Source organism: Pseudomonas nitroreducens NBRC 12694 (genome assembly GCF_002091755.1).
In the GTDB taxonomy this organism is placed as follows: domain Bacteria; phylum Pseudomonadota; class Gammaproteobacteria; order Pseudomonadales; family Pseudomonadaceae; genus Pseudomonas; species Pseudomonas nitroreducens.
The window spans coordinates 111,456-226,322 of the sequence record NZ_BDAI01000001.1; the positions used below are offsets into that span (position 1 = coordinate 111,456).

Annotated in this window: 101 protein-coding genes (2 of these 101 running past the window's edge); 53 read left to right on the forward strand and 48 right to left on the reverse strand. The window is 63.9% G+C overall.

Going from position 1 to position 114,867, the window contains the following annotated elements; translation table 11 throughout:
* From PNI01S_RS00515 to PNI01S_RS00530, 5 genes are all read left to right on the forward strand, one after another.
* On the forward strand, positions 1–358 hold the end of the coding sequence (locus PNI01S_RS00515) for a TonB-dependent siderophore receptor (protein ID WP_084357190.1). It extends 1,814 nt beyond the left edge of the window; the window shows 358 of its 2,172 coding nt (coding positions 1,815–2,172); its start codon lies off the left edge, out of view; the stop codon is at positions 356–358.
* A gap of 11 nt (positions 359–369) precedes the next feature.
* A complete protein-coding gene (pnuC, locus tag PNI01S_RS00520; protein WP_084357191.1) occupies positions 370–963 on the forward strand; it encodes a nicotinamide riboside transporter PnuC in 594 nt (197 codons plus the stop codon).
* A gap of 8 nt (positions 964–971) precedes the next feature.
* Positions 972–1,718 (forward strand): UTRA domain-containing protein, encoded by a 747-nt coding sequence (locus PNI01S_RS00525; RefSeq protein ID WP_024763740.1) that lies wholly within the window; start codon positions 972–974, stop codon positions 1,716–1,718.
* 105 nt (positions 1,719–1,823) lie between these two features.
* Positions 1,824–1,985 carry a hypothetical protein gene (locus tag PNI01S_RS28480; RefSeq protein ID WP_089285704.1) on the forward strand — a complete coding sequence of 54 codons (162 nt, stop codon included), beginning with the start codon at positions 1,824–1,826 and terminating at the stop codon, positions 1,983–1,985.
* A gap of 35 nt (positions 1,986–2,020) precedes the next feature.
* A complete protein-coding gene (locus PNI01S_RS00530) occupies positions 2,021–2,617 on the forward strand; it encodes a helix-turn-helix domain-containing protein (RefSeq protein WP_089285735.1) in 597 nt (198 codons plus the stop codon).
* Positions 2,618–2,684: 67 nt separating this feature from the next.
* On the opposite strand, the gene PNI01S_RS00535 is transcribed toward PNI01S_RS00530, so the two are convergent.
* Complete coding sequence (locus PNI01S_RS00535; protein WP_084357192.1) at positions 2,685–3,200, reverse strand: hypothetical protein; 516 nt, start codon at positions 3,198–3,200, stop codon at positions 2,685–2,687.
* Between the two features lie 438 nt (positions 3,201–3,638).
* On the opposite strand from PNI01S_RS00535, the gene PNI01S_RS00540 reads away from it, so the two are divergent.
* Both PNI01S_RS00540 and speE read left to right on the forward strand, forming a co-directional pair.
* Complete coding sequence (locus PNI01S_RS00540; RefSeq protein WP_054908546.1) at positions 3,639–4,097, forward strand: DUF3574 domain-containing protein; 459 nt, start codon at positions 3,639–3,641, stop codon at positions 4,095–4,097.
* Positions 4,097–4,963: a polyamine aminopropyltransferase gene (gene speE, locus PNI01S_RS00545; RefSeq protein WP_084357193.1), complete on the forward strand. Its 867-nt coding sequence runs from the start codon at positions 4,097–4,099 to the stop codon at positions 4,961–4,963. The genes PNI01S_RS00540 and speE overlap by 1 nt, the downstream gene beginning before the upstream one ends.
* Here speE and PNI01S_RS00550 read toward each other — a convergent pair.
* The 7 genes from PNI01S_RS00550 to PNI01S_RS00580 form a co-directional block, all read right to left on the reverse strand.
* Complete coding sequence (locus PNI01S_RS00550) at positions 4,948–5,406, reverse strand: DUF3574 domain-containing protein (protein WP_084357194.1); 459 nt, start codon at positions 5,404–5,406, stop codon at positions 4,948–4,950. The two genes, speE and PNI01S_RS00550, sit on opposite strands and share 16 nt — an antisense overlap.
* A complete protein-coding gene (locus PNI01S_RS00555) occupies positions 5,406–6,782 on the reverse strand; it encodes an APC family permease (protein WP_038803643.1) in 1,377 nt (458 codons plus the stop codon). The genes PNI01S_RS00550 and PNI01S_RS00555 overlap by 1 nt, the downstream gene beginning before the upstream one ends.
* A 60-nt stretch (positions 6,783–6,842) precedes the next feature.
* Positions 6,843–9,224: a TonB-dependent receptor plug domain-containing protein gene (locus PNI01S_RS00560; protein WP_084357195.1), complete on the reverse strand. Its 2,382-nt coding sequence runs from the start codon at positions 9,222–9,224 to the stop codon at positions 6,843–6,845.
* A gap of 370 nt (positions 9,225–9,594) precedes the next feature.
* On the reverse strand, positions 9,595–10,278 hold the full coding sequence (locus PNI01S_RS00565; RefSeq protein ID WP_084357196.1) for a molybdopterin-dependent oxidoreductase: 684 nt from the start codon (positions 10,276–10,278) through the stop codon (positions 9,595–9,597).
* A gap of 11 nt (positions 10,279–10,289) precedes the next feature.
* The gene (locus PNI01S_RS00570) at positions 10,290–11,345 is read right to left on the reverse strand and encodes a substrate-binding domain-containing protein (RefSeq protein WP_084357197.1); all 1,056 of its coding nucleotides are present in this window, start codon (positions 11,343–11,345) and stop codon (positions 10,290–10,292) included.
* Positions 11,346–11,373: 28 nt separating this feature from the next.
* Positions 11,374–12,396 (reverse strand): ABC transporter permease, encoded by a 1,023-nt coding sequence (locus tag PNI01S_RS00575; RefSeq protein WP_024765862.1) that lies wholly within the window; start codon positions 12,394–12,396, stop codon positions 11,374–11,376.
* Positions 12,389–13,927 carry a sugar ABC transporter ATP-binding protein gene (locus PNI01S_RS00580; RefSeq protein ID WP_084357198.1) on the reverse strand — a complete coding sequence of 513 codons (1,539 nt, stop codon included), beginning with the start codon at positions 13,925–13,927 and terminating at the stop codon, positions 12,389–12,391. The genes PNI01S_RS00575 and PNI01S_RS00580 overlap by 8 nt, the downstream gene beginning before the upstream one ends.
* Before the next feature lie 254 nt (positions 13,928–14,181).
* Here PNI01S_RS00580 and yghU point away from each other — a divergent pair, with 254 nt between their 5' ends.
* Entirely contained in the window at positions 14,182–15,018 is an 837-nt protein-coding gene (yghU, locus tag PNI01S_RS00585) for a glutathione-dependent disulfide-bond oxidoreductase (protein ID WP_024765863.1), read from the forward strand.
* Positions 15,019–15,241: 223 nt separating this feature from the next.
* Here the strand turns inward: yghU and ycaC are convergent, their stop codons facing one another.
* Both ycaC and PNI01S_RS00595 read right to left on the reverse strand, forming a co-directional pair.
* Positions 15,242–15,871, reverse strand: coding sequence for an isochorismate family cysteine hydrolase YcaC (gene ycaC, locus PNI01S_RS00590; protein WP_024765864.1), 630 nt, complete (start codon positions 15,869–15,871; stop codon positions 15,242–15,244).
* Positions 15,872–16,059: 188 nt separating this feature from the next.
* Positions 16,060–16,470 (reverse strand): helix-turn-helix domain-containing protein, encoded by a 411-nt coding sequence (locus PNI01S_RS00595; protein ID WP_084357199.1) that lies wholly within the window; start codon positions 16,468–16,470, stop codon positions 16,060–16,062.
* A gap of 465 nt (positions 16,471–16,935) precedes the next feature.
* On the opposite strand from PNI01S_RS00595, the gene PNI01S_RS00600 reads away from it, so the two are divergent.
* The 5 genes from PNI01S_RS00600 (at position 16,936) to PNI01S_RS00620 (ending at position 26,788) form a co-directional block, all read left to right on the forward strand.
* Positions 16,936–19,722 (forward strand): ATP-binding protein, encoded by a 2,787-nt coding sequence (locus tag PNI01S_RS00600; protein WP_084357200.1) that lies wholly within the window; start codon positions 16,936–16,938, stop codon positions 19,720–19,722.
* Between the two features lie 284 nt (positions 19,723–20,006).
* A complete protein-coding gene (locus PNI01S_RS00605; RefSeq protein WP_084357201.1) occupies positions 20,007–21,680 on the forward strand; it encodes an arylsulfatase in 1,674 nt (557 codons plus the stop codon).
* Positions 21,681–21,933: 253 nt separating this feature from the next.
* Positions 21,934–22,986 carry an AraC family transcriptional regulator gene (locus PNI01S_RS00610; RefSeq protein ID WP_084357202.1) on the forward strand — a complete coding sequence of 351 codons (1,053 nt, stop codon included), beginning with the start codon at positions 21,934–21,936 and terminating at the stop codon, positions 22,984–22,986.
* Between the two features lie 153 nt (positions 22,987–23,139).
* Complete coding sequence (locus tag PNI01S_RS00615) at positions 23,140–25,467, forward strand: TonB-dependent receptor (protein ID WP_038803641.1); 2,328 nt, start codon at positions 23,140–23,142, stop codon at positions 25,465–25,467.
* Positions 25,468–25,474: 7 nt separating this feature from the next.
* Entirely contained in the window at positions 25,475–26,788 is a 1,314-nt protein-coding gene (locus tag PNI01S_RS00620) for an LLM class flavin-dependent oxidoreductase (RefSeq protein ID WP_084357203.1), read from the forward strand.
* Positions 26,789–26,812: 24 nt separating this feature from the next.
* Here PNI01S_RS00620 and PNI01S_RS00625 read toward each other — a convergent pair whose 3' ends face one another.
* From PNI01S_RS00625 to PNI01S_RS00645, 5 genes are all read right to left on the reverse strand, one after another.
* Positions 26,813–27,265, reverse strand: a complete 453-nt coding sequence (locus tag PNI01S_RS00625; RefSeq protein WP_065327891.1) for a universal stress protein — start codon at positions 27,263–27,265, stop codon at positions 26,813–26,815.
* 91 nt (positions 27,266–27,356) lie between these two features.
* On the reverse strand, positions 27,357–28,397 hold the full coding sequence (locus PNI01S_RS00630) for an AraC family transcriptional regulator (protein WP_024765869.1): 1,041 nt from the start codon (positions 28,395–28,397) through the stop codon (positions 27,357–27,359).
* Positions 28,398–28,586: 189 nt separating this feature from the next.
* On the reverse strand, positions 28,587–29,795 hold the full coding sequence (locus tag PNI01S_RS00635; protein WP_167632550.1) for a DSD1 family PLP-dependent enzyme: 1,209 nt from the start codon (positions 29,793–29,795) through the stop codon (positions 28,587–28,589).
* A gap of 85 nt (positions 29,796–29,880) precedes the next feature.
* Positions 29,881–31,275 carry a D-arabinono-1,4-lactone oxidase gene (locus PNI01S_RS00640; RefSeq protein WP_084357205.1) on the reverse strand — a complete coding sequence of 465 codons (1,395 nt, stop codon included), beginning with the start codon at positions 31,273–31,275 and terminating at the stop codon, positions 29,881–29,883.
* Positions 31,276–31,291: 16 nt separating this feature from the next.
* A complete protein-coding gene (locus PNI01S_RS00645) occupies positions 31,292–31,657 on the reverse strand; it encodes a c-type cytochrome (protein WP_024765872.1) in 366 nt (121 codons plus the stop codon).
* A 384-nt stretch (positions 31,658–32,041) separates the two neighbouring features.
* On the opposite strand from PNI01S_RS00645, the gene PNI01S_RS00650 reads away from it, so the two are divergent.
* Genes PNI01S_RS00650 through PNI01S_RS00665 form a run of 4 tightly spaced genes read left to right on the forward strand, consistent with a single transcriptional unit; the run spans position 32,042 to position 37,174 of the window.
* A complete protein-coding gene (locus PNI01S_RS00650; RefSeq protein WP_024765873.1) occupies positions 32,042–32,524 on the forward strand; it encodes a formate dehydrogenase subunit gamma in 483 nt (160 codons plus the stop codon).
* On the forward strand, positions 32,518–34,077 hold the full coding sequence (locus PNI01S_RS00655; RefSeq protein WP_084357206.1) for a formate dehydrogenase beta subunit: 1,560 nt from the start codon (positions 32,518–32,520) through the stop codon (positions 34,075–34,077). The genes PNI01S_RS00650 and PNI01S_RS00655 overlap by 7 nt, the downstream gene beginning before the upstream one ends.
* Positions 34,074–36,962 carry a formate dehydrogenase subunit alpha gene (gene fdhF, locus PNI01S_RS00660; RefSeq protein WP_084357207.1) on the forward strand — a complete coding sequence of 963 codons (2,889 nt, stop codon included), beginning with the start codon at positions 34,074–34,076 and terminating at the stop codon, positions 36,960–36,962. The genes PNI01S_RS00655 and fdhF overlap by 4 nt, the downstream gene beginning before the upstream one ends.
* On the forward strand, positions 36,959–37,174 hold the full coding sequence (locus PNI01S_RS00665; RefSeq protein WP_084357208.1) for a formate dehydrogenase subunit delta: 216 nt from the start codon (positions 36,959–36,961) through the stop codon (positions 37,172–37,174). Before fdhF ends, PNI01S_RS00665 begins: the two co-directional genes overlap by 4 nt.
* A 45-nt stretch (positions 37,175–37,219) precedes the next feature.
* On the opposite strand, the gene mrdA is transcribed toward PNI01S_RS00665, so the two are convergent.
* From mrdA to PNI01S_RS00690, 5 genes are all read right to left on the reverse strand, one after another.
* Positions 37,220–39,112: a penicillin-binding protein 2 gene (gene mrdA / locus PNI01S_RS00670; RefSeq protein ID WP_084357209.1), complete on the reverse strand. Its 1,893-nt coding sequence runs from the start codon at positions 39,110–39,112 to the stop codon at positions 37,220–37,222.
* 410 nt (positions 39,113–39,522) lie between these two features.
* Complete coding sequence (locus tag PNI01S_RS00675; RefSeq protein ID WP_037012607.1) at positions 39,523–40,422, reverse strand: DMT family transporter; 900 nt, start codon at positions 40,420–40,422, stop codon at positions 39,523–39,525.
* Positions 40,423–40,472: 50 nt separating this feature from the next.
* Positions 40,473–41,741 carry an NAD(P)/FAD-dependent oxidoreductase gene (locus PNI01S_RS00680; RefSeq protein WP_084357210.1) on the reverse strand — a complete coding sequence of 423 codons (1,269 nt, stop codon included), beginning with the start codon at positions 41,739–41,741 and terminating at the stop codon, positions 40,473–40,475.
* The gene (locus PNI01S_RS00685) at positions 41,738–42,829 is read right to left on the reverse strand and encodes a polyamine ABC transporter substrate-binding protein (protein WP_024765879.1); all 1,092 of its coding nucleotides are present in this window, start codon (positions 42,827–42,829) and stop codon (positions 41,738–41,740) included. Before PNI01S_RS00685 ends, PNI01S_RS00680 begins: the two co-directional genes overlap by 4 nt.
* A gap of 66 nt (positions 42,830–42,895) precedes the next feature.
* Positions 42,896–44,194, reverse strand: a complete 1,299-nt coding sequence (locus PNI01S_RS00690) for an NAD(P)/FAD-dependent oxidoreductase (protein WP_084357211.1) — start codon at positions 44,192–44,194, stop codon at positions 42,896–42,898.
* A gap of 158 nt (positions 44,195–44,352) precedes the next feature.
* Here PNI01S_RS00690 and PNI01S_RS00695 point away from each other — a divergent pair, with 158 nt between their 5' ends.
* On the forward strand, positions 44,353–45,261 hold the full coding sequence (locus PNI01S_RS00695; protein ID WP_024765881.1) for a LysR substrate-binding domain-containing protein: 909 nt from the start codon (positions 44,353–44,355) through the stop codon (positions 45,259–45,261).
* Between the two features lie 7 nt (positions 45,262–45,268).
* On the opposite strand, the gene PNI01S_RS00700 is transcribed toward PNI01S_RS00695, so the two are convergent.
* From PNI01S_RS00700 to PNI01S_RS00710, 3 genes are all read right to left on the reverse strand, one after another.
* Positions 45,269–46,369: a M14 family metallopeptidase gene (locus PNI01S_RS00700; protein ID WP_084357212.1), complete on the reverse strand. Its 1,101-nt coding sequence runs from the start codon at positions 46,367–46,369 to the stop codon at positions 45,269–45,271.
* A 107-nt stretch (positions 46,370–46,476) separates the two neighbouring features.
* Positions 46,477–47,370 (reverse strand): LysR family transcriptional regulator, encoded by an 894-nt coding sequence (locus PNI01S_RS00705; protein ID WP_084357213.1) that lies wholly within the window; start codon positions 47,368–47,370, stop codon positions 46,477–46,479.
* 100 nt (positions 47,371–47,470) lie between these two features.
* Positions 47,471–48,856 (reverse strand): APC family permease, encoded by a 1,386-nt coding sequence (locus PNI01S_RS00710; RefSeq protein WP_024765884.1) that lies wholly within the window; start codon positions 48,854–48,856, stop codon positions 47,471–47,473.
* 628 nt (positions 48,857–49,484) lie between these two features.
* On the opposite strand from PNI01S_RS00710, the gene PNI01S_RS00715 reads away from it, so the two are divergent.
* Entirely contained in the window at positions 49,485–50,228 is a 744-nt protein-coding gene (locus PNI01S_RS00715) for a class I SAM-dependent DNA methyltransferase (RefSeq protein WP_084357214.1), read from the forward strand.
* Positions 50,229–50,320: 92 nt separating this feature from the next.
* Here PNI01S_RS00715 and PNI01S_RS00720 read toward each other — a convergent pair whose 3' ends face one another.
* The 3 genes from PNI01S_RS00720 to PNI01S_RS00730 all read right to left on the reverse strand — a co-directional run bounded on the left by PNI01S_RS00720 (position 50,321) and on the right by PNI01S_RS00730 (position 53,933).
* Entirely contained in the window at positions 50,321–51,373 is a 1,053-nt protein-coding gene (locus PNI01S_RS00720) for a T6SS phospholipase effector Tle1-like catalytic domain-containing protein (RefSeq protein WP_024765886.1), read from the reverse strand.
* A gap of 541 nt (positions 51,374–51,914) precedes the next feature.
* Complete coding sequence (locus PNI01S_RS00725; protein ID WP_024765888.1) at positions 51,915–52,775, reverse strand: SDR family NAD(P)-dependent oxidoreductase; 861 nt, start codon at positions 52,773–52,775, stop codon at positions 51,915–51,917.
* Positions 52,776–53,069: 294 nt separating this feature from the next.
* Positions 53,070–53,933, reverse strand: coding sequence for an AraC family transcriptional regulator (locus tag PNI01S_RS00730; protein ID WP_024765889.1), 864 nt, complete (start codon positions 53,931–53,933; stop codon positions 53,070–53,072).
* Between the two features lie 281 nt (positions 53,934–54,214).
* Between PNI01S_RS00730 and PNI01S_RS00735 the strand changes: the two genes are divergently transcribed.
* The 7 genes from PNI01S_RS00735 to PNI01S_RS00755 all read left to right on the forward strand — a co-directional run bounded on the left by PNI01S_RS00735 (position 54,215) and on the right by PNI01S_RS00755 (position 62,183).
* Positions 54,215–54,724 carry a sigma-70 family RNA polymerase sigma factor gene (locus PNI01S_RS00735; protein WP_084357215.1) on the forward strand — a complete coding sequence of 170 codons (510 nt, stop codon included), beginning with the start codon at positions 54,215–54,217 and terminating at the stop codon, positions 54,722–54,724.
* Entirely contained in the window at positions 54,721–55,677 is a 957-nt protein-coding gene (locus PNI01S_RS00740; protein WP_084357216.1) for a FecR domain-containing protein, read from the forward strand. The genes PNI01S_RS00735 and PNI01S_RS00740 overlap by 4 nt, the downstream gene beginning before the upstream one ends.
* Before the next feature lie 113 nt (positions 55,678–55,790).
* Positions 55,791–58,262, forward strand: coding sequence for a TonB-dependent siderophore receptor (locus PNI01S_RS00745; protein ID WP_084357217.1), 2,472 nt, complete (start codon positions 55,791–55,793; stop codon positions 58,260–58,262).
* Between the two features lie 538 nt (positions 58,263–58,800).
* Positions 58,801–59,676, forward strand: a complete 876-nt coding sequence (locus tag PNI01S_RS00750) for a S8 family peptidase (RefSeq protein ID WP_084357218.1) — start codon at positions 58,801–58,803, stop codon at positions 59,674–59,676.
* Between the two features lie 103 nt (positions 59,677–59,779).
* On the forward strand, positions 59,780–60,736 hold the full coding sequence (locus PNI01S_RS28255) for a hypothetical protein (protein WP_143514240.1): 957 nt from the start codon (positions 59,780–59,782) through the stop codon (positions 60,734–60,736).
* Positions 60,733–61,110 (forward strand): hypothetical protein, encoded by a 378-nt coding sequence (locus PNI01S_RS28260; protein ID WP_143514241.1) that lies wholly within the window; start codon positions 60,733–60,735, stop codon positions 61,108–61,110. The genes PNI01S_RS28255 and PNI01S_RS28260 overlap by 4 nt, the downstream gene beginning before the upstream one ends.
* A gap of 35 nt (positions 61,111–61,145) precedes the next feature.
* A complete protein-coding gene (locus PNI01S_RS00755; protein WP_159457338.1) occupies positions 61,146–62,183 on the forward strand; it encodes a radical SAM protein in 1,038 nt (345 codons plus the stop codon).
* Between the two features lie 586 nt (positions 62,184–62,769).
* Here the strand turns inward: PNI01S_RS00755 and PNI01S_RS00760 are convergent.
* The 13 genes from PNI01S_RS00760 to PNI01S_RS00820 all read right to left on the reverse strand — a co-directional run bounded on the left by PNI01S_RS00760 (position 62,770) and on the right by PNI01S_RS00820 (position 76,431).
* The gene (locus tag PNI01S_RS00760) at positions 62,770–63,996 is read right to left on the reverse strand and encodes an acyl-CoA dehydrogenase family protein (RefSeq protein ID WP_084357220.1); all 1,227 of its coding nucleotides are present in this window, start codon (positions 63,994–63,996) and stop codon (positions 62,770–62,772) included.
* Positions 63,997–64,044: 48 nt separating this feature from the next.
* Complete coding sequence (locus PNI01S_RS00765) at positions 64,045–64,566, reverse strand: hypothetical protein (RefSeq protein ID WP_084357221.1); 522 nt, start codon at positions 64,564–64,566, stop codon at positions 64,045–64,047.
* Positions 64,567–64,593: 27 nt separating this feature from the next.
* Positions 64,594–65,322, reverse strand: coding sequence for an NAD(P)H-dependent oxidoreductase (locus tag PNI01S_RS00770; RefSeq protein WP_084357222.1), 729 nt, complete (start codon positions 65,320–65,322; stop codon positions 64,594–64,596).
* Between the two features lie 75 nt (positions 65,323–65,397).
* Positions 65,398–66,339 (reverse strand): YCF48-related protein, encoded by a 942-nt coding sequence (locus PNI01S_RS00775; RefSeq protein WP_084357223.1) that lies wholly within the window; start codon positions 66,337–66,339, stop codon positions 65,398–65,400.
* A 16-nt stretch (positions 66,340–66,355) separates the two neighbouring features.
* Positions 66,356–68,716 carry an efflux RND transporter permease subunit gene (locus PNI01S_RS00780; protein WP_084357224.1) on the reverse strand — a complete coding sequence of 787 codons (2,361 nt, stop codon included), beginning with the start codon at positions 68,714–68,716 and terminating at the stop codon, positions 66,356–66,358.
* Between the two features lie 77 nt (positions 68,717–68,793).
* Complete coding sequence (locus PNI01S_RS00785; RefSeq protein WP_084357225.1) at positions 68,794–70,641, reverse strand: DUF1302 domain-containing protein; 1,848 nt, start codon at positions 70,639–70,641, stop codon at positions 68,794–68,796.
* A gap of 18 nt (positions 70,642–70,659) precedes the next feature.
* Entirely contained in the window at positions 70,660–72,012 is a 1,353-nt protein-coding gene (locus PNI01S_RS00790; protein WP_084357226.1) for a DUF1329 domain-containing protein, read from the reverse strand.
* Between the two features lie 319 nt (positions 72,013–72,331).
* On the reverse strand, positions 72,332–72,973 hold the full coding sequence (locus PNI01S_RS00795) for a c-type cytochrome (RefSeq protein WP_084357227.1): 642 nt from the start codon (positions 72,971–72,973) through the stop codon (positions 72,332–72,334).
* Between the two features lie 2 nt (positions 72,974–72,975).
* Positions 72,976–73,422, reverse strand: a complete 447-nt coding sequence (locus PNI01S_RS00800; RefSeq protein ID WP_084357228.1) for a hypothetical protein — start codon at positions 73,420–73,422, stop codon at positions 72,976–72,978.
* 3 nt (positions 73,423–73,425) lie between these two features.
* A complete protein-coding gene (locus PNI01S_RS00805; protein ID WP_420852380.1) occupies positions 73,426–73,962 on the reverse strand; it encodes a methylamine dehydrogenase light chain in 537 nt (178 codons plus the stop codon).
* A gap of 8 nt (positions 73,963–73,970) precedes the next feature.
* Positions 73,971–74,606: a methylamine dehydrogenase accessory protein MauD gene (mauD, locus tag PNI01S_RS00810; protein WP_089285707.1), complete on the reverse strand. Its 636-nt coding sequence runs from the start codon at positions 74,604–74,606 to the stop codon at positions 73,971–73,973.
* Positions 74,606–75,142: a MauE/DoxX family redox-associated membrane protein gene (locus PNI01S_RS00815; protein ID WP_084357230.1), complete on the reverse strand. Its 537-nt coding sequence runs from the start codon at positions 75,140–75,142 to the stop codon at positions 74,606–74,608. Before PNI01S_RS00815 ends, mauD begins: the two co-directional genes overlap by 1 nt.
* Positions 75,136–76,431, reverse strand: a complete 1,296-nt coding sequence (locus PNI01S_RS00820) for an amine dehydrogenase large subunit (protein ID WP_084357231.1) — start codon at positions 76,429–76,431, stop codon at positions 75,136–75,138. The genes PNI01S_RS00815 and PNI01S_RS00820 overlap by 7 nt, the downstream gene beginning before the upstream one ends.
* A 401-nt stretch (positions 76,432–76,832) precedes the next feature.
* Between PNI01S_RS00820 and qhpR the strand changes: the two genes are divergently transcribed.
* Entirely contained in the window at positions 76,833–77,828 is a 996-nt protein-coding gene (gene qhpR, locus PNI01S_RS00825) for an AraC-like transcriptional regulator QhpR (RefSeq protein ID WP_084357232.1), read from the forward strand.
* Between the two features lie 184 nt (positions 77,829–78,012).
* Positions 78,013–79,383: an NAD(P)/FAD-dependent oxidoreductase gene (locus PNI01S_RS00830; RefSeq protein ID WP_084357233.1), complete on the forward strand. Its 1,371-nt coding sequence runs from the start codon at positions 78,013–78,015 to the stop codon at positions 79,381–79,383.
* Positions 79,384–79,451: 68 nt separating this feature from the next.
* Here PNI01S_RS00830 and PNI01S_RS00835 read toward each other — a convergent pair whose 3' ends face one another.
* Complete coding sequence (locus PNI01S_RS00835) at positions 79,452–80,072, reverse strand: tyrosine-type recombinase/integrase (RefSeq protein ID WP_084357234.1); 621 nt, start codon at positions 80,070–80,072, stop codon at positions 79,452–79,454.
* 205 nt (positions 80,073–80,277) lie between these two features.
* On the opposite strand from PNI01S_RS00835, the gene PNI01S_RS00840 reads away from it, so the two are divergent.
* From PNI01S_RS00840 to PNI01S_RS00890, 11 genes are all read left to right on the forward strand, one after another.
* Positions 80,278–80,955, forward strand: a complete 678-nt coding sequence (locus PNI01S_RS00840) for a thermostable hemolysin (RefSeq protein WP_084357235.1) — start codon at positions 80,278–80,280, stop codon at positions 80,953–80,955.
* On the forward strand, positions 80,945–82,411 hold the full coding sequence (locus PNI01S_RS00845; RefSeq protein WP_024767070.1) for an AMP-binding protein: 1,467 nt from the start codon (positions 80,945–80,947) through the stop codon (positions 82,409–82,411). The genes PNI01S_RS00840 and PNI01S_RS00845 overlap by 11 nt, the downstream gene beginning before the upstream one ends.
* Positions 82,412–82,419: 8 nt before the next feature.
* Complete coding sequence (locus PNI01S_RS00850; RefSeq protein ID WP_024767069.1) at positions 82,420–83,100, forward strand: iron-containing redox enzyme family protein; 681 nt, start codon at positions 82,420–82,422, stop codon at positions 83,098–83,100.
* Positions 83,087–83,893: an SDR family oxidoreductase gene (locus PNI01S_RS00855; RefSeq protein WP_024767068.1), complete on the forward strand. Its 807-nt coding sequence runs from the start codon at positions 83,087–83,089 to the stop codon at positions 83,891–83,893. Before PNI01S_RS00850 ends, PNI01S_RS00855 begins: the two co-directional genes overlap by 14 nt.
* Positions 83,890–84,531 carry a tetratricopeptide repeat protein gene (locus PNI01S_RS00860; protein WP_024767067.1) on the forward strand — a complete coding sequence of 214 codons (642 nt, stop codon included), beginning with the start codon at positions 83,890–83,892 and terminating at the stop codon, positions 84,529–84,531. The genes PNI01S_RS00855 and PNI01S_RS00860 overlap by 4 nt, the downstream gene beginning before the upstream one ends.
* A 2-nt stretch (positions 84,532–84,533) precedes the next feature.
* The gene (locus tag PNI01S_RS00865) at positions 84,534–85,196 is read left to right on the forward strand and encodes a response regulator (protein ID WP_024767066.1); all 663 of its coding nucleotides are present in this window, start codon (positions 84,534–84,536) and stop codon (positions 85,194–85,196) included.
* Entirely contained in the window at positions 85,193–86,560 is a 1,368-nt protein-coding gene (locus PNI01S_RS00870; protein WP_084357236.1) for a sensor histidine kinase, read from the forward strand. Before PNI01S_RS00865 ends, PNI01S_RS00870 begins: the two co-directional genes overlap by 4 nt.
* Before the next feature lie 181 nt (positions 86,561–86,741).
* Positions 86,742–87,491: a fumarate/nitrate reduction transcriptional regulator Fnr gene (fnr, locus tag PNI01S_RS00875; RefSeq protein ID WP_084357237.1), complete on the forward strand. Its 750-nt coding sequence runs from the start codon at positions 86,742–86,744 to the stop codon at positions 87,489–87,491.
* Between the two features lie 169 nt (positions 87,492–87,660).
* On the forward strand, positions 87,661–88,485 hold the full coding sequence (locus PNI01S_RS00880; protein ID WP_159457339.1) for a CHAD domain-containing protein: 825 nt from the start codon (positions 87,661–87,663) through the stop codon (positions 88,483–88,485).
* A 141-nt stretch (positions 88,486–88,626) separates the two neighbouring features.
* Positions 88,627–89,184, forward strand: coding sequence for a GNAT family N-acetyltransferase (locus PNI01S_RS00885; protein WP_037007794.1), 558 nt, complete (start codon positions 88,627–88,629; stop codon positions 89,182–89,184).
* A 15-nt stretch (positions 89,185–89,199) separates the two neighbouring features.
* Positions 89,200–89,385 carry a hypothetical protein gene (locus PNI01S_RS00890; protein WP_084357239.1) on the forward strand — a complete coding sequence of 62 codons (186 nt, stop codon included), beginning with the start codon at positions 89,200–89,202 and terminating at the stop codon, positions 89,383–89,385.
* A 20-nt stretch (positions 89,386–89,405) separates the two neighbouring features.
* On the opposite strand, the gene PNI01S_RS00895 is transcribed toward PNI01S_RS00890, so the two are convergent.
* The 3 genes from PNI01S_RS00895 to PNI01S_RS00905 all read right to left on the reverse strand — a co-directional run bounded on the left by PNI01S_RS00895 (position 89,406) and on the right by PNI01S_RS00905 (position 91,347).
* Positions 89,406–89,645, reverse strand: coding sequence for a hypothetical protein (locus tag PNI01S_RS00895; protein WP_024767061.1), 240 nt, complete (start codon positions 89,643–89,645; stop codon positions 89,406–89,408).
* Between the two features lie 9 nt (positions 89,646–89,654).
* Positions 89,655–90,551 (reverse strand): universal stress protein, encoded by an 897-nt coding sequence (locus PNI01S_RS00900; RefSeq protein WP_084357240.1) that lies wholly within the window; start codon positions 90,549–90,551, stop codon positions 89,655–89,657.
* Between the two features lie 76 nt (positions 90,552–90,627).
* The gene (locus tag PNI01S_RS00905) at positions 90,628–91,347 is read right to left on the reverse strand and encodes a ferredoxin reductase domain-containing protein (RefSeq protein WP_084357241.1); all 720 of its coding nucleotides are present in this window, start codon (positions 91,345–91,347) and stop codon (positions 90,628–90,630) included.
* A gap of 219 nt (positions 91,348–91,566) precedes the next feature.
* Here PNI01S_RS00905 and PNI01S_RS00910 point away from each other — a divergent pair, with 219 nt between their 5' ends.
* The 5 genes from PNI01S_RS00910 (at position 91,567) to PNI01S_RS00930 (ending at position 96,150) form a co-directional block, all read left to right on the forward strand.
* Positions 91,567–92,127: an Hsp20/alpha crystallin family protein gene (locus PNI01S_RS00910; protein ID WP_065085126.1), complete on the forward strand. Its 561-nt coding sequence runs from the start codon at positions 91,567–91,569 to the stop codon at positions 92,125–92,127.
* A gap of 143 nt (positions 92,128–92,270) precedes the next feature.
* Positions 92,271–93,173, forward strand: a complete 903-nt coding sequence (locus PNI01S_RS00915) for a universal stress protein (protein ID WP_084357242.1) — start codon at positions 92,271–92,273, stop codon at positions 93,171–93,173.
* Between the two features lie 110 nt (positions 93,174–93,283).
* Positions 93,284–94,219: a universal stress protein gene (locus PNI01S_RS00920; protein ID WP_084357243.1), complete on the forward strand. Its 936-nt coding sequence runs from the start codon at positions 93,284–93,286 to the stop codon at positions 94,217–94,219.
* A gap of 95 nt (positions 94,220–94,314) precedes the next feature.
* Positions 94,315–95,550 (forward strand): MgtC/SapB family protein, encoded by a 1,236-nt coding sequence (locus PNI01S_RS00925; protein WP_084357244.1) that lies wholly within the window; start codon positions 94,315–94,317, stop codon positions 95,548–95,550.
* A 75-nt stretch (positions 95,551–95,625) separates the two neighbouring features.
* Positions 95,626–96,150, forward strand: coding sequence for a hypothetical protein (locus PNI01S_RS00930; RefSeq protein ID WP_024767054.1), 525 nt, complete (start codon positions 95,626–95,628; stop codon positions 96,148–96,150).
* Between the two features lie 193 nt (positions 96,151–96,343).
* On the opposite strand, the gene PNI01S_RS00935 is transcribed toward PNI01S_RS00930, so the two are convergent.
* Entirely contained in the window at positions 96,344–96,976 is a 633-nt protein-coding gene (locus tag PNI01S_RS00935; protein WP_037013256.1) for a response regulator transcription factor, read from the reverse strand.
* A gap of 11 nt (positions 96,977–96,987) precedes the next feature.
* Complete coding sequence (locus PNI01S_RS00940; protein ID WP_024766878.1) at positions 96,988–99,234, reverse strand: PAS domain-containing sensor histidine kinase; 2,247 nt, start codon at positions 99,232–99,234, stop codon at positions 96,988–96,990.
* 204 nt (positions 99,235–99,438) lie between these two features.
* Between PNI01S_RS00940 and PNI01S_RS00945 the strand changes: the two genes are divergently transcribed.
* A complete protein-coding gene (locus tag PNI01S_RS00945; protein ID WP_024766877.1) occupies positions 99,439–101,061 on the forward strand; it encodes an acyl-CoA synthetase in 1,623 nt (540 codons plus the stop codon).
* Positions 101,062–101,118: 57 nt separating this feature from the next.
* Positions 101,119–102,894, forward strand: a complete 1,776-nt coding sequence (locus PNI01S_RS00950; protein WP_084357245.1) for an acyl-CoA dehydrogenase C-terminal domain-containing protein — start codon at positions 101,119–101,121, stop codon at positions 102,892–102,894.
* Positions 102,895–103,594: 700 nt separating this feature from the next.
* Here PNI01S_RS00950 and PNI01S_RS00955 read toward each other — a convergent pair.
* Positions 103,595–104,986, reverse strand: coding sequence for a sigma-54 interaction domain-containing protein (locus PNI01S_RS00955; protein WP_084357246.1), 1,392 nt, complete (start codon positions 104,984–104,986; stop codon positions 103,595–103,597).
* A gap of 199 nt (positions 104,987–105,185) precedes the next feature.
* On the opposite strand from PNI01S_RS00955, the gene ddaH reads away from it, so the two are divergent.
* The 6 genes from ddaH to PNI01S_RS00985 all read left to right on the forward strand — a co-directional run bounded on the left by ddaH (position 105,186) and on the right by PNI01S_RS00985 (position 112,374).
* Positions 105,186–105,950: a dimethylargininase gene (ddaH, locus tag PNI01S_RS00960; RefSeq protein ID WP_024766875.1), complete on the forward strand. Its 765-nt coding sequence runs from the start codon at positions 105,186–105,188 to the stop codon at positions 105,948–105,950.
* Positions 105,951–106,071: 121 nt separating this feature from the next.
* On the forward strand, positions 106,072–107,487 hold the full coding sequence (locus tag PNI01S_RS00965; RefSeq protein ID WP_065327821.1) for a basic amino acid/polyamine antiporter: 1,416 nt from the start codon (positions 106,072–106,074) through the stop codon (positions 107,485–107,487).
* Positions 107,488–107,995: 508 nt separating this feature from the next.
* Positions 107,996–108,934, forward strand: coding sequence for a chromate resistance protein ChrB domain-containing protein (locus PNI01S_RS00970; protein WP_084357247.1), 939 nt, complete (start codon positions 107,996–107,998; stop codon positions 108,932–108,934).
* Positions 108,927–110,297, forward strand: a complete 1,371-nt coding sequence (chrA, locus tag PNI01S_RS00975) for a chromate efflux transporter (RefSeq protein WP_037009034.1) — start codon at positions 108,927–108,929, stop codon at positions 110,295–110,297. The genes PNI01S_RS00970 and chrA overlap by 8 nt, the downstream gene beginning before the upstream one ends.
* A gap of 210 nt (positions 110,298–110,507) precedes the next feature.
* Positions 110,508–111,290: an SDR family NAD(P)-dependent oxidoreductase gene (locus PNI01S_RS00980; RefSeq protein ID WP_084357248.1), complete on the forward strand. Its 783-nt coding sequence runs from the start codon at positions 110,508–110,510 to the stop codon at positions 111,288–111,290.
* A 31-nt stretch (positions 111,291–111,321) separates the two neighbouring features.
* Complete coding sequence (locus PNI01S_RS00985; RefSeq protein ID WP_218191850.1) at positions 111,322–112,374, forward strand: AraC family transcriptional regulator; 1,053 nt, start codon at positions 111,322–111,324, stop codon at positions 112,372–112,374.
* A gap of 97 nt (positions 112,375–112,471) precedes the next feature.
* On the opposite strand, the gene PNI01S_RS00990 is transcribed toward PNI01S_RS00985, so the two are convergent.
* Both PNI01S_RS00990 and PNI01S_RS00995 read right to left on the reverse strand, forming a co-directional pair.
* Positions 112,472–113,026 (reverse strand): cytochrome b, encoded by a 555-nt coding sequence (locus PNI01S_RS00990; protein ID WP_084357250.1) that lies wholly within the window; start codon positions 113,024–113,026, stop codon positions 112,472–112,474.
* Positions 113,023–114,087, reverse strand: coding sequence for a catalase family peroxidase (locus tag PNI01S_RS00995; protein ID WP_084357251.1), 1,065 nt, complete (start codon positions 114,085–114,087; stop codon positions 113,023–113,025). Before PNI01S_RS00995 ends, PNI01S_RS00990 begins: the two co-directional genes overlap by 4 nt.
* A gap of 301 nt (positions 114,088–114,388) precedes the next feature.
* Between PNI01S_RS00995 and PNI01S_RS01000 the strand changes: the two genes are divergently transcribed.
* Positions 114,389–114,867, forward strand: partial view of a chalcone isomerase family protein gene (locus PNI01S_RS01000; RefSeq protein ID WP_065327818.1) — the 5' portion only. The gene runs 64 nt beyond the window's last position; the window shows 479 of its 543 coding nt (coding positions 1–479); it begins with the start codon at positions 114,389–114,391; its stop codon lies off the right edge, out of view.

A 114,867-nucleotide genomic window follows, 5' to 3' on the forward strand; every position in this document is an offset into this window, starting at 1 on the left:
CGGCACGGACGATTACGAAGGCCACCAGGCGATCAATGTCCCGCGCCTGCGCGCGAGCCTGCAGGCGGACTACGCGCTGGCCGAAGTGCCGGGGCTTTCGCTGCTGGGCGCGGCGCGCTACAGCGGCGCCAAATATGCTGACCGCGATGGCGCAGTAGAAGTCGGCGGCTACACCGTGTATGACGCCGGCGCACGCTTCAGCACCCGCATCGGCGACTACCCGACCGTGCTGCGGCTGAGCGTCGACAACCTGTTCGACAGGCGCTACTGGCGCGATGTCGGTGAATATTTCGGCGACGGCTACCTGTTCCAGGGTGCGCCGCGCACGGCTCGCCTGACGGCGAGCGTCAACTTCTGAGGTAAGCGCGAATGTCTGCTCTGGAAATCATCGCGGTGATCGTCAACGTGCTCGGGGTCTGGCTCACCGCAAGGCGCATCCGCTGGTGCTGGCCGGTGAACGTGGTGGCGGTGCTGCTCTACGCCTGGATCTTCTTCAGCGTGAAGCTCTACTCCGACATGCTCCTGCAGCTGGTCTTCGTGGTGCTGCAGTTCTACGGCTGGTGGCAATGGAGCAAGGGCGGCAGCGACCACGGCAAGGTGCGTGTCGAACGCCTGCCCCTCTCCACCGCTATCACCAGTTGCCTGGCCGGTGCGGTGGGCGCCTTCGCCCTGGGCTGGGCGATGCACACCCACACCGACGCCGCCCTGCCCTGGATGGACGCCGCGCTGACCGCCTTCAGCCTGGTGGCGAGCTTCTGGACGGCGCGCAAATACGTCGCCAGCTGGTGGCTGTGGATCATCCTCGACGTTCTCTACACCGGGGTATTCCTCTACAAGGCGCTCTACCTCACCGCCGGGCTCTACGCCGGCTTCGTGGTGCTGGCGATCTACGGCCTGCTGGCCTGGCAACGCGAGCTGCATGACGAACCGCCCAGCGCTCCGGCACTGGCCGGCAACTCCTGAGGACCGCCATGCTCTACCAGGCCATCCCGCCGCACTACGCGCGTATCCGCGACCAGTTGGCCGCGGACATCGCCCAGGGGCGCTTCCTCGCCGGGCAGAAGCTGCCGCCCGAGCGCGACCTCGCCGAGCGCTTCGAATGCACCCGCGTGACCCTGCGCCAGGCCTTGCAACAGCTGGAAACCGAGGGTCTGATCTACCGCGAGAACCGCCGTGGCTGGTACCTCAGCCCGCCACGCATCGACTACGACCCGACGCGGCTGGTCAGCTTCATGGACTACGTGCGCCTGCAAGGCCGTGAGCCGATGACCGAATGCCTGAGCGCCGAACGCCGCCGCGCCGGCGCCTGGCTGGCCGCGCGGATGAACCTCCCCTCGCCGGACGAGCCCGTCTTCCGCCTGCACCGCCGCCGGCTGATCGACGGCCGCCCGGTGCTGGTGGAGATCAACACCCTGCTTGCCAGCTGGTGTCCCGACCTGCTCGACGCGCGCCTGGACCGCTCGCTGACCACCTTGCTGCGCGAGCGCTTCGGCAAGGTGCAGACGCGCTGCACGCTGAACCTGCGCCTGGGCACGGTCAACGACGATCACGCCGAACTGCTGCAACTGGCCTCCGGCGCCAGCAACCTGGTGCTGGAACGCCTGAACTACGCCGAGGACGGCCTGCTGGTGGAATTCGACCAGGAATTCTGGCGGCCGGATGCGGTGTCCGTCGCGGTCCAGGCGGATTTTCCGTCACGACCGCTTATAGCCGAATAAGTAATTAACAAATGCTAATTCAGTATTTCTGGTTCTAACAGAATCAACGCTAGGCTAGCTCCAACTCACCACTAACGGCTTGTCCCAAAGCCTTCTGGAGCCGCCATGGACCGCACCGACAACATCATCGACCTCGCCCGCCACCGCACGCGCCGTCAGGCACGCCGCCAGGCCGAGCTGATGTGGATGCTGTATGCCCAACGGGCCGGCTACGACGCCTTGCAGATCGTCCAGCAGAGCCGCGACAGCGGCCGCCGCGAGGCCTGATCGTGGGCCTGTCGCTTTCCACGGAGCTGCCGGCCGTGGAGTTCGACGCCACGCCCGGCACCACCGAAGACCCCATCGGCGAGCGGGTCGCCAGCAACCTGCTGCGCCTGCGCGCCAAGCGCAACCTCTCCCTCGATGGTCTGGCCCGCCTTTGCGGCGTGAGCCGCACCATGCTCGCGCAGATCGAGTCCGGCCGCAGCGTCCCGTCGATCAAGGTACTGTGCAAGATCGCCCAGGGCCTGAAAGTCTCGGTTGCCGCCTTCCTCGACGACCGCGCCTTCGACGGCGTGGCCGTGCTGCCCGCGCGCGACAGCAAACGCCTGGTCAGCGGCGACGGCGCCTTCGTCAGCCGCGCGCTGTTCCCCTTCGACGTCTCGCGCCAGGTGGAATTCTACGAACTGCGCCTCAAGGGCCTGGCCATCGAACACTCCACCGGCCATGCGCCGGGCACCCAGGAAAACCTGGTAGTCGCCCAGGGCGTGCTGGAAATCAGCGTCAACGAAGAACGCTTCCTCCTCGGCACCGGCGACTCCATCCTGTTCTACGCCGACCAGCCGCACAGCTACCGGAATCCGGCGGATAGCGAGGCCGTCGCCTACCTCGTCACCACCTACGCCGAACGGCTGGACTGATTCGCCAGGCAAAAGCAAAAGGCCCGGCGGACAACCCGCCGGGCCTTTCTCATTCAGCGCCCCGCAATCAGCAGGTGCAGCACATCATCGGCATGCCGTTGCAGCTCATCATCATCGGCATGCCGCACTCCATCATCTTGTTCATCAGCATGCAGCAGTTCTTCAGCATGTCCATGCTCATGCCCTGCATCGGCATCATCTTGCACATCATCATGTCGCCCTGCATGGAGCACTCCATCATGCACTTCATGGTCGGCATGCCCACGTTCATGCCCATCATCGGCATGGACATCATCGGGTTCATCATGCCCATCATCGGCATCATGGCCATGGCGGGCTGGGACATGCCCATCATCATCAGGTTGCCGCAGTGCATCATCATCGGCATGCCGCAGTTCATCATCATCGCCATCATCTCGGCGCTGTTGCGGAACATGGCCATTTCCATGCCCATGGCAGGCTTCATCTTGCACATCATGCCGTCATCGAGCATCTCGCACTCCATGGTCGCCATCATCATCGGCATGCCCATCATCGGCATCATGGCGTTGGTGTTCATCGGCATCTGCATGGCGTTCATCATGGTGGAGCTCCCTGAATCGATTGGAATGAAGTGCTGCGAATGGGGCCGATTCTAGAAAGGCGCGGCGACGGGACAAGATGGCGGGGAAACGGAGGTTTCTGGCGTGCTTTCTCGCGGTTCTGGTTCGATGATGGCGGCGGTGTTCGTCATGGTTTCAATTTCGACGTTTTAACGACTTTAAAAGAATCCTCGACGCGCATTTCAGCAACATGGATATCCCCTCCAGTGCTTAGCAAAGAACCGTAGTGAATATTGAATCTAACCAGCTCGCAAAAACTTCGCTTCGGACGGCTATCCGCGTCCTAGAGCGCTTCCATGGCAACTCATGAGTCTCAAATTCCGGCATATGAGAATGCGTTTTTAATATTTAAGGAAATAACAGACGAGCTTCTATAGTGGCGGTTTGATCCAACTGTCATCCCATCGCAAGGAAGTCCCATGCTCCGCCACCTGCTCGCCGCCAGCCTCGCCCTGGCGCTGTTCGGCTGCGCCACCCCACCCGCTCCTTCCGTCCATACCACCAACCCTTCCACCTCCACACTGCAGGGCGACCCCACGCGGCCGGCGCAGGCGCAGTGGCTGCGCACCGAGTTGTATTTCGCGCTGGGCCAGGAGGACGGCAAGGAGAAGATCAGCGAGCAGCGCTGGCGGCAGTTCCTCGACCAGGAGGTGACGCCGCGCTTCCCGGACGGCTTCACCGCCTATGACGCCTACGGCCAGTGGCGTGACCATGGCGCGCCGGCGCCGGAGCGCTTGAGCACCAAGGTGATCGTGATCCTGCATGAAGACAGCGCGGCGCGCGGCCAGGACATCGAGGCGATCCGCCTGGCGTGGAAGCGCATCACCGGCGACCTTTCCGTGCTGCGCCTGTCGCAACCGGCTCAGGTGTCCTTCTGATGAGCGAATTCCGCGAAACGCTGTACGAGGGTTACGCGCAGGCGCTGAGCGTCGATGAGCCGATCTACCAGGGCAACACTGGCCAACAGGCCGTGCAGGTATTCCGCAATCGACTCTTCGGCCGCGTGCTGACGCTGGATGGCGTGGTGCAGACCACAGAGGCCGACGAGTTCGTCTACCACGAGATGCTCGCCCATGTGCCGATCCTCGCCCATGGCGCAGTGCGCCGCGTGCTGGTGATCGGCGTGGGCGATGGCGGGATCCTGCGGGAGATCGTGCGGCATGCCGGCATCGAGGAAATCGTCGCGGTGGAGATCGACCCGCAGGTGGTCGAACTGTGCCGCGAGCTGCTGCCGAATCATTCGGCCGGTGCGCTGGACGACCCGCGCCTGCGATTGATCTACGCCGACGGCCTGGACTACCTCGCGCAGAGCCGGGAGAGTTTCGACCTGATCCTCTGCGATTCGACTGATCCGGGCGGCCCCGCGGCGAGCCTGTTCACCTCGGCGTTCTACCGCAACTGCCAGCAACGCCTCGGCGCCAGCGGCATCCTTGCCACGCAGAATGGCGTGCCCTTCCTCCAGCCCGAAGAGCTGGGCGGCACGGCGCGGAGGCTGGCGGACAACTTCGCCGACTGGGGTTTCTTCCATGCCGCGGTGCCGACCTACATCGGCGGCAGCATGGCCTTCGGCTGGGCGTCGAACAGCGAGAAGGTCCGCCGCACCGACCTGGAAACCCTGCGCCAGCGCTTTGCGAAAAGCGGCCTGGTGACCCGCTACTACACCCCCGAGGTACACCAGGCGGCATTCGCCCTGCCGCGCTACATGCTCGACCTGATCGAGGCCGGGCTTCAGCGCGACAGCTGAGGGTTGTCCAGGCGCTGCGGCGTCCAGTCCGGGTCGCGGGCGCGCACCGGGCTGCTGACCTGCAGCACCGCGGTGCCGAAGCGCTGCCTGAAGTCGGCACCGATCTGCGCCAGGGCCTGGCGGGTGTAGGGGTTGTCGGCGTGGATGAGGATCAGCATCCGCGACGGCAGCTTCTCCGGCCCGCCGCTGGGGCCGCGCCACTGGCCGTGCAGGTCGAGCCAGCTGAGGCCATCGGGGAAACGCGGCGTCACCTCGCGGGCGAGGAAATCCTCCCACTGCGACAGTTCCACCGCCTCCAGGTACAGCTCGGTGCGCAGCATGCGCCGGCCGCTGGCTTCGCCACCGCTGGCGCTATTGGCTGCCGGCTCGTTCAGCCACAGACCGATCAACGCCGCCAGCAGCACGACGATGGCGCCATTGCGCCACAAACGTTTCCTGCGCATCAGGCGCCCTCCTCCTGCCAGTTGGCAGACGACGCCGTGCGCGAACGCAGCAGCAGTTGCAGCACCGCGCCCAGCGCCAGTACCCCCACGCCGAGCAGCGCGCCCCAGCCGACAAAGGCGACGCTGGAATACAGCATGTACAGGCACACCGCGAGGAAGCCCAGCGGCAGCCACGGGTAGAGCGGCACCCGGATCGGCCGGGGCACTTCCGGGTGACGGCGGCGCAGGACGATCAGCGCCACGCTGCTCAGACTGAGGAACAGCCAGTACACCGGTGTCATGTACTCCACCATGGTGTTGAAGCCGTGGCCGCTCCAGCCGCCGACCGCGATCAGCAGCAGCGCCACCAGCCCCTCGGCCAGCAGTGCGGCGCGCGGTACGCCGTGGCGCACGTCCCAGCGGCCGAGCACGCGCAGCGCCGGCACATCGCTGGCGGCGGCGTAGGTGGTGCGGCTGCCGACGATCAACGTGGAGTTGATGCTGGCGACGGCGGACACCACCACCACTGCCATGATCAGGCCGATACCCGGCGCGCCGAAGGCCAGCCCGAGCAGCTCCAGCGCCGGCGCACCGCTGGCGGCGAGGCCATCGAAACCCAGGCCGCGAATGAACGCCCAGTTCAGCGCCAGATAGATCAGCAGCAGGGCCGCCAGCGCGCCGAGCATGGCAGTGAAGATGCCGCGGCGGTTGTCGCGCAGTTCTGCCGACAGCGTGGCCGCATCGCTCCAGCCACCGAAGGCGAGGAAGACGTAGATCAGCGCGGCGGAGAACCCGGCGACACCAACCTGCTCCGGCTCCACAGGCGCCACGGGTGACGGAACGAAGCCGCGCCACTGCAGCCACAGGCCGGCGCCGACGATCCCCAGGAAGCCGGCAGCGACCAGCACCACCAGGCCGGCCTGGGTGCCGAAGCTCACCCGCCAGCCGATGAGATTCAACGCCACCAGCGCGGCGACCAATCCACCGGCCAACAGCACGTTGCCCAGTTGCCCGAGGCCGAGCAAGGCGCTGAAGTGATCGGCGAAGAGGAACGCCATCAGCGCGATCCAGCCGGTATGCAGGATGGCGAAGCGCGACCAGGCGAACAGGAAGCCCACCCGCTGGCCGTAGGCGCGTTCAAGGAAGTGGTAGTCGCCACCGGGATGGGCGAAGGCCGAGGCCATCTCCACGTAGCACAGGGCGCCGACCATCGACAGCAGGCCGCCGAGAATCCACACCAGATAGAAGTGCTCCTGGCCGACGTTGAGCGCCACGGTGGGCGCGGTCTTGAGGATGTCGCTGGTGATCACCATGCCCAGCGTCAGCAGCAGCGCGTGGGCGGCGCCCAGGTGCCGGCGCGGGCCGGCTGGCTTGTCAGCGGCGAAGTTGTCAGCCATGAATCGGCTCCGGAAGTAGTAAGGGCCGCGATGCGGCCCCTGGATTTTCAACAGCGCAGATCAGAACGAATAGCTCGCGCGGGCGTAGTAGTACGCGCCGTTGGAGCCGATCGGCGAGAGCACGTCGTACGGCAGGTTGCCGCCATAGTTGATCTCCGAGCTGGAGCGCTCCGGGTAGTTGTCGGTGAGGTTGTTGCCGCCCACCGCCAGGCTGAACTGCGGGGTGAACTTGTAGGCCACCTCGGCATCCAGCTGCCACACCGCGCCGTAGGTCTGCTCCGGGTGGTAACCATCGCCGAAGTCGAACACGCGAGTGGTCTCGCCCTGCCGCGTCAGGCGGCCGAGCAGGTTCCACTGCGCATCGCTCCAGGTGGTGGTGAGGATGAAGCGATCCCGGGGCGCGGCGTCGGTCAGGGTGTTGCGTTCCTCCACGCCCACCAGTGCGTCCTCGCCGATACCCAGGTTGGAGAGCTGCTGCGGAGTGGCCTTGGTGCTGCGCACCTTGGTGTGGTTGTAGGTGTATGCGGTGGTCACGCCCAGCTGGCCGCCGACGAAGGGCTGGTGGTAGTTGAGTACCAGCTCGGCGCCATCGGTACGGGTGTCGGCGGCGTTGGTGAAGAAGTTCACGTCATGCACGCCGGCCACGCCGAAGTTGTCCTGGATGAACTGCTCCATGGCATCGCTGCCGATGCGCTGGGACAGGGTGATGCGGTCGTCGACATCGATGCGGAACACGTCGAAGGACAGGTCGAAGCGCTCGTTGAGCTGCGCGGTCAGGCCCAGGCTGAAGTTCTTCGAGGTCTCCGGGTCGAGCTTCTCGGCGCCCAGCGCGCGGGCGATCGGGTCGTTCACCGAGAGCACGCGGATGTCGGTCAGCGTGCCGCCGTCGCCGAAGTTGCTGGTGGTGTTCTGGAAGCCGACCTGGGCCAGCGACGGCGCGCGGAAGTTGGTGGACGCCGCGCCGCGCAGGGCCAGCACCGGGGTCAACTGGTAGCGCCCGCTGAGCTTGCCGGTGAGCTTGCTGCCGGCGTCGTCGTAGCGCTCCCAGCGCGCAGCGGCATCGACGAAGAACTGGTCGGTGAGGTCGCCCGACAGGTCGATGTAGGTGCCGAAGACGTTGCGGTCGATGTCCGACTCTTCGCTGGGACGCAGGCCCGCTGCGCCATCCGCCCCGACGCCGTAGTACGAGGCCGCGTCGCCGGCGGTGGTGATGTAGTTTTCGTAGCGGTACTCGCCACCGAGCGCGAGCACGAACGGCCGCCCGGCAAGGCTTAGCTCGCGGCTGAGGTCGAGGTTGGCGACGCTCTGGCGCAGTTCGTAGTCGCCGGTGTCGAAGCGGGTCGGCGTATCCTCGCCGAGCGATGCGTTGAGCGTGCGCCGGGTCGAGGATTCGAAGCGGTTGCGGCCGTGGGTAACGCTGGCGTCGTAGTCCCAGGTATCGGCGAGCAGGCCCTTGTAGCCGACTGTCGCGGACAGGTCGGTGTTGTCGCCCAGGGACTGCGGCAGGTAGCCGTTGGGGTAGATCTCCGGGTGCTCGTCCGGGTAGCGGTAGAACTCCGCGCCGGTGGTGTGGCGCTCGTTGTACAGGCCGAAGGAATAGAGCTTGCCGCTGCCCAGGGCGAGGTCGCCGTTGAACCAGGCGTTGACGTCACGCGCCAGGCCATCACCCATCACGTAGTTGCGCTGGCCGGGGGTGTCGGCGAAGCCGTCGTAGCCGGCGCGGTTGGTCGGCTCGCGGTTGATGAACTCGGCGCCGCCACGGATGAAGCCGTCTTCGCCCAGGCGGGTGCCGGCCTTGGCCGCGGTATAGGAGTTCTGCCCGTCGGTGGTGGTCTTGCCGATGGCGTCCTGGTGGGTGTGGTAGGCGCCGTAGCTGGTGGTTACCTCGCCGCCTTCGGGGGCATCGTCGAGGATGATGTTGATCACCCCGGCGATGGCGTCGGAGCCGTACTGCGCCCCGGCGCCGTCGCGCAGTACTTCGATGCGTTTGATGGCGCTGATGGGGATCGAGTTGAAGTCTACCGGCGCGGTGCCTCGGCCGATCTTCGAGGAGTCGTTGACCAGCGCCGAGGTGTGCTGGCGCTTGCCGTTGATCAGGACCAGCACCTGGTCCGGGCTCATGCCGCGCAACTGGGCGGCGCGCACGTGGTCGGCGCCACCGGAGTTGGACTGGCGCGGGAAGTTGAAGGACGGCAGCAGCGTCGCCAGGGCCTGGCCCAGTTCGCCGCCGACGGCGCCGGTCGATTGCAGGTCCTGCGCCGTGAGCACGTCCACCGGTACGGGGGAATCCAGCAGGGTGCGGTTGTTTCCGCGGGCGCCGGTGACCAGCACGGTCGCAAGCTTGGTGGTGGCCTCGGGGGTCGACGAACTTTCGTCGGCATGCGCGGAGGCCTGGGCGATGACCGAGGCCACCGCAACGGCAATAAGGGAACGGGATAACACGCGAAATACTCCTGTCTCGCTTAAAGAGCGCCACTCGCCGTTGGCGGCGAGTCCGGAACTCCGCTGGTGTGTTTTTCTGATTGGCTCGAGCGGTTGGTGTCGGAAGTCCGGAAACCGCGAGCGACTGTTCCCCTCAGGTGGAAAAACAGTGCTCGGGAAAGCGCTCCAGGTGTCACGGCCGGTCTCTCTTCGTGATGAGCGAAAAGGCGCGGCTCTCGGTATCGCGGGTCATCCCTGACCCGATGGGGAAGGCGTCATCCTAGCTAGTGGCAGAATGCTTTTAAACGAATAAAAAATGCTTTGGTTATAACTAGCTACCATGTTCGCCAAGCAACATCGGCCGGTGTTGCGAGGGCAACAGTGCATGCCTTCAGTCGAAGGCTTTTCGCGTCCATTCGTCCTCGGGAATATCCAGCGCCGCGCCGGAGAATCGCTCCTCGCGGAACGGGTCAGCCTCGTTGTGGAAGCCGTTGCGCTCCCAGAATCCGGGCCGGTCGGTATCGCTGAATTCCAGCTCGCGCAACCACTTCGCGCTCTTCCAGAAATAGCGCCCGGCGATCACCAGCCGCAGCGGCCAGCCATGCACCGGGGTCAAGGGTTCGCCGGCGTAGTGCGTGGCGAGCAGGCTGTCCGGACGCAGCAGTTCTGCCAGCGGCAGGTTGGTCTCGTAGTCGTGGTCGGCATGGGCCATGACGAATTGCCCGGCCGGCCGCACGCCGTAATGATCGAGCAGGTCGGCGAGATGCACGCCTCGCCATGAGGTGTCGAACTTCGACCAGCGCGTGACGCAATGGATATCGCAGACCAGCTCGCGCTGCGGCAGCGCCAGCAGGTCGTCGAGGCTCAGCTCCAGCGATTGCGGCCCAGGATTTTTCCCTGACAACGCACCGGTGAGCCGCAGGCGCCAGGTTTCACGCTCGTACTCCGGCACCTCGCCTTCATGGAGAATCGGGAAGCGCTCGGTCAGCACCTGCCCCGGCGGCAGGCGTTCGCCGTAACGCGGGTCGCCCGCCGGCGAGCGTGCCTTCTGCAGGCGCCTGGCCTTGTCGTGCATCCCCGATGCCCTCAGTTTGCCAATGGAATCCACGGCGCCTGCGCGACCTTCTGCGCCTCGCCGAAGGCCGGTACCTTGCGTGCCAGGTCGCGGACGTTCTTCACGTCCAGGTCGAGCAGTTGCTGGCGGGTGATCAGGGTCGGCGGCACCAGCACCTGCTCGCCCGGATTTTCCCCGGCGATGCGCAGGGCCAGGCTGCGCACACTGATGGCCCCGGCCACTTCCGGGTTGACCGCGGCAGTGGCGCTCCAGGCACTCCCCTCTTCCTTCATGATCTGGATGTCGGCGGTGGAAATATCGGCGCTGTAGATCTTCACCTGCTTGCCCAGGCCGGCTTCGTCCACGGCGATCTTCACACCCTTGGCGAACTCGTCGAAGGGTGCGAAGAACACGCTGATGCCAGGGTTGGCGCGCAGCACTGCGCTGGCCTGGTCGGCCACCGAGTTGGCAATCGGCGCATTCAGCGTACCGAAGCGCGCCTTCTCGACGATGCCGGGGTTCTCAGCCTTCACCTGGCGCCAGATTTCGTCGCGGCGCTCCATGGGGGTGAAGCCGTCGATGTACACGTAGCCGGCCTCGAAGGCCTTGCCGTTGTCCTGCAGCACCTGCTTGAGCGCCAGGCGTGCCAGCTCGCGGTGGTCCTGCTCGACGCGGGTGATGCGCGGGTCGTTCACGTCGACGTCGAAGGTGACCACCTTGATGCCCTTGGCCAGCGCCTTGTCGATGGAATCCTTGAGCGTCTCGGCGAGGCCGAGCTGAACGATGATGCCGTCCACGCCCAGGTCGATGGCCTGCTCCAGCATCTCGCGCTGGGTGGCCGCCTGCTGGCGGGCATCGAACACGCGCAACTTCACGTCCAGCGCGTTGGCCTGCTTCTCCACGCCGCGCAGGTAGGCTTCCGGGAAATCACCGGAGAACAGGTAACCGACCAGCGCGATCTGCACACCGCCCTTGTCGAAAGGTGCCGGCGCGCCGGGCAGGCCAGCCGCTTCAGCGGTCGCCGCGCCGGACAACAACAGCCCGCCGGCGAACAGCGCGCGCAGGGATTTGGCGGGGGTGAACTTCATCCGTTGAATCTCCGAAAAAGGTAAGTGATCAGCGCCCGCGCCGGGCCAGACCGAAGGTGAACATCAAGGCCGAAACGAGGACCGCACCCTTGACGAAGTCCTGGGCGTAGTAAGGCGCGTTGAGCATGGTCAGGCCGTTGAGCAGGGTCGCCACCAGTACCGCGCCCACCAGTGTCCCGAAGGCATTGGGCTTCTGCGCGCCGAGCACGGCAAAACCGATCAACGCGGCGCCCAGGGCATCGAGCACCAGCCCGTTGCCGGAGCTGACATCGCCGCGTCCGAGTCGCGCTGCCAAGAGCAACCCACCCAGGGACGCGAGCAGCGCCGAGAGCACATAGGCGAGCAGCTTGTAGCGCTCCACCGGCGCACCGGCGAGGCGCGCCGCCTGCTCGTTGCCGCCGATCGCGTAGAACAGCCGGCCCGGCCGCGTGCGTTCGAGGAACAGCCAGACCAGCAGCGCACAGCCGAGCATCACCACCACGGGCACCGGCACGCGGTCCCACAACTGCGCGCGGCCGAGTGCAAGGAACCAGCTGGCGAAGGCGCCCGGCGCTTCGTCGCCGTTGGGCAGGGTCATGCCGACGGCGATGGAGCGGCCGCCGGTGGGGATCAGTTGCACACCGACCACCAGGAACATGCTGCCCAGGGTGGCGAGGATGTCCGGCACGCGCATGCGCACGATCAGCCAGCCGTTGAGCAACCCGACCAGGGTGCCGAGGCCGAGGCTGATGAGGATTGCCGCCAGCGGCCCCCAGTCCAGCACCACCATCACGTAGCTGGCAGTCATCAGGCTCAGTGCGGCGACGGCACCGATGGACAGGTCCAACCCGCCCACGGCCATGCTCAGGGTCACGCCCAGGGCGAGCAGCGCGACGATGGACACCGACTGCAACACCAGGAACAGATTGCCGACCCGCAGGAACGCCGGCTCCAGCAGCGCGAATACCAGCACCAGCGCAGCCAGCAACAGGAGCAGCGCGTAGTGGATGAGGAAGTCGAGCAGGCGTGCGACGGAGGACGTCGCCGGGCTGCCCACTGCAGTTCTAGACACGCGCGGCTCCTTGGCGTGAAGGGTGGAATTGGGCTGGCGCCAGGTGGGCGACGATCTCGCTGCGCTGCAGGTCCTGCCGGGGCAGTTCGGCGACCACCGCGCCATCGCGCACGACAAGGATGCGGTCGGCAATTTCCAGGGCTTCGTCCGGGTCGCTGCAGATCACCAGCGTGGCGCGGCCGGCGGCACTGGCGCGGATACGTTGGCCAATGTCGCGGCGAGCGCGCACGTCGACGCCCTGGAAGGGTTCGTCGAGGATCAGCACCCGGCCCTGCCCCAGCAGCCAACGGGCAAGAATGACCTTCTGCTGGTTGCCGCCGGAAAGCAGCTCCAGGGGATGTTCCGGGCCCGGCCCCTTGATGCCGAGCGCTTCAATCTGCCCGGCAACCTCGGCGCGCTCGGCGTTGCGGTCGATGAACGCGCAGCGCGAGAAGCGGCGCAGGAACGGCAATGTCATGCTGGCGCGCACCGAGAAGCCCGGCACCCGCGAGTTGCGCGCGCGGTCCTCGGCGGCGAAGAACACCCCGGCGGCGATGGCTTCCCGTGGCGAACGCGGTTGCCAGTCACGGCCATCGATCCGGATCGATCCAGCGTGCTGCCGACGCAGGCCGAACAGCACTTCGGCGATCTCGCTCTTGCCCGCGCCGAGCAGGCCGGTCAGGGCGACCACCTCGCCTTCGTGCAGGTCCAGGTCGAATACCGCGCTGTGCGCATCAAGCTGCCAGTCGCGCAGGGACAGCACCTTCGCGCCGCGCTGCAAAGGCTGCAATTGGACCTCGCCCAGCGCGGCGCCGAGCATGGATTCGACTGCCGCGGCGAGGTCCAGCGGCGACTCGAATTCGCCTACCAGGCGCCCATCACGCAGCACCAGCGCGCGGTCCGCCACGCGTTGCAAGTCCGACAGCCGATGAGAGATGTAGAGGATCGCCACGCCGCGTTCGCGCAAGTGGTCGATGAGATGGAACAGACGCTCGGCCTCGAAGGTCGACAAGGATGCGGTGGGCTCATCGAGGATCAGCAAGCGTGGATTTAGCGCCAGCGCACGGGACAGGATCACCAGCTGCCGCTCGGCAGTGCCCAGGGTTTCGATGGGCGCCTGCAGCGGCAGGCGCAGCTCCAGCGCGGCAGCAATTTCAGCGGCGCGCTTCAACGCTTCGTCTGGGCGGAAAAGGAACGATCCGGTGGCGCCGCAGAGTTCGTCCAGCAGGAGATTCTCCGCGACGCTCAGGCCGGGCACCACGCCCTGCTCCACCTGCTGGTGCACCGCGACTATGCCGTGGCGGCGGGCGTCCTGGGGCGAGGCGAAACGAACCGGCTCGCCATCGATCAGCAAGTGTCCGGCATCGTGGCTGTGGGAACCGGCAAGAATCTTCACCAGCGTCGACTTGCCCGCGCCGTTGGCACCGAGCAGGGCAAGCACCTCGCCGGGACGGATTTCCAGGTCCAGGTCGACCAGCACGCGGTTCTCGACAAAGGACTTGCCGACGCCTTCGAGGCGGAAGAATGCAGCGCAAGCGGGCTGGGCAGACATGGGACTCTCGATAGGACGCGAAAGAGCGAGAGCGTCATTTCAGAGCTTCGCCGTTGGACTGAGTGGCGATTCTTTTATAATCTCAAATCATGCATCAACTTATTTTTAATATCGTTTATGCATATGCTAACAACCGCCCGAGCGAGGCGCCGCGCATTGTTCGCCCAGCAACAACAGCCCGAGAAAAACGGCTGACGCGACGCAGATCGGGCGGGTAGCATCCACGCATTCAACCCACAAGGTGAGCACTCGAGATGGCGAACGATACCTACACTCCCCCCCGCGTCTGGACCTGGGACAAGAGCAACGGCGGCGCCTTCGCCAGCATCAACCGGCCCGTCGCCGGCCCGACCCACGACAAGCAGTTGCCGCGCGGCAAGCACCCGCTGCAGCTGTATTCGCTGGCCACGCCCAACGGCGTGAAGGTCACCATCCTGCTCGAGGAACTGCTGGAGCTGGGCGTGACCGAAGCCGAGTACGACGCCTGGCCGATCAGGATCAGCGACGGCGACCAGTTCGGCAGCGGCTTCGTCGAGATCAACCCGAACTCGAAGATCCCCGCCCTGCTGGACACCAGCGTCGATCCGGAACTGCGCATCTTCGAATCCGGTTCGATCCTGGTCTACCTCGCGGAGAAGTTCGGCCACTTCCTGCCCAGGGACCTGGCCAAGCGCACCGAGACGCTGAACTGGCTGTTCTGGCAGATGGGCAGCGCGCCCTTCCTCGGCGGCGGCTTCGGCCACTTCTACGCCTACGCGCCGGAGAAGTACGAGTACCCGATCAACCGCTACGCCATGGAGGTCAAGCGCCAGCTGGACGTGCTCGACCGGCAACTGGCCGAAAACCGCTACATCGCCGGCGACGAATACAGCATTGCCGACATGGCGATCTGGCCCTGGTACGGCGCACTGCTGAACAACCAGGTGTACGAAGCCGCCGAATTCCTCGACGTGGAAAGCTACACCCACGTGCGCCGCTGGACCGACGAAATCGCCGCACGCCCGGCGGTGCAACGCGGGCGCCGAGTGAACCGTACCTGGGGCGATGATGCGTTGCCGGAGCGGCACAGTGCGGAGGATTTCAAGCGGTAACGGGCGCAACGAAGCCTGCTTCTGCGGTATTCCGCTGCTCATCTGCAGTCGGATGGAGATCGTTGGCAGAATCTGCTCGTGTGCAGCCCGATGCTCTTGTAGGAGCGAGCTTGCTCGCCCCCCCAGCGCCGGCCTTATCGGCGCATCGCGGAGAAGCTCCGCTCCTAAGAAAAGCAAAAGCGGAGCCTCGCTGGAGGCTCCGCTTTTTTTATTGCGGGGAAGGTTATTTGCCAGCAGTCAGCGTGCTGTAGGCAGTGATCAGGTTCCGATAATCCGGAATGTGGTTGGAGCACAGCGCCGCCAGCCCTTCGATATCGTTGCGCCAGTCGCGGTGCAGCTCACAGGCCACGCCGAACCAGGTCATCAGCTGCGCACCGGCCGCTTCCATCCGGCGCCAGGCGGCGTCGCGGGTCATCTCGTTGAAGGTGCCGGAGGCATCCGCCACCACGAACACGTCGAAGCCTTCCGCCAGGGCCGACAGCGCCGGGAACGCCACGCAGACCTCGGTCACCACGCCGGCGATGATCAGTTGCTTCTTGCCGGTGGCCTTCACTGCTTTCACGAAGTCCTCGTTGTCCCAGGCGTTGATCTGGCCAGGGCGGGCAATGTACGGCGCATCGGGGAACTGCGCTTTCAGCTCGGGAACCAGCGGGCCGTTGGGGCCGGTTTCGAAGCTGGTGGTGAGGATGGTCGGCAGGTTGAAGAACTTCGCCAGGTCGCCCAGCGCCAGCACGTTGTTCTTGAACTTGTCCGGATCGATGTCGCGGACCAGCGAGAGCAGACCGGCCTGGTGGTCGACCAGCAGGACGGCGGCGTTGTCTTTGTCCAGGCGGTTGTAGGTAGCGTTGGTCATGGTGAAATCCTCGATTTGCTTTCAGTGGGTGCCGGCGCTGCCGGAAAGGGTTTGGACTCGTTTTGCAGTGCGTCACTGCATGGAACAAAGATTAATTTCGACACCCTTGATCCACTAGACGGCAAAAATTGCCTCTAGCGTTCCATTTACAGAACGACAAACACATGGAGCACCGCTGGGCGCTCGGGCTAGCCCGCGTGCCGCCAGGTCGAACGGTGTTCCTCATGGAAGAACTGGCGCTGCCAGCTCAAGGGCGTAACGCCTTCGATGCGGTAGAAAATCCGGCAGAAATGCGCCTGGTCGCAGAAGCCACACTGCAGGCCGATCTCCGCCAGCGGGAAGGACGATTCGCGCATCAGTTGCTTGGCCTTCTCCACCCGCAGGATGCGCATCCACGCCTGGGGCGAGTGACCCGTGGCGACCTTGAACTTGCGGGTGAAATCGCTGCGCGACAGGGCGCAGGCGGCGGCCAGGTCGCTCACCGCGATGCCGCTGTCCAGATGCTTGAGCAGCAAGTCTTGGGCGCGCTCGCGCTGCCAGGGCGCAAGATCACGCTTTGGCGCGTCCACTGGCATCTGGCCGATCAGTCTCTGAAGCATGCTGGTCCCTCCCCTGCGGTCTGCTGGCCATTTTTTGTGGGCGAAGGGGTGGCGGCGAGTTAAAGCTGGTTAAACGGCATTAACCCGAGGGAGAGAAAAGGCGGCGCACCGAAGACCGGGAAGCGGATTTTCCATTGCCCGCGTCGTCACTTGCGATCATCGCGACAGCTCCCGACTGACACCCGCCAAGCCTTGCCCGGCCAGGCCTGCGAGGCAGAGCAGCCAGCAGCGCAGGACACCCGGAAGGCAATGTCGAGGTGAACGCGGCGTTAATCGTTATTAGGCAGAATGTCCGGATCAGGCTCGCCGACACAGGATGGCCCAACGCCGAGCCGTCGTTTACCCTGAGTGTCATTCACAAAAAGAATGGCCAATCGACCGCAGAGTCGATGGACCTGCGCCACCAGGGCCAGCACCTGGGCCGGCGCGAAACCTGCCCCAGCGTGCGAAAGCGACGACCAGACGATGACTCCCGAGCCCGTGGCGACGGTCGAAACCGTGCTTCATTTCGGCCCCTACCAGATATTCCCCACCTCACGCATGATCCTCGAGGCCGGCCGTCCGCTGCGCCTGGGCCAGCGTGCACTGGACATCCTTTTGGCGCTGCTGGAGCGCGACGGCCAGGTGGTGAGCAAGGGCGAACTGCTGGCCCGCGCCTGGCCCGGCCAGGACATCGACGAAGGCAACCTGCGGGTGCACATGGCCGCCCTGCGCAAAGCCCTGGGCGATGGCCAGAATGGCCGGCGCTTCATCGTCACGGTGGCATTGCGTGGCTACAGCTTCGTCGAGCCGCTGACCGCTTCGACGCAATCCACGCCGGCCCACGACCCGGGGGCCGCGGCGAACCACAATCTGCCGCCGCGGCGCAATCGCCTGCTGGGGCGCGAAACGGAGCTGGAGCGCCTGGTTGCCGAACTGCCGCAACGCCGCTGCATCAGCCTGGTGGGCAGCGGCGGGATCGGCAAGACCAGCCTCGCCCTGCAGGCCGCCGAGCGTTTCATCGGCCAGTACCGCCACGGCATCCGCATGCTCGACCTGACCCCGTTGCAGGACGCGCGGCCGTTGAACAGCACCCTCGCCAGTGCCCTGGGCATTCCGGGACTGGCAGGCGAATCGTTGGAACAGATCTGCACCCAGGTCGCCGACCGGCAGATGCTGCTGCTCATCGACAACTGCGAGCATCTGATCGAAGCCGCCGCGCATCTGGTGGAGTGCCTGCTGCGCCATGCGCCGCAGATGCATATCCTCGCCACCAGCCGCGAAAGCCTGCGCGCCACCGGCGAGCACATCCAGCCGCTGCGGCCGCTGGCTTGCCCGCCAGCACGGCTCGGCAGCATCGAGGACGCCCTCGCCTACCCGGCAGTGGCGCTGCTCATCGAGCGGGCGAAGGAGACCCACGAAGAGTTCGAATTCCGCCCCGAGGACCTGCCGCGGGTCGGCGAAATCTGCCGGCGCCTGGAGGGCATTCCGCTGGCGCTGGAACTCGCCGCCGGGCACCTGGGCCAGGCCGACGGCAGCATCGATGCGTTGTTGCAGGGTGGCTACCTCGACCTGCCGCTGCAATCCGATCGCCACCAACACCTGCGCGCGATGCTCGACTGGAGTTACGCGCTGCTGCGTCCCGCGGAGCAATCCTGCCTGCGGCGCCTCAGCGTCTTTCGCGGCAGCTTCACGCTGGACTCCGTCGCCGCGGCCCTCGGCCAACCGGCGGACCTGGGCACGGCCTTCCTGCTGGTGAATCACCTGACGGCCAAGTCGCTGCTGAGCACCGAGGTTCGCGGCGACGAAGTCACCTACCGACTGCTCGAACCAACCCGTCTTTATGCGCTGGAAAAACTCCAGGCCACCGGCGAACTCCACGAAGCCCGGGAGCGTCATCTGGAACTCTGCGAGCGCGCGATGCAGGCCGCGCAGGATGAGTGGGAACGGTCGGCGTCCCAGGGCTGGCTGCAACGCCACGCGCCATGGCTCGCCGATGTTCGCGCCGCGCTCGACTGGGGCCTGCACGCCGAGGTCCGGCACACCCTGGCGATCCATCTCGCGGCCTGTTCGTCACCGCTGTGGCAGGAGCTGTCGCTGCTGCACGAGTACGGCCCCTACGTGAGCGCCGCACTGGGCCTGCTCGGCGCACAATCCGCTGCATCGCTGGAGCTGGCCATGCGCCTGGAGCTGGCGTTGGGCAACACCACCTATCACGACGTGCGCAACAGCCAGGCGAACGAGGCCTTCCAGAACGCGCGGTTCCTCGCCCAGCAGATCGGTGACCGCCCTGGCGAGCTCACCGCGCTGTCGGGTGGCCTGGCGGTGCTGCTGTGGGCCGGCCAGTACCAGTTGGCGGCCGAGCATAGCCAGCACTTCGACCGCCTGAGCAGTGGCCAGGGCGAGATACTCGCCACCAGCGCACTGCGCCTGAAGGTACTGGCGCTGCATTACTCGGGGAATCAGGTACTGGCCCAGTCCGTCGGCGACGACGTACTTGAGCGCCTGGAACAACAGCGACAGGCGAACCGCTTCGCACCATGCCTGGGCGTGCAATACGACCAGCAGGTCGCTTCCCTGGCCACCCAGGCTCGCACGCTCTGGCTGCGCGGCCTGCCGGAACAGGCGGAGCGTATGGCAGCGCAGGCCATCGAACTGGCCTGCGAAATCGACCACAGCGCCTCCATCGCCTACAGCCTCGCTGCGGCCGGTTGCGTCATCGCTTTCTATAACGGCGAACTCGACAAGGCTCGTCAACGCGTGCGGCAGATGGTCGAGGTCGCCGAGCGCCACCGCGTTCCGCTGTTCACCGACTGGGCGCGGCACTATGCTTGGGCCATGCGCTTCGAGGACTCACCCGGCGCCCCCGCGGTCGGCCTGGTGCGCGACATCGTGCAAACCCTCGGCGGCCGTCCCCTGCCCGCAGACCCGGCCCAGTTGATGCGTGCAAGAACCGGCGCAGCAGGTTGGTGTGCGCCGGAAATCCTGCGCAATGAAGCCGTTGCCCTGCTCGAGCGCGACGACCGCGAATCCCTGCTCGGCGCGGAAACCCTGCTGACCCGCGCCCTGGCACTGGCCCAGGAACAAGGTGCGCTGGCCTGGGAACTGCGCTCGGCCACCTGCCTGGCGGGGCTGTGGCACACGCAGGGCCGATCGGAAGCCGCGCGGCAACTGCTGCAGCCGGTCTACCGTCGCTTCACCGAAGGCTTCGACTCGCCCGATCAGCAACGGGCGCGGCGCTGCCTCGAGCTGTGTGACTCCGCCGGCAACTGACTGATCCCCCTTCCCAAGCCCGGCGCCCCGGAAAGCCGCCTGTGCGGGCAGTCATGTTCGATGCCGATAAGGCATGAAAAGTATTCGCCGAAGGCAATGGCGCGTTCTCACAAGGGCGTCCTTAATGGGCGCTCTTATCGCTTGAAGGCATCGATATCTTCCTGGATATGCCGGAAAAGGAGCTTCCCCAGGCTGCACTCAAGCCAGGGAAACAGGCTGCGAAGCGCCCATCGCGCGCAGCTGCCAGCCCTCACGATGCACCGCACCACCTGCCTGAGACGACCATGAGCAAACGCCCGAACTTCCTGCTGATCGTTGCCGACGACCTGGGTTTCTCCGACCTTGGCGCCTTCGGCGGCGAGATCGACACACCGAACCTCGATGCCCTGGCCACGGCTGGCCTGCGTTTCACCGATTTCCATGCAGCGTCTGCCTGCTCGCCGACCCGCGCCATGCTGTTGACCGGCACCGACCATCATCTCGCCGGCATCGGAGCGATGGCCGAATTCAGCGACGAGACCATCCGCCGCAACCCCGGCTACGAAGGCCACCTCAACCGGCGCGTGGTGACCCTCGCCGAGCTGTTGCGCGACGCCGGCTACCACACGCTGATCTCCGGCAAATGGCATCTGGGCCGTACGGCGGAGACCTCGGCGGCGGCACGCGGTTTCGAGCGTTCGTTCATCCTGGAAGGGGCCGCACACAACCACTACGGCTGGTCGCCCGACGTGGTGCCACACAAGATGCCGCGCCTGCTGCATGCGGTGGAAGGCACTTACCGCGATGGCCTCGACCCGGTAAGCGAACTGCCGAAGGATTTCTATTCCTCCGATGCCTTCACCGACCGCCTGCTCGACTACCTGGACGAGCGCCCGACGGACGATGGACGGCCCTTCTTCGCCTACCTGCCCTTTTCCGCCCCGCACTTCCCATTACAGGCGCCGGACGAGCTGATCAGCAAGTACAAGGGGCGCTACGACGGCGGTCCCGATGTGCTGCGCGAACAGCGTCTGGCGCGGCTGAAGGAGCTGGGGTTGATCGCCGAAGACGTTGAAGCCCACCCGGTAGTAGCCGACACACCGAACTGGCACGAACTGGATGACGCAGGCAGGCAACAGTCGGCCCGCGCCATGGAGGTCTATGCCGCCATGGTCGATCGCCTGGACTGGAACGTCGGCCGGGTCATCGAGCACCTGCGCACCAGCGGCGAACTGGACAACACAGTGATCGTGTTCCTCTCCGACAACGGCGCCGAAGGTGCAGCGCTCGAAGCCCTGCCCATCGTCGGCAAGCGCGCCCAGCGCTTCATCGCCAAGCATTACGACAATCGCCTGGAGAACGTGGGCCGCGCCAACTCCTATGTCTGGTATGGTCCACGCTGGGCCCAGGCGGCCACCGCCCCCTCGCGCCAATTCAAACTCTTCACCAGTCAGGGCGGCATCCGCGTTCCAGCCTTCATCACCTGGCCCGGGCTGCATCTGCAGGGAACCATCAGCCATGCCTTCGCCACGGTGATGGACATCGTGCCGACCCTCCTGGAACTGGCCGACACGCGCCATCCGGGCCCCCACTACCAGGGCCGCGAGGTGTTGCCGATCCGTGGCCGTTCGCTGCTGGCGTACCTTCAGGGACAAGAAACCGAGCCGCACGCGCAAGACGAAACCACCGGCTGGGAGCTGTTCCGCGCTCGTGCCATCCGCCAGGGCCGCTGGAAGGCGCTGTATATTCCCAAGCCTGACGGTCCGGGGCGCTGGCAGCTCTACGACCTCGCGCGCGATCCCGGCGAAATCCACGACCTGGCGGAGCGGGAGCCGGAGCGCCTGCGCGCTCTGGTGGAGCAATGGCAGCGCTATGTCGACGAAACCGGTGTGCTCGACTTCAGCTTCGCCGGCCGCCTGTTCCGTGAGCTGGCGCGAGGTCTGCTGCGCGTCTTTACGCGACAGCCAAGAACATTGTGAGCACCGGCGATACCGGCGGTTTTCCGGGACCACGGCGCACGCCCCTGCGCCGCAACCCGCCAGGCATATTTTCCATGCTGAAAACGCATCGTCGTGGTCACAACCCGCAACGGCCTCCACTTAGGCATTTCAGTTATTTAAATAATAAAAATAATTCCTTCATGAGCTAAAAAATGCTTGCCATCATGGCGCTCCCTCCGTCGCAAACGACTGTCGCAGAGCGGCGCGGGCCTTTACCCAGGGAGTAGCGCACATGCATGCCGACACCATAGCCACCTGGGCCCAGGTCATCGCCCGCGCCTTGCAGGCCCACGGACACGATCCCAGACCCCTGCTGCGCACCGCCGGCATCGACCCGGCACAGTTGCAGGACGCCAACCTTCGCATTCCGCTCGAGCGCATGAGCGCCCTGTGGCGCGCCGTGGAGCGCACCACCGGCGATCCGGCGTTCGGCCTTGAAGTCGCCGCGCACAGCCTGCCCACGGACTTCCATGGCCTGCTGTTCGCCCTGCAAAGCAGCGCCACCGTCGGCGAAGCGCTGGAGCGCGTGGTGCGCTTTTCCCCCGTGGTCAGCACGTCCGGCCAGGTCAGCCTGGAGCGCGGCGACGGAGTCTGCCGCCTGATCTACCGGCGCATCCCCCGCGCACAGGTCGAGCAGATGGCCACCGAGGCACTGCTCGCTTCCGGGCTACGGCATGCCACGCCGATCTGGGGCCTGGGCGTGGTGCGTTGCGTACACCTGGCGCGGCCCCGCCCCATCGACGCCGACGCCTGGGAAGCGCGTTTCGGCCAGCGCCCGGTCTTCGATGCTGCACACAACGCCGTAGACTACGACCCGGCGCTACTGGAAATCCCGCTGCGCAGCGGGAACCGCGAGCTGGCGCAGATCCTCGATGGCAGCCTCAACAGCTACCTCAAGCGCCTGTCCGGCCACGACCTGCCCGAGCAGGTCCGCCAATCCATCGTGCGCCAACTGCCCAGCGGCGAAGTCCAGCAGGGGCTGGTCGCCGAGGAACTGGGCATGAGCACGCGCAACCTGCATCGCCACCTGCTGCGTCATGCCACCAGTTTTACCCAGCTTCTGGAGGAAATACGCCGTGAACTGGCGTTCGCGCACCTGCGCCAGCCTCACTGCTCGGTCAACGAAGTCTGCTACCGGCTGGGCTTCAACGAGCCCAGCAGCTTCAACCGTGCATTCCGCCGCTGGACCGGCCAGAGCCCGGGGCAATGGCGCCAGGGCGAACTGGGCCTGGCCGAGTCACCGGCCGCCGTCCGGCCAACCGGCGGCTTCGCCCTGGCGTTGTGAGACCGGTATCTGTCTGCGGCGGACCATGGATTGTCCGCCAAAGCCCATCGTCTTCGAGTGAGCTTGCCTAGCATCGGCGACCAGAGGGGTGACCAGCCCCCGCTCCGCCGACTTCCAGCCGTGCGTGCCACGGCCCTGCTGCAAGGACAAGCCATGCATAGACTCCCTTCGCGCGCCAGCCGCACCGGCCTGGCGCTGCACCCACTGACCCTGGCGCTGCTGCTGGCCGCTGGCAATGCCGCCGCCGATGGGCAGAGCGCCGTCGGCAACGACGGCCAAGCCGTTACCGATGCCCTGCAGACGGTCACCGTGACCGCCCGCCGCCGCGAGGAAAACGCTCAGGACGTGCCGACGCCGATCACCACGCTCAGCGGCGACACCCTCGACAAGCAGCGCATCTACAAGATCCAGGACCTGCAGCAGGCATTGCCCAGCGTGAACGTCGCCTACATCCACGCGCGCCAGTCGAGCCTGGCCGTGCGCGGTATCGGCAACAACCCGGCCAGCGACGGCCTGGAAGGTTCCGCCGGGATCTACCTGGACAACGTCTACCTCGGCCGCCCCGGCATGGCGGTGTTCGACCTGATGGACATCGAACAACTCGACCTGCTGCGTGGTCCGCAGGGCACCCTGTTCGGCAAGAACACCACCGCCGGTGTACTGAACATCACCACGCGCAAACCGACCTTCACCCCCGAAAGCAGTATCGAAACCTCCGGCGGCGAGAACGGCTACTTCCAGGGCAAGGGCAGTTTCTCCGGCCCGCTGACAGAGACCCTGGCCGGGCGGCTGTCGCTCTACCGCACCCGCGACGATGGCTACCTGAAAAACCTTGCCGACGGCCGCACCCTCCTGGGCGGCGAGCGCGAAGGCGTACGCGGCCAGTTGCTGTTCCAGCCCAACGATGATTTCAGCCTGCGCTGGATCAACGAATACAACAGCGAGAACTCCAGCCAGGGCAGCGGCGTGATCTACGGCGGCTCCAGTCAGTTCTGGCGCCGCGCAGCCCTGGTGGGCGCCCATCCGGTGGAGGGCAAATCCAACATCGACGGCCGGCAGAACGTCAGCGTCCACCAGAACGCCAGCTCGGTGGAAGCCAACTGGAACCTCGACGGCGGCTACAAGCTGACCTCCATCAGCGCCTATCGCTATTGGCACTTCAACCCGGCCAACGATTCGGACGAGTTGGACGTGCCGGTAATCCGCGACCTGGGTTACGAAATCCACGACCGCCAGTTCTCTCAGGAAATCCGCCTGGCCTCGCCCACCGGCGGTACCTTCGACTATGTGGTGGGCGCGTACGCCTTCCGCCAGAGCCTGAACAACCGCTATTTCGTCGACCTCGGCCCGTTGGCCGACCTCAACCTGATCGGCGCCAACCTCAATGCGCTGAACAACGTCAGCAGCACCAGCAAGGGCTGGATCGACACCGACAGTTTCGCCCTGTTCTCCCAGGGCACCTGGCACCTGAGCGACAAGCTGGACTTCACCCTCGGCCTGCGCGGCACCTATGAAGAGAAGCAGGCGCAGGTCGAGCGCTCCGCCCCCGTGGGCGGCGCTCCGGTCGGCGGCCTGCCGGCGGCGATCCGCGCCAGCCAGGCCGGCGCCTACGACTCCGGCGACCTCAGCCTGCACAACGCCGCGCCCTCGGCACTGCTCAGCCTGAGCTACAAGTTCGACGACAATCTGCTGGGCTACGCCTCGTTGTCCCACGGCGAAAAGTCCGGCGGGGTGAACCTCACCATCGGCAGTGCCCCCAGCGCTGGTGCCGACTCCCTGCTGGTCGGTCCCGAGCGCGCCAACGATGCGGAACTGGGGATCAAGAGCACGCTCTTCGACCGTCGCCTGCAGCTCAACGCCAACCTGTTCTGGACCGGCATCACCGGCTACCAGGCCACCACCTACTACCAGCCCGCCGGCTCGCTGACCGGCTACCAGGTACTGGCCAACGCCGGCGACCTGCGTTCGCGCGGCCTGGAGTTCGAAGCCACCGCGCTGCCGCTGCGAGGCCTGACCGTGAACTTCAACGGCTCGTTCAACGATGTCACCTATCTGTCGTTCAAGGACGCCCCCTGCCCGGCCGAAGTCAGCAGCCAGCCCGGCGCGCCGGCCACCTGCGATCTCTCCGGCGAGCGGGTGATGGGCGCGTCGCGCTGGATCGCCAACCTCAACGGCGAATACAAGTGGCAACTGGACAACCGCTTCGAGCCCTATGTCACCGCGAGCTACGCCTACCGCTCCGAGGCCGAGGGCACGCTGGACAACTCCAGCCTGTCGAAGATCCCCGGCTATGGCCTAGCCAACTTCTCGGTGGGCCTGCGCCACGAAGTCGGCGACGGGCTGCTGGACGCCTCCCTGTGGGTGAAGAACGCCTTCGACAAGGAGTACTACCAGGCAGTAATCGCTTCCTCCAACGGCCTGTACGTGGGCTATCCCGGCCAGCCGCGCGTGACCGGCGTGACCCTGCGCTACGACTTCTGAGGTACATATGAGCCAGACACAGATCAGCCTCGGCGCCTTCCTGATGGGCAGCGGTCACCACCTGGCCGCCTGGCGCCACCCGCTGGCACCCGCCGGCGCCCTGGACTTCGCACACTTCCGCCGCCTGGCGCAGACCGCCGAACGCGGCCTGTTCGACGCGATCTTCTTCGCCGACAACCTCGCCCTGCTCGGCAGCAATGAACTGGCCGCGCACACCACCCTCGGCGAGGTATTCGATCCACTGATGCTCCTCGCTTCGCTGGCCTCGGTGACCGAGCGCATTGGCCTGATTCCCACCGTCTCCACCAGCTACAACGATCCCTACCTGCTGGCGCGCCGCTTCGCCTCGCTCGATCACCTGTCCGGCGGCCGTGCCGGCTGGAACCTGGTGACCTCGGCGACGGACCAGGAAGCACAGAACTTCGGCCTGGAGCAGCATTTCGACCACGCCGACCGCTACGCCCGCGCCGAGGAGTTCATCGATGTGGCCCGCGGCCTGTGGGACAGCTTCGCCGACGACGCCTTCCGCCGCGACAAGCTCAGCGGCCGCTACTTCGACCCGGAGCAACTGCGCACCCTCGCCCATCATGGCGACTACTACCGCGTGCGCGGCCCGCTGAACCAGCCGCGCTCGCCGCAGGGCCACCCGGTGCTGGTACAGGCGGGCTCGTCGGAACCGGGCAAGGCCCTGGCCGCGCGCACCGCCGAGGTGGTGTTCACCGCCCAGCAGACGCTGGAGGATGCACGCGCCTTCTACAGCGATCTGAAGGGGCGTCTGGCCGGGTACGGACGCGAAGCCCACGAACTGAAGATCATGCCGGGAATCTCCCCGGTGATCGGACGGACGCAGAGCGAAGCCGAAGACCTCCACGCCGAGCTGCAGGGGCTGATAGAACCGCAGCTGGGGCTCTCCCTGCTATCAGGCATGGCCGGCGGGCTGGACCTGTCCCGTTTCCCGCTGGATGGCCCGCTGCCGGAGCTGCCACCCAGCAATGCGATGAAGAGCCGGCAGGCGCTGTTCGTCGAATTGGCGCGCCGGGAAAAGCTGACGTTGCGCCAGCTCTACCTGCGGGCAGCCGGGGCACGCGGGCACTGCACGCTGGTCGGCGACCCCAAGCAGATCGCCGACCATCTGGAAGCCTGGTTCAGCGCCGGCGCCGCCGACGGCTTCAACATCATGCCGCCGCTGTTGCCCAATGGCCTGGACAGCTTCGTGGAACTGGTGGTGCCGGAGTTGCAGAAGCGCGGGCTGTACCGTCGCGAATACCGCGGTAGCACGTTGCGCGAACACCTCGGGCTGCAGCGGCCGGAGCGTCGATAGGCTAGCCACCGCGCCAGCGGTTCACTACAGGTCGCGCACCAGCAGCACCGGTCGCTGGCTCGATTGCAGCACGCCTTCGGCCACGCTGCCCAGCATCAGCCGGCGCACGCCGCGGCGGCTGTGGGTGCCCATGACGATGGCGTCGGCCTTGACGGCGTCGGCCTCGCGCTCGATGCGATCGGCCACTTCCTCACCGGCGGTTTCCATGCTGACCCGCTGGTAAGTGGCCGGCACGGCGTATTCGGCCACCACGTCCCGCGCCTTGCTCAGGATATCGTCGGCGGCCTTGAGTGCGGCGGCTTGCAGGGCCTCGGCGTCGTAATACTTGGCGTAGTAAGGCAGATGGCCGAGCGGGCGATCGACGATGGTGATGACATGCAGTTCACCACCGCTCATGCGGACCAGCCTTGCGCCTTCGGCCAGGGCCTTGAGGGAAACGGGGCTGCCGTCGACGGCAGCCAGTACGTGCTCGTACATGCTGTGCTCCTCGTTGAATGGGCACTACGACCTTAACCGCACAGGCCGGCAGCACCCTTGTGCCGCGTCAATGTAATCGCCCAGCGGTGCTTCAGTGCGCCGGCATCGCCTCGTCGCGGCAGGCGGACGGGCTCTGCCCGGTCCAGCGCTTGAAGGCCCGGCGGAAGCCGCGCACATCACTGTAGCCGAGCGCCTCGGCGATGCGCTCGATGGGCATCTCCGGGTTGTTCAGCAGGCTCATGGCGCGTGCGTGGCGCACCTGTTCCTGCAGGGCGTCGAAGCTCATCCCGTGCTCGCTCAGGCGGCGACGCAAGGTACGGCTGCTCATGTTCAGCTCGCCTGCAACCTTGTCGATGGGGCTGCCGTTGGCCAGGTCGCGAGCGATGGCACGCTCCACCGTTTCCAGCAGGCCGGTCTTCTGCTGTACCTGGGCGTACTCCCCCTCCAGCAGGCTGAGCGCCTGGCGCAGCGCGACCGGGTGGTGGCTGGGCAGTTGCACATCCAGCCAGTGGCTGGCGATGACCACCCGGTTGTGCAGGCAACCGAATTGCAGGTTCGGCCCGAGCAGCCGGCGGTACTCGGCCTCATAGACCGGTGCGGCATGGGTGAACTCGAAACGCAGGGGCTGAAACTGGGGCCCGATCAGCGTGCGGTTGTAGACCAGCAGGCTGGCGAAGAACTCTTCCACGGCGAACACCTGGATGTCGGCGTAGGGCAACCGGCATTCGACTTCGATGAAGCTTTCCTCGGGCCCCTCGATCAGGTTGCACAGCGCAATGCCGCCAGTGGTGTGCTGGAAGCGCCGGCCCACCTCGAAGGCGTCGCGCAGGGTCTTGCAGAGGGACAGTACGTGGCCAAGCAGGCCGAGTGTACCCAGCACGTTGTGATGGCCGACCCAGAGCCCCAGGCCACGCTCGGGCAGCGCCGCGAGGGCTCGCTGGATCATCGCCACCGTCTGCCGGTAGGTGACGCGCTGCGCCGGGTCCTGCAGCTCCTCGGCGGTAAAGCCGAGCCCGCGGCACAGGCGTTCGCTACTCACTCCCTGGTCACTGGCGACTTCGGCGAGGGTCTGCAGCAGGAAAGGTGAAACCAGGGCCAGGTCGAATTGCGCGTCGATGCTTGTGCTGGGCATGTAGGCTGCTCTCGAGCGGGGGCGCCGGCGATTCTTGTCATGTGGGCGGCGCAGGATGGCCGCATCATAACGCTTTCGCAGGCTCGCCAAGAGCGGGCGTAACAGAATATTACAGACGACCTCGCGCAATGCCCCGCTGGCTCGGGCGGACGGCTCCATGCCGCCCGCCCAACGTCAACGCTGCGCCGCTCAGCTGTAGACCGGCCAATGCTCGACGATGCGCCCCCCGCGTATCGCCAGCAGGTCGCCGAACTGCAGCAGGATCGACTCGGACTGGGTCGGGCGCAGGAATATCTGGTCGTCCACTTTCAGGTTCACGGCGCTGGAGCCGTTGACCATCTCCTGGTTCGAGCTGCGCCCGTACAGGCCGTTGAACTGCAATCCCCTGGGCGACTCGGGTTCGGCCATCCAGTTGCCGCCGTAGACGAAGAAGGTCTCGCGCTGGTTGGCATCCCACCAGGAGAACAGTGCCGACTTGTCGTCCAGTGCCGGAATCCGCACCGGCCCGGTGCTCTTGATGACTGGCGTGGCGATGAAGGCAGCCGGCTGGTGGTCCACCAGCGATGGCAGGTCGTAGTGGGTCGGCTTGACCAGCGCCGAACCCACCGACACTTCGGTGCTGGTGCGTTCGTTCTCGTGCATCCTGTAGCTCGGGCTGCCGGCGGTATTGAGCGTCAGCCCCGGCTTCCACAGAGGCGCATGGCGGGTGCGGGCGTAGTCGACGAAGCCGTCGTAGAGCGTCATGACCTTGGCGAAAAGCTCCTCGGAGGAGCCCAGCACCTCGGGCACGCCCATGCCGACGAAGGGGTCGTAGCCCATGAACCCGGCAAACTCCAGGTGCTGCGGGTTGGCGCCGATGATCGTGAGCATCCTGTCCAGCGTCGCGTGGTCCGCTACACCACCACGGTGCAGGCCGACGTCCAGTTCGATGTTGATCCGCAGGCGGGTGTTGCGCCCTTGCGCCAGCGCCAGGTACTGCTGCAGGCGCTCGGGGGTGTCGAGCAGCCATTGCAGCTGCTTCGTCGGGTCGAACGGGCCGCGAAGTTCCTCGTAGAACTGCTGTGCCGAGCCGACCGGCAGTGGCTTGCCCAGCAGCAGGTCGGCATCGGGAAAGCGCTCGGCATCGTGATTGAGGAACGGCTGGTGGAACGACATCATCCGCCGAGTGCCGGCGCGCTGGGCGATGTAGTCGAGCAACTGCGGCGACGGCAGGGACTTCTCCACCACGCGCAGGTGCTTGCCGGTGCGCGCCACCGACTGCATCACCACGTCGACGTTGTGGTCCAGGCGGTCGAGGTCGATCAGCATCACCGGGCGCATCGGCCCGTGCTCGCGCAGTTCGCGGTTCAGCCGGGCGAAGTAGTCGTCGTAAGGCGCGCCGTGGTCGGACGGTCGCAGCCAGGCACCGGCGCCGGCGAGCAGAACACCTGCCCCGGCCGCACCGACGATGAAATGGCGTCGTTTCATGGGTTGTTCTTCCTTGTCAGGCCACGCCCAGGATCGATGACAGGTGGGCATTGAGGAACTTGCCCTGCGGGTCCAGCTCGCGGCGCACTTCGGTGAACTCCTTCCAGCGCGGGTACAGCGGTTGCAGCGTGCGCGCGTTGAGCGTGTGCAGCTTGCCCCAGTGCGGCCGGCCGGCGTACTTCCAGAAGATCGGTTCGATGGCGGCGAAGAAGTTGTGGTGGTCCATGCTGTAGTGCTGGTGCACGGAGATGGAGCAGCTGTCGCGGCCTTCGAACATGCTCAGCGGAATGTCGTCGGCCTTCACGTAGCGGTATTCGATGGGGAACCAGGTGCGCAGGTCCTTGTCGTTGATCTTCTTCAGAATCTCGCGCAGGCAGGCCGGCCCGTGTTCCGCCGGGACCGAATATTCCATCTCGTTGAAGCGCACGTTGCGCACGTTGGCGTAGATGTCGTAGGAGTCGCCGACGCGGTCGTCGAAGCTGGCGACATGGCGCAGGCTGTTGAGCAGGAAGCGCCGCGCGGCGGGGAAGTCGCTGCCGTACTTGTCGAGGTTCTCGATGATGCTGACGAACTGGTTGCCGCCCTCCTCGGCCGGGTCCAGCGGCGGCGTGGCCGGGTCGGTGGTCTCGTTCAGAGCGATGGACAGCGCATAGTCGGAATGGGTCATGACCTGCATTTCCCAGTGCTGGTTCTCGCGGGTGTTCTTTTCCACGTCCTCCAGCAATTCCTCGGTGCTGGCCACCCACTGCCGCTCGCGCAGGCGATAGGCCTGGCGGTTCTGCAAGCGCACGCGGGTGGCGATGCCGAAGGCGCCGAGGGATACCCGCGCGGCGTTGAACACCTCGGGGTGGCGCTGGGCATCGCAGTCCAGCACCTCGCCGCCGGCGGTCACCAATTGCAAGCCGGTGACGCGCGAGGAATAGGAGCCGAAGCCGACTCCGGTACCGTGGGTCGAGGTGGAGATCGCCCCGGCCAGGGTCTGGTAATCGATGTCCGCCATGTTCGGCAGTGCCTGGCCGACCTCCTTCAGTGCCGGCCCCATGAGCGACATCGGCGTGCCGGCCGCGAATTCCGCCTGCAATGTGTCGGCATCGTGGCCGAGCAGGCCGTTGAAGTAGGCCAGCGAGACCAGCGTGCCTTCGGTCGGCACCAGGGCGCTGAAGGAGTGCGCCGACCCCACCGGGCGCACCTTGCCCTCGGCCTGGCGGATGACCTGCACCAGCTCGTCGAGGCTCTGCGGAGCCAGGCGCGCCGCCGGCAGGCAGCTCTGCCCGCCGGACCAGTTGCGCCAGGGAATCAGCCGCGGCGCGCGGGCCAGTTCGGCGGCCAGCGGGCTGCTCGACAGCGCCGCGAACGCGCCGGCAATGCCAGCGCTGTGCAGGAGTTGGCGGCGGGTGAGATGAATAGACATGCAAGTAACCCCGCGCTTACCGGACCGATTGGCCGGACATGAAGGAAATCAGCGCCAGGAACTCGTCCTCCGAGCACTGCATGCACATGCCCATCGGCGGCATGCCCTTGAAGCCGTTGATGCTGTGGTCGAGCAGGCTGTCGGCACCCTGGGCGACCCTGGGCTGCCAGGCTTTCGCATCGCCGGCCTGCGGTGCTCCCGACGCCGGGTTGGCGTGGCAGAGCTTGCAGCTGCTGTCATAGATTTTCGCCAACGCGGGATCGGCAGGTGCCAGGGCGGCGGCGTTGCGGGTAGGCGGCGCGGCGTCATCGCCACAGCCGCCGAGCAGGCCGACCAGGGCCAGCAGGGCAAACGGCAGCCAGGCCGTTGCGGGTTTATGCATGGTGCTCCCCTTCTTCCCGCGCGCGGGAACGGCGCGGATTCTTGTTGTCATGGGCAGCAGCAGGTTAAGTCGAGCGCCGCTCGCGACCGAGGGCTTTGCCGGCCAACAAGGGGGCTCTGAGCGGACAGCGTGGCCGTTTCGGCAGTCTGTCGGTTTAAGGGTCTGTCGGTTTCAGGATGCGCAGGGTCGCTGCGGTGCAATCCTTGAACACAAGGGATGGCAAGCTTCCATACTGTCGAGGACCAGGCGCGCCCAGATGCCTGGCCGGATAATAAGAATGGCGCCCCGAACAGCCACGCAGCCCGTGACGTGGCCGGTACGCCGCAGCCGAAGGATTCCGGATCGCCGCCTATGGCGGGTATCCGCGATATCGAGGTGCGCTGAATGCCTGATGATTCGCTTCACCTGCCCCTGATCCATGATGTTCTGGAACGCCTGAAAGCCACGCCCGGCGCCCTGCTGCCAGTGCTTCATGCCATCCAGGATTGCGTCGGCTACATCCCCGACGATGCCCTCCCTGAAATCGCCCACGCCCTGAACCTCAGCGTCGCCGAGGTACGTGGGGTGATCAGCTTCTACCACGACTTCCGCACCGCGCCCCCGGCCCGCCATACGCTGCGCCTGTGCCGCGCCGAGTCGTGCCAGAGCCGCGGCGCCGAAGCCCTCGCCGCACAACTGCGCGAACAGCTCGGGCTGGACGACCACGGCACCAGCGCCGACGGCCGCATCGCCCTGCGCCCGGTCTATTGCCTGGGCGCCTGCGCCTGCTCGCCGGCCCTGGAGCTGGACGGCCGGGTGCACGCGCGCCTCACCGCCGAACGCCTGCGCGAGCTGGTGAACGGTTGCCGGGAGGACGCCGCATGTTGAAACTGTTCATCCCCTGCGATTCGCTGGCCCGCGCGGTGGGCGCCGATGAGGTGACCGACGCCCTGGTCGCCGAAGCCGAGCGACGCCAGATACCGCTGGAGATCCAGCGCACCAGCTCGCGCGGCCTGTACTGGCTGGAACCGCTGGTGGAAATGGACGGCAGCGAAGGCCGGCTGGGCTTCGGTCCACTGGCGGCAGCCGATGTCCCGTCCCTCTTCGATGCGCTGGCCGACGCCCCTGCACGCCACCCGCTGGCCCTGGGTCTGGTGGAAGAGATTGCCTACCTGAAGACCCAGCAGCGCCTGCTCTTCGCCCGCGCCGGCATCACGCGGCCGCTGTCGCTGGACGACTACCGTGCCCATGGCGGCTTCGACGGCCTGGCCCGTGCCATCGGCATGGACGGCACCGACGTCGTCGCCGCCGTGCTCGATTCCGGCCTGCGCGGCCGTGGCGGCGCGGCCTTCCCCGCCGGCATCAAGTGGCGCACCGTGCGTGACGCCGTTGGCCCGCAGAAATACGTGGTGTGCAACGCCGACGAAGGCGACTCCGGCACCTTCGCCGACCGCATGCTGATGGAAGGCGACCCCTTCCTGCTGATCGAAGGCATGGCCATCGCCGGTCTCGCCGTCGGCGCGAGCATGGGCTACATCTACGTGCGCTCCGAGTACCCGGACGCCATCGTGACACTCAACCTCGCCCTGAGGATCGCCCGCGAAGCCGGCTACCTGGGCGACGATGTCTGCGGTAGCGGCCGCGCCTTTGAGCTGGAAGTGCGGGTCGGCGCCGGCGCCTACATCTGCGGTGAGGAAACCGCCCTGCTGGATTCCCTGGAAGGCAAGCGCGGCGTGGTCCGCGCCAAGCCGCCGCTACCGGCGCTGCAAGGCCTTTTCGGCCTGCCGACGCTGGTGCACAACGTGCTCACCCTGGCCTCGGTGCCGATCATCCTGGCCAGGGGCGCACAGTACTACCGCGACTTCGGCATGGGCCGTTCGCTGGGCACCATGCCCTTCCAGCTGGCCGGCAACATACGCCACGGCGGGCTGGTGGAACGTGCCTTCGGCCTGACCCTGCGCGAGCTGGTGGAAGGCTACGGCGGCGGCACCGCCAGCGGCCGACCGCTGAAGGCTGCGCAGGTCGGTGGCCCGCTCGGTGCCTGGGTACCGCCCTCGCAGTTCGACACCCCGCTGGACTACGAAGCCTTCGCCGCCGTCGGCGCCATGCTCGGCCATGGCGGCGTGGTGGTCGCCGACGACACGCTCGACATGGCACGCATGGCACGCTTCGCCCTGCAGTTCTGCGCCGAGGAATCCTGCGGCAAGTGCACGCCCTGCCGCATCGGCTCGACCCGTGGCGTGGAAGTGGTCGACCGGCTGATCGCCGCCACCGACCTCAGCGCCCGCGAGGAACAGGCGCGGCTGCTCACCGACCTCTGCGACACGATGCAATACGGCTCGCTCTGCGCCCTCGGCGGAATGACCGCGTTCCCCGTGGCCAGCGCCCTCAAGCATTTCCCCGCCGACTTCGGTCTGGCGACTTCGGAGGCCGACTCGTGATCAATTTCTTCGACCCTGCCACGTCCAGCACGAGTGACATCGACCTCGGCACACCCGCCCGCGAGAGCGACGTGCAGGTCAGCCTGAGCATCGACGGCCGCGAAATCAGCGTCCCTGCCGGTACTTCGGTGATGCGCGCCGCTGCGCTGCTGGGCACCAGCATTCCCAAGCTCTGCGCCACCGACAGCCTGGAAGCCTTCGGCTCCTGCCGCATGTGCCTGGTGGAGATCGACGGCATGCGCGGCTACCCGGCCTCCTGCACCACGCCGGTCAGCGAGGGCATGGTGGTGCGCACGCAGACGCCGAAGCTGGCGGGCCTGCGCCGCAACGTCATGGAGCTGTACATCTCCGACCACCCGCTGGATTGCCTGACCTGCTCCGCCAACGGCAACTGCGAGCTGCAGACCGTGGCCGGCCAGGTCGGCCTGCGCGAGGTGCGCTACGGCTACGACGGCGCCAACCACCTGAGCGATGCGAAAGACGTTTCCAATCCCTACTTCGACTACGACCCGAGCAAGTGCATTGTCTGCAACCGCTGCGTGCGCGCCTGCGAGGAAATCCAGGGCACCTTCGCCCTGACCCTCTCTGGGCGCGGCTTCGACTCGCGCGTGGCGGCGGCCGGTGGCGAGAACTTCCTCGATTCCGAATGCGTCTCCTGCGGGGCCTGCGTGCAGGCCTGCCCGACCGCTACGCTGATGGAAAAGAGCGTGGTCGAGATCGGCCAGCCCGAGCGCGCTGTCATCACCACCTGCGCCTACTGCGGCGTGGGCTGCTCCTTCCGCGCCGAGATGAAGGGCAACCAGCTGGTGCGCATGGTCCCGGACAAGAACGGCCAGGCCAACCACGGCCACTCCTGCGTCAAGGGCCGCTTCGCCTGGGGCTACGCCACGCATCCGGACCGCATCACCAAGCCGATGATCCGCAAGCACATCAGCGACCCCTGGCAGGAAGTCAGCTGGGACGAAGCCGTCACCTATGCTGCCAGCGAATTTCGCCGCATCCAGACGAAATACGGGCGCGACTCCATCGGCGGCATCACCTCCAGCCGCTGCACCAACGAAGAGACCTACCTGGTACAGAAGCTGGTGCGCGCGGCGTTCGGCAACAACAACGTCGATACGTGTGCGCGAGTCTGCCACTCGCCCACCGGCTACGGCCTGAAGCAGACCCTGGGCGAATCCGCCGGCACCCAGAGCTTCGACTCGGTAATGCAGTCCGACGTGGTGCTGGTGATGGGCGCCAACCCTACCGACGCACACCCGGTGTTCGGCTCGCAGCTCAAGCGCCGGTTGCGCCAGGGTGCGCAACTGATCGTCATCGACCCCCGGCGCATCGACCTGGTCGACTCGCCCCATGCCCGCGCCGAGCTGCACCTGCAACTTCGCCCCGGCACCAACGTCGCCATGCTCAACGCGCTGGCCCACGTCATCGTCAGCGAGGGCCTGGTCAAGCAGGACTTCGTCGATGCGCGCTGCGAGGCCAGCGACTTCATCCGCTGGCGCGATTTCGTCAGCCTGCCGGAGAACGCCCCGGAAGTGCTCGGCCCGGTCTGCGGCGTGCCTGCCGAGGAAATCCGCGCCGCCGCCCGCCTCTACGCGACCGGCGGCAACGCGGCGATCTACTATGGCCTGGGCGTCACCGAACACAGCCAGGGCAGCACCGCGGTGATGGGCATAGCCAACCTCGCCATGGCCACCGGCAACGTCGGCCGCGAAGGTGTCGGGGTGAACCCGCTGCGCGGCCAGAACAACGTGCAGGGTTCCTGCGACATGGGCTCCTTCCCCCACGAGCTGCCCGGCTACCGGCACATCTCCAACCAGACCGTGCGCAGCCAGTTCGAACAGGCGTGGGGCGTCACCCTGCAGCCCGACCCCGGCCTGCGCATCCCCAACATGTTCGAAGCAGCGCTGGGCGGCACCTTCAAGGCGCTGTACTGCCAGGGCGAGGACATCGCCCAGAGCGACCCCAACACCCAGCACGTCACCGCGGCTCTTTCCGCCATGGAGTGCGTGGTGGTGCAGGACATCTTCCTCAACGAAACCGCCAAGTTCGCCCATGTATTCCTGCCGGGCAGCTCCTTCCTCGAGAAGGACGGCACCTTCACCAACGCCGAGCGGCGCATATCCCGCGTGCGTAAGGTGATGGAGCCGCTGGGCGGCAAGGCAGACTGGGAGGCCACGATCGCGCTAGCCAACGCCCTGGGTTACCCCATGGACTACCAGCATCCGTCGCAGATCATGGACGAGATCGCCCGCCTGACGCCGACCTTCACCCGCGTCAGCTATGCCGAACTGGACCGCCACGGCAGCCTGCAATGGCCGTGCAACGACGCCGCGCCCGATGGCACACCGACCATGCACATCGAGCAGTTCGTGCGCGGCAAGGGGCGCTTCATGCTCACCGGCTACGTGCCCACGGAAGAGAAGGTCAACGCCCGCTACCCGCTGCTACTCACCACCGGGCGCATCCTCAGCCAGTACAACGTCGGCGCGCAGACCCGGCGCACCGACAACGTCGCCTGGCACGAGGAGGACCGCCTGGAAATCCACCCCAGCGACGCCGAGAGCCGCGGCATCAGCGACGGCGACTGGGTTGGCGTGGGCAGCCGCGCCGGGCAGACGGTGCTGCGCGCCAAGGTCAGCGAGCGGGTGGCGCCGGGCGTGGTCTACACGACCTTCCACTTCCCCGAATCCGGCGCCAACGTGATCACCACCGACAATTCCGACTGGGCCACCAACTGTCCGGAATACAAGGTCACCGCGGTGGAAGTGGTGCGCGTGTTCCAGCCTTCGGAATGGCAGAAGCGCTACCAGGCGTTCAGTGACGAACAGCGACGCTTGCTCAAGGAACGGCGCCACACGGAGAAAGCGGAGGCCCGTCGATGAGCGTGGATAACCTGATCAAGATGGCCAACCAGATCGGCCAGTACTTCTCCACCGAGTCGAACCACGACCTGGCGGTGCAGGGCGTGCAGCAGCACCTGCAGAACTTCTGGACGCCGGCGATGCGCCGCGAGCTCAAGGACTGGCAGGAGCAGCATCCGGGCGATGAACTGCATGCGCTGGTGCGGGCGGCATTGGCCGAGAAGGTGATTTAGTCGAATACCGGAGCCCAGACGCGCAGGCTGGGCTCCGGCAGGACATCAGGCGTGCTTGCCCGAAGCCGTCTCGGCCGGCGCCGCATACTGCGGCTTGAGCTTGCCGTCCTGGTCGAGCAGCCAGGCGTCCATGATTTCGCGGACCACCGGGCCGGCGACCCGGCCACCGGCTTCGCCGTTCTCGATGGTGACCGACACCACGATGGAAGGCGCGCTGGCCGGGGCGAAGCCGACGAACAAAGCGTTGTCGCGGTGGCGCTCCTGGGTTTTCAGGCGGTTGTAGCGCTCACCCTGGCGAATCGCGACGATCTGCGCGGTGCCGCTCTTGCCGGCGATGCGGTACTGCGCGCCCTGCCCTGCGGCGCGCGCGCCGCCGCCCGGATCGTGCATGACCAGCTGCATGCCGTAGTTCACCGCGTCCCAGTCGCGGGGATTGCTCAGGTGGATGTCGGGCATGGGATGGGCATCGACAACGTCCTCGCCGCCCACCGACTCCGCCAGGCGCGGGCGGTGCCAGGCGCCCTTGCTGGCGATCAGCGCGGTCGCTTCGGCGAGTTGCAGCGGCGTCACCTGCATGTAGCCCTGGCCAATACCGAGGATCACCGTCTCGCCGGGGAACCAGGCCTGGCGCCGGGTGGCGCGTTTCCACTCGCGGGACGGCATCAGGCCGGGGGATTCCTCGGCCATGTCGATGGACACCTTGCTGCCCAGCCCGAAACGCGTCAGGTAGTCGTGCATGCGGTCGATGCCGAGCTTGTGGGCGACGTCGTAGAAGTAGGTGTCGTTGGAGCGCTTGATGGCGGCGTCGAGGTCCACCCAGCCATCGCCGCTGTGGTTCCAGTTGCGGTACTTGTGATCGTAGTTGGGCAGTTGGAAGTAGCCCGGATCGAAGACCCGCGTGGCCGGGGTGATGGTGCCGGTATCCAGGCCAGCGATGGCTACCACCGGCTTGATGGTCGAGCCCGGCGAATACAGCCCGCGCAGCGCCCGGTTGAACAGCGGCCGGTCGATGGAATCGCGCAGCTCGGCGTACTGCGCCGAGCTGATGCCATTGACGAACAGGTTCGGGTCGAAGCTGGGGTTGCTGACCATCGCCAGCACCTGGCCGGTGTTCGGGTCCAGCGCTACCACGGAGCCGCGGCGATCACCCAGGGCCTTTTCGGCGGCGATCTGCAGGTCCACATCGAGGCCCAGCACGATGTTCTCGCCGGCCACCGGCGGCACCTTCTTCAGCACGCGCATGACCCTGCCCTGGGCGTTGGTTTCCACCTCCTCGTAGCCCACGTGGCCGTGCAGTTGCGGTTCGTAGAAGTGCTCGATGCCGGTCTTGCCGACGTACTCGGTGCCGCGGTACTCGGTGCTGTCCAGGCGGGCAGCCTCGCGCTCGTTGATCCGCCCGACGAAGCCGACCGAATGGGCGAAGTGCTCGCCGTAGGGGTAGTGGCGGACGAATTCGGCATCCACATCGATGCCCGGCAGCTTGTAGCGATTGACCTCGATGAGGGCGATCTGCTCCTCGCTCAGCTCATGCAGCAGGGTGACTGGTTCGAAGGGGTGGCGGCTCTTCTTCAGGGCCTTGTCGCACTGCAGGCGTTGCTCGGGGCTCAGGTGAAGAATATCGGTGACCTGATCGAGCACCGCCACCGAGTTGCCGGCGCGCTCGCGGGTCAGGGTGAGGTTGAAGCTCGGCAGGTTCTCGGCCAGCACCTTGCCAGTGCGGTCGAAGATCAGCCCACGCTCCGGGGGAATCGGCAGCACGTGAATACGGTTGTTCTCGGAGACGGTGGCGTTGGTCGCGTAGTCGGTGACCTGGAGGAAGTACATCCTCGCCACCAGGGTCACGCTCATCAGGGCCACCAGCAGGCCGCAGGCGATCAGCCGGCGGTTGACCAGCGCCGACTCCTGCTGGTGGTCCTTGAGTTTGATCGGATCGTGCATCGGGATTCCAGAAGGCCCCATCGACCCTGCGGCAAGCGATTCGCCCCTGCCCATGCAGGGGGGCTTGCCGATCGATGCGGCCTGTTTGCAGCAAAACGGAAGAAACCGGTATCGCCAAGCGCGGGACAATCACGCGGCACATGGCAGCTCGGCGCGCGATGGTACCAGACTGACGAGCCGGATTCTGACCGGTAGTCGAAGCACCTCCCAAGGGAAGTCGACGCCGATGGACGCTGCCGCAGCTCGCGATACTCCTCTGCAGGGTGAAGGCTATTGCGGGCCGAGCCCGCGATGGGCCAGCCAACGCACTCGGCCTGAGCAGAATCGCGCACAAGGTTCGCGGCGACGAAAACCGAAGGGCCGGATTCCATCCGCAGGAGCGCGCGGCGCCAAGTGCGAGGCGAGGAAAGTCAGACCACCGAACCTTCCGGCGGCTGCTCCAGCACCGCCACGACCACCGCGCTGCCGACGATCAGCACGATGCCGATCAACGACAGCAGGCTGAGCACTTCGCCCCAGATCAGGTAGCCGAGCAGGCTCGCCCAGATGATGCTGGTGTAGGTGTAAGGCGCCAGGGTGGCCGCGTGGGCGCGGCGCACGGCGATGGTGAACAGCAGTTGGCCCAGCGTCGCCAGCAGGCCGAGGGCAAGCATCAGGCCGAGGTCCGGCAGGCTCGGAGTGCTCCAGGAAAACGGCAGCGTGGTGCCGGTCACCAGCGTGCCGACCACGGTGAAATACAGCACCGTGGTGGTCGAGTCGTCGGTCTCGCGGATGCGTCGGATCTGGATCATCGACAGCGCGCCGAAGAAGGCACTGGCCACCAGCAGCGCCGGACCGACCAGGCTGGCTTCGGCATTGTCGGGCTTGACCACCATCAGCACGCCGAGGAAGCCGAGCAGCGCCGCCAGCGCGTTGCGCGGCAGCAGGCGTTCGCCCAGCAGCAGCGGCGCCAGCACGATCACCAACAGCGCCTCGGAATAGGCGATGGAGATGGCTTCGCTCAGCGGCACATAGGGCAACCCGGCGAAGAACAGCGCGGATGACCCGAGCAGCGTCACCGCACGAATGGTCTGCCCGCGCACGTCCAGCTGCCGCCAGCGTTGCACCAGCGGCCGCCCGCGCAGGCAGAGCAGGAAGGCCGGCAGCACGCCGAAGGCCATGCGGAAGAAGGTCACTTCGTTGGCCGGGTATTTCAGCGCCACGACCTTGGCCAGTGCATCCACCACGGCGAAGCAGAACATCGACAACAGCATCAGGCCCACACTGCGCATGGCATGGCTGCGTGGGGCGACGAGGGTCAGCTGGGGCATGTCGTGTTCTCCTTCCTGTTCGGGTGAATGTCCGTGGTGAATGCCGCGCTTCAGCGTGGGCTGAAGCGGCTGGCAAGGAACGGCGTCACCGGCACGCTGGTGACGACATCGCTGGCCTGCTCGGCGAGCAACTGGCCGGTGATGGCGCCGAGGGTCAAGCCGATATGGCCGTGGCCGAAGTTGTAGAACACCTGCGGCAGCCGCCGGGACGGGCCGAGCACCGGCATGCTGTCCGGCACCGAGGAGCGGAAGCCCATCCACTGCGACACCGGCTCGTGCTGCAGGCGCAGGAAGCGCCGCGCGCCACGGGTCAGGCAGCGGTAGCGCGCCGGGCTCGGCAGCGCTTCCAGTCCGGCGAACTCCACCGTGCCGGCCACCCGCAGGCCCTGTGCCATGGGCGTCATGTAGAAGCCGCCGGCGCCCCAGCACACCGGGCGATTGAGCACCTCGCCGGCATGGCCGAAGAGCACGTGGTAACCGCGCTCGGTGTCCTGCGGCACGGCATCGCCCAATTGCTCCACCAAGGTGCGCGACCAGGCGCCGGTGCACAGCGCCACGCGGTCGGCGGCCAGCCGCTCGCCGGTCGCCAGTTGCGCCTGCACTGCGTCCCGGCCCTGCCCGGCCGGTTCGAGTCCCAGCAGTTCGCCACGGCGGAACTCGCCGCCCATGGCCTGGAAACGTTCGAACAGGCGCAGGCTCAGCGCGTAGGGATCGAGCGTGCGGCTCACGCCCGGCAGCTCCACCGCGCAGCTGGCGCGGGCGTTGAGTGCGGGTTCCAGCTCGCGCAATTCACCGCCTTCGACGAAGCGGATCGGCACCTCGAAGCGCCGGTGGTAATCCACCATGGCCTGGGCGCCACCGCGTTCATGCTCCTCGAAGATGTACAGCGAGCCATCGTGGCGGATCAGGTCATTGGCGCCGGCCGCGTCGAACAACCCCTGCCACGCCTCCATGCACGGGCGCAGCAGGGTATTGAGATCGTGGCCGATGGCCTCCACACGATCACGCCGCGAAGCCGCCAGGAACCGCAACAGCCACGGCGCGATGCGCGGCAGGTAGGCCGGGCGGATCGCCAGCGGGCTGTCCGGGCGCAGCAACATGCCCGGCGCCTTGCGCCAGATGCCGGGCGTGGCCACCGGCTCAACCGAGTAGGTGGCGAAGGTGCAGGCGTTGCCGAATGACGTGGCCAGGCCCGGCGGATTGCGGTCCAGCAGGGTCACGCGGAAGTCGCGGCGTTGCAGTTGCAGCGCGGTGGCCAGGCCGACCACGCCGGCGCCGATCACCAGGGCGTGGCGGCGCAGGTCGTTGGGCTGGGTCATTTGCCGCTCATCACTCGGGTCCACAGGCGGGTGCTCATGCGCATCCCGGAGGGCGACAGGGTCTTGATCGGGAACAGGGTGTCGAGCACTTCCTGCGGCGGATAGACGGCCGGGTTCGCACGCAGTTCCGGCTTCACGTACTGGCTCGCGGCGGCGTTGCCGTTGGGGTACTGCACGGCGTTGGTGATGTTGGCGATCACCTCGGGCTGCAGCAGGTAGTTCATGTAGGCGTAGGCGTTGTCCAGGTGCGGTGCGCCCTTGGGGATCACCACGGTGTCCACCGCGATGGTGCTGCCTTCACGCGGCAGGCTGTAGCCGATCTTCACGCCGTTGCCGGCCTGCTGGGCAGTAGTCATGGCCTGCAGCACATCGCCGCTGAAGCCGATGGCGACGCAGATGTTGCCGTTGGCCAGGTCGCTGACGTACTTGGACTGGTGGAAGTAGCGGATCGACGGGCGAATCGCCTGCAGCGCCGCCTCGGCCGCCTTGAAGTCGTCCGGGTTCTGGCTGGCCGGGTCGCGGCCGAGCACCTTGAGGGTAATGGGCACCATCTGGGTGGCGTTGTCGATCACCGCGATGCCGCACTGGGCGAGCTTCTCCGCGTTCTTCGGATCGAACAGCAGCTGCCAGCTGCGGGTGACGTCGGTGTTGCCGAAGAGGGCCTTGATCCTGTCCTCGTTGTAGCCGATGCCCACGGTCACCCAGAGGTAGGGAATGGCGTAGCGGTTACCCGGGTCGCTGACCTCGAGGATCTTCATCAGCTTGGGGTCGAGGTTGTTCCAGTTGGGCAGCTTGCTCTTGTCCAGCTCCTGGATGGCGCCGGCCTTGATCAGCCGCGGCAGGAAGTGGTTGGACGGGCTGGCCAGGTCGTAGCCGCTGGCGCCGGTCATCAGCTTGGCTTCGGTGGTCTCGTTGCTGTCCACCAGGTCGTAGGTGGTCTGGATGCCGGTCTGCTTCGTGAAGTTCGCCAGGGTGTCGTCGGCGATGTAGCTGCTCCAGTTGGCGATGGTGACGGTCGGCGCCGCCTGGGTGGTGCCAGCCAACAGCGACAGGGCCAGGCCTGCCAGGGTCATGGGACGGTTGATCATGCTGCCCTCGGTTGTTGTTCTTGGAGATGGTCTTTCTGGATGGTCGTGCGTGGGTAAAGCGATGAATCAGGCCTCGGCTCGCGCGCGGCGCACCTCCCAGGCCATGCGCAGCGAAGCGCCGATATCGAAGAACGGGCTCGGCGGCAGGTAGCCGGGAGTCGCCTGCGCCAGCACATCGGCCAGCACCGGCGAGCTTCCCCCTGTCGCCATCTCCACCAGCAGGCGCCCCCACAGGGTGCCGCGCGCCACGCCCGAGCCGTTGCAGCCGGCCACGGCATGCAGGCCCTGGTCGACGCGAGCGAAATACGGTTCGCCGGAGCGGGTGCCGCTCAGGTGGCCGGTCCAGCTGTAGGCGATGTCGGCGTCGACGATGCCGGGGAAACGCTTCTGCAAACCGATGAGATGGCGGCGACGGCGCTCGGCCAGCGCGCGGTTGTCGAGGTCGCGATGGCGGTACTCGACGGTGTTGCGGATCAGCAGTCGGCGCCCCGGCAGCAGGCGCACGGTGCCGCCACCGGGCAACGGCGCGAGCACGCCCCACTGACGCTCGCCGAACAGCGACTGCCAGCGTGGTTCATCCAGCGGGCGGGTGATGCTGGCGCTGAGTTCCAGCGGGAAGGCGCCGCTGTCGTGCAGGCCGGCGCGGGCGATGAATGCGCCCAGGCAGACCAGCACCTGCGAAGCCTGGACTTCGCCCTGGGCGGTGCGTGCCACCCAGCCCTGGCCGCTGCGGCGCAGGTCGGTCACGCCGCTCTGCTCGAAGATCTCCACCGACGCCGGCAGGCTGTCGGCCAGGCCCTTCACATAGCGCGCAGGTTGCAGCAGTGCGTTGCCGCCGGCGCAATGAATGGCCCGCGCATAGAACGCGCTGCCGAGCCGTTGCTCCAGGGCGGCGCCCTCGTAGTAGCGAGCGTTGGCGCCCACCGAGGCCAGCGTGGCGAGGATGCCGTCGATATCGCCCAGATGCTCGGCGCAGTGAGCGGCGAAGTGATAGCCGTCGTCGTAAAGCTCGCAGTCGATGTTCAGTTCGGCGATGCGCTGGCGGACCTCCTGCGCTGCCGCGATGCCGATGCGCGAGGCCACCTGGTAAGCGGCATGGCCGGGTTGCCCCAGGCGTTCGCCGGCCGCCGGCAACTCGTGGGCGACGACGAAACCGGAGTTGCGCGCAGAGGCGCCCTGGGCGATGCGCTGGCGCTCCAGCAGCACCACGCGCTGTTGCGGAAAGCGCGCAGCCAGTGTGTGAGCGGCGGACAACCCGGTGATGCCGCCGCCGATGATCAGCCAGTCCGCCCGCTGGGTTGCACTCAGCGTCGGCCGCGCGGGCAACTCGCCCGCCAGGGCGATCCAGCCGCAGTGATTGTTCATTGCCCGGCACTCCTTCACAATCCATGCGCCGGGCGTATCCAAGCGATTTCCCCAATGGCGCGTCATGGCCAGAATCTACGGGCAGTAGCGCTGGGCGCACCAACGCTCATTTTTCATCCTTGTATTCGCAAAACGCATAGATTGTGGAGGGACGGTTCATGGACAAACTGCTGCGCGTTCCCTCCCTGCAGGCACTGCAGGCGCTGGTGCAGGTTGCCGAATCCGGCAGCTTCACAGCGGCCGCGCTACAGCTGCACCTGACCCAGAGCGCCATCAGCCGGCAGGTCCAGCAACTGGAGGAGTACTACCGTGTGCCGCTGTTCGACCGCACCAGCCGCAAGGTGGCGCTGACCGACGCCGGCCGCGAGGTGTACACGGTGGCCGAAGGCATGCTGCAGCAGTTGCTGCGCCTGGAGGAACGCCTGGTGCCGGCCTCGGCGGACCGGCCTTTCCGCATCCGCATCTTCGTCTCGCTGGCGGTGCGCTGGCTGCTGCCGCGCCTGAGCTCCTTCTACTCGCGGCACCCGGAGCTGTGCCTGTCCATCGAGACGGTGGGCGGCGAAGTGGTGGACGACGGCGGTGACTGCGACGCCTACGTGCTCTACCTGCCCAGTGGCAGCGACCCCCAGGGCCGTGCGCTGACGCCGCTGTACGACGAATACCTGATCCCGGTCTGTGCCCCGCGCCTGGACGACGGCCAGGAGCCGCCGCGCTCACTGGAGGAACTGGCCCGCCACCCGCTGATCCACGCCTCCAGCGGCGGCCTGGAATGGCCGCAGTGGCTGCGCGCGCAGGCCGCGCCACCACCGGCGCAGTTCAAGCACATGCTGTTCAACCTCGACGACCTGGCGCTGGACGCCGCCACCCGCGGCCTGGGCGTGGCCATGACCGACCGCATGCTGGCCCACGACGCCCTGCAGCGTGGCGACCTCATCGTGCCTTTCGGCGAAGCACTGAAGACCGGCGGCCGCTACGCCCTGTGGCTGCGCGACAGCGGCGCCGCCCACCCGGCCTGCCAGGCGGTGCTCGACTGGTTCGAGGAGCAGCGCAACCCGTTGGAAGCTTGACCCGAGTTCAGGCCAGCTCTCGTGGAATCTCGCTGCACAGGCCCTCCACCGCTTTCCAGGCGGTATCCCGCGCGCGAGTCAGTACGGCCTGTTTCCACTGGTCGGTGTCGACGTAGAAGGCATCGCGCAGCTGCTGCTTGATCCGTTGCGCCGTTGCCACCGGCGCACCGGGGTTGCGGTGCAGCCACTGGTCCGCGCGCAGCGCTTCGAGCACTTGCGAGCCGGGCACGGTGCCGAACTCCAGGCTCATGGAGATCAGCAGCGCCTGCGGGCACTCCTCGAGTGCCGCGTGGACCAGCTTGCCGCTGAGCTTCACCGACACGCTGTTGCCCTCCTCCGTGGAGCGCACCTCGTCGCCCCACCAGGCGCGGGCGCGGAGCAACGCTGCGGGGCGCGGATCACCCGAGTAGATGTACTCGCCGTAGCCGGTCGGGCCGAGGCCGGTGTGCACGTCGATCCAGGCTATTTCGCGGCATTGCCGGCCATGCTGGCGCAGCACCTGGCGCACGGTGCGGTTGCTCCAGGTCGGCTGAGTGCCCGAGAAGAACAGGCCATCGGGATGACTCGCCTGGCCGGAGGAAATCGCCCGCTGCAATTCCCAGCGGCCATGGCGCAGTGCATAGCCGAGCAGCCGCAGGCGCCCCAACGGGCTCGGCCAGCGACGGGGCGCGAGTACCGCGTCCAGGCGCGCATAACCGGGGTTCTCCGGGGCCGCCTGGGTGAAGTCGCGGAAGTTGCGGTTGAGATCGACGTTCTCCTGGGTCCAGCGGCGCCACCAGGAAAAGCCGTAGGGGTTGGCGGCGTGCACGTAGAGCACCGCGCAGCCGTTGCGCAGCGCATGCTCACGAAATTGGGCGTCGGCCAGCAGAGCGCTCTGCACGCCGGAGCCGCAGAAACCTTCGACGCCATGGCAACCACTGCTGATAATCAATAGCCGCTTCGCGTCGGACGCACCTTCGCGGGCGACGTCCACCGCCAGCGTCTCGCCGTCGCGCCCGGTGAGCGGATGGACGTGGGAATCCACCCGCAAGCCGGCGGCTGCGCAGGCGTCGAGGAACTTGCTACGCGCCTGGGCATAGCTCTGGGCGAAATACGACGATGCATTCATGGAGACTCCGGCCGTTTCGGGTGGCATCTGGCGGCCGGCAGGATGCATCAGCGCGAAAGCGCGGAGTAATGATCTCTACACATGAGCATTGAAGCTGGTTATGCCGGTCAGATTTGCGCGGTGTTGAACGCCGTCACCATTTCCTCGGCCAGCAACCGGGCTTCGCGGGTCATCAACTCCTGCGGGCGAGTGACCATGGAAATGCTCGCCACCGGCGTGGCTTCGGCGATCTGCAGTGGCACCAGCACTTGCGCCACCATCGGCAACTGCAGCATGCGCTGCGACCAGAAGCTCACCGCATCGGTGCTGGCCGCCAGTTCGAGGTAGAGCAGCGAGGAAGAACATTCGGTGATGCGCTGGGGCGGCGCCACCTCGCGTTCACGGAAAAACTGCCCGGCCAGGGCGACTTCCAGCGGGTCGGACAACAGCCACTCCAGGTCCAGCAGTTCGTGCAGCGAGCGAGCCCCCGCCAGGGGATGCCCTTTGCGCACCGCCAATGCCGAAGGCTGCGGTGCCAGTTCGTACCAGACCTGCCCGTCGGCGGCGTCCTGCACCGGTTGGGTGGTCAGCACCAGGTCCAGCCGGCCTTCCTTCAGCCCTTCGAAGAGCTGCACCGAGCGCAGCTCGAAGATTTGCAGCTGCACATTCGGGTGCAGCTCGCGGTAGCGCTTGAAGCAGTTGGCAAAGGCGCGATTGGGCGTCACCGGCGACACGCCGATAGCCACGCGGCCGGCCATCTCGCCCTTGAGCGTACCGATCTCGTCGCGCGCGCGGCGCACTTCCTCGGTGACCAGCCGGGCCATGCTGACCAGCCGCTCGCCGTAGGCCGTGACCGTCACACCACGATTCGAGCGCACCAGCAGCGGCACGCCCAGCTCGCCTTCGAGCTCCTTCACTGCCTTGGACAGTGACGGCTGGGTGACCTCCAGCAGACGCGAGGCCTCCTGCAGGCTGCCGCTTTCGGCGATGGTGCGCAGGGCGCGCAGTTGATGCAGTTTCATGGCGCGATCCCGCCCGCTTCTCGAATTCGCGCCACCTTAACCAGTATCGGCTTCGCTTGAAAGAAGCCGGGGCCAGGCCCGGCTTCGATCCGACCGACGATCACTCCGCCATGTTCAGGTCCGGCAGCTGCTGCTGGAACATCCGCGTGGCGCTGGCCAGGCAGATGAACCCCAGGCACATCCAGCCGAAGCCGATCAGGAAGGACATCCCCGACAGGCTCGACCAGAGCCAGATGGTGCTGAGGAAGCCCAGGGCTGGCAGCGCCCCGTAACGCAGGTAGTTGCCCTTGCCGGTGAGGCGCTCATCGATCAGGTAGTGCTTGATCACCGCCAGGTTGACCGCCGAGAACGCGAAGAGCGCGCCGAAGCTGATCATGTTGGCGACGGTATCCAGGGTGACGAACAGGGCGATCAGCGACAGCAGGCTGATCAGGATGATCGCATTCGCCGGCACGCGTTTCTTCGTCACCAGCTTGCCGAATACACGGGGAATCGCCCCGTCCCGGCCCATGGCGAAGAGCACGCGGGAGACGCTCGCCTGGGACACCATCGCCGAGGCGAAGCAGCCCGCCACGTAGGTCGCGGTGAAGAAGGTCACCAGCCACTCGCCGCCGATCCGGCGCAGCACGTCGAGCGCCGCGGAATCGGCATCGGTGAGCGCCTGCCACTCGGGGAACACCAGTTGGCCGAAGTAGGCCATGACGATGAACAGCACGCCGCCGATCAGGGTTACCAGCATGATCGCTGCGGGAATCTGCCGGCGCGGCTCCGGGGTTTCCTCGGCCATGGTCGAGACGGCATCGAAGCCGAGGAAGGACAGGCACAGTACCGCCGCACCGGACATCACCAGCGGCAGGCTGAAGTGCTCGTCGTAGAACGGCTGGACCAGCGCCACCGGCTCCGCCTGGGCACCCAGGTGGCTCAGCGAGAGCGCGATGAACACCACCACGAAAACCATCTGCGCGACGATCAGCACCCAGTTGACCCGGGTGATCGACTCGATGCCGACGAGGTTGAGCAGGGTCACCAGCGCGATGGACCCGAGTATCCACACCGACAGAGGCACGGAGGGGAAGTAGTCGGTCATGTAGATGCCGATCAGCAGGTAGCTCAGCAACGGCAGGAAGATGTAGTCCAGCAGCAGCGTCCAGCCCGCCATGAAGCCGAAGGCCGCGCCGAAGGTCTTGCGCGTATAGCTGTAGACGGACCCCGAGTAAGGGTGCGCCTGCACCATGCGCCCGTAGCTGTAGGCGGTCAGCAGCATGGCCGCGAGGGTGAAGAGATAGGCCGTTGGCAGATGCCCCTTGCTCATCCGGGTCACCAGGCCGTAGGTGGTGAAGACGGCCAGCGGCACCATGTAGGCGAGGCCGAACAGCACCAGCGCCGGGATCCCCAGCGACTTGCGGAAACTGCGCGACGACGGCGATGGGGTATGGGCTGGATGGGCAGGCAAGGACGTAGCGGAAGCGCTTGTTGTTTTTTTCATGGCTGACTCATGGACTGCGAGCCTCTGGGCTCGTTGGACTGGAACGGCGCGATGCCGGTCGAGGCTTCCTGCGCAGCGGTCGGATGCCCGGTGACCCCAGCCGAAGCCAAGCCTCGGGCAGCCGCTGCCGGAGGACTCAGCGAGGGTCGATCGGGGCGGCCCGGCAAGCGTGCGGGGCCAGGGAAGCCGGGAGGCGGTGCATGGCAACGGCACCTTCCCGCATTGCGAGCCGGGGGCCGCCGCCCAGTGCGTCATCGATGAATGTCCGTGCTGCAAAACACCGCCGCCACTCGTTGAACGCTTGCACCTGGGCACTCCTGCTGGCCGCCTCGAAGGACGTTGTTGTTGGAATGGGGCGGCATGGTGCTTCAGCTTTTCGCCGAGGAAAATTAGTAAAAATATTTTCGCGGCCAATGAAAAAAATGGCCGTCCATTGCGGAGCCGGCGACCGGCTCCGCTGTCGGACGGGGTGGCTGGCCGTCAGCCCGGGCAACCCGGTCCAGGCGCCGGACGCTCGCCATGACACCTGCCTCGTCGACCACGCCAGTCCGATTTCCGCGGGGATCGGCCACGGCTGATGTACCATGCCGCGCCCAAACCTGCGGCGAACCCCTCTCCCTGGCTGCCTATGTCCTCCAACGCGCTGTACACCGACCTGTCCTCCTACTACGACCTGATGTGCGCCGACATCGACTACCAGGCACAGAGCCACTGCGTGCGCCGCCTGCACCAGCTGTTCGGCAACCAGGGGCACAGGCACCTGGACCTCGCCTGCGGAACCGGGCCGCACGTGCGCCACTTCCTCGACTTCGGCTACCAGAGCGCCGGCCTGGACATTAACCAGCCGATGCTGGACATCGCCCGGCAGCGCTGCCCCGAGGCGCACTTCAGCCGGCAGGACATGGCCAGCTTCCACGTCGACGAGCCGCTGGACCTGATCACCTGCTTCCTCTACTCGATCCACTACAACCCCGGCGTGGAACAGCTTCAGGCATGCCTTTCGAGCGTGCACGATGCACTCGCAGACGGCGGCGTGTTCTGCTTCAACAGCGTGGACAAGGGGCAGATCGACAACCGCTCCTTCGTGCGTCATTCGGTCGAGCACGAGGGTAGCCAGTTCACCTTCGGTTCCGGCTGGTACTACAGCGGCGCGGGCGAGCGCCAGGCCTTGCGCCAGAGCATCGAGAAGACCAGCGCCGGCGACACCCAGGCCTGGCAGGACGAACACGCGATGGTCGCGGTGACCTTCGCCGAGCTGCAGCGGCTGCTGGAGCCGCTCTTCGAGGTCCAGGTCTTCGAGCACGACTACGAACGGATCACGCCCTGGGCCGGCAGCTCAGGCAACGCGCTGTTCGTCTGCGTGAAACGCTAACGCGGGCCATGATATTCGCCGCGGCGTGAGCGACTGTGCCGGCCGCTCGACGAAGAACACGCAACCACGCCACCGGCCAGCGTGGCTGATCGTCAGCGGATCTTGCCCACCGGCGTGAAGTTGCCGGTGAGATGGCCGCCCACCGGGTTCTTCGGCTTGTACTGGGCATCGTGCTTGAGGCGGTCCTCCACGCTGGGATCGATCGCCTCCTGGCCGAAGGGCGTGTTGCCGATATCCCGGTAATACGGCGGGGTGAGCTGGCTGTAGGCGCCGCCCAGGAATTCCTTGTAGGAGTTGGTGATGGGCTGGGTGGTCGTGGGCAGGCTCGGGGTCTTGCCGGTATCCACCGCCAGGCCGCATTCGATCGCCTTGTTGACCATCCACACCAGGGCGATATCCGACAGGTTGTTGTCTGCGTAGCCACCGCCGACATTGGCGTGCGCACCGGAGAACCAGACCTGCTCCACGCGCTGGTTGGGCTTGCTCTTCGGGTCCCACAGCGTGCACTGATAATTCTTGCGCCACTCGTCGATGGCCAGCGCCTGGAATGCGTTGTGGACGATCGAGCTGAGCTCGGTGTCATGGAACTCGTAATAGGCCTTGTTGAACCAGTCGAAGGATTCCAGCGGCACACCCAGGGCGCCCACGGTATCCCAGATGCCGAGCATGTGGATGGAGATCACCCGCGAGAAATTGTCCCTGAACAGCTTGGCACTGTCGGAATCCGCACCCTCGTCGCGGGTCCGGTACAGGCCGTAGGCTTCGTTGGTCAGGTCGATGTGCTCGGGCTTGAGCAGGCCGGCATTGCGGATCAGCCCCACCAGGCTGCGCGCCGTATAGGCCCCACGGCTGAAGCCGAACAGGTAGATCTGGTCACCGGCCTCGTAGGTCGTGACCAGTTGCCGGTAGCCATCGAGGATTTTCTCGGAAAGCCCCACGCCGAATGCCCCGCCGGCGAGACGGTCGTACCACGCGGTGCCGACACCCTTGTCGTACCACTTGTCCTGCGTCGTGCCGTCCTTGTCGGTGGGCAGGATGGATGCATGCAGCTTCCACACATTGGTGCTTTTACTGCCCTTGATCTCGGACTTCGCATCCGGCGTGTTCCAGGTTCCGTCGAAGGAAATGATGATTTTCTTGGGCATGCCTTTTCTCCAACGCCAGTCGCTCTGGCTGCTCGAAACTTCCCGCTCCGTTGCTGCTTTCGCAGGCGAGATTCAAACCGGAAACACGAGTGGAGAAGGCCCTCGCAAGAATGCACGACGGATGACTTTTCATTCTGAGCAAAGGTCCGAAGCCCCTTCGACGGTATCGCCCTCGAGGGGCAACTGTAGTAGCCCGTCGACAGAGCTGCATCGCCGTACGGCGGACTGCGATTGCGGGCGATCTTGGTGGGCTGAGCTGACTTGCGCGCAGCGACGAGCAGCAGCGACCAACCCGTCCTGATGCCGGTTGATCATAGGGTTGGGCCCGGCATCCTGAAGCTCCTGCTCGATCGCACTGTCTGCAAGGTGCGGACTGATCGAAACTGCAAGCCCGACAGACAGGATCAGCATTGAGCCGGCAGCGGCCGCCGCGGGTGAAACACAGTCTCCCCAGGTGCAGGCCATACTCAGGGCGCGCCTGACGCCGCTGGAGAAAAAAGCCCAGGGTAATCTGGGCCTTTTATCCTTCCGCTGACAGGTTTCAGTTGCCCAGGCGCTGCACAGCTCCCGGGTCGATATCGGCATTGCCGTTGCGGGCACGCTCTTCGGCCAGGCGCGCGCCTTCGGCGGCAGTGAGCGCGAAAAGGCGCTCAGGGTCGGTGCTTCGCAGGTGCAGGGCGAGCTTCTCGGTACCCTCCGCCACCTCTATGCTGCGCAGACCGGCCGCCAGTCCCTCGACAATGCGCCGCGCGGCTTCGTCGGCAGGCATGCCGTTATCGATATTGACGTCGGAGCGACCGCGACGGGCACCGTCGCCACCCAGTGCGTTGACGGCCACGCCGGTGCGCACCGAACCAGGCAGGATCACGCTGACCCTGATGCCATGGGCCTGTTCGACTTCGGCGCGCAAGGCTTCGAAGTATCCGATTACGGCATGCTTGGCAGCGCAGTAGCCGGTACGCAATGGGGCACCGACCTTGCCGGCCACGGAGCTGACAACGGCCAATTGGCCACTCCCCTGAGCGACCAGACGCGGCAGCAACTGCTGGGTCAGGGCCACCGGAGCCAGGTAGTCGACTTCCATCAGCTCGCGGTAAACCTCGAAGCGGGTATCCAGGGCCAGGCTGCGCTGGCTGATCCCGGCGTTGTTGATCAGGCAGTCGATACGACCCTGCCAGGCCCAGGCCTTCTCCACCACCTGTGGCAGCGCGGCATAGTCGGTGCTTTCGAAGGGCAGGACCAGGGCACGCTGCGGCGCCTGCTCGGCAACGGCCTGCAGCGCGGCTTCGCGCCGCCCGGAGAGGATGACGCACGCGCCCTGCTGCAGCAGCAGGCGCGCCAGCGCCTCGCCAATGCCGGAGGATGCCCCGGTGATCCAGACCACTTGGTGATTGAAAGTCATGTGCCACTCCTTCTATTGGGTAGCCGCAGTCTAGTGTGCGCCGTGCCGCTCACCCCATGTCCGAGCCGGCCAAAGCGCTGGCCCCAGGGCCATGAATAAGTTCGCCGGTTGTCGCTGCACTCCAGGGTGCCGGCTGCAGATGATCGTCGGGCGCAAGGCGCAGCGCCCATCGTCGATCACCTTGAATGTTTGATCGTCCACTGGCGGTAGCGAATGCTTGTCGTCAGCGCGACCGGGCAGCACAAAGTGCCGCCGTCACGAATGCCTCGGACGACGGCAAAGTGCGAGCGAGTGCTATTGCAGCGGGATGTAGATATCCGTCTGCCATTCTTCCAGCGGCGTCTCAGGAAAGACGCTCAGGTAGTGGAAGAACAACGGGTGGTCACGGAGTTCTTCGTTACTGCCAGGCAGCCAGTCGCGATAGACCGGATAGATGCTCTCGCCGATGTGATCCGGCGAGCCGACGTGGCGAACGACCACACAACGGCCACCGGGAATGACCAGCTCGCGTACGCCGTAATCGTTCGACGCGACGGCTTCGCCGATCTCGCCGCAGATGTCGAAGCGAAACTGTTCTGTTGGTGTTGTGTCGGGGTTGCCGTAGGGAATGCCGAAAGTGCGGCTCGCGTCTACTGGCGACTGCCCGCTACCCATGCGCCACTGAATGAACTGGCGCACGCTCTCGTCGAGCTGTGCGGGAGGCCCGCAGTGTTCGAGGGCGGCGACCCGGACCTCGGCGAAATCGACGATACGTACCTGCATAGTGATGCTCCTGGAAAAATGGGGAATGGCGAAAACCGCATGCCAGGTCTGCCAATTCGGCTGCTGCCGGAAGGCACTGGGCGCCATGCCGAAGTCCCGCCGAAAGGCCCGGCTGAATGCCTCTGGGCTGTCAAAGCCGGCGTCGAGCGAGGCATCCATTACCGAGTATTCCGCACCAGACACCAGGCGATGCGCCGCGCGTCGCAGGCGCATCAGCTGCACATAACGCGCGACAGGCACACCTACGTAGGCTGTGAATTGCCGATGGAAGTGAAACGCCGAGAAATGCGCCACCTCGCTCAGCGTTTTCACCGAAAGGTCACCCTCGAGGTGCCCATCGATGTAAGCAAGCACGGAATCGAAGCGTTTGGCGTAGGCAGTCGGAATATCGGGCACCGGATGGAAGCTCCTGGTTATGCGGTCGGCGACAGAATCACCCAATCCGCAGTGGGCGCACCTAGCCGGATTTGCTCAGGTTACCCCCACGGCCGTCTCCGTCACCCGACTTTCCACCCTCATGGCAACGGCAGCCATGAGGGCTTGCAGGCGAGGAAAACGGCTGTGCGGGGCACTTCCGGCCAGAAGCAGACGCTCCCCAGCCGGCAGTTTTCAAGCATTGCCACATCCCGTATGATTGATAACGATTGTCGTTTGCAAATTGTTCTTGGGGGATTGCAATGCAGGGAGATTCGTCGCTGCAATCGGTAGGGATGCTGTACCGCGACCATCACGGCTGGCTTCGCGGCTGGCTGCGCCAGCGCCTCAACGACTCCGCTGATGCGGCCGACCTGGCGCAGGACACCTTCGTGCGCGTGCTGATGGCCAAGAGCGCTGGGGTGATTCGCGAACCCCGTCACTACCTGCAGACCATCGCACGGGGACTGGTGATAGACCTGTACCGCCGGCGCTCACTGGAACGGGCCTATCTGGAAGCGCTGGCCCTGCTTCCCGAAGCGGTCCGGCCCGCCCTCGAAGAGCAGGCCCTGCTCCTCGAAGCGCTGACGGAAATCGACCGTATGCTCGATGGCCTGGGGCAAAAGACCCGGCAGGCCTTCATCCTGTCACAGCTGGAAGGACTGACCTACAGCCAGATTGCCGAGCGACTGGGCATCTCCATCCGTACCGTCAACAAATACATGGCCAAGGCCATGGAACACTGTTGCCTGGCGATGGTGCGCCTCTCGTGAGCGACGCCCTCATTCCGAATGAGCGCCAGGCCATCAGCGAAGCCGCGCGCTGGTATGCGCGACTCGCCAATGAGTCGACTGCAGCCAGCGATCAGCAAGCCTGGCAGCGCTGGCTGGCGGCCGACCCGATCAATCAGCGCGCCTGGCAGCGCATCGAGTCGGTGAACCGGCAGATGGCCCGGGTGCCGGGTCGCCTGGCTGCTGCAACACTGGCTTCGACCGGACCATCGAGGCGCCAGGTGCTGCGCAGTGTCGTGGTGCTCGCTTCTCTGGGCGGTCTGGCCACACTGGGTTGGCGCAGCGATACGCGCCAACGCTTCACTGCCGGCTACAAAACCGCAGTGGGTGAGCGCCGCACTTTCACCCTGGCGGATGGCAGCCAGATGCTGCTCAACACCGACAGCGCGGTGGATGTGCGCTTCGACGCGAACCAGCGCCTGATCATCTTGCGTGTCGGCGAGGTGCTGGTGAGCACCGCCAGCGACGCCCTCGACAGGCCATTTTTCGTCCAGAGCCCCGATGCCAGCGTACGCGCCCTGGGGACTCGCTTCACCGTGCGCAGCTGGAGCGGCGGCACTGATGTGGCGGTCCTGGAAAAAGCCGTCGAAGTGACTGTTCCGGGACAGCGCAACGCCCTGCGCCTGGAAGCAGGCCAGCACACCCGCGTCGCCTCCGGAGTCATCGGCCCCGTGCAGGCCAACAGCGCCTCGGTGGGCGCCTGGGAACAGGGCAGCCTGATCGCGCTCGACCGCCCGCTGGGAGAGTTACTGGAAGATCTCGGGCGCTACCGCCATGGCTTGCTGAGGTGCGACCCACGCATCAGCAGCCTGCGCATTTCCGGAGCCTTCCCCCTGGATGACACCGACCTCGCGCTGCGATCCCTGGAGCGCAGCTTCCCCGTCACGACGGTGTATCGCACGGGGTATTGGGTAACCGTGATTCCACGCAGCTGACGCCTTCGGGATGCCGGCGAAAAATAATTCTGAACACCGTGCACTTTCTTCGTCCCTGGTTCGGCTTTCCCGGCATCAGTGACCCACTTGGTCACCACTACCGGGGAGAGACCATGTTGTATCCGTTCGTTCGCCATCGGCTCGCCATCCAGGTGCAGGCCGCCCTCTTCAGCCTCGCCGTTGGGGGCGTATCCGCCATCCAGGCCGCAGAACCGGTACCGACCGGTGCGGTGCAAAGCGTCCGGCAGTACGACATTGCCGCCGGCTCACTGACCGAAGTGCTCAGCCACTTCGCCAGCGAGGCCGGGGCAGCGCTTTCGTTCGACGCCAGCAAGACTGCCAACCGGCACTCGGACGGCCTGCATGGCAGCTATTCCAGGGAGGCCGGGTTCGCCGCCCTCCTCGCCGGCACCGGCCTGCGGGCAATCGATCAGGGTGGCAGCTACGTGCTGGAGGAAATCCCGACAGCCCTGGAGATGAGCGACACGGTTGTTACCGGTCAGGGCCTGGGAGCGACGACGGAGGGCTCCGGCTCCTACACCTCGAACGAAGCCACGATCGGCAAGTCCACCCAGCGACTGAGGGACATCCCGCAATCGGTTACCGTCATTACGCGCAAGGCGATGGACGACCAGCGCCTCGACACCCTGGACCAGGTGCTGGAGAAATCCACCGGCATCACCACCTATCAGAGTCCGTCCGGCGGTAAGTACATTTACTCGCGCGGCTTCGAGGTGGAGACCATCCAGTACGACGGCGTTCCGCTCGATCGCCGCTACTACGCCATCGGCAGCAGCTTCACCTCCGATACGTTGCTGTACGACCGCGTCGAAGTGCTGCGCGGTGCCAACGGCCTGCTGCAGGGCAGCGGCAACCCCGGCGCGGCCATCAACCTCGTGCGCAAACGTCCGAAGGCCGAGCCGTCGCTGTCCCTCACCGCCAGCGCCGGCTCCTGGGACACCTACCGGCAGAGCATCGATGCCAGTTCTCCGCTCACTGCCGACGGCAAGCTGCGTGGTCGCCTGGTGGCCGCCCACGAGGATCGGGAATACTTCTATGACACGGCGGAAAGCCGCAAGAACGTGCTCTACGGGATTCTCGAATACGACCTGACCGACGATACCAGGGTAGCCGCCGGCGCCAGCGTGGAAGACCTGCACTCGACACCGTCCTTCGGCGGCCTGCCGCGCAACAAGGATGGCAGCGCGGTGCACGCGGGCCGCTCCACCTTCACCGGCGCCGACTGGAACAAATGGAACAACAAGCAGACGACCTACTTCGCCGACGTCACCCATGACTTCAACGATGACTGGCGCCTGAATGCCTCGGGTAGCTACATCCGCGAGACCAACGACATCCTCTACAGCTTCGGCCGGGGGGCGGTCGACCCAGCCAGCGGTGACGGCATGCAGTCACGCGCCTACCTGTACGACTTCGAAAACATCAACAAGGGCGCTGACATCAACCTCGCCGGCAAGTGGCGCGCCTTCGACCTGGAGCACCAGGTGGTGGTCGGCGCCAACGCCAGCGACCTGAAGACCGACGACCTGCAAGGCGGACTGCTCAACCTCGGGCCGATCAACATCTACGACCCGGTATCCCCGCGCGAACCAACCGAAGAAGAGATGCTCAGCACCACCTATGCCGGCACCTCCAAGGGTCATATCCGCCAGAACGGCCTCTACGGCGTGGTGCGCTACAAGCTGGTCGAGCCGCTGACCCTGGTTCTGGGCGGGCGCACCAGCAACTACCAGTACGACTACGAGCTCACCCGCTTCACCACCTCCTCGCCCACCCCGGCGCATTCGAAGGAAACCGGCGAGTTCACCCCCTACGGCGGCCTCATCTACGAGCTGAACAACCAGTGGTCGGCCTATGTCAGCTACACCGACATCTTCAAGCCGCAGACCGAGCTGACGCAGGATAGCGCCTCGCTCAAGCCGATTGAGGGTTCGAATTACGAGATCGGCCTGAAAGGCGAGCTGATGGAGGGCCGCGTGAACACCAGCTTCGCGATCTTCCGTGTGGACCAGGAGAACCGTGCGCAGTACGACTACGCCTCAGAGTGCGGGCAGAACGGCGAGGACAACTGCTACGTGGCCAGCGGCAAGGTTCGCGCCGAGGGCTTTGACGCGGAGATCAGCGGCGAAGTGCTCAGGGGCCTACAGCTGTTCGCCGGGTACACCTATACCTCGACCAAGTTCCTCAACGATCCGGGCGACGGCACCTCATCTTCCGGCTCCACCTTCAACAGCTACACGCCGCGCCATCTCCTGCGCTTCTGGGGTGACTACAACCTGCCGGGAGCACTGAGCCAGTGGACCGTCGGCGCGGGCGCCAGCATCCAGAGCGAAAACTACAACACCAACTTCGGTGGCACCGGTGGCGTAGGCGATATCAAGCAGTCCGGCTACGCCATCTGGAACGCGCGCCTGGGCTACCAGATCAACAAAAACTTCAGCGTCGCCCTGAACGGCAACAACCTGTTCGACAAGAAGTACTACTCCTCCATCGGCTGGCTGAACGCGAGTAACCAGTACGGCGACCCACGCAACTACGCCGTCACCCTGAAAGCCGACTTCTGAGGTGCTTGCTTTGGACCGGTAGCCGCCTCTCAGCAGGGGCAGCTACCGGCCAATAGCAGACACCCCACTCAGGGTCTAAGCGAAGCGGACTCCGTAGCATATTGGACAGATGAACCTATATCCGCTCCGACCAGAGCAAATAATCTCCATACTCATCATCGCCCGCTTCCGCGCAAACTCACCAGCGAGATAAGCATTACGCTGGAGATCGTGTTGCTCCAGTCGATCTGCAGCCACCTGCACGCGAACCTTAAAGAATGGGAGACCCCAAGCTCTTGCCCTTGCCGAGCTTTCGCTTTATCCCATACGCAACTGTGTGCTCAGTACGGAACTTCCCCCTAATCGCGAGCAGCCATGATGGAGCCCTCCGCTCGCCGCAAACTGACTACGATCCTGAGGCTCTCTACCTGCGCACATAGGTAGCCATGCGCATTTATTCCAAAAAGGTATTGCCTGACTATTTGACAGGTTCTGGTAGACGTCTATTTGTAAAGTATCCTGATAGCTTCAACAAAATATTCAAAACGCGCGAGGGGCCATGGAACCTTCCTCAAGTGCCTTATTAGTCGATAGAAGAAGCGCTAGGCATACATGTGTATCAATACTCGATACTGGCTTTAGGCCTGAGCTTATATATAGATCAGCTCACGGTTATGAATGGTTGACAGTTGGGCGTAACTGGGTTGAACCAGATACTCCGCCTATTGATATTGAGGGACATGGAACAGGCGTTCTATCGATATTGGCTGCGGATCGCTCAGGCTTGAAAGGCGAAAATACGACATGCAATGTGTTAGTAAATAGGGTGCTTGGCACAGGCGGAAGAAACATCCAAAGAAACTGGGCCGAAGCTATATCTTACTCACTGAGCCACTTTGACTCGATGGGACTTAGCGGAGTTATCTTGTTGACTTCAGGAACATGGGGAGCCTCTGGCGAGCTAATTCGCGCCATTGATATGGCCCGTGAGAGAGACTGCATCCTGGTTACGATTGCACACAATGACAATATCCCTCTAGCTCGATATCCTGGACGTCTTTCTGAGTCAATGGAAAATGTGATTTGCGTAGGGGCAACAGACAATCTTGGCGGGCGATTAGTATGTAATGAAACGTCAAGAGGCTCTAACTATGGAAGCGGTGTAACTCTATATTTTAATGGCCAAAATGTTAGGGCTTTAGACTTAGGTGGCTCTATATGTGAAGTTTCTGGCACATCCGCATCAGGAGCAAGAGTTGCCGGCGTAGTTGCATCAATCCGCCAGATCAATCCGGCACTTAGGCCTTCAGAAATAAGGGACATACTACTGCGCGCCTCCATCAAAGCTGATGGCCACACAGTTAATAACCTAGATCCAAGTGCTGCGTATCATTTGGCTAGAGCTAAGGCGGCAGACGATGGCTATTCGCTCTGAGCTATTGACTTCTACCCCCAGAGCCCTCGGGAGCGTCGTTCTTGAAATCCAGGCTGTGAATTGCTGGCTGTCGTGCCAACACTGCTATGCAGGCAACTTCTCAGTGACAAAGAAACAAATGTCGCTAGAGGATGTATTTTCATGTATTTCATTCTTTAAAGAAATATCTAAAGAACCCTTAACTGTATACTTGTATAAAGATTTATTGGATTATGGCGAGAAATTCTCCTTCATTGAAGAGCTTTCACGGCTCAGACTGAAGGGGGCAATTGAGCTACTACCAACTCATGGCTGGGCACGAGGAGACGACTCAAAGGAAACTGCATATAGACTGGCAAATAGCGGAGTAAAAAAAGTATGGCTGACATTGCACGGCAATCAAAATGAACACGATTCTTTTGTAAGGCGACCTGGTGCATATCAGCGTATTTTTGACTTCGCCCAGAGTGCGATTAATTCCGGAGTCGGTGTCAGTTGGAATTTAATGCTTCGCAAATCGAACCAGTTGAGCCTCAAATCTCTACTGAGCAACGATGATGTACTTTCTCTGAGTCAAGAGCTATATGTTTCTGTTCCAGGCGGACTGGGGAATGGTCGTTCTATTATTCACGACATCCCAGAGATCGAAACTGTAAGGCAATTTCAAAACTTGGGCATCATGACATCTACGGATATCTTCTCAGAAGCCGAGTGGGAATTTCGAATAAAAAACCTTAACAGACTATCAACAAAGTGCGCCATGGAGCCTTATGCTGAAATCAGGATTATGCCAGATCTGTCCATTATGCTGCATGACTTCCCTCACGATAGGGTTATAGGGAATATTTCCACTGATACCCCGAAAACGATCCTTGAGAGGATCTATTCGGCAAACAGCTTTGTTGGCCAACTAAATAAACGAGAACCAACACAAGAGTTGCTGGATCTCTGCGAGGAGCAGAGCAAAGGCGGCAAGGATGCTTATTGCATATATGGCGTAGTAAGTCGCTGGATAGATAGGCGAACTTTTCATGAGCGCTGTTTTGAGGCAAATCCAATATCTGTGCTGGAGAAATCATGAGAATAAATCTATTTTTGAACAAGCTTTCACACGATCATTCCTTTTTGCTGGAAGATGGCATGGCTGCTACAGGATGGATTCATGGAATGCCCAAGCCAGACATGAACCCCTCACTACCAATTAAGAAATTAATGGGGGAGGCAGATGGGTGCGAGCATCTATCCCACATAGGTTTAAGAAAAGAGGAGTGGGGGGCGTTTCTAGTACATGGCCCGTCGGCCTCTGTCTATCAACTTGATCATGTTGCAACGGAGCTATTTCGCAGATTAAAGACTGGGGAGTCCCTTAAGGACATAAGGACTAACTTAGGCGCGATTTCTGTCAGCGAACTGGATGAATTTGAGCGATTGGTAAAGGAATTTAATTTACTTTAGGGGGCATCATGGGGAGTCATGATATCTGTCTAACCATGTCTGCACCCTTAGATGTGGAGCTAGATGTCACAGGCAAGTGTCAACTGGATTGCACATACTGCTCGGCAGCACCACTCATGGGGGCGGAGATCGCAACGGAAAAGGCGGTATCGCTTATCAAGAATATGGGGGAGCTTGGCGTTTTCTCTCTGTTAGTTTCAGGGGGGGAGCCTACAATCCACCCTGGCATAGTGGATATCATGAGATGTGCCTCCCAAAACATTCCTTCTATTACCATGAACACAAATGGCATACGCTTGGCTAATATTTCATTTGCCAAGCGCATGCATGATGCTGCCCCCAATGCGATGTTTTCGATAAGTTTGGATGCCGTTGATGTGGAAGTGAACAACATACATCGCGGGTCTGGTGGCGCGCAGGCTAAAACGGCGATTCATAACTGCCTTTCATTGGGGCAGCTGGTCAATATATCCTGCGTACTGACCGAGGACAACATTGACGCCGCCTATAGCATCTTAGACTCTTACTCCGACAGCGTTAGAAGATTCTCTTTCTTTCCAAGAGTACCAAGATCAAAGGGCGAAATTTCTTCTGCTAACAGAGCGAAGCCATTTTGGGAGAAGTTCAACAGGTTCATTGAGCACGTTAATGCCAAGTATCCTCCCGGCGGAGAGATATATGTTATGCTGCCTTTTAAAAGAATCCAAACAGACAGGCGAGGCGGGCTTTTTGACTATGTTGAAGGCTGCTGCTGCGCCTACACCAGACTGTATATAGACTCCGCTTTAAATGTATACCCCTGCTACTACTCTGCCGGCCCCGAGAACTTAATTGGATCTTGTAATAATTCCACCCTATCAGAAGTGTGGAGTGGCACCTCTGCTGGCCGCCTTCGAGAGAGAGCATCGCGAGAGTGTTTATGTAAAGTGAGCTTTTTGTCGGATGAAATTCCTTACAGGTTTTCGAATTCAGAGCATGTAAGCCGTATGAGCAAGCATGAACAGTTAAGGAGCGAAGCTGGTGAAGGTTGGCGTGCTCTAGTCTGGAAAAATAACTCTGAAGCCAATAAGTGATCTGCCCATCTTATGAGCTTCCGCTCAGAAGCGGCTACTAGCCGGAAGCAGCTCACACAATGGCCTCGGATACCCCAATGCTTGGTTCAAATTCTTTGAGGGGATCTGAACCCACGACCTACGCGATCATCAGACACCCAGGCACAGGGGGGATTGGATACACCGGAAATCGCTTTACAAAACCCTAGCGAAGCTTAGACTTTTGGCCAACGGCACGATGTCTACCAAGTCCAAGTGATCGGCTAACTGCGCTGAAAACTCTAGGGTTTTTGGGGCTCATAGGGGTTAGGCCACATCTCCCCCCGGCTCCACCAAATTCCCGTTTTCCTTCGTTAGAAATTCTTCTAAAGCTCCCCTTCTTGCGGCTTCTAAACTCCTCCGCAAATCTAGTCAGGGCCTACGATGAGCTTTGAAATGAAGGGATTCCGTTGCAGATCCTTATGGAGGAGTCCGGCGAATGCCCGCTTTGGGTCGGTAGCGGCCTCTCGCCAGGCGGCAACTACCGGCAATTAGCGGGCTTCAAGAAGGGTATGTAGCAAAGACCAAGGAGCCCCCGACCTGAGTCGGGGTGCTCCGTTGAATTTCGTCAGCCAACCAACGATTTACCGAAGATCTGCCGGGCTATGACCATCCTCTGAATCTCGTTAGTGCCCTCGTAGATCTCGCTGATCTTGTTGTCCCGGTAGATTTCCTCGACCTTGTAATGACTGCCGTCCTCGGACAGTTCGCGCAGGAAGCCGTAGCCGCCAAAGATCTGCACGCCGTCACGCGCCATGTCACCTGCGGCCTCGGTTGCGTAGAACTTGGCCATGGCTGCCTCGGGCTCGGGAAACTCGACGCCAAGGTCCATGCGCAAAGCGGCCTTGATGTAGAGGTTTCGCGCGTTCTCGATCTGAGTCGCGCGCTCCGCCATGCGGAACTGCCAGTGCTGGAAAGCACCAAGCTTCTTACCGAACGCCTCCCGGCTACGCAGGTGTCCGACCGAGTGGTCGAAGGCCGCTTGAGCCATGCCAACGCCGGTGGCAGCGATACCGATACGCCCATAGGTCAGGGTGGACAAGGCCACGCGCAGCCCCTGGTTACGCTCGCCGATTCGACGTTCGATGGGCACCTCGACATTATCGAAATGCACGTCGGCTGTGAGCTGCCCGCGATTGCCCATCTTCCGGTCTGGCTTGCCAATACGGACGCCGGGCTGGTCGGTTTCGACGGCCAGCTCCACCATTCCGTCGTCTTCGCTTCGGCACAGCACCACTATGAAATCGGCAACCGGCGAGTTGGTGATGAAACGCTTGTGACCATTGATGATGTAGCTCTCGCCATCGCGACGGGCAATGGTGGCCACCGCGCTGGGCGACAGGTCGGTACTCGCCAGGGGTTCCGTGGTGGCGAAGGCGCCGATCTTCTCGCCGCTAATGACCGCCTTCAGATAACGTTCGCGGATGAAGTCACTGCCTCTTTCCAGGGTGCGCCCGGCAAGAATGCAGTGCACATCAAATACCGCTGCAATCGAGTTGCTGTGGTAGGCGAGCTCCTCGCAAGTCGTGGCGGTGGCGAGTACTCGGTGCTCAAGGCCACGCCCGCCGTCACGCTGCTCGAAGGGAATACGGAAGATGCCCTGACGGGCCATCGCGTCGAACACGTCTCGTGGAAAGCTCTCGACGCTCTCGTCCCTGTGGGCGATCTCATAAGCCCGGGGAGCGACGAATTCGTCGGCGAAAGCACGCACCTCCCGGCGAACCTCGCGGATGGCCTCGGAAGACATCAGATCGTGATACAGCTCATCCGCCATGCGGATCGGACCTTGGCTCATTTTTACCTCGACGTGTAACTGACTCTGGAAAGCTCCGGACGAGCCCCCTTAATTCCCGGCAGCGGCCGGGCTTGCACCAAATCCCACCTTGGGGATCGTGTGGCCGTATTTCAGGAAGAAGTCCTCTGCGTACCCGGCGATCTCTCGGTGCCGGCCGGCCAGGGCCATCCGCATCAGCTCGATCTGCAGGTCTTCCTGTTCCACCATGTAGTCCAGGAATGCCGAAGCGCCGGACGGCCCCTCCGAGCAGAGGTCGCGCAGCCACTCTGCATAGGCGACGGTTTCCTTGAGGACGAATTTCACCAGCACCACCATCAGGCAGCGCGGCACGGAAGAAACCAGCCACGCCTTGAGCTTCGTGGCGAAGCCCGGAGCGGGGTCCAACCCCCAGATCAGGGCGGCGGCTTCGTAGCGTCGGGCATTGAGGACTTCCAGGTCCCAATAGGTCTTCCAGAACGAGAACCACGGATCGCCTTCCAGGCGGCCCGCCATGCGCCTGACAGTCATCAGCGCAAAGGCGCGATTGGCCAGTTCATGTTTGAAACCCTTGAGAAATTTTTTGGACGGCATGGCGACTCCAACATCAATGGCAATGAACTACGGCAGGCTTTCGGGGGACGCGGAGCCGGCGCGCGGACGCAAGTTCCCGTCGAAGTCAGCGAGCTTGGGAAATACCAGAGGTGCACGCTCCTCCAGCGTCAGCAGGTGCTCGCAGTAGCTGTTCAGGTAGTCCCAGCGCTCGGTCTCACTGATGTAAGGGACGTGGTAGGCGATGAAGGGCGGAAGCACTTCAAGACCGACGTAGGCCAGCATTCCCTGGTGGATCGGCCGCAGCAGCGTCTCGATCTCGCCGTGCACGGCACCCTTACCGAACATGTGGGACTGCCCGCCGAGGGTGAACGCGAGCATGGCCTTCTTGCCCTTCAGGCCACCCTGGTCATAGATCCTCCGGCCGCCGTAGCAAAGACCGGAGACGAACACACGGTCGATCCAGCCCTTCAGGATGGCGGGCATGCCGAACCAGTAAATTGGGAAGCTGAAAATGATCAGGTCGGCCCACTGAAGCTTTTCCAGTTCAGTGCTGATGTCCTGGGCGAGCGTTCCGTTCTTCAGGTTATGGCGCTGTTCCAGCGCATAAACCAGATACTCCTCGTTGTCGCGGCTGCCGAAGTCCGCGGCGCTGGCCACCGGGTTGAATCGTTGGGCGTAGAGGTCGGAGACCCTCACTTCATGCCCCTGCTCGCTCAGGATGACCACCGCCAGGTTCTTCATGGCGGTGGTGAATGAGCCCGGTTCGTTGTGGGCATGCACAATCAAGACATTCATAACTTCTTCCAGATTTTCGCGATTGAAACAGGTGCTCGGATTGCGATGACCGCACCCGTCATCGCAATCGGTGACTCATTGGTTGATGACGCCGGCCGGACCGAACAGGACCAGGTGGCCATCGGCACGCGGGGCCAATGCCGAGAGGTTCAGGCGATCCTCTCTTTGCGCGGCGGTAAAGCGCTCCAGGCGATTGTCGGAAAGGGCCAGCAGCCCGCCGTTGCCCACCAGGGCGACGCGGCCATCGGCCAGTTGGGTGACCGCCGTAATCGCCTCGTGGCTGCCGCTGTCGAGCGTCTGCCAGCGCTCGCCGAGGCGATCGCCCAGCAGCACCCGGCCGCTCATGCCGACCATCAGCAGCCGTCCATCGCGGAGCCCGGTGCCGCTCCACAGCGAGCCGCTTGCGCCGGTCTCCAGCGCCTGCCAGGTTTCTCCATGGTCGGCGGAGCGATAGGCATGCCCCGCCTCCGCCGCGATGAACAGATCGCCATTGCGGCCGGCGAAGAGGTGATTCAGGTGGAAGTCATCGCCCTCGGCCGAGACCGTCACACGTTGCCAGCTCTTGCCGCCGTCCTGCGTCTGCGCGGCATAGCCGTATGCCCCAACCACCACGCCGTGCCGAGCATTTTCGAACCACACCGAGAGGAGCACTGGCCGGTCCTCCAACGGCGGCAGCAAGGCCCAGGTTTCGCCACCGTCCTCGGTGTGCAGCACCACGCCGCCATGGCCGACCGCCCAGCCTTGTCGCTCGTCGACGAAGCTCAGCGCGGTCAGCAGTCCATCCACCGGAACGCTGCGGGCCTGGCGCCAGGTCGCACCGTCGTCGGACAGCACGATCACGCCGTGGTCGCCCACGGCCACCAGCCGTTGCCGAGCCTGAGCGGCCGCCACCAGCGGCGCGTGCTCGGCGCTGCCCAGCGCGATGGCAGGCACCTCGGTTTCGGCGGCGCGAAGGCTGCAGGAGATCACCAGGGCCAAGGCGACGCCGGCCAGGTGTGCGAATCGAATCGGGATCATCGGATGCGCTCCTCTTTCAATGCGCGATCAGCGGAGCGCGAACCGGCCCCCGACGCGGAATCAGGGTTTCCAGCACCACCGCCAGAGCCGGCAGCAAGGTGATGGCCATGAGCATGTTGGCCATGAACATGAAGGTGAGCAGCAGCCCCATGTCGGCCTGGAATTTCAACGCGGAGAAGGACCAGGTGGCGACACCGACGGAGAGCGTCAGCGCGGTGAACACCGTGGCCACGCCGACCTCGCGCAGAGCCAACTGGAAGGCGCTGACGATGTCGCGGCCCTGCGCCAGGTGCATCTGCAGGCGGTTATAGATGTAGAAGGCGTAATCCACGCCGATGCCCACCGCGAGCACCATGACCGGCAACGTCGCCACGGTCAGGCCGATGTCCAGTTCCTTCATGAACCAGTAGCCGAGGAAGGTGGCCAGGGTCAGCGGCGCGCAGCAGGCGATCATCGCCCGCCAGTCGCGGTAGACGAGGAACACCAGCAGCAGGATCGTCAGGTAGACGTAGAGCATCATCGGCAGCTCAGACGACTCCACCACCTCGTTGGTGGCCGCCTGCACGCCGGCATTGCCGCTGGCGAGGCGTACGGTCACGCCCGGCATGGTGTGCCCGGCGCGGTACTGCTCCACGGCCTGCACCACCCGCTTCAAGGTGCTGGCCTTGTGGTCGGCCAGGTAAAGGTTGACCGGCAACAGCGTGCAATCGGCGTTGTACAGCCGCAGGGCCTCAGGCACCTGGCGCACGGCTTCCCCCAAGGACAGCTCGTCCTGCGGCAAGGCGGCCCACTTCGGATTGCCCTCGTTCACCCCGGAGGCCGACAGCTTGGTCAGCGCCGGCAGGGACTGTGCCGAGAGCACGCCCGGCACGTTGCCGAGGTACCATGTGAGACGGTCGACATAGGTCATCACGTCGTTGCGGTAGCAGCCACCCGCCGGCGTCTCCACCGCCACGGTGAACAGGTCCAGGCCCAGCGCGAAGTGGCTGACCACGCTCTGCACATCCTGGTTGTAGCGCGAGTCCGCGTGCAGTTCCGGCGCACCCGGCAACACATGGCCGACATGCCGGCCATGGCTCTGCCAAACCGCCAGCGCCATCAGCGCCACGCCGATCAGGGTGCCGATAGCTGCGTTACGTGGCTCAGCGATGCGCCCGAGGCGGACCATCAGGCTGTCCCGCCCCGCACGCAACCGCTCGATGCGTGCCATGTAGCCCGTGTCGAAACGGAAGAAACTCGCCAGCACCGGCAACATGATCAGGTTAGTCACGATTTTGTAGGCCACGCCCACCGACGCGGTAATGGCCAGCTCATAGATCATCGGGATCGGCACCAGGACCAGGGTGGCGAAGCCGACTAAAGCGGTGATCAGCGCCAGCGTGCCGGGGATGAACAAGCCGCTGAAGCTGCGTCGGGCCGCCGTCATGCCATCGGCTCCAGCGCAGACTTCCTTGGAGATGAAATTGACCTGCTGCACACCGTGGGACACGCCGATGGCGAACACCAGGAACGGCACCAGGATCGCCAGCGGATCGAGCCCATAGCCCAGCAGCGTGATGGTGCCGAACTGCCAGACCACCGATACCAGCGAGCAGAACAGCGGCAGGAAGGTCAGCTTCCAGGATCGGGTGTACCAGTAGACCGCCAGCACGGTGAGCACAAAGGCCAGGCCGAAGAACTCCACCACGCTCTTGGCGCCCGCGCCGATGTCGCCCATCTGCTTGGCGAAGCCGATGATCTGTACGTCGTAGTCAGCGTTGGAGTACTGAGCTCGAACTTCCTTCTCCAGACGCTGGCTGAACTCGAGGTAGTTGAGCGGTTTGCCAGTCTGCGGGGCCGGGTCCGCCAGCTCGGCCACCACCATGGCGCCAGAATGATCGTTGGCCACCAGACTGCCAATGAAGCCGCCAACGATGGCGCGCTCGCGGATACCGGAAATCGCCCGGTCGTCCAGCGTGCCCACGGTGACATCGCCGCCGACTACATCCTCGGCCTTCATGCCTTCCTCAGTGATCTGCACGGCACGGGTGTTGGGCGTCCACAGCGAGGTCACGCTGCGCCGGTCAACGCCGGGCATGAAGAACAGCGTCTGGGTCAGATCGTACAGGCGGGTCATTGCCTGCTTGTTCCAGATGTCGCCGTGCCGGGCGTGCAGGACGACGATGATGCGGTTGGCGCCAAACAGTACGTCGCGGTACTGGTTGAAGGTCTTGATGAACGCGTGCTGCTGCGGCAGCTGTTTGTCGAAGCCGGCCGACATTTCCAGCCGCGAGGCGAAAGCCGCCATGACCAGGGTGATCGCGGCCAAAAGGCCCAGCGTCGCGAGCCGGTAGCGGAAGAACAGGCGCTCGAGCGCCGACACCAGAAAAGCCAACATGGAATGCCTCGATACTGCAGGGTCGCGGGCGGCGGGTCGCGCGAAAGCGGACCCACCGCCAACGAACCAGGGCTGGATTAGAACGAGTAGGAGAGATTGCCGCTGATGAAGTCGCGGTCGGCCATGAGGTTGTTGTCACCGCCGCCCCAGTACTGCACCCACTGCAAGCCGCCCTTCCAGCGATCGCGGTAGTTGAACAGCAGCGAGGTGCTCAGCGACTTGCGCCCCTCCACGAACGGCATGGCATTGGGCGTTGTTCCGTTGACGTCATGGCTGAAGTCCAGCTGCGGCGTGACCGTCACGCCACTTCCGAACAGGTTGGGATAGTTGACCCCCAGCTCAGTAACGTAGCCCCAGGAAGTTCGATCCGGCAGCGAATAGTCCGGCATGGCGTAGGGCACCTTTCCTGAGGTATCCAGCCCCGGGTAATGGGTCACCACCGCCTCGGCAAGCAGGAAAGCATCCGAGGCGCCGAGTGCCTCCGGAAGGAAGCCCAGGGGATCGTTGCCCGAGAAGTTATAGATGGCGTTCAGGTCGGCCTGCCACTTGCGCTCGTTGACGAAGCCCTTGCTGGTGCCGGTATCAAACACGCTGTACTTGTTATATCGCCCGGTCAGCCCTTGGCCGAAGGGCACGGTCGGATCGATGCCGACACTGTCTTCGGGGCGATAGGACAACTCGCCGGCGACTGCCACGGGACCAACCATCGTGCTCATGGACAGGCCATACAGATCCTTGTCCTCGCCGTAGTTGATGAAGTAGTTGTCCACCACCAGGTTGTTCGGGTCGCTCAGCGCGGTGTAACCCACGAAAGGCACCTTGTCGTGGTAGCGCTGGTAGAAGAAGCCGAACTCTGTGCCGATGCTCTCGGCGTTCCAGCGCACCGCGACGCCATACTGGCCGCTGTTCTTCGCCTCCTGCTCGCCCGCATAGGGGACGGCAAGCCCAGCGGCAACCAGATCATTGTGGCTTACGCCGGTATTCAGCGGATCGCCACAATGCCCCGTGGGCGTCGTAGTGCAGATCCCCGGCAGAAGGCCCTCGACATAGTTCGTCGAGTAGTAGATCGCCTGCCTCCCTTCGCCCGCCACATCAGTGGTGGAAAAGTAGGTGCCCACCGGGTCCAGGGCGTAGGCATTCCACTTGAACTGGTAATAGCCCTCCAGGCTGACGGTATCGGTGAGGCCGACATTGAAGGAGGCCATCGGTGCTGGGATGAACACTTCCTTGAGCTGGGTACCTGGCGTGTGGTACTTCGGCAGACTGAGGGCGTTGATCTGGTTGATGCCGCCGGGCACGAAGATCTCTGCACCCCAGCTGATGACCTGGTTGCCCACCTTCACCTTGGCAGGCATTTCGCCCAGGTCGAAGCTCTTCGCTACCCACAGGTCGAGCAGGTCGAAGCGCTCGGTGGCGTCGCGCTCGGCCTGGTCGTCCAGTTCCGTGCGACGGGTGTCGTCCATCTTGAAGTCCTTGGCCCAGGCGACGCGTCCGAGCGCGCTCCAGCCGTCGCCGAACTTCAGGCTCAACTCATGGGTGCCCTTGATGACGCTGGAGAACACGTCGTGTTTGGCGTAGTTCAGGTCGCCGTCATCTGCGTTGCTGTAGTTGATATCGGCATTGGCGTAGCCGTTGCCGCGAGTCGTGTTGTAGTAACGGCCGAGCTCGGTGTTGCTACCGGTGTTACAGCCGCCGTTGTCACTGCCCAGCTGATGGCAGTCGGGTGACTCCAGGCGTTGGGCGAAGCCGTAGGTCAGGGTGGAATCGAAGCTGCCCGAGATCCCATCCTCGTTGCCGAAGATGAAAGCGAAGCTCGATGGCGCCCAGCCCAGACCGGAGGCGATGGCCACGGCCAGCGCCAGTTTGCGGCGCGAAAAGGATTTGCCTGTAAGCACCGGGGCGCCGCGTTTGTGATTGCTCTGCATGTCCTGCCCTCCGTCCGATCAACGCTCGCCGCGACGGCGCAGTTCGTTGGAGTTGAACATCTTGTCGTTGACCCGCCCCTGCAGGCCGGCGGTGTAGTCGAGCACCTGGCCTTCCTGGGTAAAGCCGTCGGCGATGTAGCGCCGGGCAATCAGGTCGTAGCTGACATACTCTGAGCTGGTGCAAGACTGGATTTCGGGGTCGGCCCACTGGCTACCTTCCTGCACGCGCCAGAGGTTGCCCTTGGCGTCGTACATATCCACGTGCAGCAGGTTCCAGCTGTCCTCGTCGAAGTAGAAGGTGCGCTTGGCGAACGAGTGGCGCTTGTCCGCCTTTACGGTCGCCTCAACCACCCACACGCGATGCTTCTCGTAGCGCTGCACGTCGCGGTTCAGATAGTCCTTGCCGATCAGGTCCTCGTACTTGTTGGACTTGTCGACCAGCTTGAAGGAGTTGTACGGCACCACCATTTCCTTCTTGCCGACCAGCTTGAAGTCGTAGCGGTCAAGGGCACCAGTGAACATGTTGATCTGGTCAACGAAGTAGAGGTTGTCAGAGCCTGCGATTGGGTTGTCGTAGGCGAAGGACGGGGCCAGTCGCACGCGGCGCTGGCCGGGGAAGTAGATCCAGGAGCCCTGCACCTTGCTCAGGAAGGAGTGCACCAAGTACATCTCGCCGGCGCGGGACGAAGGCGAAAGCACCTCGTAGAGCTGCTTGGCTTCCACACCCTCGACATCTGAAGGATCACGAACCGCCGCGTCGTTGTAGGGATACCACTCGTAAGCCCACTGTTTCACCTCGCTGAGTGTTCCATTTTGCTCGCGAAGCAGTACAGAAATCTGCGCCCTGCGTCCTTTTGCCATATAGCGCAGCTTGTAGTTCCACATCACCTCCACGCCGCTCTTGGGCACGGGGAACGGCACCGTGGCGCCGGCCGCCTGCTGCAGCGACCAGCCATCGCTTCCGACGCTGGCCTGCCCGGCGAAGGCCTTGGTGCGCTCGGCCACTTCCGCCGGAATCGCACAGCTGCGGTGGGTCGGGTACACATCCAGACGGTAGCCTGGATAGGTCTTGATCAACGCCGCCTGCCCCTCCGGCAACAGCGACTGGTACTTGCCCAGGTTGCCCGCGTCGATGCTGTACAGCGGCTTATCGCTGGCGAACGGATCGCCGTGGCCGGGTGTCCAGCCGGCCGGCGCCTGGATCAGGCCACCGCTCCAGGCGGGAATACTGCCGTCGGCGTTGCCCGCCTTCTCAGCACCCACCGCAGTCAATGTGTTACCCAGGTCAGCCGCGGTGGCGGCATGGGCAGGGCCAGTAGCAAGGAGCGCAAACAGCGCACCACCCAACAGCGAAAGGGGGAGGTATCTCATGAACTTCTCCTGGTGGAGCTTTTTGTGGTTATCGGGAAGCAGTTCGAAATGACTCAGAGGGACCGGGTCAGGGAAACCCGGGCCTGAAGGAAAGGCGTAGCTCGCGTGCAGGTCCGATCGTTGCGATTGCGCAGTGCGCGGAGCCCACCTGACGGTAACTGCCGTTCCTCTTCCTGGCGTTCTTGTCCAGGCGAGCCGCGGTGGTTGTGGGAGCACGGTCGCAACCACCGCGGCCGCCTGTAAGCAAAGCTATAGGGAGCGCTGCGCCTGGAATTGCCAGCAGATGACAGGTGGGTTGGCATCTCGTGCCAATCGATATCTAGTGCTGCGCGCCCACGGGCGCCTGGGCCGAAAGACCGGCGAGGTAATCGATGATTGCCAGGCGGTCCTCGGTACTGCGGATCTGCAGGGCAATGCCACGCATCCAGATACCCAGCTCATCCGCATGCGCCTCCGCGCCGCGCATGCCCTGCGTGTAGTGGGTGAGCTGGCGGTCGAGATAGCTGGCATCGAGGATGCTCAGGTTTGGGGTTTTCAAGTGGGCGAAACCCTCCGCGTTTGGCCCGTGACAGGCGGCGCAGGTGCCCTGGTAGAGGCTTTCACCCCGCGCGTCAGCGACGCTTCCGCTGGCGGCGGCACTCGGCGCAGGCGGCGGCTGTTGCGCAAAGTGCTGCGCAAGGGACTTGAGTTCGGCATCGTCCAGGCCGGCTACCACGGTCCGCATCTGGGCGCCGTGGCCGTCCTCTGGGTCGTAGCCGCGCTGGCCGTGCTTGAACGCTTGCAGCTGCCGCAGCAGGTAATCGGGCTGCTGGCCCGCCAGGCGCGGCGCGCCGAGGGCCGCGTTACCCTGCCCCTGGTTGCCGTGGCAGGCCACGCAGGTTTCGCTACCGGTCACGGTTTCGGCGCGCAGGTGGAAGGTGACGGCCAGCAGGAGCAGGCCGACTGAGATGCATGGCTTCATGATCAGTTTCCTTTGCGTGTCTGTTGCGCTTGTTGCGCGATGCGTTCGATCAGGTCGCGGCGAACCTGCGCGACATCGGCCGGGACGTGCTGCCGCCACTCGTGCAGCTCCGCACCGCTGTAGGGTTTGAAATCGGTGGGCAGTTGCTGTGGGCTGAAGCGCTCCAACATCCAGTTGAGGACGCCGGCTAGTGCATCATCGGACAGCCCAGAGAGCGCAGAGCCCGGCACCTGCACCAGGTATTCGCGCCCACCCGGCACGCCGAGGAACTTGCCGAGCTGTCCCGGAAAGGCCGGCACCTGGCGCAGCTGGTTGCCGCTGCCATCAGGAAGATGGCAGCCCTGGCAGTTGAGCATGTAGTCCAGTTGCCGCTGCTCGGTAGCCGACAGGTCCGGTGCCCCCAACAGCAGCGCGACAAGGCCGATCAGCAGCGAGGCGCGAGCGGCCATGGGCTACTCCTTCACCCCGATCACCACCGACAGCGAGCAGTGATACGGCATGTCGGCCTGGCTGCCGGAGCACCAGTTCAGGTCGTTGGAGCTCTGCGGACGGTACAGCGGGCGGTCGCCCTCGTCGCGCTGGCACACACAGCGCCCGCAATTGCTCTTGCCGCAGCAGTCGTTGTAGGAGATCACGTAATCCTTGCCATCGGACGGATTGCGGCAGGTGCCGATCCAGGTGATGTCAGAGCGCACCGTCCCCGGCGGGCAACTGTTCACCGTGCCGCCGCAGCAACTACAGAGGAAGCCGTCGATGGCGCAGTAGCGCCAGTAGTCGCAACTGCTCGGATCACCACTTTCCACCAGGGCTGCCGAACCGCCCTGGGCAGGGGCGCTCTGGGCGAAGGCGCTGCTGCGAAACACCGGCAGCAGCGTGGTAGCGCCGGCGCCCGCCAGCAGCGTACCCAGCCCGCCAAGGAAACCGCGCCGTGAAGTGCCACGAGCGACTTTGCGAGTCAGTAGTTCGGCGGCCTCATCAAACCAACGGATTGCCATGCTCAGTGCACCTGCTTATAGAGAGGTTGTTCGGCGGCGCGCTGCGCGGCCTCGTATGCCTGGATCGAGGCAACGCCAAGCTCTTGAGCCTCGAACAGGCTCTCCAGGTGCTCGCGGGTATTGATCAGGCCATGGGTGACCACAATGCCGGCGGCGTCGATCAGCACGCCGTAAGGCAGCTTGCTTATCTGGTAGGCCAGGCCCACCTCCCGCGACAGAAGGTAAGGAAACTCCTCCAGGCGCTGGGCCGAGATGAATGCCTGATGCGCGACCGCCTCGCCATCGCTTGCCAATACCACCCGTAGGCGCGAGCGCTCTTGTTGTGCAATGGACTTCAGCACTGGCAGGAGTGTCTTGCAGACCGGACAAGTGTCCGAGAGGAAGAACAGCAAGGTTGACCGCCCGAGCCCGTCGCGCCCGCCAAGGCTGACCGAGCCGCCGGTGAGGCTTGGCAAGGTAAACGACGGCGCCGCTTCGCCTGCCTTGATGGCTTTGCCGAGGGACAGGGCGCCCACCGGTCGGATGCGTTCATGCAGCAACCCCACCTGCCGCGCCAGGGCGAGCACAGCGAGGATCAGGGCAAGATTAAGCAGCCAGGAAAAGCTGCTGGAGACGATTAATGCGTAGGTCATGTCCATCACGGTTCTCCCACGACAGCACGATTGGAAATTAGCGAGTGGGCCAGCACATAGAGAGCCACGCTGCCGGCCAGGACGAAGATCAGGGTGACGCCGTCGAACCAGGTCAGAGACCGTCCCCCCATGGGCGACAGCAGGTTCAGCGCCGGAATCGCCAACAGCAGATTGCGCAGAACCAGTGCCCTGCCCGGAGGCTGGGGACGCCCGCCGAAGTGGCAACCGCAGTCAGCGATGGAGGAGCCACGCTGCGCCACGATGGCCAGCAAGGCGGCATATAGCCCCAGTAGGTAAACAGCGGGCAGTGCAGCATCGGGTTGCCAGGGGCTGGTGAGCACGGCACCGGCGGCCAGTAACTCCAGTAACGGCACCAGACCGGCAACCCACGCGGGAAGCAGGCTGCCCAAGGCGGCGTTGTAATCACCGAAGATCACCGAGAATTCCCGCCAGTGGCGCAGCTTGTGCACGCCAGCACTACCCAGCAGCAAAGCGAGGCCGGCGGCGCTGGCAAAGTGCAGAACAGGTTCGTCGATCACCATGGCGCCACCGCATTGAGGAAGCCCAGGGGTATGTCACCAATTCCGCGCAGGTGCTCGCCGCTATCGGCGTCATACAGATTGATTCCCTGGCGCAACAGCGGCATCAGTCCCTTGTCCCCTTCGGTCAGGTAGATCCAGGCGGTGAACAGGCTGGGCATGGGCACGATCCAGTCGAGACTGTAAAGCCGCGGCTGCTCGCCCTGGCTTACGCCGATGGCGGTGCTCTGCTCCTTTAGCTCGATGCGCGCCAGGCGCTTCTGGGAACGCGTGTCGAACACCCAGACCTCGGTACCGGGCTTCTGGTAGTTCTCGGGTTTGTCCTTGTGCATCAGGACGAACAGCCGGCCACTGCGCTCGTGCAACGCGGTGCCATGATTGCCGGCGACGCCCCAGCCGTCGGCGCGCTCGGAGTCGCTGAGCAGTGACCAATGCTGCTTCGCCTCGACGCCATCGGCTGTCATGCGCAGCCCGTAGGCATCGTTGTGCTGGGACACGAAATACCAGATGTCGCCCTGGCGCGATGCGGTAGTCAGCAAGGCGTCCTTGACCGGATCAAAGACAGGCGCCGTGCGCTCCTGCAAAGCCACCTGGCCTTGCTCGTCCAGGCGCAGGTGGAAGAAACCGCCGTTGCCGCAGATGGAATAGAAGTCTCGTGGCCCGGCCGGATAGATGGATGCGCAACCGGGAATGGCGACTTCGCCAACGAAGCGGTAGTTTTCCAGGTCGACCACCGAAATGGACTGCGCCGGCGTGAAGTTGAGCACCAGGAGAAAGCGCTCATCATCCGAGAGCACGCTCAGGCCGGTGGAGATCAGCGCGGTCATGCGCTTGGCTGGAATGGCAATCTCGCGTTTGGGGCTGAGCGTCCGCGAATCGTAGACAGTGACCACGTCCGAACGGGTGCCACGCACGCCACGGCTGAAGTAGATCTCGCTGGCGTAAAACTCGTCTCGCTTGTGCGATAGCACTAGTCCGTTGGACCACATGCCGGTGCTCACCTGGCCAAGATTGCGCCCATCGTCGGCGAACAGGTAGGCGCGGCCATCGACCATGTTCGGGGCGTTGCTGCCCCAGATCCAGAACCAGTGCTGGCCCCGGTGATCGGCCAGGGTTTCCACCCGGGCCTGTTCCGGCACGAATTGCGCCAGCGCCGGCACGGCCACGACGGCAAGCCAGAGGCCACAGAGCAGGCCACGCAGGCGTCGCGGGCCGGACGTGGCCGGAACGGGAGATAACAGAGGAGCGGCGCGCAGATCGGCAGCGCTCCGCCATCGCAGGCTGACTAGCATTTGTTCTTGTTCTCCTGGGATCGGGCATCAGGCGTCCGGGTATCGCCCAGCCCCACTACCGACTGTCGGCGCGTGGCTGGCGAGTTGACCGGATAACTGAACAGGAGCATTCGTCAAAGCAGTGAGCGGCGGCTTGCCAGCAGGTGACAGCACCATTGGCATCTGATGCCAAGCCGGGGAAACCGAGGCGACTCCAGGCGTCCTCTTTCCCGATGCCGGGCTTACCAGTCACACCTTGAAACGATTATCGTAAGGTGGCGAGGAAGCCTCCGGCGGGCCTTGCGCCCTCTCAGCAAAGCGAGGGTGCCGGGCGACCACCGACCGCAGCCGATCACCCCGTTCGGCCGCGGTATTTCAGGAATGGACAGCAGAACCACAAGAACAAGAAGGCGGCGGTGCACATGAAGTTGGTACGTACGGTGGTGTCCGAAAATTTCTTCCGTCGATTCAGGGATAGCTTCGAGCCGTACCTGGACCCGCTGGGAATCGATCGTCGGGTGCTTGAGCGTGCCGACATCGAGATACCCGGTGAGCAATACGTCGCGCTCTGGGAAGCCGCCGCGCAACGCAACCCGAGCATTGGCATCGAGCTCGGCATCCAGACCGAAGGCGACGACTTCGGCGCTCTCGGTCATGCGCTCTTTTGCGCGCCCAGCGTCGAGAAGGCCCTGAAGACCCTACACCAGTTCATCGTGGTCTTCGCGCAGGAATCCAGCTTCGACTTCAAGGTCGAGGCCAACGCCTTGGCCGTGGAGTATCGTGTCACCATCCCCACCATACTCCAGCGCCGGCAGGATGCCGAATTCGCCGTTACATGCGTCCTGCGGATGCTCAACCTCATCACCAGCAGCACCTTGCGCCCCATCCGCCTGGACTTCGAACACGACCGCCCCACCGACCTCTCAGTGCATAAGCAGGTCTTCCGGTGCCCGCTCTACTTCAACCAGCCCACCAACCGAATCCTCCTGCCGCTGGAGACACTGCAACTGCCGGTGGTTCGCGGCAACGAACGGCTGTACATGGCGCTGGAACCCTACCTGGAACGAGAACGCGACGAGCGCGCCGTCTCCGACGAACTGCTTGCCCAGGTGACCCGCATGATCGCCGCAGAGATGAGCAGCGGCGCGCCATCCCTCGACGAGATCTGCGAACAGCTGAACCTCAGCCGGCGCACCCTGCAGCGGCGCCTCAAGGACCATGGCATCGAATACTCCACGCTGGTCGAGGACGTGCGCCGGGAATTGGCCCTGGCATACATCAAGGACTCGGACTACTCCATGACCGAAATATCGCTGCTGGTTGGCTATGCCGAGTCCGGCTCCTTTACCCGCGCGTTCCGCCGCTGGACCGGCCGCTCGCCGCAGCAATACCGCACCGGCAACCGGCCGAGTTCCTAATCTCCGCCCTCTGCAAGATTGGCGCGCGCGGCCCAAATGCTGGCACGCGCTAACAATCCAGCCGCCCCGCCGCCACCTACCCTCGTGGTCATCTTGCCGTAGGCCTGGGCCGTCGAATGTTTCGGCCCGCCCTCGTACGGCACTGCTTTCCCAATCACCAGACCGACAAGAAGAGATTGAGAGCATGACCATCAACAGCACCCCGGCAACGGACAGCAAATCCTTCTGGCAACACGACTTCGGACATTACTCGCCTAACCCTGCACTGAAGGAAAACCTCAAGGTGGATGTGGCGGTCATCGGCGGTGGCTTTACCGGCCTGAACACCGCGTGGCAGTTCAAGAAGGACAATCCCAACGCCCGCGTGGTCGTGCTCGAAGCCAACGTCATCGGCTTTGGCGCCAGCGGCCGTAATGCGGGATTCAGCACCAAGATGTTCGGCCTGGAGCCTGAACTGGTGCTGCTACGCTGGGGCAAGCAGAAAATGGTCGAGGCCCACCGGTACCTGGAAAAAGCCGTTGCCTACACCCGCAGCCTGATCGAAGAGAACGGCCTCGATGCCGATTACCGCCACAACGGACTGGTCCGCATCAGCTACTCGAAGCAGCAGGCGGACCGCCTGAAGAAGAGTTACCAGCTGTTCCAGGAATTGGGCATCGATGACGACATGACCTGGCGCGATCCGGCGCAAGTTCGCCAGGATTTTCATTCCGAACGTTTCCACAGTGCGATCTACGAATCCGGCACCGGCTACCTCAACCCCTGCAAGCAAGTGCGCGCCCTCAAGGTTCTGGCGGAGTCAACCGGAGTGCGCATCCACGAAGCGACCCCCGTGACCCGGATCGAAAGGAACGCCGCCGCGATCACCCTCGACACTCCGGCGGGCATCATCACCTGCGACAAACTCGTGGTGGCGACCAATGCCTACTCAAGGCAGATCCCCGACACCCGCTCCCTGCAAACCCGGCAATTCCCCCTATGGACCTACCAGGTCGTCACCGAGCCGCTCAGCGAGCAGCAATGGGACAGCATCGGCTGGAAGAAACGCGAATCCTTTGGCGACAACCGCCAGATGCTTCATTACTTCCGCCCTACCGTGGACGGGCGGATCGCCATCGGCGGCGGCGACGCGATCGTCTACCGCTCAGCCCCTATGGAGGAAGTGCCGTCCCCCATGAGCTGGCAGCACTGCGAGGCCCACCTGAAGTGGATCTACCCACAGCTCAAGAACCTACGCATCGCCTACCGTTGGGGCGGGCCGGTGTCAGTCACTGCGGACATGGTGCCCGAGATCAGCTTCATAGGCGACGAACGCGTCATCTATTCCGGTGGCTGCTTCGGACATGGTGTGGCGCTGAGCCATCTCAATGGCCGGACCATCGCGGATATTCTCAATGGAGAGAAGACCGAGCTGACCGACTTCTGGATTGTGAACCGGAAATCCTATTCCATCGGCAGCGACACGCTCGCTTTCCTTGGTGGCCGCATAGCCCGCCAAGGGCTCAAGGCTTGGGACTGGTGGGAAGAACGTAGCCTGGACGTACGGCCTGGGTAGGTCCGCTATGGGTCGCTAGCTGACTCAAGGAGGCGCCGGCTCGAAACCCGGCGCCAAAGTGGAAAAGGTCAAACCTCGGTCTGCTCCGCCATTTCTAGAGCGTCGTCCACCTCAATCCCGAGGTATCGAACAGTGCTCTCCAGTTTCGTATGGCCTAGCAGCAGTTGAACTGCCCGCAGGTTCTTCGTTCTGCGATAGATCAGTGAGGCTTTGGTTCGACGAAGCGTATGGGTTCCGTACAGCGTGGGGTCGAGACCGATTGTCGTTACCCAAGCTTTCACTATGCGGGCGTACTGCCTCGTGGATATATGCGCTGAATGTTGAGCACGACTCGGGAAAAGGAAATCGTCGTTGCGACGGCGAGCGGCAAGGATCCAAGCTTCAACTGCTGCTCTCGTCTGAGCGGTGATTTCGAACTGCACCGGCCGCTGGGTCTTCTGTTGCATGACGATTGCACGCGTCGATACATGATCACCGTGAGCGATGTCTCTGACGCGCAGCTTCGTTAAATCACAGGCTCGTAGCTTGCTGTCGATAGCGAGGTTGAACAGCGCCAGATCACGATCCTTGTTTGCGATTTCCAGCCGCACTCTGATAGCCCAAATGTCCCTAAGTCTCAGTGGTGCTTTCTGGCCGACCAGTTTGCCCTTGTTCCAAGGTTCGTGAGCTTTCTTTGTGGGTGTGGCCATGATTTGTCCTCCACATGAGTGAAGGACTAGGGTGCATCGCGCCTAGTCCCAGTGGCTCTCCGACCAGACTCTATGGCCGGAGATGCTCTTAAAACACTCATGTCGGATATTTCGCTTCCACCGCCGCTGACTCTCAGCGACTTCAGACTACTTTCAGATTTGCCGCTGATACTCCCCTCATCGAACGACCCCTGGGGGGATCACCATGACCCAGCACGAATGGAGCAGCCTGTTTCCATTCCACTTTGGCTCCGTCGCCGAGCGACAAGCTCGACTGACCTTGCGCCGCGAGGGCGACTCCGACCGCGAGGAGCTTGAAACCTTCATCCACGCGCGTTTCGAGTCCATCCACCACGCTGACGTCCACCACTATCTACCGGAGCTCATCGGGCTTCAGGACAGCCACGGGCGCTTGATCGCAGCCGCAGGCATTCGTCCGGCCAGCCACGGGCCGCTGTTTCTTGAGCACTACCTGGACGAGCCGCTGGAGGGCGTTGTGTCGCGGCTTGCAGGTCGTGCCGTCGGGCGTGAGCAGTTGGTCGAGGTAGGCAACCTTGCTGCCCTGAGTGCTGGCAGTGCACGCGTAATCATCACTGCCGTGACCTGGCTGCTGGCTGCGCGCGACCTGCAGTGGGTCGCCTTTACCGGCGCCTCCACCCTGGTCAACAGCTTCCACCGATTGGGATTGGAACCAACCGTCATCGCCGAAGCAGATCCGCGTCGTCTGAATGGCGAACTGGCCAGCTGGGGCAGCTATTACGCACAGCATCCTCTGGTCTACGCAGGAAACATCGGTTACGGCCATGAAGAGCTGGAGCGCGCGGGGGTGTACAAGCGCATGGGTTTCCCGATGCTGCTGCAGGAGGCCGGCCATGCCGCATGAACTGAATGCCTTTCGTGAGGTGCTGCAGGCGCACGCCACGGAGCATGCGTCGAAAGTGGCTGTACGCGGAATCACGGGCAACGTCACTTATGCCCAGCTTCTGGCTGAAGTTGAACGTCGCGAAGCATGGCTGCGAGAGCTACCCGGAGGGCCGTTTACCCTCGCATTGGAGAACGGCCCCGAAGCGCTCTTCTGGGACCTGGCCGCCCTCTTCGCTGAGCGCCCTTGCGTCATCCTCCCGCCCTTTTTCAGTGCCGCACAGCGCCTGCATTGTTTGATGCAGACCCAGGCGACACTGGCCGTCGCCAACGACTCCTTCGCAGAAGATCTGCGAGCAGCCGGTTTCACACCAGGCGAGCGCTTCTGGGAGCGGCCGGCCGTTGTCGACGCCGATCTACCGGCAGGCACTGCCAAGATCACCTACACCTCCGGTAGTACCGGGTCGCCCAAGGGCGTATGCCTGAGCGCCTCTTCACTGCTGTGCGTCGCACAGGAGCTCGAAGCGGCGAGCCGTCCCACCGAGCCCTCGAAGTACCTCGCAGTGCTTCCGCTGGCCGTACTGCTGGAGAACCTCGGCATTTATGCTGCCCTACTGGCGGGAGCCGGCATCACGCTCTACCCGCAAGCGCAGATGGGCATCGGTGGCGCCAGTCAGGTCGACTGGAAACGCTTCCTCGGCACCATTGCACTTAGCGGCGCCGAGAGCCTGATTCTGGTACCGCAACTCCTGCTTGGCCTGGTCACCGCCATCGAGCGAGGCATGATGAAAGTCGGCCCCCTGCGTTTCGTCGCAGTAGGTGGTGCCAAAGTCGCGAGCAGCTTGCTGGAGCGCGCCGAAGCAGTGGGCCTTCCGGTCTTCGAAGGCTACGGGCTCTCGGAGTGCGCCTCCGTGGTTTGCCTGAACCGCCCTGGCGATCAACATCCAGGAAGCGTTGGCCGTCCCCTACCGCACGTCCAGCTGCGTATCGCGGACGACGGGGAAGTGCTAGTTCGCGGTTCCACCCTGCTGGGCTACCTGGGCGAACCTTCTTTCGATGAGGAATGGTGGCCAACCGGCGATCTCGGCCATTTCGACGCTGCTGGCTTCCTCTACCTGGCGGGCCGCAAGAAGAACCAGTTCATCACCAGTTTCGGTCGCAACGTGAATCCCGAGTGGATCGAGGCCGAGCTTTCCCAGACAGGTGTAATCCTCCAGGCCTTCGTTCACGGCGAGGGGCTGCCGCGCAACTTCGCATTGCTCTGGCCCATCGACCCTGGCATCAGCGACGAAGTCATCGAACAGGCCGTGCAGCAATGCAACGCCGGCTTACCCGATTACGCACGGGTTCATGCCTGGAGACGCCTACCCAGCCCCTTTAGCGGTGCTGACGGAACCCTTACCAGTAACGGCCGACCGCGCCGCCAGGAAATCCTCCGTCGCCACCAGCCCCTCATCACTGAACTCTCGCAACCCTGAGGTCTGCCATGAACTTCTTCGATACTCTCCAATCAGCCACCACTCAGGAACGCCAGGCACTTTTCAGCGTCCCTGTCATTCGTGATGCCCTGGGTGGCGTTGTCAGCCTGGAGGGTTACATCGCCTTCCTCACTCAGGCCTATCACCACGTTCGCCATACTGTGCCACTGATGATGGCGTGCGGCGCTCGTCTGCCCAGCCGGCTTGAATGGTTGCGCGGTGCAGTCTGCGAATACATCGAGGAGGAGTACGGCCACGAGCAGTGGATTCTCAATGACATCGCAGCCTGCGGAGGCGACCCGGAGCAGGTACGTAACAGCCGCCCCAGCCTGCCGATCGAGCTGATGGTGGCCTTCCTCTATGACCTGATCGCCCGCGACAATCCTGTCGGCCTGTTCGGTATGGTCAATGTCCTCGAAGGTACCAGTATCGCCCTCGCTACCCAGGCCGCCGGCAGCATTCAGCAAGGACTTGGTCTACCGCCGACGGCATTCAGCTACCTGAGCTCCCACGGCGCGCTCGACCAGGATCACATGGCAACCTATCGCGAGCTGATGAACCGCCTGGATCGTCCGGAAGATCAAGAGGCGGTGATTCATTCCGCCAAGGTCGTCTACCAGTTGTACACCGATATGTTCCAAGGCCTACCGCGAGCCCACCAGCCAGAGGTGCAGCATGCGCTTGCGTGAATCGGTGGTGGTATTGACCGGTGCCAGCGGCGGCATTGGGCTGGAACTGGCCAGCCAGCTGTGTGCTGGTGGCGCCCGAGTACTGGCAATCAGCCGGCACCTTGGCGGTCTGGCGGTGCTCATGAACCGTTATCCCAATCAGTTGCGCTGGCACTCTGCCGATCTTCGTACCAGGAGTGGCCGGCAGGAGGTAGCCACCGCTGCCTGGGCCATGGGTGGCGTGAACGTGCTGATCAACGCCGCAGGCGTAAACCGCTTCGCCCTGCTTGAGCAGATCGATGAGGACACGCTGGACGACCTGCTGGATCTCAACATCAAGGCCCCCCTGCAGCTGACCCGCCTGCTGCTGCCATTGTTGCGCGAGCAGCCTCATGCGTTGGTGGTCAACGTCGGCTCCATCTACGGCTCCATCGGCTATCCCGGCTACGCGACCTATAGCGCCAGTAAGTTCGCCTTGCGCGGATTCTCCGAGGCGCTTCGACGCGAATTGGCTGATACCACGGTCGACGTACTCTACGCGGCACCACGTGCCACCCGTACATCGATGAACACTTCAGCCGCCACCGCGCTCAACCAAGCGCTGAAAGTGGGGATGGATGATCCGGTCGATGTCGCGCGGGCAGTGCTTGATGCGGTGCAACAGCAACGCAACGAGCTGTACCTGGGATGGCCTGAAAAACTCTTCGTGCGCCTCAACGGCATGCTGCCCGGCGTGGTTGACCGCGCGTTGCGCAAGCAGCTCCCACTGATCCGCCGTTACAGCGATGCCAACGCCAAGGAGCACAGCAAATGAAACGCCTGATACTCGCCAGCCTCATTGCCTTCTCCCCACTGACCTGGGCGCTCGATCAGACTGGCAACCAGCACCTCAGCGCGATCCAGCAACGTTGGGCGCAAATCCAGTACCAGATGCCTGAGGCGCAACGCGCAGCCGCTTTCGAAAAGCTGGCGGGCGACGCGGAGACCTTTACCCGCGAGCAGCCCCAGGCTGCGGAAGCTTGGATCTGGAATGGAATCGTGACTAGCAGTTGGGCCGGTGCCACGGGCGGGCTTGGTGCGCTTGGTAAGGTCAAGGCTGCCCGAGCAAGCCTGGAGAAGGCCCTGGCTCTCGATCCAAACGCTCTGCAGGGGTCGGCTTACACCAGCCTCGGCGCACTGTATGACCGAGTGCCTGGCTGGCCCATCGGATTCGGTGACTCGGACAAGGCAGATGAGCTGCTGCGCAAGGCGCTGCAGTTGAATCCGGAAGGCATCGACAGCAATTACTTCTGGGGTGACCATCTCTATCGCCAAGGGCATTACGTCGAAGCGCGTGCGGCTTTGCAGAAAGCACTGCAGGCACAGCCACGGCCCGGCCGTGAGCTGGCCGACCAGGGCCGACGCGGCGAAATCAATGCTTTACTCAAGACGATCAAGGACAAGCAGGACTAAGCATGCGGTTGCTGGTAGTCGAAGACGATCCCGCTCTGGGGGAAGGTATCTGCAACGGATTGCGCCAGGAGGGTTACACCATCGACTGGCTGCAGGACGGGGTGAGTGCATTGCACGCCTTGCAGCAGGAGACCTTCGATCTGGTCGTGCTGGATCTGGGACTTCCGCGCCTGGATGGCATCGAGGTGCTGCGCCGGTTGCGTGCTGGAGGCGATGCGGTGCCCGTGCTGATCCTGACAGCCCGTGACGCGACCGATGATCGCATCGCCGGTCTCGATGCCGGCGCCGACGACTACCTGGTCAAACCGTTCGACCTCAACGAGCTGAAAGCTCGCCTGCGTGCGCTACTGCGTCGCAGCGCCGGTCGCGCCAAGGTGCTGATCGAGCATGCCGGGGTGACACTCGACCCGGCCACTCGGCAAGTCAGCTACCAGGGGCATCCAGTCGTGCTGACCCCGAAAGAGTACCGGTTGCTCCATGAACTGCTGTCCCAACCCGGCAAGGTCTTCACCCGCGAGCGGCTCACTCAGCTCCTTTACGGCTGGGATGAAGAGCCCGAGAGCAACACGCTGGAAGTGAATGTCTATCACCTGCGCAAGAAACTCTTCAACGATCTGATCCGCACCGTTCGCGGCATTGGCTATCTGGTGGAAGGCAAAGCATGAGTTCGTTGCGCCAACGCACGCTCTGGCGAGTAATGCTGCTATTGCTGGTCGGTACCAGCCTGCTTGCGCTCTACAACTATCACGACAGCAGCCACGAGATCGACGAGATCTACGACGCCCATCTGGCGCAGAACGCGCGCCTCCTGCAAGGCGTCATGAGCATGCCGCTAGGCGACAAGGATCGCCATGCGTTGTACCTGGCATTCAATGAAGCATTGAGTCAGGCGGGCAAGCATCGCATCGGTCACCCCTACGAGAGCAAACTCGCCTTCCAGGTGTGGCGCATCAACGGTGAAGTCCTGGTACATACAGTCAGCGCCCCAAGCTTCACTCGTCCGCTGACCGAGCCCGGCTTTTCCAACATCATGGTGGGGGAGCAGCAATGGCGCAGCTTCGTGCTTCCCGTGCCAGAGCGCCAGTTGGTGATCTGGGTCGGTGAGCGCAACGATGTGCGCAACGATCTGATCGGCCGCATCGTCCGCCACACCTTATTTCCCTTCCTGATCGGTAGCCTCGCGTTAGCGTTGCTGGTATGGCTGGCCATCGGCTGGGGGCTGCAACCGTTGCAGAACATGGCACGCGTCATCCGAGCGCGGCATGCAGAGTCACTGGAGCCACTGCAGCTGGTACCCCTACCTCGAGAGCTCGAACCCATGCAGGCGGCGCTCAACCGGCTGCTGGGGCAGATTGATGAGCTGCTGCGCCGTGAACATCGATTTATCGCCGACGCCGCCCATGAGATGCGTACGCCCCTGGCAATCCTTCGGCTGCATGCGCAGAACGCGCTCGAGGCCAGGAGCGATGTCGAGCGAGATAAAGCCTTGGAGTTTCTGGTTGGTGGTGTGGATCGTCTCAGTCGAGTGGTAAACCAGCTACTGACCATGGCGAGAATCGAGCCGCGACTCGGGCAACGCAACTGGGTGACGGTCGATGTCGCTGCAGTGGCGACGGAGACATTGGCGGAGATGACACCCTGGATTTTGGATCAAGGCCAGGAACCGTCTCTGGAAATCACCGAGGGCGACTATCAGCTTCAAAGTGATGCAGGCGCTTTGGGCATTGCTCTGCAGAACCTGGTCGCAAACGCAGTAAATCACTCACCAGCTGGCGGTCGAGTCAACGTCACGCTACACCGTGAAGGCAACGCCATCGTACTGAACGTGGAAGATCAGGGGCCTGGCATCGACCAGGAAGACCTGGAGCGTGTCTTCGAACGCTTCTACAGCAAAGGATCCGAGAACGGCGCCGGACTGGGCCTGTCCATTGTTGGGATGATCATGGAACGGCTTGGAGGCAGCGTACAGTTGAGCAATCTCCCCTCCGGTGGACTTCGCGCAACGTTGAGGGTCATTCCTGCCTCCTGAGCACTGATGTCCGCTACGGATCGGAATCGGACAGTCTCGCTGTAGCGGCTTCTGCCTAGGCAGTTCACCTTCACTACCGACACTATTCTGAAGCCAAGCCACCTCCGTTTGTCGAAGGCTGCGTGGCCACGAAGCGAAACGGCTAGAATGGCTAGAACGCCCGTATGCCGGGGCTTACGTGATGACTGACAGTCAACGCCCATCCCAGCTCTTCCAGGTCAGTTGCCTTGCCTGTTCGCTGAGCCGCCTTTGCCTTCCCGCCAGCCTGACCGAAGGTGAGGTTGCGGAGCTGGACCGCATAGTTCGCCGCAACCGGCCGCTGCACAAAGGGGAGTACCTATTTCGAGCCGGCGAACCGATGCGGCAGGTATTCGCCTTGCGTTCGGGAGCGCTGAAGACCTACCTGCTTGAGTCCAATGGTGATCAGCAGGTGACCGGCTTTGTCCTGCCCGGCGAAATGATTGGGCTGGATGCAATTGGGGCGCCGTCCTTCCGAGGGTTCGCGGTGGCTCTGGAGACTTCGCTGGTATGCGCCATCGACCTGGAGCAATTGGAGGACCTCTCCGGACGCATTCCCGGGCTGCGCCACCAATTACTGCATATCCTCAGTCAGGGTATCCACGGCGAGCACGAACACATTCGCTGCAACCGCGAGCGTGCCGAGCAGCGGCTGGCCCAGTTTCTGCTGAGCCTGTCGGCGCGCTACCAGCAGCGCGGACTGTGCCAGGACCGTTTCACGTTGTGCATGACGCGTGGTGATATCGGCAACTACCTCGATCTGACCCTGGAAACCATCAGCCGGTTGTTCACTCGCTTCGTGCAGACGGGCCTGATCGCATGCGAGGGTCGGGAGGTGCATTTGCTCAACCACCAAGAGCTTTGCCGATTGAGCGGGATCGAGGGGCAAGGTGCCGCAAGCGAAAATCGCTGAGTCTGCCCGCCTGGAGTTGCCCTCTTCAGCCGCCAGAACGCCTGTTTGATTCGCATCAAAGCGCCGCGGCCTTCCCTGGCGGAGGCTGCTCCGAGCGTGCCAGTTGGTGCTGGCGCCGCCGGAGGTCACCATGCGCCCAGACAGAGCGTTCCCCCTAGCACCATCCCGTATGCCAGCCAGCAGCACCGACTTTCTGATTGCCCGGCTCATCGGGTTGCAAGTGGATTATCTGTACACCGCACAATGCATCGAGAGCGCCAGTGACGGTGAGGCGCTGCACGACCTGCGCATCACGCTGCGAGGTGTGCGCAGTCTGCTGCGTCCACTGCGCCAGTGGCCGGAGCTGGCGGTCCTGGATCAGGCCGCCGCGGCGCTGCTGACGAGCACCAGTGACTTACGGGATGCCCAGGTACTAGCTCAGGAACTGGAGCGGCTGGGCTGGCAGGCAGAAGCCAGCAGACGCCGGGCGCATGTGGAACAGAACGTTCGGCTGTGTTTGCGCAAGCCAATTGCCAAACGAGTGCTCGGTGAGCTGGAGCGTTGGCCCGCCGCGTTTCGCAAGATCCGCTCCGGCAGCGATCTCAAGAACATTCGCAAGCTCGTCAGGCGACGGGCGAAGCGCGATCTGGTGCAGCTTCGCGAGGTGCTGGAAAAATCCCACGATAGTCCCCACGACTGGCACGCCATTCGTCTGCGCATCAAGCGCGTGCGCTACCTGTGCGAGAGCTATGCCAACTGGGTCAGGCCAGACGATGCACTGATGAACGACCTCAAGCGCGCCCAGTCAATTCTGGGCAATGAACATGACCTGAGCCTGTGGTGCACCAGCGGCGACAAGGACCAGTCGCTTCGCCCACTGATCAACGGGTGGTTCTCAGCCAGGACGGAAGCCCAGCACGAGGTGCAGACGGTTTTGGCGGCGCTGCTGGAACGGCTGACAACTTCCAGAAAGGAGAGAAAACACGTCCCACCGCTGAAGCCGGTGAAAGGTTGACGAGCCCTCTGCGGCGGCCGGTTGGCAGCCGGAGGCGATGAGATTACCGCCATTTGATCACGATCAAATTCACCCAACCTTCGCGGCGTACAAGTGAGTCAGCGGCTTACCCGCATATCGGCACTGCGCCAGGAGGTTTTCATGTCCAGCCACTCCCAAGCCAAAGACGATGGTCTCGATGAACACTGGGTCGAGGCCTTACCGGATGGAACCCACGTACTGATCCGCCCGTTGCGGCCGGAGGATCGCCAGCGTGAAGCGGATTTCATCGCGCACTTGTCGCCCGAAGCGCGTCACTTCCGTTTTCTCTGCACCATGAAAGAAGTCAGCCCCTCGTTTCTGAACCAATTGATGGCGGTGGATTTCAAGGATAGCGTCGCCTACGTGGCCCTGACGCACCAGAATGGGGAACTGGTAGAAATCGGCATCAGCCGGTACGCACGTTGCGCCGATTCCCACCAGTGCGAATGTGCGGTCACCGTGGCGGATGCCTGGCGTCATCGCGGGCTGGCCGTGGCGCTGATGCGCCATCTGATCGAAACGGCCAGGCAGCAAGGGCTACAGCAGATGTATTCGGTAGACGCAGCAGCCAACAGCGCGATGCACGAACTGGCGCATTTCCTAGGCTTCACCAGCCGCCAGGACCCAATGGATTCCACCCAGACCATTCACACCCTGCAACTGCAGCCGGCGCCGTGAGGCGGGGAGGCAACAATGCGCACGCAACTTCTCTGCACCAGCGACGGCCGCTGCTACGTCCAACTCGATCAGTACCGGGTGCCTTTTGCCGATGAGCGTCAGGCCCAGGACTATCTGGAGCGGCTGCATCAGCGCCTCGCGGCGCCACATGCATGGCCCCAGGTGCAACGCTCGGACCCTGAACGCCGGCGCGCCGGCTGACCTTGCTCACCGGGCCGCTGTCATGGACGCTGAGCCATGGGCCCGCCCTTTGCTGGGGATTCGACCCAGAGCGAGCGAAGGTCGCAGATAATGTGGGACGGTTCGCCGATCGATACCAGACACACTCGGTTTTCCCAGCGATCCCAGAGAAACACGTACTGACTGTCGCCACCGGCAGGCGTATAGCGCAACGCAATCCAGGCGACGCAAGCAATCGCCCAGACGGTGAACAGCGCGACGAGAAACGCCAGCACTTTCATGATCCAGCCTCAGGGTCGAACAGCCAGGATGCCGGAGTTCACCCGGTACAGCGCCTGCTCCGTGGTACTGCCGATGACTTTCGCCAGCCCGGCGTGATAGAGCGTGCCCATGACAACGACATCCATGTGCTGCTGCTCTGCGAACTCGGCGATCACCCGCGTGGCGCTGCCTTTGACGAAATGCTGGCATAGCTGCCCCACATTGAACTGGCTACCGATGCGCTCCATCTGCTGGCGCGAGCGTCCCGCGGCCAGTTCCGCGACCTCAGGCGTCCAGGCCACCGGTCCGGCGGCATAGGCCAGGAAGCCGGCGCTGACGTCGTAAGCCTGCAGCAAGTGAAGCTCGGCATCGCATTGACCTGCGAACTGCTGTGCCATTTCGACGATACGCTGGTTCAACTGGTCGACCTCCGGATCATCCTGGGAGAGATCAATGGCGGCGACCACCTTGCGCGGCAGAGGATGGGTCGCCTGGCTGACCAGGTGCAGTGGCACAGGCGACTGGCGCAGAAGCTGCCAATCCAGCGGATGAGTCAGCGCACGGCTCAGCGCGGGCTCATAGCGCGTGTCCTTGAGCAGCAGATCGATGTGATGCCGCCGGACCAACGCAATGATGTCATCCAGCGGATCATCGCTCCAGACGGCCTCGGCGCTGGCATCGATCCCATGACCACGCAACAGTTCCAACTGATCGTCGAGCCAGGTGCGCTGACGTTCCTGGATCTCTTCGCGAACTCTCTGCCGGGCGTTGTAATCGAGCACTGACAGACCAGTTGGCAGGCTTCCCAACACCACGATGTGCAGGCGCGCATCGAAGGCGCCCGCCAGTGCCTGAGCGCGCGCCAGCGCCGGGGAATAGTGGAGATCAGGGTCGCAGATCAGCAGCAAGCGAGCATAGGCGTTCATGAGGCCTCCGGCGCATGGCGGTTGGACGTGTCGCTATGAGCCTGTGCTTGCCCAGGAGGTCATACTTTGATGCCGATCAAATGCGCCCGCTCAAGCGATCGAAGCGCAGTACCGGGCCGTCTGCAGCTGACAGGGACGTGCTTCCCGCTCCCGGCAGCGCGCACTCGGTCCGTACCCAGATTCGATACGCCGGGACGCCATGCCATAGACAAAGACGGGCGGCCTTCAGCGCCAGCGGTGCAGGCGCGGAGCAGTAGACCAGGTCGGGCAACTGCCGGCTCAGCTGCGCTCTCAACCGCTCCAGAGGGCAATCCTCGACTGGCGAGGTCAGCAACCCCAGCGAATGCAGCCAGCGGCGGCAATCGTCGGGCAGGCACGCCTGGCTGGATGCGTCCTCAACCAGCACCAGTTGTACCCAGGGCAGCCAGCAGGCGAACTCGTCGATGGCGGCTGCCACGGCCAGGATTCCAGCATTGCAGGCAAAAACCAGCAGGCGGGAAACGCCAAACGGCAACGGCCAGCCCACCCCCAGTGGGCCGCGATAAAGCAACGGGCCATCCGTGCACAGCGGCACTCCGCGCCGGCTGGCCGCCAGGATGCAGAGACGATCACGCCCCGGCAGACTGACGTAGTTGAAGGCCCTGGCAGCTTGTACACGATCATCCAGCAAGCAGTACTGGCCAGGAATGATCGACTGTGTTTCGTCATCGTCCAGCTTCACACGCAGGCATTGCGTCGAGTCCGAGATGGACAGCTCCTCCAGCACCCGCGCGCGGCCAATCGTCTGCCATTCCATGCCGCGCCTCCACGGCAACCGCCGGCAGGGTACGCCGGCTTTGACTCAGGCTAAGAAGCCGCAGGCCAATCACCTTGATCGCCATCAAGTTACGTCCGGGAAAATCAATGTGATCGCCGGAGCGGCATTTGATCGGCATCAAAGTCGGACGGTATCAGGGTCGCAGAATCGAACGGCCTCGCCAGTGAGGCGATCCTTTTTCCTGCGGAGGAATTCATCATGTCCGAGCCCGCTAAAAAAGTACTTGTCAGCACCGTTCCCCAACAACCGACAAAGCCTTCGGAGTCGCCCGCCAACCCGTTCCACCCGTGGCGTCCTTTCGACAGTCTGCGCCGCCAGATCGACAGCCTCTTCGACGACTTCGGCCGCGCGCCGCTAAGGCTCCCCTTCAGCCACAGTCCGTTCGATGCCGACCAGTTCTGGCGCCGCGAACCTTTCTCCCATGGCCTACCCGCAGTGGACGTCAGCGAGCAGGCGGATGAGTTCCGAATCAACGCCGAGTTGCCCGGCATGGACGAGAAGGACATCGAGGTCAAGCTGGCCAACGGCAGCCTCATCATCAAGGGCGAGAAGAAGGAAGAGAAGAACGAAACCCGCAAGGAATACCACCTCTCGGAACGCCGCTACGGAAGTTTCGAGCGAGTGTTCCGCCTCCCCCGCGAAGTGGACCCCGAGAAGATCCAGGCACGCTTCAGCAAGGGCGTATTGCAGGTTCAGTTGCCCAAGCGGGCGGAAGCAGTGCATCCGGAGAAGATCATTCCGGTCAAGACCGCCAAGTGATGCGTTGGCGCTCCCGCCGGGAGCGCCCTCTCCCTGACGGCATGAGAACCAGGGCGATACCACCCCATTCAGGGTGGGGCTGCGCAGCGACGGTGCTGGTCTCCGCCGCTCGATCCTGCCCGTTCATGCTTGCGAGGTGCACCATGAGCCAGATCCAGAAACTGCTGCTGATCGCCCATCCCGACCGTCACGATACCCCGGCTTTGCAGCGTGCCACCGCCCTGGCAGGGCAATGCGGGGCCAGCCTGCATGTCATTGCCTGCGTGGAGCCGTTCGCCACCTTCAGTCTGCTGGCCAGGCACGTACAGAACGATGCGCGCGAGAACATGCTGATAGCCCAGCGCGAGCGTTGGGAAAACGAATGCCGTTTACAACGTGGTCGCGGCGTGGGCGTGGAGATGACCTCGTCCGTCCTGTGGACGACCGATCTGCGTACCGATCTGCTACAGGCCATCGGCGAACTGCAGCCGGACCTGGTGATCAAGGACATCCAGCATGAGTCTGCTTTCAAGCGCTCCTTCGTTACTCCGCTGGACTGGTTCCTGTTACGCGAGTGCCAGCAACCGCTGCACCTGGTGCACAGCGCGCAGCATCCCCTGCCCCGGCGCATCGTTGCGGCGGTCGACCCGGCAGATCCACGAACCCTGATCAACGGTATCAACGATCGCATCATTGCGGCGGCCAATGGCCTGGCGCTGCAATGCAACGCACAACTGCACCTGCTGTACATCTATGACTGCATGCCCGCCTACATGGCCAACCGTGCGGAAGGCGCGGTGGCCTGGGTCGACCTGGTGGAGGACATGCGCGCCTCCCTGCACCAGGCCTTCGTCCACCTGGCGGACGATCATGGCGTGCCGCAGGAGCGACGCCACTTTCTGATGGGGACGCCACTGCGCGGAGTTTCACGCTTCGCCCAGGAGAACGAGATGGATGTGGTCGTGATGGGCCGAGTGCACCGCACCGGCGTAGAGCGATTGATTGGCAGCACCACGGAGCATGTCCTCGACCAGATTCCAGGCAGCGTGCTGGCCGTGGGGGCATGACAAGACATCGAGGATGGAGTGGCAATCGCAGATTTTGATGGGCATCAAAGTCGCGCAACGCACCTCGTTCCAGCCTGCACTTGAAGTGGGCCGCGCCAGAGGCGAAGACCATGGACCAGTATCATAAAGTGTTCTTCATCGCCGCCCCTCACTGGCGGCAATCGGCCGCCTATCGAAGAGCCTTGGCGATTGCCCGTAGAAGTCACGCCGCGTTGCATATCGGCATGTTCCTCGAACCACGCCTGGGCATGCCGTTTCTTTCCGATCATCTGCGCGACGAACTGCTTGAGCAATGCCGCGTCGACGTCGAGCGTGACGCGCACGAGCTACGCAGCACCGGGATGGATGTCACCTGCGAAACCCTCTGGAGCGCCGAGCCCTGCCGGGAGATTCTTGATCGCGTGGCGACGCTAAAGGCGGACTTGGTGATCAAGAACGTTCATCACGAGGCGGCATTACGCAGGGTCTTTGTCACACCGCTGGACTATCGCCTGCTCAGAGCCTGCCAGGTTCCATTGCATCTAGTGGCAGAAGCAATCAATCCGCTGCCGCTGAAGGTGGCCGCCGCACTGGATGTCGCCAGACCGGAGCTGCTAGCTAGCGGGCTGAATGAAGGGATCATCGAAGCCGCGCGCAATCTGGCAAGCCTGTGCGGCGCAGAACTGCATTTTCTCCACGCCTGCGACTTGCCGAGCGCCATCGACTACGACTCGGCCACGCTGAGCAGCAGCTGGGACTCCAGCTATGCCGAGCAGGTCCGCATCTCGCTCTACCGCACCTTCAACCATCTGGCCGACCGCTGGCACGTTCCCATGGAACACCGCCATTTCGTCCTCGGCCCTGCCACCCAGGGCATTGCCAACTTCATGGACGACCATCGGATCGATGTCGTGGTCATGGGCATGCAGAGCCGGCTGGGGCTGGACCGCATCCTGGGCAGTACCACCGAGCGCCTGCTGTACCGCATGTCAGGTGGTCTACTGGCCGTCGGTGCTGACACAACCGGCCATCCCAGGCGGCCACCTGACAGCACGGAACAATCATGACGCGCATCACCCATTCCCCATCGGCACGGGGACGCGCCGAGTAGTCGCTACGCAGTTCTGTAGGAAGACTCGACGATGCCACGCGGTCAACGAAGATGCTCGACCCGCTGAGTTTCACGCATGGTGCGGTGGCCCTGGGCATTGGCATGCTGGTGGGCCTGGTGCGCGAGCGCAGGAAAGGCCAAGGCAGGAGCGGTGCCACACATGGCCTGAGAAGCTTCGCGGCCGCGGCCCTGCTGGGATTCACCAGCATGGCATTGCTTGGCCCAGTACTAGTGGGCGTCATGGGCATCGCGCTTTGCCTGCTGTTGTGTGTTTCCTATCACGACCAGCCCTGGGGAACCGGTATCACCGGGGAAATCGCCATGCTGCTCGTGCTCTTGCTGGGAGCACTCAGTGCCACGCAACCCGAGCTGGCAGCGGCCGTCGGGGTGGTGATGACCATCCTGCTGGCCTTGCGCGACGAGCTTCACCGCTTCGTGCTGCAGCAGTTGAGCGAAACGGAAGTCCGCGATGGCTTGATCCTGCTGACGGTCGCACTGGTTGTACTGCCGCTGACGCCAAATCGATTCATTGGCCCCTTCGAGGCCCTCAATCCCCGCACCATCTGCACACTCACCCTGTTGTTGATGGGGGTGGAGGCCCTCGGGCACATAGCGTTGCGCATGACCAGTGCGCGTTACGGTATCGCGCTAGGAGCGATCGCCTCCGGATTCGCCTCCGGCGCTGCAACCATCGCAGTGATTGGCCGGCAGGCCAAGGCGGCGGGCAATTCGCACAGGGAGTACGCTGCGGCGGCGGTGCTATCCAACTTGGCGACCATCGTTCAGTTCGCGCTGGTACTGATCGCCATCGATGCACGGTTCCTGACGCTGGTCTGGCCATCGATGTTGCTTGGTGGGACGTCGGCCGCTGCCTTCGGATTAGGATTGATCGCCCCTTGGCGAGCCTCGAGCACCGACCAGCCCGCCCGTTCCAACAAACGGGTCTTCAACCTCAAGGGCGCGTTGGTCATTACGGTGGTACTGACCGGCATTTCGCTGTTGTCCTCCGCACTGCTGCACCTGGCGGGCGACAAGGGGGTCATTGCCATAGCCTTCGTCAGCGGACTGGGCGACGCCCACGCCGCCATCGCCTCGATTGCATCGCTGGTCGCATCAGGTCAAATGTCCATCACTCAACTCGCCCCCGCAGCCCTGACGGCACTGAGCGGTAACACCCTCAGCAAGTGCCTGCTCTCTTGGTGGAGCGGCGGTGCTGCTTATGGGAAGTACGTGACCGCCGGCCAGCTTCTGGTTCTTGCATCGTTCTGGTTAGGGCTGTTCGTCTGACTGAAGAGGGCCTAAAGCGGACGTTCTGAGGCCTGTGTAGTATCTATTGTCAATTTGCCCCACGAGAGCAACCTGATGTCTGGCCGCCTTTCGTTTTCATCCCACAGAGCCGCGCGAGATCTACGCGACGCCCGTTTGCTTATGGGCAAACGACTGAGCGCGCTGTGGCATGACCAATACTATTTCAATGGCGAGAAAGACCCAGGAGACGTGGGCTTTCTTGAGTGGTGCTTCAGCGAAGGTGAGGTTTTATCCATGTACCTCTTGAGTGATGGCGAGAGCGTTGGAGCGGACTCATTACCGCTTGATACGCCTGTCTCCTTCGAGATAGAACCCAACGCTTCTTGCGCTTGGAAGAGAGAAAACCTCCTTGCTGGCTTATCGGCGTGTCATCTGGAGGGAGCGATCGTTCGCGACGTCGAGGGGGTGCTCGATACTGCGACTGGACGTGGGTCTCGGCTTGTCGGATTTAGAGTTTCTTTTGAGACCGGTGACTACCTAGTCTTTCTGAACAACGGAGATGAAGCAGCCGTACTCATCAACTCGCAGCCCTCACCGTGTCTCGGTATCGATACCCGCTTCGTAACATCTATCGACTGACTGCTATGGGTCGGTAGCTGCCCCACGTCACGGGCAGAAATCGGCTGTGGATTCAACCGGCCAGAAGCGGCCCCCTCAAATCACACCTCGAACACAAGGACTTGCAGCCAGATCAGCTCGCCCCCTGCCGGTGTCATGCGTTGGGGCTGGATGCTTGATCCATGGATGGAAAAACGTACCCCGGGAAAGCGCGCTAGCTGTGGCGAAGCCGGAGCGGGTCCACCAACCCAGCCGCGATGGCCATGCCCACCAGGTCTGACAGTGTTGCAGCCTGCATGCGCTTCATCACCCGTGCGCGATACAGGTCGACAGTCTTCACGCTGATCTCCAGTTGCTCGGCGACTTCACGGCTGGTGTAGCCGCGTACCAACGGCAGGAACACGTCACGCTCGCGAGGCGTCAGGGCCGCCAGACGCACCTCCAGTTCGCCCAGGCCTGAGCGCGACGCATGCAGGCGTTCGCCGGAGCTGAGCGCCTGCTGCACGCTGTCCAGCAGCAATTGCTCGTTGTAAGGCTTTTCGATGAAATCCACCGCGCCGGCCTTGAAGGCCCGGATGACGATTGGGACGTCGGCATGGCCGCTGACGAAGATCACCGGCAGTTCCAGGCCGCGTCGGCGCATTTCTTCCTGTACCGCCAGCCCACCAAGCCCGGGCATGCGCACGTCGAGCAGCACACAGGCGTGAGCATCGTTCGGGCAGGCGTCGAGGAACTCGCGGCCGCTGGTGAATGGCCGCACCTTCAGACCGACCGACTCCAGCAACCAGACTGTCGAGTCGAGCATCCGCTGATCGTCGTCCACCACATACACCACCGCCGTTTCCATCACTGTCTCCGTCATTGTTCGGTTTTCCCCGCTGGCAGCCGGCATTCCAGGCGCAGACCGCCGGAAGGCGCCGCCACGGCCTCCAGCGTGCCGCCGAAGCCTTCGACGATGCCGCGACTCATGGACAGGCCCAACCCCAGGCCTTCGGGCTTGCTGGTGAAGAACGGCGTGAACATCTGCTCCAGCGCCGCCGGGCTAGCCCCGGGCCCTTCGTCATCTACCCAGACGCAGAGCTGCCCGTCACTGTCGCGACAGCTGCCAATGCGCACATTCGAGGGCTCGCCGGCGTGGCGCTCGCGGTTGGCCTCGACGGCGTTGCGCAACAGGTTGAGGAATACCTGTTCCAGCAACACGCGGTCGGCGTAGACGGGCGCCAGATTGTCCGTGAAGGCCTCGCAGATGGCCACCTCCGCACCGGCCGCTTCCCAGGCGCACAAGCCCAACGCAGCACGCGCCACCTGGTTCAGGTCCAGCGCCTGCATCCGCCGCTGCCCCTTGCGCAGGAAGGCCCGCAGGCGACGGATCACTTCGGAGGCGTGGGCGGTGTGCTCGACGATCTGTGCCAACCCCTGGGCCACACGCTGAGCAGCATCCGGTTGGCTGTCGAGGGATTTCAGGTAGCGCTGGCTGGCGCTGGCGTAGTTCATCACAGCGGCCAGCGGTTGGTTCATCTCATGGGCAATTCCCGAAGCCAGTTCGCCCAGGGTCACCAGGCGCGCGGTATGCGCCAGCTCGTCCTGATGCCGGCGTTGCTGGTTCTCGCGCAGTTCGCGTTCGGTCATGTCACGGGCCACCAGCGAGTAGTAACACTCGCCGCCTGCCGCGTTGTGCGCCAGCAGGACCAGCGACAACGGCGCGCCATCGCGTCCGCGCAGGCGTCCTTCGGCGCTCCAGACGCCGCTGCGCCGCGCGCGCTCCCAGCCTTCTCGTTCCAACTGGTCCAGCAGGCCATCGTCCAGCACTTGCGCAACGGACGCTGGCAGCGCCTCGCCTTCTAGCCGCAGAGCACGGCACGCCGAGGGGTTGAGGTACGTGACGCGGCCTCCCGGATCGACGAACAGCACCAGGTCAGTATTGGCCTCGACAACTTCGGCCAGGCGCCGCAAACCTTCCTCGGCCTGAACCCGTGCGGTGATGTCGCGGGACACGCTGACCACTTCCATCACATGGCCGGTATAGGTTTCGCGAATGGCGCGGCTGGCGGTCTCGAACCACAGGTAGTGGCCGTCGCGGTGGCGCAGGCGATAGGTCAGGGTCACGTAGCCGTCCTGCACAAGCGCGTCACGCGTACGCTCGGCGACCCGTTGGCGATCCTGTTCGTGCAGCAGCGGCAGCAGTTCCTTGCCGCGCAGCGCTTCCGGCCAGTAGCCGAGCAACGTCCAGGAGGCCGGCGAGACGTCGAGCAGCCGGCCGTCGAGGGTGCGGCGGGAAATCAAGTCGGTGGTGTTCTCGATGATCTGCCGGTACAGCCGGCTGGCTCTCGCCGCCTCACGCTGGTCCCGCAGCGACGCGGTAGCCTCGCGACCGTGGACCAGCACCTGCCGCTCACCAGGCATCGGTACGAAGGTCCAGAGAAACTGCCGGCCTTCACGCTCACCGGTGACCTCGTGCACCGCCCTCCCCTGTTCCAGGCAGGTGCGCAGCAATTGCGCGTGGTTGCTGGGTAGCAGGTCGCGGGGCTCGCTGCCGGGCAGATCCGCGAGCAACTGACGCAGGGCCTGGTTGCAGTCCACCAGCACGTCTGCCTCGTCCAGCACCAGCGCCGGTTGTGGATCGGCGCTGAGTAACGGCGCAGTGCGGCGCGCCTGATGAGCGAGGGCAAGCACTTCGCCGAGCAGTTCACCCATCCAGCCGAGCCAGTGCTCGGCGTCCGCCCCGGAGCTTTCCACCAGCAGCAGCCCCGGCACCGCGTCTCGCAACGGCAGCACCAGCGCCAGCCCCTGGCTCCAGCCGGCGCGTCGCAGGCGGCCGCTGAGCCAGCACGGCACATCGAGGAGTTCTCCGAGAGGCAAGCGTGCAAGCTTGCCCAGCCCCCCGAGCAGCGCCAGGTCATTGGCCTGCAACGGGTCACCACTGCCCGGCGGCAAGCGTGATGCGCCGGCAAGGGCCTCGAAGCTCTGGCTGCGCGGTTGCCATTCGACGTAGAGAGCGCGCTCCACGCCGTCGCGCTCGAGACAGAGCCGCTGCAGAGCGTCGGTCTGCAAGGCGACCGGTGCCTGCTCGCGCACCAGGCGCACCAGGGTATTCAACTCGGACATGAAAGTGGCTCGAAGGCGCTTTGAATGAATATAGTATTTATACCATACACCATAGGTTTAACTTCCATATCCAATTCGACATTGCTATAAAACGCCGCAATGACCGGGCGACAGTTTGCCGCACCGGTCACGACCCGGCTGCTGCCAGACGCTCCACGGGTCATAACAGAACAATGAGCTAACAATCAGCCACAGGGTGTCCACATGTCGATCTTCGAACATGGCTTGCCGCGCGCGGCCGTCAACCACATCGCGCTGTCGCCGCTGAGCTTCATCGAACGTACCGCCCACGTTTACCCCGAGCGTACCGCCATCATCCATGGCAGCCTGCGCCGCACCTGGAAGGAAACCTACCAGCGCTGCCGCCGCCTGGCCTCCGCCCTCGCCGCCCGTGGCATAGGCCGTGGCGATACGGTGGCGGTGATGCTGCCCAACACACCGCAGATGGTCGAGGCGCACTTCGGCGTGCCGATGATCGGCGCGGTCCTCAATACCCTCAACGTGCGCCTGGACGCCGAGGCCATCGCCTTCATGCTGCAGCACGGCGAAGCCAAAGTGCTGATCACTGACCGCGAGTTCAGCGACGTCATCCACTCAGCCTTGGGCATGCTCGATCATCCGCCCCTGGTGGTGGACGTGGACGACCCCGAGTACGGCGAAGGTTATGCCGTCAGCCCGCTGGACTATGAGGCGCTGCTTGCCGAGGGCGACCCGGAATTCGCCTGGCAGTGGCCGCAGGACGAATGGGACGCCATCTCCCTCAACTACACCTCCGGCACCACCGGCAACCCCAAAGGCGTGGTCTACCACCACCGTGGCGCCTATCTGAATTCGCTGGGCAACCAGATGACCTGGTCCATGGGCCAGCATCCGGTCTACCTCTGGACCCTGCCGATGTTCCACTGCAACGGCTGGTGCTATCCGTGGACCGTTACAGCGCTGGCCGGCACCCACGTGTGCCTGCGCCGGGTCGATCCGCAGAAGATCCTTACCCTGATCCGCGAACACCAGGTCACCCATCTGTGCGGCGCGCCCATCGTGCTCAATGCGCTAATCAACATGCCCGCGTCGGCCAAGGCCGCCATCGACCACCCGGTGCACGCCATGGTCGCCGGTGCGGCTCCGCCGGCCAAGGTGATCGGCGCGGTGGAGGAAATGGGCATCAAGGTCACCCACGTCTACGGCCTGACCGAGGTCTATGGCCCGGTGACCGTCTGCGCCTGGCATGAGGAATGGGACGAGCTGTCGCTGGACGAACGCGCCCGCATCAAGTCGCGCCAGGGCGTGCGCTACCCGACCCTGGAAGGCGTGATGGTTGCCGACCCCAAGACCCTGGAGCCGGTGCCGCGCGACGGCCTGACCATCGGCGAGATTTTCATGCGCGGCAACACCGTGATGAAGGGCTACCTGAAGAACCCTACTGCCACCGAGGAATCCTTCGCCGGTGGCTGGTTCCATACCGGCGACCTGGCGGTCTGGCACCCGGACGGCTACGTGGAGATTCGCGACCGCCTCAAGGACATCATCATTTCCGGCGGCGAGAACATCTCCACCATCGAGGTCGAGGGCGTACTCTACCGCCACCCGGCCGTGATGGAAGCCGCCGTGGTGGCCCGTGCCGACGAACGCTGGGGCGAGACGCCCTGCGCCTTCATCACCCTCAAGGCCGAGCACGCGGCGGTCGAGCCGCAGGACATCATGAGCTTCTGCCGCGAGCACCTGGCCGGCTTCAAGGTGCCGCGCACCGTGGTCTTCACCGACCTGCCCAAGACCTCGACCGGGAAGATCCAGAAGTTCGTCCTGCGCGACTGGGCCAACGCCCTCTGACCCGACCTTTCGCCTGCCATCGTGCGCTCCCCGCTGCGGGGAGCGCTGGAGTCCGCCATGCCTGAGTACAACGCTCCCCTGCGCGACATGCGCTTCCTGCTCAATGACGTGTTCGATGCCCCAGCTCTCTGGGCACGCCTGCCGGCGCTGGCTGAACGTATCGACGCCGACACCGCCGACGCCATCCTCGAGGAGGCGTCGAAGATCACCAGCGGCCTGCTCGCTCCGCTCAACCGCAGTGGTGACGAAGAAGGGGCGCAGTTCGCCGACGGCAACGTGCGCACACCCACCGGCTTCCGCGAGGCCTACGCGACCTACGCCGAAGGCGGCTGGGTCGGGCTGGCGGGCAACCCCGAATACGGCGGCATGGGCATGCCGAAAATGCTCTCGGTGCAGTTCGAGGAAATGATGTACGGTGCCAACGCCAGCTTCAGCCTCTACTCCACCCTCTCCGCCGGCGCCTGCCTGGCGCTGGATGCCCACGCCAACGAAGCCCTCAAGAATACCTACCTGCCGAATATGTACGCTGGCGAATGGGCCGGCTCCATGTGCCTGACCGAACCCCATGCCGGCACCGACCTGGGGCTGATCCGCACCCGCGCCGAACCACAGGCCGACGGCAGCTATCTTGTCAGCGGCACCAAGATCTTCATCACCGGCGGCGAGCAGGACCTCACCGACAACATCATCCACCTGGTGCTGGCCAAGCTGCCCGATGCCCCGGCGGGCTCGCGGGGCATCTCGCTGTTTCTGGTGCCCAAATTCCTGGTGCAGGCCGATGGCTCGCTGGGCGCGCGCAACGCGGTCTCCTGCGGTTCGATCGAGCACAAGATGGGCATCAAGGCCTCGGCGACCTGCGTGATGAACTTCGATGGCGCCACCGGTTGGCTGGTCGGCGAGCTGAACAAGGGGCTGGCAGCGATGTTCACCATGATGAACTACGAGCGCCTGTCCATCGGCATCCAGGGTATCGGCTGCGCCGAGATGTCCTACCAGAGCGCCGTCGCCTACGCCCGCGAACGTCTACAAAGCCGCGCCGCCACCGGCCCGGTGGCGAAAGACAAGGCCGCCGACCCGATCATCGTGCACCCCGATGTGCGCCGCATGCTGCTGACCATGAAGGCCCTGACCGAAGGTGGCCGCGCCTTCTCCACCTATGTCGGCCAGCAGCTGGACGTCGCCAAGTATGCCGAAGACGCTGCCGAACGCGAGTCGGCCCAGTCACTGGTGGCGCTGCTGACTCCTGTCGCCAAGGCCTTCTTCACCGACACCGGACTGGAAAGCTGCATCCATGGCCAGCAGGTGTTCGGCGGCCACGGCTTCATCCGCGAGTGGGGCCAAGAGCAACTGGTGCGCGATGTGCGCATCGCGCAGATCTACGAAGGCACCAACGGCATCCAGGCACTCGACCTGCTGGGCCGCAAGGTGCTTGCCGATGGCGGCCAGGCACTGGCGCTGTTCGCCGGAGAGATCCGCGCTTTCGCCGATGCCGCCGACGGCGCCGCCATGGGCTCCTTCACCGCCCCACTACTGGATGCCCTGGACCTGCTGGAGTCCGTCACTCGCCAGTTGCGCGAGCGCGCCGCCAGCCAGCCGCAGGAGATCGGCGCGGCCTCGGTGGAATACCTGCACCTGTTCGGCTACACCGCCTACGCCTACCTCTGGGCGCGCATGGCGCAGGCCAGCCTGGGCCAGGGCGACGGATTCCACAGCGGCAAGCTGGCCACCGCGCGTTTCTACTTCGCCCGCTTGCTACCGCGCATCGAGTCTCTCGCCGGATCCATACGCGCGGGCAGCGATAGCCTGTTCGAGCTGCGCGCCGAGCACTTCTGAATTTCAGTTGAGCGTGATTGCGTGGCCAGTCGCCAATGTTGGCCACGCTTTTTTGATGGCAGGCTTATCGGGCGATGCAGACAGGCTTCACGCGCCGTATCGGTTCAGTATCTGTGGGTCAGCAATGCTGGCGTCCGGAATGGGGCGGTGGCCATCTCATGGTGCGCAAGCTCAACTTGGTCCCATGATTGGAAAGCCCCCGAATACCCTTCACGAGCAAATTCAGCGACTCCTCGGAGCACAGGTAGCGATTTTCGTCCTCGCTCAGACACACCGCACCTTGCTGTAATGAGCGTATCGATGCCGGGTAAGTGCCCGATTTCGGTCATGCTCGATCTTGGCCTTGAAGGGCTCAAGGAATCGACTGGTGACTTCGTTCGTATAGCCGTGGTCAGGCGGCTCGATGAACAGAGGCAGACCGAAGCTGAATCCCCAATGTCGATCAGGGATTCTGGTTGCTCGTCGCTCCGACAGAAAATCAAGCATTCGCACAAATGCTCTCGTTGAATCGGCTACGCAACAACGGCAGCAATCAGCCAGAGATAAATATCAAGCCGGCCTTTGCGAACCACCGCTCCAGGCGAGTTTCCAATCTGCGTCTGGAGGAGTCAGAGTGACCGATTCTGTATACGGTAGTGCGGCCGGCGCGGGAGATGCGCAATATTCGCCAAGCCCGTGGCATTGGACTGGCGAGGCGGCTCTATGAGTGTCCTGGAGAGGCCTGCAAGCCTAGGCGCCGCATCCGCCCGAGGAGCGTCGTTCGGGGAATTCCCAAGCGCTCGGCAGCCAGAGAAAGATTGCCGCGTACGTCGCGTAGAGCCTTAGCAATCAGGTTGCGCTCCTGCTCCGCCAGCCGTTCGCGCAAGCTTCCGCTGCCGGACGGGCAAGGCTCGCAAGCGGGCACAGCAGGATGATCGACCTCATCGTCGGCAAAGATGATCTCGTCGAGCTCAGCACCATCCTGGTCGTGCAGCAGCAGGCTGCGGCGAATGACATTCTCCAGCTGACGCACATTGCCCGGCCAGGCGCAGGCCTGCAAGCATGCCAAAGCGGTGGCGCCCAGGCTGGTGACCTTCGGATTGAGGTTTGGTGCATCACGCCGCACGAAGAGTCGGGCCAGAAGTTCGACATCTCCGGGGCGATCACGCAAAGGCGGAATGCTCAGGCAGGCAACGTTCAGCCGGTAGTAGAGATCCTCACGCAGGCGTCCCTCGGCAATCGCCTGCCGCGGTGCCTGGTTGCTTGCGGCGATCAGGCGAACATCCGCCCGTTGCGCGGTGAGACCGCCCAAGGGAAGGAAGCTGCCGTCCTGCAAGACCCGGAGCAACTTGCTCTGCATGCCCAGCGGCATCGAGTTGATCTCATCGAGAAACAGCGTGCCGCCCTCCGCCAGGGCGAACATACCCTTGCGGTTCTCGGCCCCCGTGAAGGCGCCACGGGTGGTGCCGAACAATGTGCTCTCCAGCAGGGTTTCCGGGATGGCGGCACAGTTCAGGCTGATCAACGGGCCATTGCGGCGAGGACTGAGGGCATGGGCGCGACGCGCAAAGAGTTCCTTGCCGGTACCGGTCTCGCCATGTACCAGCAACGGTAGGTCGGTCACGGCGAACACTTCCAGGCGTCGCAATTGCTGCAGCATTCCTGGCGCAACGCTGAGGATGGCCGGACCGTCCTCTGCGCCGGCGACCAACGCATCGGCGACCACCTCGCCCACCTCCATCGCGCCGACCAACTCGCCCTGGCGGCCATGCAGCGGAATGGCCCGGTGACGGTACTGCAACATTTCTCCACCTGCGCCGACATAGGCCTGCACGGTATCGATGGAGGGCTGTCCCTCCGCCAGGCAACGCAGCAGCGTGCTCTGCTCCGGCTTCAGCCAGGGCACGCTCTGCAGCACATGCATGCCCAGAACCTGCTGCGGGTCTAACCCGTCCAGCGCACCACTCGCCCGGTTGTAATAGACGTAGTGCCCCGACTGATCGACGACCGTGACCGGTTGTCGCAGTCCATCGAAAATCGGCGCCAGGCAGCGCACGAGCCAGTTCAACTCCTCACTTCGATTGGAAATCGACGACTTTTCGACACTTCCCATGGCCACTCCCTGATTTCCAACGCGTCGATTATTCGACATCTGTCTCAATCTCGCCGCAAGACGATTCGCCGGTCCTGCTCCCAGTCAAGGGAACGCCAGGAAACACGTTGCGCGATCACCCAGTTCTCCGCCCACGGCGCCTTCCAGACTGGCGCATGACTTGCACCGTCTTCGGCGTACACCCGCAAGAGGATTCACCATGTTCAAGCACATCATTGCCCGCACGCCTGCACGCTCCCTGGTCGACGGGCTGACCTCCGCCCACCTCGGCAAACCGGACTACGCTGCCGCCCTGGAGCAGCACAATGCCTACATCCGCGCACTGCAGACCTGCGAGGTGGATATCACCCTGCTGCCGCCGGACGAGAGCTTTCCCGACTCGGTATTCGTCGAGGATCCGGTGCTGTGCACCTCACGCTGCGCCATCATCACTCGCCCAGGCGCCGAATCCCGGCGAGGCGAGACGCGGATCATCGAAGAGACCATCCAGCGTTTCTATCCCGGCCGCGTCGAACGCATCGAGGCCCCTGGTACCGTGGAAGCGGGCGACATCATGATGGTCGGCGAGCACTTCTACATTGGCGAGTCGGCGCGGACCAATGCCGAAGGTGCGCGGCAGATGATCGCCATTCTCGAAAAGCATGGCCTCAGCGGCTCGGTGGTCCGCCTGGAGAAGGTCCTGCACCTGAAGACCGGCCTGGCCTACCTGGAGCACGGCAACCTGCTGGCCGCCGGCGAATTCATCAGCAAGCCGGACTTCCAGCACCTCAATATCATCGCGATCCCCGAGGAAGAGGCCTACGCGGCCAACTGCATCTGGGTCAACGAGCGGGTGATCATGCCCGCCGGCTATCCACAGACCCGGCAGAAGATCGCCGACCTCGGCTACCAGGTCATCGAAGTCGATACATCCGAGTACCGCAAGATCGACGGCGGCGTCAGCTGCATGTCACTGCGCTTCTGAACCGCGCCGTATCGACGGGCCAAACGGCCCGTCGATATCTGCGAGGGCCCCTCCCTTCGTGGCCGTGAGCGTGTCGGCAAGAGTCGCCACGCGACATCGACAGCTGTTTCGGAGGCGCAAGATGTCCAACTCGAATCAAACCAGACTGGGCCTGCCGGCCCTCACCGCCCTGGTGGTGGGCGGCATCATCGGCAGCGGCATCTTCAGCCTGCCGCAGAACATGGCCGAGGGCGCCGGTGCCGGCGCCATCCTCATCGCCTGGGCAATCACCTTCGTCGGGATGCTGACGCTGACCCGCATCTTCCAGTGGCTATCCAGCACCCGCCCGGATCTGGACGACGGCGTCTATGGCTACGCTCGCGAAGGGTTCGGCGAGTACCTGGGCTTCAATGCCGCCTGGGGCTACTGGATCTCCGCCTGGGTTGGCAACGCCGGATACCTGGTGGTGCTGTTCAGTGCGCTGGGATCGTTCAGCCTGTTCGCCTTCTTCGGTGATGGCACCACCTGGCAGGCGCTGGTCGGCGAACTGGCGGTGCTCTGGCTGGTACACGCCTTCGTGTTGCACGGGGTGCACAATGCTGCCCTCACCAACACCATCGTCACCCTGGCGAAGATCGTGCCCATCGGCCTGTTCATCCTCTGTGCCGCCCTGGCCTTCCGCGTCGACGTATTCCGTATCGACTTCTGGGGCAATCCGGCACTGGGCAGCATCGTCCGCCAGGTCGAGACCACCATGCTGTACACCGTGTGGGTGTTCCTCGGCATCGAGAGCGCAACCGTCTATGCCAGCCATGCCAAACGCATGGCCGACGTCAGCCGCGCCACCCTGATCGGGTTCGTCATTACCCTGCTGTTGCTGGTCTGCGTCTCGGTCCTCTCGCTCGGAGTGGTGCCGCAGCACGAACTGGCGCAGATGAAAAACCCATCGATGGCGCAGGTAATGGCCGCGGCGGTCGGCCCCTGGGGCGCCACCCTGATCAACCTCGGGCTGATCGTCTCGGTGGCCGGCGCACTGCTGGCCTGGACCCTGCTGGCGGTGGAAATGCTCTACCTGGCCAGCCGCGGCACGGGAAACACTGCTCCGGCGCTGTTTGGCAAGACCAACGCGGCGGACACCCCGGCACCGGCGCTCTGGCTGACCAATTCGCTGATATCGCTGCTGTTGCTGGTGGCATTCTTCAACGCCTCCGGCTACAACGCACTGATCCAGTTGGCCACCTCGATGGCGCTCATCCCGTATCTGTTATGCGCCGGGTTCTGCCTCAAGCTGGTCTTGCGACAACCTCGGCCGCTGCTGCTGGTAATGGCAGCGCTGGGCACCTTCTACGGTGTATGGCTGATCTATGCCGCCGGCCTGAAGTACCTACTGCTGTCGATGATTCTCTATGCTCCAGGGCTCGGCTTCTTCATCCGCGCCCGCCGCCAGCGTGGGTTGACGCGGTTCGGCAATGCAGGGGAGCGAATCGCCAGCGTGCTGGTTCTGGGCTTGGCAGCCATCGCCCTGTGGATGGTCAGCAGCGGCCGACTTGGTCTCTAGCTTAATGGATGGTTGTATACGACAGCATCTTTGAAGCGCGCACTACGACCGCTCGACTCGTGCCACTGAATGCCCCGGCGAGATTGATTGGTCGCTCGTGCCAATTGGCGAGGCTGGAGCTCCGCTTCCCGGCGCCAGGCTGACTGACTACCAGACCGGCATCGTCCAGGGCGAGCGTCTCAATCTGTCCATTGGCCAGCGTCAGCCCGCACCCCGTTGGGAATTCGCCCGGTTCTCTGAGTCGGCAGCTACCTGATTGGCAGCAGGTCGGACGCATCCAGGGCCGGCTCCGTCAATGATTGCAGTGCGGCCTCACCTATCTGCAGGGTTTCGCCAGCCTGGCGGTACGCTGTTTCTGAGCGAGTCGGCTTTCGGCCAATGGCTGCACCTCAGAGTACTGAAAAGAAAACCCTCACCGTCTGCAATCATCTCAGAGGCCTGTCCTTTACGTGCCTGAGCAACACAGATAATGTAGAGCTATAGACATTTTATGTTGCGAACTCTACAGATGAACTGGCTGCTACTGGTACTCGGATTGCCTACAGCGAACGCCACCGAACGCATGCGTGCCTGGCGGGCGTTGAAAGCCTGCGGAGCCGCTGTGCTGCGCGATGGTGTCTACCTGCTGCCTGATCAGAAAGCAGGACGCGCCGCGCTGGAAGCTATCGAACACAACGTGCTGGCCATCAACGGCACTGCGCTTCTGTTTCCTGTCCAGCAGCCAGGTGAGCGCTTTGCAGCACTATTTGATCGTGCCGAGGAGTACGGCAAGCTTCGAGAGGAAATCTCCACCTGCCATGCCGAGCTTTCCCCCGACAATGCTCTGCAAACGGCACGTCAGGTGAGGAAGCTGCGCAAAAGCTTCGGGCAAGTCGCTGCTATCGACTTCTTCCCTGGTGACGCCAGGGAAAAGGTCGACCTGGCGTTGAGAGACCTGGAAACGGCCATCAGCCGTGCCTTGTCACCTGACGAACCGAGCGGCCACGAGATACCCATCGAGCGGTTGGTTCGCGCGGACTTCCAGGGCCGACGCTGGGCAACCCGCCGCCGCCCATGGGTGGATCGTCTGGCCAGCGCCTGGTTGATTCGCCGCTTCATCGATTCGGATGCACGAATCCTCTGGCTGGAATCGCCGGGTGATTGTCCGGAAGATACTCTGGGCTTCGATTTTGATGGCGCCACCTTCAGCCACAACGGGCAACGCGTCACCTTCGAGACGCTGCAGGCGAGCTTCCAGCTCGAGGCCCCCGGTCTCCGACGCCTGGCCGAACTCGTGCACTACCTGGACGTGGGAGGTGCCCAGCCCGCTGAAGCTTCCGGCATCGAGCGTGTACTGGCGGGGTTGCGCGAGAGCATCACCGACGATGACCAGCTCTTCCAGACGGCTGCCGGTGTGTTTGACGGCCTGCTGACCGCCTTCGCCAGCGAGGAGAAGAATCATGGATGAGTTCCATCCAGGCGCCTCTGATTCCGCCGCGAATCACGCCAGGCCGGTTGGACTGTTCTCCGCCTTTCTTTTCTGGCTCAAGCTCGGATTCATCAGCTTCGGCGGACCCGCCGGGCAGATCTCGATCATGCACCAGGAACTCGTCGAACGTCGGCGCTGGATCAGCGAGCGACGCTTCCTGCATGCACTCAACTACTGCATGTTGTTGCCCGGCCCCGAGGCACAGCAGCTGGCCACCTACATCGGCTGGCTGATGCACCGCACCTGGGGCGGAGTGATAGCCGGCGCCCTCTTCGTAGTGCCATCGCTGTTCATCCTGATCGGCCTCTCGTGGTTGTACATCGCCTTCGGCGAAGTACCGGTCGTGGCCGGTCTCTTCTACGGCATCAAGCCAGCGGTGACCGCCATCGTCGTGCACGCCGCGCATCGCATCGGCACGCGCGCACTGAAGAACGGCTGGTTGTGGGCGATCGCTGCGGCCTCCTTCGTCGCGATCTTCGCGCTGAGCCTCCCTTTCCCACTGATCGTTCTGGGAGCTGCCATCATCGGTTACATAGGTGGTCGGCTAGTGCCTGCCAAGTTCGTCATCGGCGGGAGTCATCAGGCAGGCAAAGTCGGCTACGGGCCCGCCCTGATCGATGACGATACCCCCACTCCCGAGCACGCGCGGTTCCGTTGGGCACGCCTGCTACAGCTGCTGCTGGTCGGAGCGGTTCTCTGGCTGCTGCCGATGGGGCTGCTGGCGAGCGCTTTCGGCTGGCAAGGGACACTCACGCAGATGGGCTGGTTCTTCACCAAGGCGGCATTGCTCACCTTTGGTGGCGCCTACGCTGTGTTGCCTTATGTCTATCAGGGTGCAGTCGGTCACTACGGCTGGCTGACTCCAGCCCAGATGATCGATGGCCTGGCCCTGGGCGAAACCACGCCAGGGCCTCTGATCATGGTGGTTGCATTCGTGGGCTTCGTGGGGGGTTACGTCCAGCCGATGTTTGGCGCCGATCATCCCTTCCTCGCAGGTGCTGTCGCGGCAAGCCTCGTCACCTGGTTCACCTTCCTGCCCTCTTTCCTGTTCATCCTCGCCGGCGGCCCGCTGGTGGAGTCGACGCATAACGAACTGAAGTTCACGGCACCGCTCACCGGCATCACCGCTGCGGTGGTGGGCGTGATCCTGAACCTGGCGCTGTTCTTCGGCTACCACGTTCTCTGGCCCGCCGGATTCGAGGGGCACTTCGACTGGCCTTCGGCGCTGATCGCCCTGGCAGCCGCAATCGCCCTGTTCCGCTACAAGGCTGGTGTGATTCAAGCGCTGATAGCCTGCGCCCTGACGGGCCTGGCCGTGCATATGCTCCGGGCCGGGATGTGATTTACTTCTGGGTTCGCTTTCGGTCACTGGCTACCGACAACGATTTCCTCTCCGCTTATTTCAGCGACAGAGCCGCGCCATCCTTTCCTGCGTTTGCTGCAGCAGCCTGGCGTGATCGGAATTAATCATGGCGCCGTAGGCTAGTGCCCCAGTACCAGCTGATCCTTACCATCTCCTCATTCTTGGTTTGATCGAAAGACAGGAGATGTCATGGGTAACCGCACTGCATTGATCACCGGAGCGTCCGGCGGCATTGGACTGGAACTGGCTCGCATCCATGCCAGCAAGGGCGGCGATGTCGTCCTGGTTGCCCGTTCGCGCGACAAGCTGGAGGCTCTGAAACGTGAAATTCAGGCGCAGTACGCTGTAAAAGCTTACGTTTTGGCTGACGATCTGGCCGACCCGAACGCCGCGGATCGCATCTTCCATGCCACGCAATCCCTGGGGCTGACCATCGATGTGCTGATCAACAACGCCGGCTTCGGCGGACATGGCAAGTTCGTGGAGCGCGATCTCAGCGCCGACCAGGCCATGATGCAGGTGAACATGGCGGCGCTCACCTCCCTGACCCACTTCTACCTCCGGGGTATGGTGTCCCGCCGGCGGGGGCGCATCCTGAATGTCTCGTCCACCGCAGCGTTCATGCCAGGCCCCCTGCAGGCGGTGTACTACGCCACCAAGGCCTACGTCACATCCTTCACCCAGGCGGTTGCCGAAGAGGTTAGCGAGTACGGGGTAACTGCCACCGCACTATGTCCAGGTGCGGTCGCGACCAGTTTCGTCGCCGCGGGCGATCTGCAGGGCGTGGAAGTCTGGAAGAATGCCAGGACGGCAGAGTCCGTTGCACAATGCGGCTACAAGGCGATGGAGCGGGGCCAACTGGTCGCCTTCAACGAATGCAAGTTGCGGATCATGCTCGACTGGATCGTCCCCCTGCTCCCTCGCAGAATGGTGCTCAAGCTATCGCGCCGGGCGATGGAGAAGGCATCCTGAGCAAGCGCAGCGCGATGCCCTGAAAGGCGGCGTGCCGCCTGATGATCCGCGAGCCTGCAAGCTGATTCAAAGAGACACCGCGCCCATGAAACAAGCCAGGCATTTTGTTGTGCACCCCGGTTGGAAGCTGATCATCGCCGATCTGGGCATCTCTGCCGGAGACCTGCTGGCCCTCGCCGAACTGCCCGCCGACCTGTTCAGCCGCAAGGATGCAACCTTGTCTCCGCCAGAGTATTTCCGGCTCTTTCTGGGCCTGGAGCAATTGGTTGGCGAATCCCACTTGCCGCTACGGCTGGGTGGCGCCATTTCGGTGGAAGCTTTCGATCCGCCGCTATTTGCCTGCCTGTGCAGCCCTGACCTCAACAGCGCCCTTACTCGTCTTGCCGAGTACAAGCGCCTTTGTGGCCCGTTGGCGCTGGAGGTCTTCGTCCACCCAATGCACACGGACGTCTTCATCGACTGCTACGGTTACGACCAGCCATTGCCGCGCAGCCTCTGCGCCCTGGAACTGGTGTTCCTCACCCACCTGGCACGGCTCGCCACCCGACAGACCATCAAACCGCTGGAGGCGGAGCTGGCCGCTCTGCCGAGCCAGACCGCCCCGTGCGAAGGGTTCCTCGGATGTCGCCTGCAAGAAGGCCGGCGCAACCGGATCCGGTTCTCGGCGGAAGATGCCGCGCGCCCCTTCCTGACCGAGAACGTCGCCATGTGGCAGTTCTTCGAACCGGAGCTGCAGCAGCGGCTTTCGGTGCTGGAGACCGGTGCCAGCACCCGTGCACGCGTGCGCAGCGCATTGCTCGACATGTTGCCGAGCGGGCGCAGCAGCATTCAGGATGTCTCCGAGCGTCTGGCGATGAGCAAACGCTCCCTGCAACGCCACCTGGCGGACGAGGCACTGAGCTATCAGGAGGTACTCGACGACACCCGAGCGAACCTCGCTCGTCACTACCTCTCTCGCTCCACCTTCTCCGCGGGAGAAATCTCCTTTCTGATCGGCTTCCAGGATGCCAACTCGTTCCTGCGCGCCTTCAAGGCCTGGACGGGCATGACCCCGGGCGAGTACCGCAGCCAGCAGGCCTATTGAAGCCAGCTGCCGAGGTCAGCTACCGGCCACGCGCCAGATCGATAGCGGACGACCATCCGCGCTCGGAATGGCTAGCAGGCAGACGTTCCAGCACTCCTCAGCTGTCGCGCGACCTGTTGGAGCGAACCCGCCACATGCTCTGCCAGACACCGTCGCGATACAGCAGAGCATGAACCAGCGCGGCGCCGGCATGCGCAAGGATCAAGCCGAAGAGACCGTAGGCGATCCAGCCATGGGCGCAGCGCAGCAGACCATAGAGGCCCGCATCGGCATCGACCAGCGGCGGCACGTGCCAGCCGGCCAGGCGCAGCGGATAATCCGCGGCCCCTTGCATGGCCCAGCCGACCAGGGGTTGCAATACCAGCAGAACATACAGCGCAAAGTGCAGCAGTCCTGCCAGGTGACGCTGCCAGGCCTTCACGGATGCCGGCAGGGCCGGACGCGCCGTGACGGCGCGCACGAGCAGGCGAACGAGCAGAAGCACCAGCAAGGCCAGTCCGAGCTGCTTGTGCCACGCCACCAGTTGAGGCTGGCTGCCGCCGACGCTGGCAACCATCGCAACGCCGATGAACAGCAGGGCAATCACCAACAACGCCATCAGGCCGTGCAGCAGGCGAAGCAGCGGATGGAAGGAATCGACAGGCGCTTTCACGGTTGAGCTCCCGGCTGCTGGCTGGAGGGCTGACCTTCGAAGGTCCGGCGCCGATAGGACTGCGCGTAGGCCGATGAGCGTGCGCGCAGGATGGCATCATCGCTGGGCTCCACGCCATCGGGCAGGATCAGCGGGTCGAAATTGAAGCCGTAGCAGTCGCCTTCCAGCTGTGCGCGCGCCTGCTCAATCACCAGGTTTCCGGCGTCCAACTGCGTGCGCTCGGCAGGCCACGCATGGGTCGGATCGTTCACCGCATCACCGCTGTCCGCCAGGGTGAATCGCCACGTCCAGCGCAGCGGGCCGGTTTTCAGGCGCTGCAGCAGGTCCTGCTGCAAGGCATCGTCAGCCACTCCCTGAGAGCCCAGTGGCGTAGCGGCCAGTTGCGGCACCATCGACCATCGCACCGCATGGCGCTGACCTTGTGCATCGACGAGGACGAAGGCGTTGATGCTGTTGTACGCCGTGCTGGCGAAGCTGTCGCTCGGCCGGTAGGCCGCCGCCCAGGCACGAAACTCGGCGCTTTCGGGGTGTGCATCGAAGAATTGCTTGACCCGCACGGGGTCGTTTTTGCCTGTCCCCGGGTCCGGCCGCATGGCCCCCAGTTGCTCGTAGAAATCCTCCGGCGTGCGTACCGCGAGCACCGGCGGATTGTTCATCGCCATGCGCCACTGCTGGCCATCGGGCTGGCGCAGCAGGAGCGCCATGCTGCGCACAGGTACGCTGGTGTCCGCGGCATGGGGATTGCCCGCGCCTACCGAGAGCCGCCCCAGCACCGGTACCCGCCCTGCTCGCAGCAGCGCTGCCCGCGACAGCGGCGCCACGTCGCCGCTCACTTCGAGATAGCCGCTGAAGCAGATGCCGCGCGGATGGGCGCGGCGGTATCCGGGATGGACCCCGGCATTGGCCTCCATGCGATCGATCAATTGGGCGCTGGTGAGCCGGTCGGCTCCCAGCCAGCCGGCGCTCCAGGCGAACAGGCCGATGGCGGCGCACAGAGCGCCGGCAATGCACGCGCTGCGCAACAGGCGTTGGTTTCGGGTCAGGGAAAGGTCGTAGGGCATGGTGTGGTTATCAGCAGGCTGGGGAGTCATTGCGCGCGGCTGGCGAACTGAACGCGCCGGGCCATTATCTATACAACAACAAGACTATGCACACAATTTCATTCAAACACTGTATGCAAATTGCCTCCCACCCCCCGCACCAACGTGTTGAACATGGCTTTAAAGCGGCCGATACCGGCCATGGATCAGGGACTTCCACTGCGACAGTGATCCTAGAGCAGGCTACAGGCCGCTCACGCATTATCTGTACATTTAATAATTTCTGTACAACTATTGAGGTATGCATTCACAGGCCCACGTCATGCGCATACCGACCCGTTCCCTGTCTCTCTGTCTGGGGCTCGCTCTGTTCTGCAGTCTGTGGGCCTCGCCGGGCAGCGCCGACTGGCGCAGCGAAATCCCGGGAGCCACGCAGGTTGGTCAGGGTCAGTTCACCTGGCTCGGCTTCGTGGTGTACGAGGCGCATCTCTGGAGCGCCGGCGCAACCTCAGGCTGGGCGCATGCCTTCGCGCTGGAGTTGGTGTATCGGCGCGCGCTGTCGCAGGACACCCTGGTGCAGGCCAGCCTCGACGAAATGCGCCGACTGGGCACCGAGGACGAAGCCTTGCTGGCGGGTTGGGCCCGAGAGATGCGCCAGGGCTTCGTCGATGTGCAGCCGGGGCAACGGATCACCGGGGTCTATCTGCCCGGCGTGGGCTGCCGCTTCTATGTCGACGGCAGGCTTCGCCATGCGGTGAGCGACGCCCGATTCGCCCGGGCGTTCTTTTCCATCTGGCTGGA

Excerpts from the sequence above, each read along its gene's own strand:
- PNI01S_RS00675 (WP_037012607.1), bottom strand. The coding sequence starts at position 40,422 with ATGCCCCAGCTGACCCTCGTCGCCCCACGCAGCCATGCCATGCGCAGT.
- PNI01S_RS00750 (WP_084357218.1), top strand. The coding sequence starts at position 58,801 with ATGGAACCTTCCTCAAGTGCCTTATTAGTCGATAGAAGAAGCGCTAGG.
- PNI01S_RS00555 (WP_038803643.1), bottom strand. The coding sequence starts at position 6,782 with ATGGCTGACAACTTCGCCGCTGACAAGCCAGCCGGCCCGCGCCGGCAC.
- PNI01S_RS00885 (WP_037007794.1), top strand. The coding sequence starts at position 88,627 with ATGTCCAGCCACTCCCAAGCCAAAGACGATGGTCTCGATGAACACTGG.
- PNI01S_RS00795 (WP_084357227.1), bottom strand. The coding sequence starts at position 72,973 with ATGAAGCCATGCATCTCAGTCGGCCTGCTCCTGCTGGCCGTCACCTTC.
- PNI01S_RS00565 (WP_084357196.1), bottom strand. The coding sequence starts at position 10,278 with ATGCACGACAAGGCCAGGCGCCTGCAGAAGGCACGCTCGCCGGCGGGC.
- PNI01S_RS00930 (WP_024767054.1), top strand. The coding sequence starts at position 95,626 with ATGTCTGGCCGCCTTTCGTTTTCATCCCACAGAGCCGCGCGAGATCTA.
- PNI01S_RS00700 (WP_084357212.1), bottom strand. The coding sequence starts at position 46,369 with ATGAATGCATCGTCGTATTTCGCCCAGAGCTATGCCCAGGCGCGTAGC.
- PNI01S_RS00580 (WP_084357198.1), bottom strand. The coding sequence starts at position 13,927 with ATGTCTGCCCAGCCCGCTTGCGCTGCATTCTTCCGCCTCGAAGGCGTC.
- PNI01S_RS00935 (WP_037013256.1), bottom strand. The coding sequence starts at position 96,976 with ATGGAAACGGCGGTGGTGTATGTGGTGGACGACGATCAGCGGATGCTC.
- PNI01S_RS00865 (WP_024767066.1), top strand. The coding sequence starts at position 84,534 with ATGCGGTTGCTGGTAGTCGAAGACGATCCCGCTCTGGGGGAAGGTATC.
- chrA (WP_037009034.1), top strand. The coding sequence starts at position 108,927 with ATGGATGAGTTCCATCCAGGCGCCTCTGATTCCGCCGCGAATCACGCC.
- PNI01S_RS00625 (WP_065327891.1), bottom strand. The coding sequence starts at position 27,265 with ATGTACGAGCACGTACTGGCTGCCGTCGACGGCAGCCCCGTTTCCCTC.
- PNI01S_RS00880 (WP_159457339.1), top strand. The coding sequence starts at position 87,661 with ATGCCAGCCAGCAGCACCGACTTTCTGATTGCCCGGCTCATCGGGTTG.
- PNI01S_RS00710 (WP_024765884.1), bottom strand. The coding sequence starts at position 48,856 with ATGAAAAAAACAACAAGCGCTTCCGCTACGTCCTTGCCTGCCCATCCA.
- PNI01S_RS00600 (WP_084357200.1), top strand. The coding sequence starts at position 16,936 with ATGACTCCCGAGCCCGTGGCGACGGTCGAAACCGTGCTTCATTTCGGC.
- PNI01S_RS00615 (WP_038803641.1), top strand. The coding sequence starts at position 23,140 with ATGCATAGACTCCCTTCGCGCGCCAGCCGCACCGGCCTGGCGCTGCAC.
- qhpR (WP_084357232.1), top strand. The coding sequence starts at position 76,833 with ATGAAGTTGGTACGTACGGTGGTGTCCGAAAATTTCTTCCGTCGATTC.
- PNI01S_RS00955 (WP_084357246.1), bottom strand. The coding sequence starts at position 104,986 with ATGGGAAGTGTCGAAAAGTCGTCGATTTCCAATCGAAGTGAGGAGTTG.
- PNI01S_RS00980 (WP_084357248.1), top strand. The coding sequence starts at position 110,508 with ATGGGTAACCGCACTGCATTGATCACCGGAGCGTCCGGCGGCATTGGA.
- PNI01S_RS00715 (WP_084357214.1), top strand. The coding sequence starts at position 49,485 with ATGTCCTCCAACGCGCTGTACACCGACCTGTCCTCCTACTACGACCTG.
- PNI01S_RS00890 (WP_084357239.1), top strand. The coding sequence starts at position 89,200 with ATGCGCACGCAACTTCTCTGCACCAGCGACGGCCGCTGCTACGTCCAA.
- PNI01S_RS00860 (WP_024767067.1), top strand. The coding sequence starts at position 83,890 with ATGAAACGCCTGATACTCGCCAGCCTCATTGCCTTCTCCCCACTGACC.
- PNI01S_RS00605 (WP_084357201.1), top strand. The coding sequence starts at position 20,007 with ATGAGCAAACGCCCGAACTTCCTGCTGATCGTTGCCGACGACCTGGGT.
- PNI01S_RS00525 (WP_024763740.1), top strand. The coding sequence starts at position 972 with ATGCTCTACCAGGCCATCCCGCCGCACTACGCGCGTATCCGCGACCAG.
- ddaH (WP_024766875.1), top strand. The coding sequence starts at position 105,186 with ATGTTCAAGCACATCATTGCCCGCACGCCTGCACGCTCCCTGGTCGAC.
- PNI01S_RS00905 (WP_084357241.1), bottom strand. The coding sequence starts at position 91,347 with ATGGAATGGCAGACGATTGGCCGCGCGCGGGTGCTGGAGGAGCTGTCC.
- PNI01S_RS00780 (WP_084357224.1), bottom strand. The coding sequence starts at position 68,716 with ATGTTGGCTTTTCTGGTGTCGGCGCTCGAGCGCCTGTTCTTCCGCTAC.
- PNI01S_RS00745 (WP_084357217.1), top strand. The coding sequence starts at position 55,791 with ATGTTGTATCCGTTCGTTCGCCATCGGCTCGCCATCCAGGTGCAGGCC.
- PNI01S_RS00790 (WP_084357226.1), bottom strand. The coding sequence starts at position 72,012 with ATGAGATACCTCCCCCTTTCGCTGTTGGGTGGTGCGCTGTTTGCGCTC.
- PNI01S_RS00970 (WP_084357247.1), top strand. The coding sequence starts at position 107,996 with ATGAACTGGCTGCTACTGGTACTCGGATTGCCTACAGCGAACGCCACC.
- pnuC (WP_084357191.1), top strand. The coding sequence starts at position 370 with ATGTCTGCTCTGGAAATCATCGCGGTGATCGTCAACGTGCTCGGGGTC.
- PNI01S_RS00680 (WP_084357210.1), bottom strand. The coding sequence starts at position 41,741 with ATGACCCAGCCCAACGACCTGCGCCGCCACGCCCTGGTGATCGGCGCC.
- PNI01S_RS00665 (WP_084357208.1), top strand. The coding sequence starts at position 36,959 with ATGAGCGTGGATAACCTGATCAAGATGGCCAACCAGATCGGCCAGTAC.
- PNI01S_RS00995 (WP_084357251.1), bottom strand. The coding sequence starts at position 114,087 with ATGCCCTACGACCTTTCCCTGACCCGAAACCAACGCCTGTTGCGCAGC.
- PNI01S_RS00850 (WP_024767069.1), top strand. The coding sequence starts at position 82,420 with ATGAACTTCTTCGATACTCTCCAATCAGCCACCACTCAGGAACGCCAG.
- PNI01S_RS28480 (WP_089285704.1), top strand. The coding sequence starts at position 1,824 with ATGGACCGCACCGACAACATCATCGACCTCGCCCGCCACCGCACGCGC.
- PNI01S_RS00950 (WP_084357245.1), top strand. The coding sequence starts at position 101,119 with ATGCCTGAGTACAACGCTCCCCTGCGCGACATGCGCTTCCTGCTCAAT.
- PNI01S_RS00755 (WP_159457338.1), top strand. The coding sequence starts at position 61,146 with ATGTCTGCACCCTTAGATGTGGAGCTAGATGTCACAGGCAAGTGTCAA.
- PNI01S_RS00925 (WP_084357244.1), top strand. The coding sequence starts at position 94,315 with ATGCTCGACCCGCTGAGTTTCACGCATGGTGCGGTGGCCCTGGGCATT.
- PNI01S_RS00645 (WP_024765872.1), bottom strand. The coding sequence starts at position 31,657 with ATGCATAAACCCGCAACGGCCTGGCTGCCGTTTGCCCTGCTGGCCCTG.
- yghU (WP_024765863.1), top strand. The coding sequence starts at position 14,182 with ATGGCGAACGATACCTACACTCCCCCCCGCGTCTGGACCTGGGACAAG.
- PNI01S_RS00550 (WP_084357194.1), bottom strand. The coding sequence starts at position 5,406 with ATGCGCAGGAAACGTTTGTGGCGCAATGGCGCCATCGTCGTGCTGCTG.
- mauD (WP_089285707.1), bottom strand. The coding sequence starts at position 74,606 with ATGGACATGACCTACGCATTAATCGTCTCCAGCAGCTTTTCCTGGCTG.
- PNI01S_RS00765 (WP_084357221.1), bottom strand. The coding sequence starts at position 64,566 with ATGCCGTCCAAAAAATTTCTCAAGGGTTTCAAACATGAACTGGCCAAT.
- PNI01S_RS00535 (WP_084357192.1), bottom strand. The coding sequence starts at position 3,200 with ATGATGAACGCCATGCAGATGCCGATGAACACCAACGCCATGATGCCG.
- PNI01S_RS00800 (WP_084357228.1), bottom strand. The coding sequence starts at position 73,422 with ATGGCCGCTCGCGCCTCGCTGCTGATCGGCCTTGTCGCGCTGCTGTTG.
- PNI01S_RS00570 (WP_084357197.1), bottom strand. The coding sequence starts at position 11,345 with ATGAAGTTCACCCCCGCCAAATCCCTGCGCGCGCTGTTCGCCGGCGGG.
- PNI01S_RS00965 (WP_065327821.1), top strand. The coding sequence starts at position 106,072 with ATGTCCAACTCGAATCAAACCAGACTGGGCCTGCCGGCCCTCACCGCC.
- PNI01S_RS00870 (WP_084357236.1), top strand. The coding sequence starts at position 85,193 with ATGAGTTCGTTGCGCCAACGCACGCTCTGGCGAGTAATGCTGCTATTG.
- PNI01S_RS00640 (WP_084357205.1), bottom strand. The coding sequence starts at position 31,275 with ATGTCTATTCATCTCACCCGCCGCCAACTCCTGCACAGCGCTGGCATT.
- PNI01S_RS00940 (WP_024766878.1), bottom strand. The coding sequence starts at position 99,234 with ATGTCCGAGTTGAATACCCTGGTGCGCCTGGTGCGCGAGCAGGCACCG.
- PNI01S_RS00690 (WP_084357211.1), bottom strand. The coding sequence starts at position 44,194 with ATGAACAATCACTGCGGCTGGATCGCCCTGGCGGGCGAGTTGCCCGCG.
- PNI01S_RS00620 (WP_084357203.1), top strand. The coding sequence starts at position 25,475 with ATGAGCCAGACACAGATCAGCCTCGGCGCCTTCCTGATGGGCAGCGGT.
- PNI01S_RS00830 (WP_084357233.1), top strand. The coding sequence starts at position 78,013 with ATGACCATCAACAGCACCCCGGCAACGGACAGCAAATCCTTCTGGCAA.
- PNI01S_RS00770 (WP_084357222.1), bottom strand. The coding sequence starts at position 65,322 with ATGAATGTCTTGATTGTGCATGCCCACAACGAACCGGGCTCATTCACC.
- PNI01S_RS00685 (WP_024765879.1), bottom strand. The coding sequence starts at position 42,829 with ATGATCAACCGTCCCATGACCCTGGCAGGCCTGGCCCTGTCGCTGTTG.
- PNI01S_RS00910 (WP_065085126.1), top strand. The coding sequence starts at position 91,567 with ATGTCCGAGCCCGCTAAAAAAGTACTTGTCAGCACCGTTCCCCAACAA.
- PNI01S_RS00630 (WP_024765869.1), bottom strand. The coding sequence starts at position 28,397 with ATGCCCAGCACAAGCATCGACGCGCAATTCGACCTGGCCCTGGTTTCA.
- ycaC (WP_024765864.1), bottom strand. The coding sequence starts at position 15,871 with ATGACCAACGCTACCTACAACCGCCTGGACAAAGACAACGCCGCCGTC.
- PNI01S_RS28260 (WP_143514241.1), top strand. The coding sequence starts at position 60,733 with ATGAGAATAAATCTATTTTTGAACAAGCTTTCACACGATCATTCCTTT.
- PNI01S_RS00900 (WP_084357240.1), bottom strand. The coding sequence starts at position 90,551 with ATGAACGCCTATGCTCGCTTGCTGCTGATCTGCGACCCTGATCTCCAC.
- fnr (WP_084357237.1), top strand. The coding sequence starts at position 86,742 with ATGACTGACAGTCAACGCCCATCCCAGCTCTTCCAGGTCAGTTGCCTT.
- PNI01S_RS00895 (WP_024767061.1), bottom strand. The coding sequence starts at position 89,645 with ATGAAAGTGCTGGCGTTTCTCGTCGCGCTGTTCACCGTCTGGGCGATT.
- PNI01S_RS00815 (WP_084357230.1), bottom strand. The coding sequence starts at position 75,142 with ATGGTGATCGACGAACCTGTTCTGCACTTTGCCAGCGCCGCCGGCCTC.
- PNI01S_RS00595 (WP_084357199.1), bottom strand. The coding sequence starts at position 16,470 with ATGCTTCAGAGACTGATCGGCCAGATGCCAGTGGACGCGCCAAAGCGT.
- PNI01S_RS00915 (WP_084357242.1), top strand. The coding sequence starts at position 92,271 with ATGAGCCAGATCCAGAAACTGCTGCTGATCGCCCATCCCGACCGTCAC.
- PNI01S_RS00650 (WP_024765873.1), top strand. The coding sequence starts at position 32,042 with ATGCCTGATGATTCGCTTCACCTGCCCCTGATCCATGATGTTCTGGAA.
- PNI01S_RS00835 (WP_084357234.1), bottom strand. The coding sequence starts at position 80,072 with ATGGCCACACCCACAAAGAAAGCTCACGAACCTTGGAACAAGGGCAAA.
- PNI01S_RS00610 (WP_084357202.1), top strand. The coding sequence starts at position 21,934 with ATGCATGCCGACACCATAGCCACCTGGGCCCAGGTCATCGCCCGCGCC.
- PNI01S_RS00945 (WP_024766877.1), top strand. The coding sequence starts at position 99,439 with ATGTCGATCTTCGAACATGGCTTGCCGCGCGCGGCCGTCAACCACATC.
- PNI01S_RS00760 (WP_084357220.1), bottom strand. The coding sequence starts at position 63,996 with ATGAGCCAAGGTCCGATCCGCATGGCGGATGAGCTGTATCACGATCTG.
- PNI01S_RS00855 (WP_024767068.1), top strand. The coding sequence starts at position 83,087 with ATGCGCTTGCGTGAATCGGTGGTGGTATTGACCGGTGCCAGCGGCGGC.
- PNI01S_RS00775 (WP_084357223.1), bottom strand. The coding sequence starts at position 66,339 with ATGATCCCGATTCGATTCGCACACCTGGCCGGCGTCGCCTTGGCCCTG.
- PNI01S_RS00540 (WP_054908546.1), top strand. The coding sequence starts at position 3,639 with ATGCTCCGCCACCTGCTCGCCGCCAGCCTCGCCCTGGCGCTGTTCGGC.
- PNI01S_RS00845 (WP_024767070.1), top strand. The coding sequence starts at position 80,945 with ATGCCGCATGAACTGAATGCCTTTCGTGAGGTGCTGCAGGCGCACGCC.
- PNI01S_RS00695 (WP_024765881.1), top strand. The coding sequence starts at position 44,353 with ATGGACAAACTGCTGCGCGTTCCCTCCCTGCAGGCACTGCAGGCGCTG.
- PNI01S_RS00720 (WP_024765886.1), bottom strand. The coding sequence starts at position 51,373 with ATGCCCAAGAAAATCATCATTTCCTTCGACGGAACCTGGAACACGCCG.
- PNI01S_RS00705 (WP_084357213.1), bottom strand. The coding sequence starts at position 47,370 with ATGAAACTGCATCAACTGCGCGCCCTGCGCACCATCGCCGAAAGCGGC.
- PNI01S_RS00840 (WP_084357235.1), top strand. The coding sequence starts at position 80,278 with ATGACCCAGCACGAATGGAGCAGCCTGTTTCCATTCCACTTTGGCTCC.
- PNI01S_RS00785 (WP_084357225.1), bottom strand. The coding sequence starts at position 70,641 with ATGCAGAGCAATCACAAACGCGGCGCCCCGGTGCTTACAGGCAAATCC.
- PNI01S_RS00920 (WP_084357243.1), top strand. The coding sequence starts at position 93,284 with ATGGACCAGTATCATAAAGTGTTCTTCATCGCCGCCCCTCACTGGCGG.
- PNI01S_RS00820 (WP_084357231.1), bottom strand. The coding sequence starts at position 76,431 with ATGCTAGTCAGCCTGCGATGGCGGAGCGCTGCCGATCTGCGCGCCGCT.
- PNI01S_RS00735 (WP_084357215.1), top strand. The coding sequence starts at position 54,215 with ATGCAGGGAGATTCGTCGCTGCAATCGGTAGGGATGCTGTACCGCGAC.
- PNI01S_RS00725 (WP_024765888.1), bottom strand. The coding sequence starts at position 52,775 with ATGACTTTCAATCACCAAGTGGTCTGGATCACCGGGGCATCCTCCGGC.
- speE (WP_084357193.1), top strand. The coding sequence starts at position 4,097 with ATGAGCGAATTCCGCGAAACGCTGTACGAGGGTTACGCGCAGGCGCTG.
- PNI01S_RS00655 (WP_084357206.1), top strand. The coding sequence starts at position 32,518 with ATGTTGAAACTGTTCATCCCCTGCGATTCGCTGGCCCGCGCGGTGGGC.
- mrdA (WP_084357209.1), bottom strand. The coding sequence starts at position 39,112 with ATGCACGATCCGATCAAACTCAAGGACCACCAGCAGGAGTCGGCGCTG.